Annotated in this window: 96 protein-coding genes (2 of these 96 cut by a window edge); 52 read left to right on the top strand and 44 right to left on the bottom strand. The window is 60.5% G+C overall.

The genetic code is table 11. From position 1 onward, the window contains the following. A protein-coding gene (locus tag PSAKL28_RS00715; protein WP_038605327.1) for a CaiB/BaiF CoA transferase family protein crosses the window boundary here: on the bottom strand, positions 1 to 167 show its 5' end (the start). The gene continues 1,054 nt to the left of window position 1, outside the view; 167 of the gene's 1,221 nt are visible here — the first part of the coding sequence; the start codon lies at positions 165 to 167; its stop codon lies off the left edge, out of view. Between the two features lie 14 nt (positions 168 to 181). Further along, positions 182 to 1,363, bottom strand: a complete 1,182-nt coding sequence (locus PSAKL28_RS00710) for an acyl-CoA dehydrogenase (protein WP_038605324.1) — start codon at positions 1,361 to 1,363, stop codon at positions 182 to 184. 160 nt (positions 1,364 to 1,523) lie between these two features. Between PSAKL28_RS00710 and PSAKL28_RS00705 the strand changes: the two genes are divergently transcribed. From PSAKL28_RS00705 to PSAKL28_RS00660, 10 genes are all read left to right on the top strand, one after another. Next, on the top strand, positions 1,524 to 2,450 hold the full coding sequence (locus PSAKL28_RS00705) for a LysR family transcriptional regulator (protein ID WP_038605322.1): 927 nt from the start codon (positions 1,524 to 1,526) through the stop codon (positions 2,448 to 2,450). A gap of 407 nt (positions 2,451 to 2,857) precedes the next feature. Next, a complete protein-coding gene (locus tag PSAKL28_RS00700; protein ID WP_038605319.1) occupies positions 2,858 to 3,979 on the top strand; it encodes a Re/Si-specific NAD(P)(+) transhydrogenase subunit alpha in 1,122 nt (373 codons plus the stop codon). 11 nt (positions 3,980 to 3,990) lie between these two features. Beyond that, positions 3,991 to 4,308, top strand: coding sequence for an NAD(P) transhydrogenase subunit alpha part 2 (locus PSAKL28_RS00695; RefSeq protein WP_038605317.1), 318 nt, complete (start codon positions 3,991 to 3,993; stop codon positions 4,306 to 4,308). Between the two features lie 2 nt (positions 4,309 to 4,310). Beyond that, positions 4,311 to 5,747 carry an NAD(P)(+) transhydrogenase (Re/Si-specific) subunit beta gene (locus tag PSAKL28_RS00690; RefSeq protein ID WP_038605315.1) on the top strand — a complete coding sequence of 479 codons (1,437 nt, stop codon included), beginning with the start codon at positions 4,311 to 4,313 and terminating at the stop codon, positions 5,745 to 5,747. A 177-nt stretch (positions 5,748 to 5,924) separates the two neighbouring features. Beyond that, complete coding sequence (gene scpC, locus PSAKL28_RS00685) at positions 5,925 to 7,418, top strand: succinyl-CoA:acetate CoA-transferase ScpC (RefSeq protein WP_038605313.1); 1,494 nt, start codon at positions 5,925 to 5,927, stop codon at positions 7,416 to 7,418. A gap of 318 nt (positions 7,419 to 7,736) precedes the next feature. Next, positions 7,737 to 7,952, top strand: coding sequence for a DUF1127 domain-containing protein (locus PSAKL28_RS00680; RefSeq protein WP_038605311.1), 216 nt, complete (start codon positions 7,737 to 7,739; stop codon positions 7,950 to 7,952). Positions 7,953 to 8,243: 291 nt separating this feature from the next. Then, positions 8,244 to 8,561 (top strand): DUF2388 domain-containing protein, encoded by a 318-nt coding sequence (locus tag PSAKL28_RS00675; RefSeq protein WP_038605309.1) that lies wholly within the window; start codon positions 8,244 to 8,246, stop codon positions 8,559 to 8,561. A gap of 120 nt (positions 8,562 to 8,681) precedes the next feature. Then, entirely contained in the window at positions 8,682 to 8,975 is a 294-nt protein-coding gene (locus PSAKL28_RS26630; RefSeq protein WP_075226418.1) for a DUF2388 domain-containing protein, read from the top strand. A 27-nt stretch (positions 8,976 to 9,002) separates the two neighbouring features. Next, on the top strand, positions 9,003 to 9,323 hold the full coding sequence (locus PSAKL28_RS00665) for a DUF2388 domain-containing protein (RefSeq protein ID WP_038605304.1): 321 nt from the start codon (positions 9,003 to 9,005) through the stop codon (positions 9,321 to 9,323). Next, positions 9,320 to 11,278 (top strand): DUF7844 domain-containing protein, encoded by a 1,959-nt coding sequence (locus tag PSAKL28_RS00660; protein WP_038605303.1) that lies wholly within the window; start codon positions 9,320 to 9,322, stop codon positions 11,276 to 11,278. Before PSAKL28_RS00665 ends, PSAKL28_RS00660 begins: the two co-directional genes overlap by 4 nt. 119 nt (positions 11,279 to 11,397) lie before the next feature. Here PSAKL28_RS00660 and PSAKL28_RS00655 read toward each other — a convergent pair whose 3' ends face one another. After that, complete coding sequence (locus PSAKL28_RS00655; RefSeq protein WP_038605301.1) at positions 11,398 to 11,799, bottom strand: GFA family protein; 402 nt, start codon at positions 11,797 to 11,799, stop codon at positions 11,398 to 11,400. Between the two features lie 304 nt (positions 11,800 to 12,103). Here PSAKL28_RS00655 and PSAKL28_RS00650 point away from each other — a divergent pair, with 304 nt between their 5' ends. From PSAKL28_RS00650 to PSAKL28_RS00610, 9 genes are all read left to right on the top strand, one after another. Further along, on the top strand, positions 12,104 to 13,411 hold the full coding sequence (locus tag PSAKL28_RS00650) for a CitMHS family transporter (RefSeq protein WP_038605299.1): 1,308 nt from the start codon (positions 12,104 to 12,106) through the stop codon (positions 13,409 to 13,411). A 72-nt stretch (positions 13,412 to 13,483) separates the two neighbouring features. Next, complete coding sequence (locus PSAKL28_RS00645) at positions 13,484 to 14,257, top strand: TerC family protein (protein WP_038605297.1); 774 nt, start codon at positions 13,484 to 13,486, stop codon at positions 14,255 to 14,257. 219 nt (positions 14,258 to 14,476) lie between these two features. After that, positions 14,477 to 16,135 (top strand): Na/Pi cotransporter family protein, encoded by a 1,659-nt coding sequence (locus tag PSAKL28_RS00640; RefSeq protein ID WP_038605295.1) that lies wholly within the window; start codon positions 14,477 to 14,479, stop codon positions 16,133 to 16,135. A 34-nt stretch (positions 16,136 to 16,169) separates the two neighbouring features. Beyond that, a complete protein-coding gene (locus PSAKL28_RS00635) occupies positions 16,170 to 17,543 on the top strand; it encodes a M16 family metallopeptidase (protein WP_038605285.1) in 1,374 nt (457 codons plus the stop codon). A 137-nt stretch (positions 17,544 to 17,680) separates the two neighbouring features. Next, positions 17,681 to 18,700 carry a DUF5924 family protein gene (locus PSAKL28_RS00630; protein ID WP_038605283.1) on the top strand — a complete coding sequence of 340 codons (1,020 nt, stop codon included), beginning with the start codon at positions 17,681 to 17,683 and terminating at the stop codon, positions 18,698 to 18,700. Positions 18,701 to 18,738: 38 nt separating this feature from the next. Continuing rightward, positions 18,739 to 19,881 (top strand): ABC transporter permease, encoded by a 1,143-nt coding sequence (locus tag PSAKL28_RS00625; RefSeq protein ID WP_038605281.1) that lies wholly within the window; start codon positions 18,739 to 18,741, stop codon positions 19,879 to 19,881. 29 nt (positions 19,882 to 19,910) lie between these two features. Then, the gene (locus PSAKL28_RS00620; protein WP_371262017.1) at positions 19,911 to 20,681 is read left to right on the top strand and encodes an ABC transporter ATP-binding protein; all 771 of its coding nucleotides are present in this window, start codon (positions 19,911 to 19,913) and stop codon (positions 20,679 to 20,681) included. 1 nt (position 20,682) lies between these two features. Further along, positions 20,683 to 21,621, top strand: coding sequence for an MlaD family protein (locus PSAKL28_RS00615; protein WP_038605278.1), 939 nt, complete (start codon positions 20,683 to 20,685; stop codon positions 21,619 to 21,621). After that, positions 21,618 to 22,247, top strand: coding sequence for an ABC-type transport auxiliary lipoprotein family protein (locus PSAKL28_RS00610; RefSeq protein ID WP_038605275.1), 630 nt, complete (start codon positions 21,618 to 21,620; stop codon positions 22,245 to 22,247). The genes PSAKL28_RS00615 and PSAKL28_RS00610 overlap by 4 nt, the downstream gene beginning before the upstream one ends. On the opposite strand, the gene PSAKL28_RS00605 is transcribed toward PSAKL28_RS00610, so the two are convergent. From PSAKL28_RS00605 to PSAKL28_RS00590, 4 genes are all read right to left on the bottom strand, one after another. Further along, positions 22,229 to 23,458, bottom strand: coding sequence for a spore maturation protein (locus tag PSAKL28_RS00605; RefSeq protein WP_038605272.1), 1,230 nt, complete (start codon positions 23,456 to 23,458; stop codon positions 22,229 to 22,231). The genes PSAKL28_RS00610 and PSAKL28_RS00605 overlap by 19 nt on opposite strands. A gap of 186 nt (positions 23,459 to 23,644) precedes the next feature. Continuing rightward, positions 23,645 to 24,976, bottom strand: a complete 1,332-nt coding sequence (gene gltP / locus PSAKL28_RS00600; RefSeq protein ID WP_038605269.1) for a glutamate/aspartate:proton symporter GltP — start codon at positions 24,974 to 24,976, stop codon at positions 23,645 to 23,647. Positions 24,977 to 25,739: 763 nt separating this feature from the next. Next, positions 25,740 to 25,901, bottom strand: coding sequence for a DUF1328 domain-containing protein (locus PSAKL28_RS26625; protein ID WP_003252966.1), 162 nt, complete (start codon positions 25,899 to 25,901; stop codon positions 25,740 to 25,742). Positions 25,902 to 25,945: 44 nt separating this feature from the next. Next, positions 25,946 to 26,218, bottom strand: coding sequence for a hypothetical protein (locus tag PSAKL28_RS00590; RefSeq protein ID WP_051939117.1), 273 nt, complete (start codon positions 26,216 to 26,218; stop codon positions 25,946 to 25,948). Between the two features lie 269 nt (positions 26,219 to 26,487). On the opposite strand from PSAKL28_RS00590, the gene algB reads away from it, so the two are divergent. Together algB and PSAKL28_RS00580 are read left to right on the top strand one after the other, a co-directional pair. Then, positions 26,488 to 27,834 (top strand): sigma-54-dependent response regulator transcription factor AlgB, encoded by a 1,347-nt coding sequence (algB, locus tag PSAKL28_RS00585; RefSeq protein ID WP_038605266.1) that lies wholly within the window; start codon positions 26,488 to 26,490, stop codon positions 27,832 to 27,834. Then, on the top strand, positions 27,831 to 29,618 hold the full coding sequence (locus PSAKL28_RS00580; protein ID WP_038605265.1) for a KinB sensor domain-containing domain: 1,788 nt from the start codon (positions 27,831 to 27,833) through the stop codon (positions 29,616 to 29,618). The genes algB and PSAKL28_RS00580 overlap by 4 nt, the downstream gene beginning before the upstream one ends. Positions 29,619 to 29,630: 12 nt before the next feature. Here the strand turns inward: PSAKL28_RS00580 and PSAKL28_RS00575 are convergent, their stop codons facing one another. The 7 genes from PSAKL28_RS00575 to PSAKL28_RS00545 all read right to left on the bottom strand — a co-directional run bounded on the left by PSAKL28_RS00575 (position 29,631) and on the right by PSAKL28_RS00545 (position 36,797). Continuing rightward, positions 29,631 to 31,250 (bottom strand): EAL domain-containing protein, encoded by a 1,620-nt coding sequence (locus PSAKL28_RS00575; protein WP_038605263.1) that lies wholly within the window; start codon positions 31,248 to 31,250, stop codon positions 29,631 to 29,633. A 77-nt stretch (positions 31,251 to 31,327) separates the two neighbouring features. After that, a complete protein-coding gene (locus PSAKL28_RS00570) occupies positions 31,328 to 32,101 on the bottom strand; it encodes an N-acetylmuramoyl-L-alanine amidase (protein ID WP_038605261.1) in 774 nt (257 codons plus the stop codon). A 61-nt stretch (positions 32,102 to 32,162) separates the two neighbouring features. Then, positions 32,163 to 34,151 (bottom strand): GGDEF domain-containing protein, encoded by a 1,989-nt coding sequence (locus tag PSAKL28_RS00565; protein WP_038605260.1) that lies wholly within the window; start codon positions 34,149 to 34,151, stop codon positions 32,163 to 32,165. A 28-nt stretch (positions 34,152 to 34,179) separates the two neighbouring features. Continuing rightward, positions 34,180 to 35,037, bottom strand: a complete 858-nt coding sequence (locus tag PSAKL28_RS00560; RefSeq protein WP_167335131.1) for an endonuclease/exonuclease/phosphatase family protein — start codon at positions 35,035 to 35,037, stop codon at positions 34,180 to 34,182. Positions 35,038 to 35,046: 9 nt separating this feature from the next. Then, complete coding sequence (gene dsbA, locus PSAKL28_RS00555; protein ID WP_038605258.1) at positions 35,047 to 35,676, bottom strand: thiol:disulfide interchange protein DsbA; 630 nt, start codon at positions 35,674 to 35,676, stop codon at positions 35,047 to 35,049. 167 nt (positions 35,677 to 35,843) lie between these two features. Further along, on the bottom strand, positions 35,844 to 36,461 hold the full coding sequence (locus PSAKL28_RS00550; RefSeq protein ID WP_038605256.1) for a c-type cytochrome: 618 nt from the start codon (positions 36,459 to 36,461) through the stop codon (positions 35,844 to 35,846). A gap of 33 nt (positions 36,462 to 36,494) precedes the next feature. Further along, a complete protein-coding gene (locus PSAKL28_RS00545; RefSeq protein ID WP_038605254.1) occupies positions 36,495 to 36,797 on the bottom strand; it encodes a c-type cytochrome in 303 nt (100 codons plus the stop codon). Positions 36,798 to 36,989: 192 nt separating this feature from the next. Here PSAKL28_RS00545 and yihA point away from each other — a divergent pair, with 192 nt between their 5' ends. After that, a complete protein-coding gene (gene yihA / locus PSAKL28_RS00540) occupies positions 36,990 to 37,622 on the top strand; it encodes a ribosome biogenesis GTP-binding protein YihA/YsxC (protein ID WP_038605252.1) in 633 nt (210 codons plus the stop codon). A 301-nt stretch (positions 37,623 to 37,923) separates the two neighbouring features. Here yihA and polA read toward each other — a convergent pair whose 3' ends face one another. Further along, a complete protein-coding gene (gene polA / locus PSAKL28_RS00535) occupies positions 37,924 to 40,686 on the bottom strand; it encodes a DNA polymerase I (RefSeq protein ID WP_038605250.1) in 2,763 nt (920 codons plus the stop codon). Between the two features lie 74 nt (positions 40,687 to 40,760). On the opposite strand from polA, the gene PSAKL28_RS00530 reads away from it, so the two are divergent. Both PSAKL28_RS00530 and PSAKL28_RS00525 read left to right on the top strand, forming a co-directional pair. Continuing rightward, complete coding sequence (locus PSAKL28_RS00530; RefSeq protein WP_038605248.1) at positions 40,761 to 41,048, top strand: DUF2782 domain-containing protein; 288 nt, start codon at positions 40,761 to 40,763, stop codon at positions 41,046 to 41,048. Between the two features lie 64 nt (positions 41,049 to 41,112). After that, positions 41,113 to 42,063, top strand: a complete 951-nt coding sequence (locus tag PSAKL28_RS00525) for a homoserine kinase (protein WP_038616167.1) — start codon at positions 41,113 to 41,115, stop codon at positions 42,061 to 42,063. A gap of 59 nt (positions 42,064 to 42,122) precedes the next feature. Here the strand turns inward: PSAKL28_RS00525 and PSAKL28_RS00520 are convergent, their stop codons facing one another. Beyond that, on the bottom strand, positions 42,123 to 43,040 hold the full coding sequence (locus PSAKL28_RS00520) for a zinc ABC transporter substrate-binding protein (RefSeq protein WP_075226618.1): 918 nt from the start codon (positions 43,038 to 43,040) through the stop codon (positions 42,123 to 42,125). Positions 43,041 to 43,106: 66 nt separating this feature from the next. On the opposite strand from PSAKL28_RS00520, the gene zur reads away from it, so the two are divergent. The 7 genes from zur to PSAKL28_RS00485 all read left to right on the top strand — a co-directional run bounded on the left by zur (position 43,107) and on the right by PSAKL28_RS00485 (position 48,705). After that, positions 43,107 to 43,589 carry a zinc uptake transcriptional repressor Zur gene (gene zur, locus PSAKL28_RS00515; RefSeq protein WP_038605245.1) on the top strand — a complete coding sequence of 161 codons (483 nt, stop codon included), beginning with the start codon at positions 43,107 to 43,109 and terminating at the stop codon, positions 43,587 to 43,589. Beyond that, positions 43,589 to 44,368 (top strand): zinc ABC transporter ATP-binding protein ZnuC, encoded by a 780-nt coding sequence (znuC, locus tag PSAKL28_RS00510; protein WP_038605244.1) that lies wholly within the window; start codon positions 43,589 to 43,591, stop codon positions 44,366 to 44,368. The genes zur and znuC overlap by 1 nt, the downstream gene beginning before the upstream one ends. Further along, positions 44,361 to 45,143: a zinc ABC transporter permease subunit ZnuB gene (gene znuB, locus PSAKL28_RS00505; RefSeq protein ID WP_038605242.1), complete on the top strand. Its 783-nt coding sequence runs from the start codon at positions 44,361 to 44,363 to the stop codon at positions 45,141 to 45,143. Before znuC ends, znuB begins: the two co-directional genes overlap by 8 nt. A gap of 130 nt (positions 45,144 to 45,273) precedes the next feature. After that, complete coding sequence (locus PSAKL28_RS00500) at positions 45,274 to 45,987, top strand: PA5502 family lipoprotein (protein WP_038605240.1); 714 nt, start codon at positions 45,274 to 45,276, stop codon at positions 45,985 to 45,987. Positions 45,988 to 46,193: 206 nt separating this feature from the next. After that, positions 46,194 to 47,201 (top strand): methionine ABC transporter ATP-binding protein, encoded by a 1,008-nt coding sequence (locus PSAKL28_RS00495; protein WP_038605238.1) that lies wholly within the window; start codon positions 46,194 to 46,196, stop codon positions 47,199 to 47,201. Beyond that, the gene (locus PSAKL28_RS00490) at positions 47,201 to 47,872 is read left to right on the top strand and encodes a methionine ABC transporter permease (protein WP_038605236.1); all 672 of its coding nucleotides are present in this window, start codon (positions 47,201 to 47,203) and stop codon (positions 47,870 to 47,872) included. The genes PSAKL28_RS00495 and PSAKL28_RS00490 overlap by 1 nt, the downstream gene beginning before the upstream one ends. A 62-nt stretch (positions 47,873 to 47,934) precedes the next feature. Next, positions 47,935 to 48,705, top strand: coding sequence for a MetQ/NlpA family ABC transporter substrate-binding protein (locus PSAKL28_RS00485; RefSeq protein ID WP_038605234.1), 771 nt, complete (start codon positions 47,935 to 47,937; stop codon positions 48,703 to 48,705). 132 nt (positions 48,706 to 48,837) lie between these two features. On the opposite strand, the gene PSAKL28_RS00480 is transcribed toward PSAKL28_RS00485, so the two are convergent. Genes PSAKL28_RS00480 through PSAKL28_RS00460 form a run of 5 tightly spaced genes read right to left on the bottom strand, consistent with a single transcriptional unit; the run spans position 48,838 to position 52,742 of the window. Continuing rightward, complete coding sequence (locus tag PSAKL28_RS00480) at positions 48,838 to 49,470, bottom strand: SCO family protein (RefSeq protein ID WP_038605232.1); 633 nt, start codon at positions 49,468 to 49,470, stop codon at positions 48,838 to 48,840. Beyond that, entirely contained in the window at positions 49,467 to 50,366 is a 900-nt protein-coding gene (gene cyoE, locus PSAKL28_RS00475) for a heme o synthase (RefSeq protein ID WP_038605230.1), read from the bottom strand. The genes PSAKL28_RS00480 and cyoE overlap by 4 nt, the downstream gene beginning before the upstream one ends. Further along, positions 50,351 to 51,433: a COX15/CtaA family protein gene (locus PSAKL28_RS00470; RefSeq protein ID WP_038605228.1), complete on the bottom strand. Its 1,083-nt coding sequence runs from the start codon at positions 51,431 to 51,433 to the stop codon at positions 50,351 to 50,353. Before PSAKL28_RS00470 ends, cyoE begins: the two co-directional genes overlap by 16 nt. Before the next feature lie 9 nt (positions 51,434 to 51,442). Continuing rightward, positions 51,443 to 52,036, bottom strand: a complete 594-nt coding sequence (locus PSAKL28_RS00465) for a PA_0111/PP_0108 family redox-active disulfide protein (RefSeq protein WP_038605226.1) — start codon at positions 52,034 to 52,036, stop codon at positions 51,443 to 51,445. Continuing rightward, on the bottom strand, positions 52,002 to 52,742 hold the full coding sequence (locus PSAKL28_RS00460; protein ID WP_038605224.1) for an SURF1 family protein: 741 nt from the start codon (positions 52,740 to 52,742) through the stop codon (positions 52,002 to 52,004). The genes PSAKL28_RS00465 and PSAKL28_RS00460 overlap by 35 nt, the downstream gene beginning before the upstream one ends. A gap of 63 nt (positions 52,743 to 52,805) precedes the next feature. Here PSAKL28_RS00460 and PSAKL28_RS00455 point away from each other — a divergent pair, with 63 nt between their 5' ends. Further along, positions 52,806 to 53,009: a twin transmembrane helix small protein gene (locus tag PSAKL28_RS00455; protein WP_028942629.1), complete on the top strand. Its 204-nt coding sequence runs from the start codon at positions 52,806 to 52,808 to the stop codon at positions 53,007 to 53,009. A 6-nt stretch (positions 53,010 to 53,015) separates the two neighbouring features. Here PSAKL28_RS00455 and PSAKL28_RS00450 read toward each other — a convergent pair whose 3' ends face one another. Genes PSAKL28_RS00450 through coxB form a run of 4 tightly spaced genes read right to left on the bottom strand, consistent with a single transcriptional unit; the run spans position 53,016 to position 57,279 of the window. Further along, positions 53,016 to 53,903, bottom strand: coding sequence for a cytochrome c oxidase subunit 3 (locus tag PSAKL28_RS00450; RefSeq protein WP_038605220.1), 888 nt, complete (start codon positions 53,901 to 53,903; stop codon positions 53,016 to 53,018). 12 nt (positions 53,904 to 53,915) lie between these two features. Continuing rightward, positions 53,916 to 54,485 (bottom strand): cytochrome c oxidase assembly protein, encoded by a 570-nt coding sequence (locus PSAKL28_RS00445; RefSeq protein WP_038605218.1) that lies wholly within the window; start codon positions 54,483 to 54,485, stop codon positions 53,916 to 53,918. A 24-nt stretch (positions 54,486 to 54,509) separates the two neighbouring features. Continuing rightward, a complete protein-coding gene (gene ctaD / locus PSAKL28_RS00440; protein ID WP_038605216.1) occupies positions 54,510 to 56,099 on the bottom strand; it encodes a cytochrome c oxidase subunit I in 1,590 nt (529 codons plus the stop codon). Between the two features lie 52 nt (positions 56,100 to 56,151). Next, positions 56,152 to 57,279 carry a cytochrome c oxidase subunit II gene (gene coxB / locus PSAKL28_RS00435; protein ID WP_038605213.1) on the bottom strand — a complete coding sequence of 376 codons (1,128 nt, stop codon included), beginning with the start codon at positions 57,277 to 57,279 and terminating at the stop codon, positions 56,152 to 56,154. Positions 57,280 to 57,648: 369 nt separating this feature from the next. Here coxB and PSAKL28_RS00430 point away from each other — a divergent pair, with 369 nt between their 5' ends. Further along, entirely contained in the window at positions 57,649 to 58,290 is a 642-nt protein-coding gene (locus tag PSAKL28_RS00430) for a hypothetical protein (protein WP_038605210.1), read from the top strand. A gap of 79 nt (positions 58,291 to 58,369) precedes the next feature. Here PSAKL28_RS00430 and PSAKL28_RS00425 read toward each other — a convergent pair whose 3' ends face one another. From PSAKL28_RS00425 to prlC, 5 genes are all read right to left on the bottom strand, one after another. Further along, on the bottom strand, positions 58,370 to 59,089 hold the full coding sequence (locus PSAKL28_RS00425) for a carbonic anhydrase (protein ID WP_038605207.1): 720 nt from the start codon (positions 59,087 to 59,089) through the stop codon (positions 58,370 to 58,372). A gap of 244 nt (positions 59,090 to 59,333) precedes the next feature. After that, complete coding sequence (locus PSAKL28_RS00420; protein WP_038605204.1) at positions 59,334 to 60,395, bottom strand: PA0069 family radical SAM protein; 1,062 nt, start codon at positions 60,393 to 60,395, stop codon at positions 59,334 to 59,336. 73 nt (positions 60,396 to 60,468) lie between these two features. After that, positions 60,469 to 62,451, bottom strand: a complete 1,983-nt coding sequence (locus tag PSAKL28_RS00415) for a M3 family metallopeptidase (RefSeq protein ID WP_038605202.1) — start codon at positions 62,449 to 62,451, stop codon at positions 60,469 to 60,471. Between the two features lie 118 nt (positions 62,452 to 62,569). Beyond that, positions 62,570 to 62,848, bottom strand: coding sequence for a YheV family putative zinc ribbon protein (locus PSAKL28_RS00410; protein WP_038605199.1), 279 nt, complete (start codon positions 62,846 to 62,848; stop codon positions 62,570 to 62,572). Beyond that, positions 62,845 to 64,923: an oligopeptidase A gene (gene prlC / locus PSAKL28_RS00405; RefSeq protein ID WP_075226416.1), complete on the bottom strand. Its 2,079-nt coding sequence runs from the start codon at positions 64,921 to 64,923 to the stop codon at positions 62,845 to 62,847. The genes PSAKL28_RS00410 and prlC overlap by 4 nt, the downstream gene beginning before the upstream one ends. Positions 64,924 to 64,987: 64 nt before the next feature. On the opposite strand from prlC, the gene PSAKL28_RS00400 reads away from it, so the two are divergent. Together PSAKL28_RS00400 and PSAKL28_RS00395 are read left to right on the top strand one after the other, a co-directional pair. Further along, complete coding sequence (locus tag PSAKL28_RS00400) at positions 64,988 to 65,536, top strand: gamma carbonic anhydrase family protein (RefSeq protein ID WP_038605193.1); 549 nt, start codon at positions 64,988 to 64,990, stop codon at positions 65,534 to 65,536. 29 nt (positions 65,537 to 65,565) lie between these two features. After that, complete coding sequence (locus PSAKL28_RS00395) at positions 65,566 to 66,216, top strand: HAD family hydrolase (protein WP_038605189.1); 651 nt, start codon at positions 65,566 to 65,568, stop codon at positions 66,214 to 66,216. 5 nt (positions 66,217 to 66,221) lie between these two features. Here PSAKL28_RS00395 and PSAKL28_RS00390 read toward each other — a convergent pair whose 3' ends face one another. Further along, on the bottom strand, positions 66,222 to 67,352 hold the full coding sequence (locus PSAKL28_RS00390) for an aminopeptidase (protein WP_051939115.1): 1,131 nt from the start codon (positions 67,350 to 67,352) through the stop codon (positions 66,222 to 66,224). Positions 67,353 to 67,419: 67 nt separating this feature from the next. Here PSAKL28_RS00390 and PSAKL28_RS00385 point away from each other — a divergent pair, with 67 nt between their 5' ends. Next, complete coding sequence (locus PSAKL28_RS00385; protein ID WP_038605186.1) at positions 67,420 to 67,839, top strand: PA0061/PA0062 family lipoprotein; 420 nt, start codon at positions 67,420 to 67,422, stop codon at positions 67,837 to 67,839. 54 nt (positions 67,840 to 67,893) lie between these two features. Next, a complete protein-coding gene (locus tag PSAKL28_RS00380; protein ID WP_038605184.1) occupies positions 67,894 to 68,307 on the top strand; it encodes a PA0061/PA0062 family lipoprotein in 414 nt (137 codons plus the stop codon). Between the two features lie 3 nt (positions 68,308 to 68,310). Here the strand turns inward: PSAKL28_RS00380 and PSAKL28_RS00375 are convergent, their stop codons facing one another. Then, entirely contained in the window at positions 68,311 to 68,544 is a 234-nt protein-coding gene (locus PSAKL28_RS00375) for a DUF1161 domain-containing protein (RefSeq protein WP_038605181.1), read from the bottom strand. Positions 68,545 to 68,746: 202 nt separating this feature from the next. Between PSAKL28_RS00375 and PSAKL28_RS00370 the strand changes: the two genes are divergently transcribed. After that, the gene (locus PSAKL28_RS00370) at positions 68,747 to 69,751 is read left to right on the top strand and encodes an LLM class flavin-dependent oxidoreductase (RefSeq protein WP_038605178.1); all 1,005 of its coding nucleotides are present in this window, start codon (positions 68,747 to 68,749) and stop codon (positions 69,749 to 69,751) included. A gap of 70 nt (positions 69,752 to 69,821) precedes the next feature. On the opposite strand, the gene PSAKL28_RS00365 is transcribed toward PSAKL28_RS00370, so the two are convergent. Both PSAKL28_RS00365 and PSAKL28_RS00360 read right to left on the bottom strand, forming a co-directional pair. Further along, positions 69,822 to 70,046: a DUF1161 domain-containing protein gene (locus PSAKL28_RS00365; protein WP_038605175.1), complete on the bottom strand. Its 225-nt coding sequence runs from the start codon at positions 70,044 to 70,046 to the stop codon at positions 69,822 to 69,824. A 106-nt stretch (positions 70,047 to 70,152) separates the two neighbouring features. Next, on the bottom strand, positions 70,153 to 70,368 hold the full coding sequence (locus tag PSAKL28_RS00360; RefSeq protein WP_038605173.1) for a dodecin: 216 nt from the start codon (positions 70,366 to 70,368) through the stop codon (positions 70,153 to 70,155). 154 nt (positions 70,369 to 70,522) lie between these two features. On the opposite strand from PSAKL28_RS00360, the gene PSAKL28_RS00355 reads away from it, so the two are divergent. Next, positions 70,523 to 70,849, top strand: a complete 327-nt coding sequence (locus PSAKL28_RS00355; RefSeq protein ID WP_038605170.1) for an ElaB/YgaM/YqjD family protein — start codon at positions 70,523 to 70,525, stop codon at positions 70,847 to 70,849. Here the strand turns inward: PSAKL28_RS00355 and PSAKL28_RS00350 are convergent. Continuing rightward, positions 70,846 to 71,742, bottom strand: a complete 897-nt coding sequence (locus PSAKL28_RS00350) for a LysR family transcriptional regulator (protein WP_038605167.1) — start codon at positions 71,740 to 71,742, stop codon at positions 70,846 to 70,848. The two genes, PSAKL28_RS00355 and PSAKL28_RS00350, sit on opposite strands and share 4 nt — an antisense overlap. A gap of 109 nt (positions 71,743 to 71,851) precedes the next feature. Between PSAKL28_RS00350 and trpB the strand changes: the two genes are divergently transcribed. Both trpB and trpA read left to right on the top strand, forming a co-directional pair. Further along, entirely contained in the window at positions 71,852 to 73,069 is a 1,218-nt protein-coding gene (gene trpB / locus PSAKL28_RS00345; protein WP_038605164.1) for a tryptophan synthase subunit beta, read from the top strand. Next, positions 73,066 to 73,878, top strand: coding sequence for a tryptophan synthase subunit alpha (gene trpA / locus PSAKL28_RS00340; RefSeq protein ID WP_038605163.1), 813 nt, complete (start codon positions 73,066 to 73,068; stop codon positions 73,876 to 73,878). Before trpB ends, trpA begins: the two co-directional genes overlap by 4 nt. Before the next feature lie 99 nt (positions 73,879 to 73,977). Here the strand turns inward: trpA and PSAKL28_RS00335 are convergent, their stop codons facing one another. Beyond that, on the bottom strand, positions 73,978 to 74,307 hold the full coding sequence (locus PSAKL28_RS00335) for a DOPA 4,5-dioxygenase family protein (protein WP_038605161.1): 330 nt from the start codon (positions 74,305 to 74,307) through the stop codon (positions 73,978 to 73,980). 76 nt (positions 74,308 to 74,383) lie between these two features. Here PSAKL28_RS00335 and PSAKL28_RS00330 point away from each other — a divergent pair, with 76 nt between their 5' ends. Together PSAKL28_RS00330 and PSAKL28_RS00325 are read left to right on the top strand one after the other, a co-directional pair. Beyond that, positions 74,384 to 75,001 carry an NAD(P)-dependent oxidoreductase gene (locus PSAKL28_RS00330; protein ID WP_038605159.1) on the top strand — a complete coding sequence of 206 codons (618 nt, stop codon included), beginning with the start codon at positions 74,384 to 74,386 and terminating at the stop codon, positions 74,999 to 75,001. A gap of 79 nt (positions 75,002 to 75,080) precedes the next feature. After that, a complete protein-coding gene (locus tag PSAKL28_RS00325; RefSeq protein WP_038605157.1) occupies positions 75,081 to 76,652 on the top strand; it encodes a SulP family inorganic anion transporter in 1,572 nt (523 codons plus the stop codon). A gap of 1,880 nt (positions 76,653 to 78,532) precedes the next feature. Here the strand turns inward: PSAKL28_RS00325 and PSAKL28_RS00305 are convergent. From PSAKL28_RS00305 to hemF, 4 genes are all read right to left on the bottom strand, one after another. Beyond that, positions 78,533 to 79,252: a DUF4225 domain-containing protein gene (locus tag PSAKL28_RS00305; RefSeq protein ID WP_038605148.1), complete on the bottom strand. Its 720-nt coding sequence runs from the start codon at positions 79,250 to 79,252 to the stop codon at positions 78,533 to 78,535. Next, the gene (locus PSAKL28_RS26615) at positions 79,224 to 79,724 is read right to left on the bottom strand and encodes an Hcp family type VI secretion system effector (RefSeq protein ID WP_075226412.1); all 501 of its coding nucleotides are present in this window, start codon (positions 79,722 to 79,724) and stop codon (positions 79,224 to 79,226) included. Before PSAKL28_RS26615 ends, PSAKL28_RS00305 begins: the two co-directional genes overlap by 29 nt. A 555-nt stretch (positions 79,725 to 80,279) precedes the next feature. After that, the gene (aroE, locus tag PSAKL28_RS00300; RefSeq protein ID WP_038605145.1) at positions 80,280 to 81,104 is read right to left on the bottom strand and encodes a shikimate dehydrogenase; all 825 of its coding nucleotides are present in this window, start codon (positions 81,102 to 81,104) and stop codon (positions 80,280 to 80,282) included. A 55-nt stretch (positions 81,105 to 81,159) separates the two neighbouring features. Next, positions 81,160 to 82,086, bottom strand: coding sequence for an oxygen-dependent coproporphyrinogen oxidase (gene hemF / locus PSAKL28_RS00295; protein WP_038605143.1), 927 nt, complete (start codon positions 82,084 to 82,086; stop codon positions 81,160 to 81,162). Between the two features lie 130 nt (positions 82,087 to 82,216). On the opposite strand from hemF, the gene PSAKL28_RS00290 reads away from it, so the two are divergent. Beyond that, positions 82,217 to 83,194 (top strand): NADPH:quinone reductase, encoded by a 978-nt coding sequence (locus tag PSAKL28_RS00290; protein ID WP_038605141.1) that lies wholly within the window; start codon positions 82,217 to 82,219, stop codon positions 83,192 to 83,194. 59 nt (positions 83,195 to 83,253) lie between these two features. Here the strand turns inward: PSAKL28_RS00290 and tsaC are convergent, their stop codons facing one another. Beyond that, the gene (gene tsaC, locus PSAKL28_RS00285) at positions 83,254 to 83,811 is read right to left on the bottom strand and encodes an L-threonylcarbamoyladenylate synthase type 1 TsaC (RefSeq protein WP_038605138.1); all 558 of its coding nucleotides are present in this window, start codon (positions 83,809 to 83,811) and stop codon (positions 83,254 to 83,256) included. Between the two features lie 37 nt (positions 83,812 to 83,848). Then, the gene (dprA, locus tag PSAKL28_RS00280) at positions 83,849 to 84,955 is read right to left on the bottom strand and encodes a DNA-processing protein DprA (protein ID WP_038605136.1); all 1,107 of its coding nucleotides are present in this window, start codon (positions 84,953 to 84,955) and stop codon (positions 83,849 to 83,851) included. Positions 84,956 to 85,174: 219 nt separating this feature from the next. Here dprA and def point away from each other — a divergent pair, with 219 nt between their 5' ends. The 5 genes from def to PSAKL28_RS00255 are packed head-to-tail and all read left to right on the top strand — an operon-like array spanning position 85,175 to position 89,694. After that, positions 85,175 to 85,681, top strand: a complete 507-nt coding sequence (def, locus tag PSAKL28_RS00275; RefSeq protein WP_038605133.1) for a peptide deformylase — start codon at positions 85,175 to 85,177, stop codon at positions 85,679 to 85,681. Positions 85,682 to 85,738: 57 nt separating this feature from the next. Further along, a complete protein-coding gene (gene fmt, locus PSAKL28_RS00270; protein WP_038605131.1) occupies positions 85,739 to 86,671 on the top strand; it encodes a methionyl-tRNA formyltransferase in 933 nt (310 codons plus the stop codon). Next, positions 86,668 to 87,978 (top strand): 16S rRNA (cytosine(967)-C(5))-methyltransferase RsmB, encoded by a 1,311-nt coding sequence (gene rsmB, locus PSAKL28_RS00265; RefSeq protein ID WP_038605129.1) that lies wholly within the window; start codon positions 86,668 to 86,670, stop codon positions 87,976 to 87,978. The genes fmt and rsmB overlap by 4 nt, the downstream gene beginning before the upstream one ends. 19 nt (positions 87,979 to 87,997) lie before the next feature. After that, positions 87,998 to 89,371 (top strand): Trk system potassium transporter TrkA, encoded by a 1,374-nt coding sequence (gene trkA / locus PSAKL28_RS00260; protein WP_038605126.1) that lies wholly within the window; start codon positions 87,998 to 88,000, stop codon positions 89,369 to 89,371. A gap of 11 nt (positions 89,372 to 89,382) precedes the next feature. Beyond that, complete coding sequence (locus PSAKL28_RS00255; protein ID WP_038605123.1) at positions 89,383 to 89,694, top strand: hypothetical protein; 312 nt, start codon at positions 89,383 to 89,385, stop codon at positions 89,692 to 89,694. A 78-nt stretch (positions 89,695 to 89,772) separates the two neighbouring features. Here PSAKL28_RS00255 and PSAKL28_RS00250 read toward each other — a convergent pair whose 3' ends face one another. Together PSAKL28_RS00250 and PSAKL28_RS00245 are read right to left on the bottom strand one after the other, a co-directional pair. Then, positions 89,773 to 90,660: a lysophospholipid acyltransferase gene (locus PSAKL28_RS00250; RefSeq protein WP_038605120.1), complete on the bottom strand. Its 888-nt coding sequence runs from the start codon at positions 90,658 to 90,660 to the stop codon at positions 89,773 to 89,775. A 39-nt stretch (positions 90,661 to 90,699) separates the two neighbouring features. Further along, a complete protein-coding gene (locus PSAKL28_RS00245) occupies positions 90,700 to 91,251 on the bottom strand; it encodes a DNA-3-methyladenine glycosylase I (protein WP_038605117.1) in 552 nt (183 codons plus the stop codon). Positions 91,252 to 91,333: 82 nt separating this feature from the next. Here PSAKL28_RS00245 and glyQ point away from each other — a divergent pair, with 82 nt between their 5' ends. The 3 genes in view from glyQ to gmhB are tightly spaced (at most 3 nt apart) and all read left to right on the top strand, a layout consistent with a single transcriptional unit that may run on beyond the window. Continuing rightward, entirely contained in the window at positions 91,334 to 92,281 is a 948-nt protein-coding gene (glyQ, locus tag PSAKL28_RS00240; protein WP_038605114.1) for a glycine--tRNA ligase subunit alpha, read from the top strand. Beyond that, positions 92,278 to 94,332: a glycine--tRNA ligase subunit beta gene (gene glyS / locus PSAKL28_RS00235; RefSeq protein WP_038605112.1), complete on the top strand. Its 2,055-nt coding sequence runs from the start codon at positions 92,278 to 92,280 to the stop codon at positions 94,330 to 94,332. Before glyQ ends, glyS begins: the two co-directional genes overlap by 4 nt. A 3-nt stretch (positions 94,333 to 94,335) precedes the next feature. Continuing rightward, positions 94,336 to 94,829: the 5' portion of a D-glycero-beta-D-manno-heptose 1,7-bisphosphate 7-phosphatase gene (gmhB, locus tag PSAKL28_RS00230; protein ID WP_038605109.1), read on the top strand. Its footprint extends 40 nt past the window's final position; 494 of the gene's 534 nt are visible here — the first part of the coding sequence; its start codon is at positions 94,336 to 94,338; its stop codon lies beyond the right edge, outside the window.

Raw genomic sequence — 94,829 nt, 5'->3', positions numbered from 1 at the left:
TAGGCGTCCTTGAGGAAGGGCGGCCCCCAGGCACGCGTATCATCGCCGGTTCCCGGGCGCTCGACCTTGATCACTTCGGCCCCGAGGTCGGCGAGGATCTGGCCGGACCATGGCCCGGCCAGCACTCGCGACAAATCCAGCACCCGCAGATGAGATAGCGCGCCCATGGGCTGGCTCCTTATTAGTAGAAGGCCTGGATGCCGGTTTGTGCGCGACCGAGGATCAGCGCGTGCACGTCGTGGGTACCTTCATAGGTATTGACCACTTCCAGGTTGACCAAGTGACGGGCCACACCGAATTCGTCGGAGATGCCGTTGCCGCCGAGCATATCGCGGGCCATACGGGCAATATCCAGAGCCTTGCCGCAGGAGTTGCGCTTCATGATCGAAGTGATCTCTACCGCTGCAGTACCTTCATCCTTCATCCGCCCCAGACGCAGGCAGCCTTGCAGGGCCAGGGTAATCTCGGTCTGCATGTCGGCCAGCTTCTTCTGGATCAGCTGGTTGGCTGCCAGTGGGCGACCGAACTGCTTGCGATCCAGGGTGTACTGGCGAGCGGTATGCCAGCAGGCCTCAGCGGCACCAAGCGCACCCCAGGAGATGCCATAGCGGGCCGAGTTCAGGCAGGTGAACGGACCTTTCAGGCCACGTACATCCGGGAAGATGTTCTCTTCCGGTACAAAAACGTTATCCATGACGATTTCACCGGTGATCGAAGCGCGCAGGCCGACCTTGCCGTGAATGGCCGGAGCACTGAGACCCTGCCAGCCTTTCTCCAGCACGAAACCGCGGATATCGCCGGCATCGTCCTTGGCCCAGACCACGAAGACATCGGCGATCGGGCTGTTGGTGATCCACATCTTGTTGCCGGTCAGGCGGTAGCCGCCGTCGACTTTCTTCGCACGGGTGATCATCGAACCTGGGTCGGAACCATGATCAGGCTCGGTCAGGCCGAAGCAACCGATCCATTCGCCGCTGGCAAGCTTGGGCAGATACTTCTGCTTGGTTGCTTCAGAACCGAACTCGTTGATCGGCACCATGACCAGGGAAGACTGCACACTCATCATTGAACGGTAGCCCGAGTCGATGCGCTCCACTTCACGGGCGATCAGGCCGTAGCAAACGTAGTTCAAGCCGCTGCCACCGTATTGCTCAGGGATGGTCGCGCCGAGCAGGCCGACTTCGCCCATTTCGCGGAAGATCGCAGGATCGGTATGCTCATGACGGAACGCTTCCAGCACGCGCGGGGCCAGCTTGTCCTGGGCGAACTGATACGCGCTGTCACGCACCATGCGCTCTTCTTCAGTGAGCTGCTGGTCGAGCAACAGTGGGTCGATCCAGTTGAAGCTTGCTTTACCGGCCATGAGCGAATCCTCGAAAAATGGGACCAGAGTTGTTGTGCATTGATCCTAGGCCTGATCAACCGACGAGACAAACGAGGAATGCGCATAGTCTTGTGATAATTTCTCACTCCGTAACGAGAAAAAAGCCCATCCATACGCACCATTAGTGAGGTTGACGTACATGCGACGGAAGATCCCCAGTACCGCAGCCCTGGTCTGCTTCGAAGCAGCTGCCCGCCACGAGAGCTTCACCAAGGCCTCGCACGAGCTGTCCCTCACGCAGGGCGCCGTATGTCGGCAAATTGCCGGGCTGGAGGAGTTTCTCAATGTCGAACTGTTTCGCCGTTCGCGTCGCGGGGTAAAGCTCACCGAAGCCGGACTCTCCTACAGCCGCCGGGTGGCCACGCAACTGGATGCGGTTGAACGCGATACCTTGTCGGTGATGGGCCAACAGGGCGCCAACGTCATTGAGCTCGCCGTGGTTCCGACCTTCGGCACCCAATGGCTGCTGCCCAGACTGAAGGACTTTCAGCAACGTCATCCGGAAGTCACGGTCAACCTGACCAACCGCACCCGACCTTTCCTGTTTGCCGACACCCCTTTCGATGCCGCCATTTATTTCGGTGATGCCGATTGGTCCGGTACGCACTCCCATCGATTGATGGGCGAGAACCCGGTACCGGTCTGCAGCCCGGGCTTGCTAGGCGGAGCAGGGCATCTGGATGGCGAACAGATCGCCCAGCTGCCTCTGCTTCAGCAAACCACGCGCCCCTACGCCTGGCGCCAATGGTTCAACAGCCTGGAGATGAACGTTGCGCGCGACATGACTGGCCCGCGCTATGAGCTATTCTCGATGTTGGCACAGGCCGCCATGCACGAGATGGGTGTGGCGCTGATTCCACCGTTCCTTATCCAGCGTGAACTGGCAGAAGGGCGCCTGGTAGTGGCCAACCGGCACGGGTTGTCGAGCATCAAGGCGTATTACCTGATGATCCCGGAACGCAAGGTCGAGTCCGCCTCGCTGCGTGCTTTTCGCGATTGGCTGGTAGTTGAAGCCGAGCGCTACGCCGCGGCACACAAGGACGACAGCTATAACCTGACCCCGTAGTCAGCAAAAATGGAGCCCTACAGATGTACGTAAATGTCGCAATTTGCACAACTGTTTTGTCACCCCCTCCAGCACCTCTTAACCCTGCTGTTTATGCGGCCTTCACTGCATAAATCACGTTTTGATCAGCGCTTTCAGAGAATTCGGCGGAATTTTTTCAAAATTTACCGTAATCTCCCTGAAGCCCATAGTTTGCGGGCTTCAGGCCTGTTCTTGCGACATTCGGTCACAGGGTGACTTGTAGTTTGATTAGCGTCACCCTTCAAAATTGGTTGAAGCAATTCAGGAATCACCTGCAAAATGCCGCGCCCCGCCGGAATTCGGCGGGATCGTGCTGATCGGCCGCCCCAGAAGCACCATCCGCAGTGCACTGGTTTACCTACAAAAGATCACGCAGGAGATTTGACGTGCACATTGGTGTTCCACTCGAAACGCAGACGGGCGAAACACGGGTTGCTGCAACCCCGGAAACCATCAAGAAACTGATTGGTCAGGGGCATCAGGTTACCGTCCAGAGCGGCGCCGGCATCAATGCCAGCGTCCCGGACAGTGCCTATGAAGCAGCAGGCGCCACCATTGGCAGCGCTGCCGATGCGTTTGGTGCACAGCTTGTTCTGAAAGTTGTGGCTCCCGACGATAGCGAACTGGCCCAGATCAAGAGCGGCACCGTACTGGTGGGCATGCTCAATCCGTTCAACAACGACATCATCGCCAAGATGGCTGAAAGCGGCATTACCGCCTTCGCCCTCGAAGCGGCGCCGCGCACCTCCCGGGCGCAGAGCCTCGATGTACTGTCTTCGCAGGCCAACATCGCCGGTTACAAAGCGGTGTTGCTGGCGGCTCATCACTATCCGCGCTTCATGCCGATGCTGATGACCGCAGCGGGGACCGTGAAAGCCGCTCGCGTACTGGTTCTCGGTGCTGGCGTGGCCGGACTGCAGGCCATCGCCACGGCCAAGCGCCTGGGTGCGGTGATCGAAGCCTCGGACGTGCGTCCGGCGGTGAAAGAGCAGATCGAATCGTTGGGTGCCAAGTTCATCGACGTCCCTTACGAGACCGATGAAGAACGCGAGTGCGCCGAAGGTGTCGGCGGCTATGCCCGGCCAATGCCCGCCAGCTGGATGCAGCGTCAGGCCCAGGCCGTGCACGAGCGCGCCAAGCAGGCCGATATCGTCATCACCACCGCCCTGATTCCTGGGCGCAAGGCACCGACGCTGCTCAGCGCCGAAACCGTTGCGCAAATGAAGCCGGGCTCGGTGGTCATTGACCTGGCTGCGGCCCAAGGCGGCAACTGCCCGCTGACCGTCGCCGACCAGGTGGTGATCGAGAATGGCGTGACCATCGTCGGCCCGACCAACCTGCCAGCGCAGGTTGGGGCGGATGCTTCGGCACTGTATGCACGCAACCTGCTCGACTTCATGAAGCTGCTGTTCGACAAGGACAGTGCGCTTGTGATCAACCTCGAAGACGATATCGTCGCCGCGTGCCTGATGTGCCGCGACGGCCAGATCATCCGCAAGAACGGATAAGGAGCCAGACAATGGAAGACATGCTGATCTCTCACGGCGTCTATAACCTGATCATTTTCGTGCTGGCGATCTATGTCGGTTACCACGTGGTGTGGAACGTCACCCCGGCACTGCATACCCCTCTGATGGCGGTGACCAACGCCATTTCCGCCATCGTCATCGTCGGCGCCATGCTGGCTGCCGCGCTGACCGTAACGCCGCTGGGCAAAACCATGGGCACCCTCGCGGTGGCCCTGGCAGCGGTCAACGTATTCGGTGGTTTCCTCGTCACCCGGCGCATGCTGGAGATGTTCAAGAAGAAAGCCGTAAAGGCTGAGGGGAAGCGGTAAACATGAGCATGAACCTGGTAACACTTCTCTACCTCGTCGCCTCGATTTGCTTCATCCAGGCGCTCAAGGGCCTGTCGCACCCGACCACCTCGCGGCGCGGCAACCTGTTCGGCATGCTCGGCATGGCGCTGGCAATCGTCACCACCGTCGGCCTGATCTACAAGCTGGGCGCAGAGCTGGCCACTGACGGTATCGGCTATGTGATTGTCGGCCTGCTGGTCGGCGGCACCGCCGGTTCGATCATGGCCAAGCGCGTTGAAATGACCAAAATGCCCGAGCTGGTGGCCTTCATGCACAGCATGATCGGTCTGGCCGCGGTATTCATTGCCATCGCCGCAGTGGTCGAGCCGCAATCGCTGGGTATCGTTTCCAGCATCAGCGACCCGATCCCGACCGGCAACCGCCTGGAGCTGTTCCTCGGTGCCGCCATTGGTGCGATCACCTTCTCCGGTTCGGTGATTGCCTTCGGCAAGCTCTCTGGCAAGTACAAGTTCCGCCTGTTCCAGGGCGCACCGGTACAGTTCACCGGCCAGCACAAGCTGAACCTGGTCCTGGGCCTGGCCACCATCGGCCTGGGTCTGGTCTTCACCTTCACCGGTAGCTACAGCGCTTTTGCCCTGATGCTGATCCTGGCGTTCGTCATGGGCGTGCTGATCATCATCCCGATCGGTGGCGCCGACATGCCGGTGGTGGTGTCGATGCTCAACAGCTACTCGGGCTGGGCGGCCGCCGGTATCGGCTTCTCGCTGAACAACTCGATGCTGATCATTGCTGGTTCGCTGGTGGGTTCGTCGGGCGCCATCCTCTCGTACATCATGTGCAAGGCGATGAACCGTTCGTTCTTCAACGTGATCCTCGGCGGTTTCGGTGGCGCTACTGACGCCGGCGGCCCAGCCGGTGCGCAGGAAGCCCGCCCGGTGAAATCCGGTTCGGCCGATGACGCCACTTTCCTGCTGAGCAACGCCGACACCGTGATCATCGTTCCAGGTTATGGCCTGGCGGTAGCCCGTGCCCAGCACGCGCTGAAGGAACTGACCGAGAAGCTGACCCACAACGGCGTCACCGTGAAGTATGCGATTCACCCGGTGGCAGGGCGCATGCCTGGGCACATGAACGTACTGCTGGCCGAAGCCGAAGTGCCGTACGACCAGGTGTTCGAGATGGAAGACATCAACTCCGAGTTCGGCCAGGCCGACGTGGTGCTGGTGCTCGGCGCCAACGACGTGGTCAACCCGGCCGCGAAGAACGATCCGAAATCGCCAATCGCCGGCATGCCGATCCTTGAAGCGTTCAAGGCCAAGACCATCATCGTCAACAAGCGCTCCATGGCCAGTGGCTATGCGGGGCTTGATAACGAACTGTTCTATCTGGACAAAACCATGATGGTTTTCGGCGACGCCAAGAAGGTCATCGAGGACATGGTCAAAGCCGTCGACTAAGTCTTTGTCAGGCTGTGACAATTAGCCCCAGCGCGGTACCGGCTGGGGCTTTTTAATGCCCGGCCCGCCGACAGAAGGCTCTATTTCCTGGCTTCGCATTCGACCTTGGTCGCGGGACGCCGGGCTGCTAAATCACTAGACTGCGCATCTAGCTTTAGTAGCCTGAGATAACAATCCATGTACCGTGATCGTATCCGCTTGTCCTCCCTGCACAGCAAGGTAATGAGTGCGGCTGATGCCGCTGGCCTGATCGAGGACGGCATGACCGTCGGCATGAGCGGCTTCACCCGCGCCGGCGAAGCCAAGGCGGTGCCGCATGCACTGGCCGAACGTGCCAAGCAATCTCCGCTGCAAATCAGCCTGATGACCGGTGCCAGCCTGGGCAACGACCTGGACAAAGAACTGACCGAAGCCGGCGTTCTGGCCCGTCGCATGCCATTCCAGGTCGACAGCACGCTGCGCAAGGCCATCAACGATGGCAAAGTCATGTTCATCGACCAGCACCTGTCGGAAACCGTGGAACAGCTGCGCAACCAGCAACTGAAGCTGCCGGACATCGCGGTCATCGAAGCGGTTGCCATCACCGAGCAGGGCCATATCGTACCGACCACTTCGGTGGGGAACTCGGCCAGCTTCGCGATCTTCGCCAAACAGGTGATCGTCGAGATCAACATGGCCCACAACGCCAACCTGGAAGGTCTGCACGACATCTATATCCCGACCTACCGGCCAACCCGCACGCCGATCCCGCTGGTCAAAGTCGATGACCGCATCGGCAGCACCGCGATCCCGATCGACCCGGCCAAGATTGTCGGCATCGTCATCACCGAGCAACCGGACTCACCGTCCACCGTGTTGCCGCCCGATGATGAAACCCAGGGCATCGCCAACCACCTGATCAACTTCCTCAAGCAGGAAGTAGACGCAGGGCGCATGACCAACAAGCTCGGCCCGCTGCAGGCCGGTATCGGCAGCATCGCCAACGCTGTGATGTGCGGCCTGATCGATTCGCCGTTTGAAGACCTGACCATGTACTCCGAAGTACTGCAGGACTCGACCTTCGACCTGATCGACGCCGGCAAACTGAGCTTTGCCTCGGGCAGCTCCATCACCCTGTCGAGCCGTCGCAACGCCGACGTGTTCGGAAACCTGGAGCGCTACAAGGACAAACTGGTCCTGCGCCCGCAGGAAATCTCCAACCACCCTGAAGTGGTGCGCCGCCTGGGCATCATCGGCATTAACACCGCCCTTGAGTTCGACCTGTACGGCAACGTCAACTCTACGCACGTCTGCGGCACGCGGATGATGAACGGCATTGGTGGCTCGGGCGACTTCGCCCGCAACGCCCACCTGGCAATCTTCGTCACCAAGTCGATTGCCAAAGGCGGTGCAATCTCCAGCGTGGTGCCGATGGTCAGCCACGTGGACCATACCGAGCATGACGTCGATATCCTCGTCACCGAGCAAGGCCTGGCCGACCTGCGTGGCCTGGCGCCGCGTGAACGTGCACGGGTGATCATCGACAACTGTGTGCACCCTGACTACCGCGAGGCGCTGAACGACTACTTCACCCGCGCCTGCGAGAAGGGCGGCCATACCCCGCATATCCTGCGCGAAGCCCTGGCCTGGCACGAAAACCTGGAAGAAACCGGGCGCATGCTCGCCAGCTAAGCCACACAGTTTTCAGCCGGTGGTGCGCAATGCTCACCGGCTGAACAGTTGGCAACCTTAAGCCAGCATAAACTGTTCTACTGTACCGGTGTTTTCACCTCGATTTTCTCTCTCCGCACTCTCCCTTCGAGCAAAAACGCACCACTTAAGTGCAGACCAGTACAGTTACGCCTATTCGGAGTGCAACAGTGCCCTAAAACAGTTAACTGGCCCATCACAATGTAGGTGAACTGTATCTACTGTTATGGACGACAGAGGAGGATCATTGGCATCAGTTAAATCACTACCTAATGCCGCCACAAGCGGAAGGATGACATCATGGAACGTACCCTCAGTTCCGATCTGGTTTTCGAACGCTCCAACGAACAATCCAAGGCCGCGCTGCCATTGCGCCTGCTGGCCAACCTGATGCTGTGGCAACGTCGCATCGCCAGCCGCCACCAACTGGCCCGTCTGGATTCGCGCCTGCTGGCCGACGCCGGGATCAGCGAAGCACAACGCTACGAAGAGCTGAGCAAGCCGTTCTGGCGTTAATGCAGGGCTCGCCGGCCAAGGCCGGCACCTCGAATTCCGAAAACCCGTCGCAGGTCACTGCTGACGGGTTTTTTCGTTTGAAGTCGCGAGATAGAGCGGCTAAGAACACAACAGGTACAGTTTAAAAATAGTTATTTTTTATAGGTACAGTTGATAAATCTTGCCAAAACCTTGTCCAATTCGCAGACGCTGATCGCGTGATACCCTTAGGACACCCAGTCTGGTGAAAGTAGCGCAACCGGCTGAGCGTGCGTCTGACACAAAGAACCCGCTTCAACCAGGAGATCGACCATGTTCCGTACTCGCTTGTTTGGCGCCGCGTTGGTACTGGCTCTGGCTTCCACTGCCAACGCCACCAGCTTCGTCGTAACCACCGACACTATCGTTCGCGGCGTCGCGGCATCCACTGATGCCACCTCTGACGTATCCTCATCGTTCCGTGACGACAAAATCGTGCGCGCCGCCCGTGACGACGCTGCCAGCTTCGTTGCCAGCCACGGCGAGATCCGCGGCGTGAAGCTCGAAAGTGCCTTCGCCCACATCCGTCAGCAGGCGCCAAGCCTGCAGGCCAGCGACACACAACTGGCTCAGGCCATCCTGGCGCTCTGAGTTCGTCTGTTTCCGGCTTCAGCATGTAACAACATGCAATGAAGCCGGATGCCCTGCGCTGGTCCTTGCCAGCGCATTGGGATAGCCTTTGCCGTCTGATTCGCCAGCCTAACGAGACCCATGCGTTATCTGTCATTACTGTTGCTTGCGTTGTGCTGGACCGGTGCTGCCCAGGCCCTGGACCTCACCACCAACAATCTTGTCGTCAGCGGTTACGTCACCAGCAAGGTGACCTCGGCGCCCTTCGATCGCAAACTGCTGCTCAATGCCCAGGATGATGCCGCCGCGTTTGTCGCCAGCGACGGCCAGATACACGGTGTCCGACTGCAGGCCGCCCTGAGCCGGTTGCGCGAGACCCACCCCGAACTTGCTGTCGCCGACCTTGAACTGGCGCAGGCAATTCTCGTCCAATGATTACCCCCGTTCTTCCGGAGATGCTCCATGCGTAACCCGCTGATTGCCGCCACCCTTGGCCTTCTGTTGCTGGCCGATGTTGCTCAGGCACAAACCCTGGTGGCCACCAGCAACATCATCGTGCGCGCGTTTGGCCGCTCGCTCGACTTCACTTCCGATACCACCACCTCGATTCGCGACTCCAAAGTCGTCCGTGAAGCCCGCGACGATGCCGCCAGTTACGTCGCCAGCAGCGGTGAAATCCGTGGTGCGCAACTGGAAGCCGCCTTCGATACCTTGCGCCAGCGTGTTCCTGAAGCACGTCAGGCCAGCGATCAAGCCCTGGCTGAAGCCATTCTCGCCCTGTGAACACCCTGCGCGCCTGGTTGCTGGGTGGCCTGCTGACGCTACTCGGCAGCCCAGCCCTGGCCGAGCTGCAGTTGCAACTGCAGACGGAGGGGCTTGAGCCTGCTCAGCAGCGTGCCAGCCAGGCACTGCTGGATGAAGCCATGCAGGCGCTGCCGCCGAGCTTCAAGGCGCGACTGGATCGGCGTGTCCGGGTCAGCTGGAGCACGAAGATGCCTGAAGATGCCTACGGCCAGGCATCGCTGGTATCAACGCTCGAACTCAATCGCCGGCTGCTGCCCGACCTCACCGATGGCAGCGCAGCCAGCCAAAAAACCGCTCGCCCCCACGGCACAGTGCGCCAGGAGCTGCTGGCCACCGTGCTGCACGAGCTGACGCATATCTACGATCGCGCCCGCCTCTGGCAGGGCAGCGAACGGCGCCTGATCAACCAGTGCGCCCGGCATTTGAGCAGTCAGGGCAAGGTTGGCCTGCCTGAACAGTGCCGCGGGCAAACCGAACGGCGCTTCACCCTCAGCGATGATCCGCGCCTGCTCGACCTGGCCGGCTGGCCGCAGTATGTCGGCAGGCGAGGGGAGCGCGAACAACATAACCGTCAGGTAGCTCGCAGCCCCGACAGTTATGAGCTGAGCAGCCCGAAGGAGTTCATCGCGGTCAACATGGAGTATTTCCTCCTTGATCCGAGCTTCGCCTGCCGGCGGCCAGCACTGCAGAACTATCTGAAAGAGCACTTCGACTGGGCGCCGGAACATCCGGCCTGTCCGCAAGCGTTGCCGTTTCTCAATGCCGGTAATGATTTCGCCAAGGCGCCACTGGGAGAAATCGACCCGGAGCGCGTGTACGCCGTGGACTACCTGTTGGCCGAAGCCAACCAGAACTGGGTCAGCCGCTGGGGCCACAGCATGCTGCGCCTGGTCATCTGCGCCCCCGGACGCCCGCGCGGCCCTGACTGCCGGCTCGACCTCGACCAGCACTTGGTGCTGTCGTACCGCGCCTTCGTCAATGATGTGCAGCTATCAAGTTGGGACGGCCTGACCGGGGCTTACCCCTCACGCCTGTTCGTCCTGCCCCTGGCCCAGGTCATCGACGAGTACACCAAGACCGAACTGCGCAGCCTCGCCTCAATCCCCCTCAAGTTTGACCGCAATGAGCTGGAAAGCCTGGTGCGCCAGGCGGCCGAGATGCACTGGAGTTACGACGGCAACTACTACTTCCTGTCCAACAACTGTGCGGTGGAAACCCTCAAGCTGTTGCGCAGCGGCACCGCCAACCCGCGCCTGGCCGATCTGGACAGCATCGTGCCCAACGGCTTGCTGGAAGTGTTGCAAGGGCGCGGGCTGGCCGATGTCAGCGTGCTCGATGATCCCCGCGAGGCGCTGCGCCTGGGTTACCGCTTCGATTCCTACCGTGACCGCTACCAGGCCATGTTCCTGGTGCTTAAACAGCAGTTGCCAATCCCCCAGGACAGTGTCGAAGCCTGGCTGGATCAATCTGCCAAGCAACGCCAGCAATGGTTCACACAGGCTGATCTGCGCACCAGTGCAGCGCTGCTCCTGCTTGAGCAGGCAAGCTTGCGCAAGCAACTGCTGCTGGCCCAGGACGAGGTTAAACAGCGCTACCTGACGGGTCGGGCCGCGAACGATGCCAGCGTGGCCAAGGCCAATGGTACGCTGCAGCAGATTCTCGCCAACAGCGGTTTTCTCAGCCGGCCGGCAGAACTGCTGGGCAGCAGCGGCTACGGCTTGCCGCAGGCAGGGGAACGCAAGCTGTTGATCAGCGAGTCCAGCCAACGGCAAAAGCAGCTGCAAACGCTCAGTGCCGATCTGGACAAGGAAGTACGTGCGCTGCTCGGCCCGGCCAGGGCAGCTGAAATTGCCGCAGTGGAAGCCAACATCAAGCAGGTTGGCGAGCATTTGCGCGCCCTGCACAAGGCTGCGGGTGGCTTGCAGTTACCCTGAACAACACACCTAGAGGGCAATGCTGCTCACTTAGGTGGGAGCGAACTTGCCTCGCGATGCGATTTACCTGACAAAACGCAATCGCGGGTCAAGCCCGCTCCCACCGGACCTGACCCGATCTATAGGGACTCTTCGGGCTCCCCCGGCAGATGCTCATCCAGATGCAGCCAGGGCAGGCGGCTACTGGTCCAGATATGCCGTTGCGGCCGGGCCAGTTCAGGCTTGTCCAGGGTGGTGATGGTGATGTCGATGGTTTCCGGGCTCAGGTCGGTGGTCAGCGCCACATGCGCCCCGCATCGGCTGCAGAAGTAGCGTACGCAGCTGGGTGAAGAGTCGTAGCGTTGCGGCGTACCGCTCAACCACTGGAAATCAGCGCAGGGCAGGGTCGCCCAGGTCACCAGCAGCCCGCCACTGACCCGTCGACACACCGAGCAATGACAGTGCGCAACGTCCGTCAACGGCCCTCGAACCCAGTAGCGCAAGGCGCCGCAATGGCAGCCGCCTTCGTATGTATCGCCCATCACTTGTCCCTCCCGCGCCTGTGACCTGACGCCAACAATGCACCTCTCGTCGCCATTGGGCCAGCGAAAGCTGGCTGAAAGCTTGCCGGCTTAGGATGACCGCCACTACCGGCACAGACCGGTCAGCCAGGGCACCTGACTTGCTGTACAGCGCCCGGCCCAATTAACAACAACAATGGTGATTCTGATGTTTGCTTACAACCGCCTCCCCGCTGCACACCCTCCGTTATTCCATGCGCCGCGCCTCGCGCGCTGATCCGCCCGACTCGTTCCTTTTTCGACGCGATACGCCTGGAGTACTCCTATGCTGACCTTCCTCGGCTTTGCCATGGTCATCACCTTTATGTACCTGATCATGAGCAAGCGCCTGTCGGCCTTGATCGCCCTGATCCTGGTGCCGATCATTTTTGCCCTGTTCGGTGGCTTCTCGGGCGATATCGGACCGATGATGCTGCAAGGCATCACCAAGCTGGCCCCGACCGGGGTGATGCTGATGTTCGCCATCCTGTATTTCGGTCTGATGATCGATTCCGGTCTGTTCGATCCGGCTGTGCGCAAGATTCTCAAGATGGTCAAAGGTGACCCGCTGAAAGTCTCGGTGGGCACCGCTGTGCTGGCCCTGGTCGTGTCGATGGACGGCGACGGCGCCACCACTTACATGATCTGCGTGGCGGCCATGCTGCCGCTGTACAGCCGCCTGGGCATGAGCCCACGGATCATGGCAGGCCTGATCATTCTCGCTGGCGGGGTAATGAACATGACCCCTTGGGGCGGCCCGACCGCGCGTGCGGCCAGCGCCCTGCATGTCGACCCTTCGGACATCTTCGTACCGATGATCCCGGCCATGCTGGCAGGGGTAGTGGCGATTCTTGCGATTGCCTACATGTACGGTAAGCGTGAACGCGCCCGCCTGGGCGAATTGCACCTGCCAGGTGACGAAATCGACCACAGCGAAATCAGCGTTTCGCAGTTCCCCGATGCTCGTCGTCCGAAAATGATCTGGTTCAACGGTGCTCTGACGAGCGCGCTGATGGTTGCCCTGGTCGCGGGCTTGCTGCCGCTGCCGGTGCTGTTCATGGTCGCCTTCAGTATTGCCATGATCGTCAACTATCCTTGCCTGCAAATGCAGAAAGACCGTGTTGCCGCGCATTCCGGCAGCGTGCTGGCGGTAGTTGGACTGATCTTCGCTGCGGGTATCTTCACCGGCATTCTGTCCGGTACCGGCATGGTCGAAGCCATGTCCAAGAGCCTGCTGGCAGTGATTCCTGAAGCACTGGGCCCTTACCTGGCGGTGATCACCGCGATCGTGAGCATGCCGTTCACCTTCTTCATGTCCAACGATGCCTTCTACTACGGGGTGCTGCCAGTACTCTCCGAAGCCGCCAGCCACTACGGCATCTCGCCAGTGGAAATGGCCCGCGCGTCGATCGTCGGCCAACCCGTGCATCTGCTCAGCCCGCTGGTACCCTCTACCTATCTGTTGGTGGCCCTGGCTGGCATCGACTTCGGCGATCACCAGCGCTTCACCTTGAAGTGGGCAGTGCTGGTCTGCCTGTGCATAATGCTCGCCGCGCTGCTCATGGGAATTTTCCCACTGTTCAGCAGCCTATAAGACAACAGTTTCATACAACCGCAGCGCGCCCCTTGCCCGGGCGTTCTGCATTTATCGCACGAAGGAATACACATGGAATGGCTGACCAGCCCAGAAATCTGGGTTGCCTTTTTTACCCTGACGGCTCTTGAGATCGTTCTCGGCATCGACAACATCATCATGATCTCGATCCTGGTCAGCCGCATGCCCAAGCACATGCAGCAACGCACCCGGATTTTCGGCCTGGCCCTGGCCATGGTTACCCGTATTCTGCTGCTGCTGTCGATCACCTGGGTGATGCGCCTGACGGCCGACCTGTTCGTGGTATTCGACCAGGGTATTTCCGGTCGCGACCTGATCCTGTTCTTCGGTGGCCTGTTCCTGCTGTGGAAAAGCTCGCAAGAGATCTACCACGGCCTGGAAGGCGAGGATGAAACCCACGACGAGCCTGCCGGTAAAGGCGGAAAGTTCCTCTACACCATCATCCAGATTGCCATCATCGACATCGTGTTCTCCCTGGACTCGGTGATCACCGCAGTCGGCATGGTCTCCCATGTTCCGGTGATGATCGCGGCGATCGTGGTCGCCGTACTGGTGATGATGCTCTGCGCCGGTGCCATCAGTAACTTCATCGACAAGCATCCTTCGCTGAAGATGCTCGCCCTGTCGTTCCTGATCGTCGTCGGTACCGTGCTGATCGCCGAAGCCTTCGAAGTGCATGTGCCGAAGGGCTACGTCTACTTCGCCATGGCCTTCTCTCTGGCAGTCGAGGCCATCAACATCAAGATGCGCACCGCCATGGCCCGGAAAAGAAACCAGGAACAAGGCGAACCGGTGAAACTTCGCAAGGATATTCCGGGTCAGTAAACCTGGAGCATCTGTTGAAAGGGCCCTGCGGGGCCCTTTTTTCATTTGATTTCATGACGGTTTTGTTTCAAAGCTCGCGCTGGCTATGCGATGCTGGCGCCAAGCCCTTGGGCCGACTACAGCTTAAGTGAGCACTGGGAAAAACCGCCTGCGATCAGGCCAGGCTCACGGCACCATCCATTTGTCCCACTGGGGCACGATCAACAGGGGGCCTGTTCAATGCTGACCCTGCTCAATCTGCTTTCCGCCGTGGCGCTGCTGATCTGGGGCACACACATTGTGCGTACCGGCATCCTGCGGGTGTATGGCTCCAACCTGCGGCGCGTGCTGAGTCAGAACATGTCCAGGCGCCCGCTGGCTTTCCTTGCCGGGATCCTGGTGACCGCCATGGTCCAGAGCAGTAACGCGACGGCGATGCTGGTGACCTCCTTTGTCGGTCAGGGGCTGATGTCCTTGACCCCGGCGCTGGCGATCATGCTCGGCGCCGATGTCGGTACGGCGCTGATGGCGCGGGTGCTGACTTTTGACCTGTCGTGGCTGTCACCGCTGCTGATCTTCCTCGGGGTGATCTTTTTTCTCTCGCGCAAACAGACCCGGGCCGGACAGTTGGGCCGCGTCGGTATCGGCCTGGGCCTGATCATTCTCGCCCTGCAACTGATCGTCGAAGCCGCTGCACCGATTACCCAGGCCCAGGGGGTGAAAGTGCTGTTCGCCTCGCTGACTGGCGATATCCTCCTCGACGCTCTGGTCGGTGCGTTGTTTGCGCTGATTTCCTACTCAAGCCTGGCCGCCGTACTGCTCACCGCGACCCTGGCCGGCGCCGAGCTGATCAGCCTGCCGGTGGCCATCGGCCTGGTCATTGGCGCCAACATCGGTAGCGGCTTGCTGGCCTTCCTCAGCACCAGCATGCAAAACGCCGCCGGCCGCCAGGTGGCCCTGGGCAGCCTGCTGTACAAGCTGATCGGCTTGATCCTGATCATCCCGGTGCTCGACCCGCTGGTACGCTGGATGGACAGCCTGACGTTCAGTGCCCAGGAACTGGTGATCGGATTTCACCTGCTCTACAACACCCTGCGCTGCCTGATCATGCTGCCGACGGTCAAACCCATGGCCCGCATCTGCAGCTGGCTGCTACCGGAGCGGGCCGAGGCCAATGGCCGGGCCCGGCCGCGTCACCTGGACCCGGCGGCGCTGAGCACCCCGAGCCTGGCCCTGGCCAACGCTGTGCGTGAGACTTTGCGTGTGGGCGACCTGATCGACAACATGCTCGACGCCATGCACGGCGTTCTGCTGGGCACCCACACAGCGATGACGCAGCAGGTACGCAGCCTGGGCGAAGACGTCGAAGCGCTGAACAACGCGATCAAACTGTATCTGGCGCAAATGCCCCGCGAAGACCTCAGCACTCAGGACAGCAAGCGCTGGGCGGAAATCATCGAATTGGTGATCAACCTCAAGCTGGCCAGCGACCTTATCGAACGCATGCTGCGCAAGGTGCAGCAGCAGAAGACCTCCCAGCGCCGGGAGTTCTCTGATGTCGGCCTGGAGGAGTTGACCGGCCTGCACAGCCAGTTACTCGCCAACCTGCGCCTGGGGCTGTCGGTCTTTCTCAGTGCCGACCCGGAAAGTGCCCGCCAGTTGCTGCGGGAAAAACGCCGCTTTCGCGCTCAGGAACGGCGCCTGGCCCATGCCCATGTCAGCCGCCTGCAACGTAAAGTGGTGCAAAGTATCGAAACCAGCGCCTTGCACCTGGAACTGATTGCCGATATGAAACGACTGAACTCCTTGTTCTGCAGCAGTGCCTATGTAGTATTGGGTGGTTCCGATACCGGCGGTTTACTGCTCGACAGTGTCCCGGACGATGCCCATTCACCTTGACCGCTACCGCAGCCCCCCCGCAAGGAAGCTTGCCATGCGTTGCCTGATGTTCCTGTGCCTGCTGCTGGGGGCCATGCCCGGCTTTGCCCTCGACCGCTCACAGGTCGAAGGCTACCTGCTGCCCAATGGTTTGCAGGTGCTGCTCAAGTCGGGCTATGAGCGCAATCATGTGTCGATTCGGCTGGTGGTCGGGGTTGGCTTCGATGATTTTCCCTGTGAACAGCAAGAGCTGCCGCACTTGCTCGAGCACGTGCTGTTCAGTGGCCTCGACGGCAGCGGCGAAGGCGGCCTGGAAGCGCGCATGCAGGCCTTGGGCGGTGAATGGAACGCCTACACCAGCAGTGCTGACACCACCTTTGTCATCGAAGCTCCGGCCCGTAACCAGCGCAAGGTGCTCGACCTGCTGCTGGCGGTGATCAAGGACACCGAGATCGACGAAAAGGCCCTGGCGCTGTCGAAGAAGATCGTCGAACGCGAAGATGGCGGTCACTACTCCCACCTGCAGCGCTGGCTGGACCGCCAGGACCTCGGCCACCGCGCCAGCGACCAGCTGGCGGTGGAGCTGGGGCTCAAGTGCGCCGAGCGCTCGGCCGTGGCCGACATGACCGTGGAACAGGTCAAGGATGTGCGCCAGCACTGGTACGCCGCCAACAACATGAGCCTGATCGTGGTTGGCGGCCTCGATCGTCTGCTACCAGCCTACCTGGAACGCAGCTATGGCGAACTGCAGCCAGCCGAACCTGGCAAACGCCGCACACTGGAAGGCGTTACCCACAAAGCCGAAGCCCGTCGTGAACTGATCCGCGGCTGGCTCGGCGACAGTGCCCGCCTGCACTGGTTGTTCCTCGAACCGGTGCTGGACAACGATCACAGCCAGACCTACGACCTGCTGCAACGCTATCTGGACTGGGCACTGTATGAACAGTTGCGGCTCAAGCACGGGCTGTCGTACGGACCTTTCAGTCAACGGGAAAGCTTCGGCGATACCGGCGTGATGAGCCTCAATGCCGACCTCGACCGCGCCGACATCAAGGAAGCCGAGCAGGCCTTGAGCGACATGCTTGAGCAGTTGCGCAAGCACGGCCTGGACCCGGCCACCTTCGAGCGAGTCAAACAGGCGGCAATCGATCGCGAAGCCTGGACCACCCAGGGCAACGCGGCACTGGCGGACTACTACTGGGGCGCGCTGAACGATTACCTCGACGGACGCTTTGCCGACCCGGTGCGCGCCATGCGCCGGGTCAGCCTGAGTGATGCCAATCAGGCGTTGCGCCAGCTGCTGGCCAGGCCCGGGTTTGTGCGAATCGAACAGCCGTTGATCAGTTATGACCAGTTGTATGGGCTGGTATTGGTGTTGGGCTTAGTACTCGCCGGCGTACTGATCTGGCACTGGCGGCGTCGGCGCTGACGCTATCGCGGGGCAAGCCCGCTCCCACAGTGGCTCCACTCCCGGTGGGAGCGGGCTTGCCCCGCGATTGAGACCTGCCTGCCAACACAAACCAGCGTATCCTGTGCAGGTTTTAACCTCACCCTGCGAACACCTTCATGCCTCATTATCTCCAGCGGCTGATCGAACTGATCAAGCGCTACCCCGGCGTCATCGCCCTCGGCGGTTTTATCTCCGGGATCGCCAGCTTCATCCTGGTCGACCGCCAGGAAGGCCTGGCCAGCTGGATTGCCATCGTGATGCTGATCAGCTGGATCTGGCTGATGCTGGAAAACACCTTCACCCAGTTGTTCACCAAGGTGTTCAAGCGCGAGATCCCGCAGCCACTGCTGCGCTATGCCACGCAGATGATTCACCAGGAAAGCCTGTTCTTCGTCCTGCCGTTCTTTTTCGTCACTACCACCTGGAACAGCGGCCAACTGGTATTTACCGGCCTGCTGGGCGCCGCCGGGCTGATATCGATCATTGATCCCCTGTACTACAAATGGCTGGCCCCGCGGCGCTGGCTGTTCCTCGCGCTGCATACCCTGACCCTGTTCGCGGCGCTGCTCACCGCGCTACCGATCATTTTGCACCTGACCACCTCGCAAAGCTTCAAGCTGGCCCTGGTGACTGCCATGCTGCTGTCGTTCCCAAGCCTGGCCAGCAGCTTCCCCATTCAGCACTGGCGGCGCGGGGTCATGCTGGTGGTGCTGACCCTGGCCGTTGGCGCCAGCGGCTGGATGCTGCGTTCCTGGGTTCCACCGGCCACGTTGTGGATGACTGACGTGGCCGTCAGCACCCAGTTGGAGAACCGCACGCCAGGCAAGAGCCTGAGTGAGGTCAAGGCCAGCGAGATCCGCGCCGGGCTCTACGCCTTTACCGCTATCAATGCGCCGCGCGGGCTGAACGAGCGGATTTATCACGTGTGGCAGTTCAACGGCAAAGAAGTCGATCGCATTGCCCTGGACATCCACGGTGGCCGCAAGGAAGGTTATCGGGCCTGGACGCATAAGCAGAACTTCCCCGCCAACCCGGTGGGCCGCTGGCAGGTGAGGGTGCTGACCGAAGATGGCCAGGTCATCGGGGTGTTGCGCTTCCGGGTGGTTGACGATGGTCAAGCGCCAAAGGCCGAGTAACGCTATGCTCTGAGGCTGCAAAACTGTCGGTCGACTGCATGGAGCCTATGACTACACAAGCCAGCGCAACCCTGGACACCACAAGCAACCCGGCGTGCCTGCGGATTGTCGGTGACTGGACTCTGGCCAACTACGCCAGCCTCAAGCGCAGCAGCGAGCGCCTGGCCGGCCAGTACGACCAGCGCACCGAGATCGATCTCGAACAGCTGGGCCAACTGGATACCGCTGGCGCTTCACTGCTGGCTGAACTGCTCGGTGCCGAGCGCTTATCGCGCCTGACCGAGACCGCCCAACTGCCCGAAGCCAGCCGGGCACTGCTGCAGGCGGTCTACTGCTCGGTGCAGGACTTCTGCATCCCGGAAAAGCAGCCTGAGAAGTCGGTACTGATCCAGCTGCTCAGCCGTATTGGCTGCGCGGTCGACACCCTTTGGCAAGACACCCTGCAGATCCTCGGTTTTGTCGGCCTGATCCTGCAAACCCTGGTGCTGCGCCTGTTCCAGCCACGGCGCTGGCGGGTCACTGCGGTCGTCGCGCACATCGAACAGACCGGTCTGGATGCCGCGCCCATCGTTGCCCTGCTGACCTTTCTGGTCGGTGCGGTAGTAGCCTTTCTCGGTGCCACGGTACTCGCCGGGTTCGGCGCCAGTATTTTCACCGTCGACCTGGTTGCGTTCTCTTTCCTGCGCGAATTCGGTGTGCTGCTGACCGCCATCCTCATGGCCGGTCGTACCGCCAGTGCCTTCACCGCACAGATCGGCTCGATGAAAGCCAATGAAGAGATCGACGCCATTCGTACCCTCGGTCTGGATCCGGTAGAGCTGCTGGTGGTGCCTCGGGTGCTGGCACTGCTGATTGCACTGCCGCTGCTGACCTTCCTCGCGATGATCTGCGGCATCATCGGTGGCGGCGTGGTCTGCGCGTTGTCGCTGGATATCTCGCCCGCCATGTTCCTGTCCTTGTTGCAAAGCGACATCGGTGTGCAGCATTTCCTCGTTGGCCTGGCCAAGGCGCCGTTCTTTGCCTTCCTGATCGCCGCCATTGGCTGCCTGGAAGGCTTCAAAGTCAGCGGCAGCGCCGAGTCGGTGGGGGCCCACACCACCTCTAGCGTGGTGCAGTCGATTTTCGTGGTGATCGTCCTCGATGCGGTGGCTGCGTTGTTCTTCATGGAGATGGGCTGGTGAGCCAGACAACCCCCGAGCGCCGCGAGGCGGTGATCGAAGCGCGTGGCATCTGCAACCGCTTCGGTACCCAGAGCGTGCACGAACAACTGGACCTGGACCTGTACCGCGGCGAAATTCTCGCCGTGGTCGGTGGTTCGGGCAGTGGCAAGTCGGTACTGCTGCGTAGCATCGTCGGCCTGCGGCGGCCGAACGAAGGTCAGGTCAAGGTATTCGGCCAGAACCTCAGCGGTGTAAACGACGAGCAGCGCTCGAAGGTCGAACGACGCTTTGGCGTGCTGTTCCAGAAGGGCGCGCTGTTCTCTTCGCTGACGGTAACCGAGAACGTCGCCTTGCCGCTGATCGAACATGCCGGCCTGTCCCGCGCCGACGCCGAGCACCTGGCCGGGGTCAAGCTGGCCCTGGCCGGCTTGCCGATTTCCGCCGCCGACAAATACCCCTCATCACTGTCCGGCGGCATGATCAAACGCGCCGCGCTGGCCCGCGCCCTGGCCCTGGACCCGGACATTCTGTTTCTCGATGAACCCACCGCGGGCCTCGACCCGATCGGTGCGGCCGCCTTCGACCAGTTGATTCTGACCCTGCGCGATGCCTTGGGCCTGAGCGTGTTCCTGATCACCCACGACCTCGACACCCTTTACACCATCACCGACCGGGTGGCGGTGCTGTCGCAGAAAAAAGTCCTGGTGGCAGGCCCGATTGCCCAGGTCGAAGACACCGACGATGCCTGGATTCACGAATACTTTCATGGCCCGCGTGGCCGTGCGGCGTATCAGGCCGCCACAGCGGCAAAGGAGCTCTGAGATGGAAACCCGCGCACATCATGTGCTGATCGGCCTGGTCACGGTCATTGTGGTCACCGGTGCCATGCTGTTCGGCCTGTGGCTGACCAAGTCCAGTGTCGACAGCACCTTCAAGGATTACCAGGTGGTATTCAACGAAGCAGTCTCCGGCTTGTCCCGGGGCAGCTCGGTGCAATACAACGGCATCAAGGTGGGAGACGTCACCAGCCTGCGCCTGGACCCCAAGGACCCGCGCCGGGTCCTGGCCCAAGTGCGCCTGAGCGCCGATACCCCGGTCAAGGAAGACACCCGTGCGAAACTGACCCTGACCGGTATCACCGGCACCTCCTTCATCCAGCTCAGTGGCGGTACGCCGCAAAGCCCGGAGCTCAAGGGCAAGGACGGCAAACTGCCAATGATCGTTGCCTCGCCTTCGCCGATTGCCCGGCTGCTCGATGACGGCAGCGACCTGCTGACCAACATCAACATGCTGGTGCATAACGCCAACCAGCTGTTCTCCGAAGACAACGCCAAGAGCCTGAGCAACACCCTCAATCACCTGGAGCAGACCTCGGCAGCGTTCAGCGAGCAACGCGGGGATATCCGCACTGCGATCCAGCAACTGGCCCAGGTCGGTAACCAGGCCAGCTCCATGCTCGAGCAGACCAGCGAACTGATGCGCAATGCCAATGGCCTGCTCAACAACCAGGGCAAGCAAGCCTTCGGCAGCGCCGAACAGGCCATGCAGTCGCTGGCGCAGAGCACAGCCACCATCAACAGCCTGCTCAACGACAACCGCGAAGCCCTCGATGGTGGTGCCCAGGGCCTGAACCAGCTGGCCCCGGCCATCCGCGAGCTGCGCGAGACCCTCAACTCGCTGAAGGCGATTTCCCAGCGCCTGGAAGCCAACCCCAGCGGCTACCTGCTCGGCCGAGATAGCAACAAGGAGTTCACGCCATGAGTCGTACCTGCCGCTACCTGGCCCTGGCTGTGGCGTTGAGCCTGGGCAGTGCCTGCTCAATCCTGCCGCAGGCCGAACCTGCTGATGTCTATCGCCTGCCTTCAGCGCAAACCAGCCAGGCGGCATCTGCGAGCGCTGCAGCCAGCTGGTCGCTGCGACTGAACAAGCCGTTGGCCAGTGATGCCCTGAACAACCCGAAAATTGCCGTGGTCCCTCAAGGCAACCTGATCAGTAACTACAAAGGCGCGCGCTGGAGCGATCCGGCCCCCTTGCTGCTGCGTAACCGCATGCTCGATGCCTTCCAGCGCGATGGCCGCGTACCCCGGCTCAGTGCCGATGACAGCAACCTGCAGGCTGACTATGAACTGGCTGGCGAGCTACAGGCGTTCCAGAGCGAGTACAGCGCCGACGGCCTGGCCGTGGTGATCCGCTATGACGCCCGCCTGGTGCAAGGGCGCAGCCAGCGCATCCTCGCCAGCCGCCGCTTTGAAGTGCGTCAGCCGTTGAGCAACAAGCAAGTGCCGGCAGTGGTCAACGGTTTCGGCAGCGCCAGTGACCAACTGATGGCTCAACTGGTGGCCTGGACGCTGGCCCAGGCCAACCAGGCTCAGGCAAAGAACCAGTAGCAGACGCAAATGGCCGCGACCACCCCGGCCAGCTCGGCGAGCAGTGCGCAGCCCACCGCATGGCGGGCGCGCTGGATACCGACGGCGCCGAAGTACACCGCCAGCACATAGAAGGTGGTTTCAGTGCTGCCCTGGATGGTCGCTGCTACCAGCGCCGGGAAGCTGTCGACGCCATGGGTCTGCATGGTTTCGATTAGCATCGCCCGTGCCGCGCTGCCCGAGAACGGCTTGACCAGTGCGGTAGGCAATCCCTCGACGAAGCGCGTATCCATCCCCAGCCATTCCACCACATGGCGGATGCCGTCCAGACTCAGCTCCAGAGCGCCTGAGGCGCGCAGCACGCCGACGGCGCAGAGCATGGCGACCAGATAGGGCAGCAGGCTCTTGGCGACGTCAAAACCCTCCTTGGCGCCCTCTACGAAGGTTTCATAGACCTTCACCCGCTTGAACGCCCCAATCACCAGGAACAGGATGATCAGGCCGAACAGGGTCAGGTTGCCCAGGATCGACGACAAGCCGGCCAAAGCGGTGGCCGACAGGGTGCCCAGAAACGCCATGAAGCCGCCCAACAGCAGGGCGCCCGGCACCAGATAAGCCAGGACCACCGGATCCCACAGACGCAAGCGTTGCATCACCGCCACCGACAGCAGGCCGACCAGGGTCGAGGCACTGGTAGCCAGCAGGATCGGCAGGAATACCAGGGTCGGGTCCGGTGCGCCTTGCTGAGCGCGGTACATGAAGATGGTCACCGGCAGCAGGGTCAGCGACGAAGCGTTAAGTACCAGGAACAGGATCTGCGCGTTGCTGGCAGTGGTCGAACTGGGGTTGAGTTCCTGCAGCGAGCGCATGGCCTTGAGGCCAATGGGTGTGGCGGCGTTATCCAGGCCCAGGCCATTGGCGGCGAAGTTCAGGGTGATCAGGCCCAGGGCCGGGTGGCCGGGCGGTACTTCCGGCATCAGGCGGGCAAACAGCGGGCCGAGTACTTTGGCCAGCCAGTCGACGACACCGGCCTTTTCAGCAATCTTCAGAAAGCCCAGCCACAGGGTCAGGGTGCCGAACAGCAAGACCATCACCTCGACCGACAACTTGGCCATGGCGAAGATGCTCTCGACCATCGCGGCAAAAATACCGGCATTGCCGCCTACCAGCCATTGCGCCAGCGCGGAGATGGCCGCGACCAGGAAAAAACCAAGCCAAAGGCCGTTGAGCATCCGTTGTTCCCCCACAAAGTTGCGACGAATGATAGCGGTAGCGGCCGAGCAATGCACCGACACTGAAAATCGCGGGGCAAGCCCGCTCCCACCGCTGCAGTACCCTCCCGGTGGGAGCGGGCTTGCCCCGCGATACAAAAAAAAGCCCCGACCAGGTCGGGGCTCTTCATTTAACCAGACTGCACCTTAGTGGTTGGCAGTCTTGCCAGCAGGTGCAGCTTCTTTGCTGCGCCAGTGTGGCAGCGAGTTCCAGTAGCGCTGGCCTTTGGCATCGTCGTACATGCCTTCCCAGCGAGCGATTACCAGCACTGCCAGGGCGTTGCCGATAACGTTCAGGGCGGTACGGGCCATGTCCATGATGCGGTCGACACCGGCGATGAAGGCCAGACCTTCCAGCGGGATACCAACGCTGCCCAGGGTGGCCAGCAGCACCACGAAGGACACGCCCGGAACACCGGCAATACCCTTGGAGGTCACCATCAGGGTCAGTACCAACAGCAGCTGCTGGCTGATCGACAGGTCGATACCGTACAGCTGGGCAATGAAGATCGCCGCAATGCTCTGGTACAGGGTCGAACCGTCAAGGTTGAACGAATAACCGGTCGGTACCACGAAGCTGCAGATGGCTTTCGGCGCGCCGTAGGCTTCCATTTTCTCGATCACGCGCGGCAGCACGGTTTCGGAGCTGGCAGTGGAGTAAGCCAGGACCAGCTCGTCCTTGAAGATACGCATCAGCTTCAGGATCGAGAAGCCAAACAGGCGTGCGATCAGGCCCAGCACCATGAAGCCGAAGAAGGCGATGGCGAAGTAAACCAGCAGGACCAGCTTGGCCAGCGGCAGCAGCGAAGCGAAGCCGAAGTTGGCAACGGTCACGGCGATCAGCGCGAACACACCGATTGGCGCGTAGTTCATGATCATGTGAGTGACCTTGAACATGGCTTCGGAAACGCCCTGGAAGGTTTTCACCAGCGGATCGCGAATCTCTGCCTGCAGGCTCGACAGGCCCAGGCCGAACAGCACCGAGAAGAAGATGATCGGCAGCATCTCGCCACGCATCAGCGCTGCGAAGATGTTCGACGGAATCAGGTTGAGGATGGTCTCGATGAACGCGTGTTCATGCTGAACCTCGGCCGCAGTGGCCTGATACTTGGAAATATCGACGGTACCCAGGGTACTCATGTCGATACCGGCACCTGGATGGAACAGGTTGGCCAGGACCAGACCGACCACGATCGCGATGGTGGTGACCACCTCGAAGTAAATGATGGTCTTGAGGCCAATACTGCCGAGTTTTTTCGCATCGCCAACCCCGGCGATACCCACGATCAGCGACGAAATCACGATCGGGATGACGATCATCTTGATCAGGCGAATGAAGATATCACCGGCAGGTTGCAGGACGTTGCTGATCCACCATGCCTTTTCTGCACTGAAATGGTTCAGTAAAGCGCCGATTGCAATCCCCAGTACCAGACCGATGAGGATCTGCCAGGCGAGGCTTAGCTTTGCCTTCTTCATGTCGTTACCTTTTCTTCAAGTGGAACCGATCACCAGGCTGATAACCGCAATCCAGAGCTGTTGTCAGCGATCCGTATCGTTTTTGGCTATCCGCCGGTGACACCGTAAAAGGTCACCGCAAGCGAGCGTAGGAACGCTCAGGCCAGCGAAAAAAGGCGCAACTATTCCGACGTGGGGGGGCTCCGTCTAATGCCGTAAACGACTACCCTATGCCGAATCGGCATGAGGTTTATCGGCCAAAACGTACGTCACAATGGGTTGCCCGACGACCGTTCGGAATTCCGACGATGGCCAAAGCGCCACATTCCGGCAGATTTGGACGTATCCAGCTGAATGCATAAAGCCATTGTTCGACAATCCGAATGCGTGAAATCGCCTCGGTTCGAACACCTGGGCAGGCTGAAAAAATATCGATGTACGGTCGCGCAAAAATATGCGTCGACGCGTCTGCTAGGAAAGTCGGAAAAGAACGGTAGGAAGCGAACGATTGCCAAAGCGAGGCGGAAGTCAGATCAAGCGTTTCCCTCCGAGAGGACCCACCCGACCTGGAACTTCCGCCACCGCTTCACCCGACCCGGCCCTCATCGGAGGCACTCCTTGTACCCCTAGGCCCCTCCGATCCTGAAACAATCAGAGCAGCCCGGCCCCTTGGTCGTGTGCCGGCCTTCCTCAGGCGGGCACAACATAGAAGCCTGGAACGGAAAAAGGTTCAGCTTCTATATATGTACGTGAATGCCCAGTCGCATTCAGTACCTGGTTTGACTCAACCTCTACCACGGCCAAAGAAGAAAGAAGCCACGAACAGCACCAGGAAGACGATGAACAGGATCTTCGCGATTCCGGTAGCGGCGCCGGCGATACCACCGAAGCCCAGCACAGCGGCGACAATGGCGATAATCAGAAAGGTGATAGCCCAACTCAACATGGTGATTCTCCTTACTGTTGTTGAAAGAATTCCTCTGGTGACGTTCAGAACACCCAACGATCACGCGGCGCACGGGCTTCAGCCGAGACGCTGCCGACCGCCGCAGGCTGCGATTGCATCAGCGCTCTCTGGGCAGGCACAGGAGTCCTTACCATCAGGGCGGCCTGGGCAGCTACGGCGCGAGCATCCTGTACAAGCTGCCAGCTGTGATGGAGCTGGCCGGCAATGAGGGTCAGCAGCAGCGCCAGACTGAAGAACAGGCCCTGACGCACCTGAAATGGAGAAATCTGCGCCAGGGTGGCGATTTGGCGGATCATGCCGAGCTCCTCCTGCTGCATTGATTGTTGTCTGCAGTAGTCATTGCAGCGTGCATGCCAGCCACGCATTTAAAAAATATTTAATAAAATCAATTAGATAGAGAGAATCTCAGATTTCATCGGAGCGCATCCTGCACGATACCCAGCATGGGGTCGTGCGATTTGCATGATGAGCTACCCTGCAGTGAACGGAACAAATCGGAAAAAACATGCAACTTGCCCGATTTCTCCGGCACTAATAGAGAACATTCTTAAAAGGAGCGCAGGAAATGGAGTCAACCCAGGAACATCAAGGCCGTATCCTGTTGGTCGACGACGAATCCGCCATCCTGCGTACCTTTCGTTACTGCCTGGAAGATCAAGGCTATACCGTGGCCACGGCCAACAGTGCGGCCCAGGCCGATACCTTGCTGCAGCGTCAGGTCTTCGACCTGTGCTTTCTCGACCTGCGCCTGGGTGAAGACAATGGCCTCGATGTACTCGCGCAGATGCGTATTCAGGCACCCTGGATGCGGATCGTCATCATCACCGCCCACTCGGCGGTCGATACCGCAGTCGACGCCATCCAGGCGGGTGCGGCCGACTACCTGGTAAAACCCTGCAGCCCTGATCAGCTTCGCCTGGCTGCGGCCAAACAGCTGGAAGTGCGCCAGCTGTCGGCACGCCTGGAAGCACTGGAAGGTGAAGTCAACAAACCCAAGGACGGCCTGGACTCGCACAGCCCGGCGATGATGGTGGTGCTGGAGACTGCACGCCAGGTCGCCACCACCGATGCCAATATCCTAATTCTTGGTGAGTCCGGTACCGGCAAGGGCGAGCTGGCCAGAGCGATTCACGGCTGGAGCAAACGCGCCCGTAAAGCCTGCGTCACCATCAACTGCCCTTCACTCACCACCGAGCTGATGGAAAGCGAACTGTTCGGGCATAGCCGCGGGGCGTTCACCGGGGCCAGTGAAAGCACCCTGGGCCGGGTCAATCAGGCCGATGGCGGTACCCTGTTCCTCGACGAAATCGGCGATTTCCCACTGACACTGCAGCCCAAGCTGCTACGTTTTATCCAGGACAAGGAATACGAGCGGGTCGGTGACCCGGTCACCCGCCGCGCCGATGTACGTATCCTGGCTGCGACCAACCTCAACCTTGAAGACATGGTGCGTGATGGGCGCTTCCGTGAAGACCTGCTGTATCGTCTGAATGTCATCACCTTGCACCTGCCGCCGTTGCGGGAGCGCAGCGAAGACGTTCTGCACCTTGCCGACCGTTTCCTGGCACGCTTCGTCAAAGAGTACTCAAGGCCCGCCCGCGGCTTCAGCGACGAAGCGCAGGCGGCGCTGCTCAACTACCGCTGGCCAGGGAACATTCGCGAACTGCGTAATGTGGTCGAGCGGGCCAGCATCATCTGCCCGCAGGAGCGGGTCGACATCGGCCACCTGGGCATGGCCGAGCAGACCATCAGCAATGCCCCGCGCATCGGCGCGGCAATGAGCCTGGACGAACTGGAACGCGCCCATATCGAGGCGGTGCTGGCCACCAGTGAAACCCTGGACCAGGCAGCCAAGACCCTGGGAATCGATGCCTCGACCCTGTATCGCAAGCGTAAGCAGTACAACCTATGAAATGGACGATGAAGCTGCGTACGCGGCTTTTTCTCAGCATTTCGGCGCTCATTACCGTGGCCTTGTTGGGTTTGCTGCTAGGCCTGGTCAGCGTCCTGCAGATGGCCAGGTCGCAGCAGGCCCTGATCCACGAAAACACCGCAACCCTCGATCTGGGCCTGAAACTGCGGCAGAACCTCGGTGAACAACTGACGCTGATGCTCAACGAGCCAGCAGACCTGAAGACGCTTGAGGGCCTGCAGGCTCAATTCCAGCGCTTGCTGGACGAAGGCCTCAACCAGCAAAGCGATGACAATGCCGGTAAAGACTTCGCCGACACCAAGCGCCATTATCAGCGCTACCTTCAGGCTTTTCGCGACACCCCTGTTCCGGCACGTGGCCTGGGCGCCGAGCAACCTCTGGGTAAAGCTTTCGGCGTGCTGCGCAACAACCTCCTCGACGCCCACAAGCGCGCCCTTGAGCACATCAACCAGAGCGAGCAGCTGACCTACAAACGCGCGTTGTTGATCTCCGGCCTGCTCGGCCTGGTAGGCCTGAGCGTGCTGATCCTGGGATTTGTCACCGCCCATGGCATCGCCCGGCGCTTTGGCCAGCCGATCGAAGCTCTGGCCAAAGCAGCCGACCAGATAGGTCAGGGCGATTTCGAGGTGACCTTGCCGGTCTCCCAGGCCCTGGAGATGAACCAGCTGACCCGGCGCTTTGGTTTGATGGCTGAAGCGTTGCGCAAACATCAGGCAACCAACGTCGATGAACTTCTCGCCGGCCAGCAACGTCTGCAAGCGGTACTCGACAGCATTGATGATGGCCTGCTGATCATCGACCGCCAGGGCCATCTGGAACACATCAATCCAGTCGCCCAGCGGCAACTGAGCTGGAACAAAAGCCGCCTGGGCCGTGGGCTTGGTGAGGCGCTGCAGCGCCCGGAGCTGGATGAACAACTGCGCCTGGTACTGCGTGGAGCCCCCCTGGATCGGGTGCCGGAGGACCTGAGCCTGGAAGTAGAGGAAGAACTTCGTTTACTGGCTTACAGCCTGACCCCGGTCTGCCACCCCGAGGGGCAGATTCTTGGCGCGGTCATGGTGCTGCACGATGTCACCGAACAACGTGCCTTCGAGCGCGTGCGCAGCGAGTTTGTCTTGCGCGCCTCGCATGAGCTACGCACCCCGGTCACGGGCATGCACATGGCTTTCGGACTGTTGCGCGAGCGCCTGAAGTTTGCGCCACAGTCGCGTGAGGCCGACCTGCTCGAGACCGTCAGTGAGGAAATGCAGCGCCTGACCCAATTGATCAACGACCTGCTGAACTTCTCCCGCTACCAGAGCGGCCAGCAGAAACTCGAACTGATGCCCTGCGCCGTCGACGATCTACTGACGCGTGCCTGCGAACGCTTTGCCGGCCCTGCAGGTGATAAACAGATCGAGCTGCAGATGGAGCTGGCATCGCCGCTGCCGCATATTCAGGCGGATCCAGCACAACTTGACCGGGTCATGGATAACCTGCTGGACAATGCTGTGCGCCACACCCCGGTGGCCGGCAGCATTCGCCTGCACGCTCGATGGCATGCCGAACGGGTCATCATCAGTGTTGAAGACAGCGGCGAAGGCATTGCTTACAGCCAGCAGGGACGAATCTTCGAACCGTTCGTCCAGGTCGGACGCAAAAAAGGCGGGGCTGGACTGGGGCTCGCGTTGTGTAAGGAAATCGTCCAGTTGCATGGCGGGCGTATGGGAGTTTATTCACGCCCCGGACAAGGTACTCAGTTCTACATGGCCCTGCCGGTCTGAAGCCTCACAGAATCAAGCTTCATCATCGATCCGCCGCGGGACGATCCGACGCCCACGGGTAATCAGCTCAACGAACTGGCGGGCACTGAGCGGATGCGCAAACAACCATCCCTGACCGTAATTCACCCCTTCGCTGTTGAGCAGCATGGCCTGGTCTTCATACTCGATTCCTTCGGCAATCACCCGCAACTGCAGGGCATGCGCCATGCGGATGATATGCGGCGCCACACCGCTGCTGGCTGCATCGTGACCCAGGGCGTCGATAAACGCCTTGTCGATTTTCAGACAGTCCACCGGCAGGGTCTGCAAGTACGCCAGGCTGCAGTAACCGGTACCGAAGTCATCGATCAGTACCTGGTGACCCACCGCGCGCAAGGCTTGCAAGTTGTCGCGGGCGACTACCACATCGATCAGCCCGCGCTCGGTGACCTCGAATGCGATCTGGCTGGCAGAGACATGGTGCAACGCCAGCAAGCGCGCCGCCACCCGACCAATCCGCGGCACCATGACATCGCAGGCAGCCAGGTTGATCGATACATAAAGTTGTCGGTTGGCCCGCAACAGCTGCCCCAGTTGCTCGAGCACGCGCTGCAGGACGAAGTCGGTTATCTGCCGGATCTGGCCGGTATTTTCCGCCAACGGGATAAACAGATCAGGGCTGGTCAGGGTGCCGTCCGGCCGGCGCCAGCGCACCAGTGCTTCGGCCCCGACACAGCGACGGCTGTTGAGTTCGAAGATGGGCTGGTACAAGACCTGCAACTCGCCGCGACGCAACGCCCCCTGCAGTTCGGAACTCATCGAGCGACGTTGACGTACCAGTTGCAGCACCAGCCAACCCAGGGACCAGGCCAGCACCAGGCTGCCGGGAAACAACAGCCAGAGCACGCCATTCATCTTCAACGGCAAACTGGCACGCGGGGCAATCAAAACCAGCTGATAGTCCGGCGATTTGGTCGGCATGCGGTAGATCAAGCGGTCGGGCAGCTCCAGCAGGGCATCTTTGGATGTCGGTGGCCAATCGGCCGAGGGCGGCCAGGCCTGAGGCGGACCAAGTACCGGCACTGCACGCGTACCGTTATCCAGCACCACCAGTAAACTGCCTTCCGGCGGCAAGTCGACCACATCCGTCAAATGCCCACGTGAGGTCGCGACCACGAACTTGCCGCGCCCAAGCATCAACGCGGCAAGATTGTCATCCGGTTCGGTAGTGGTATTTAGCCAGTAGCTGTACGTCGGCCCCTGAATGTCCGGGGGCCGCAAAGGCTTGATGGTGCGCGTGCCAATGCGGTTGGAGCAGGCAACGTTGCCATCAACATAGGCGGCTTCATAGACGAAGCGGTAGCGAAAGCCTATCTGTTGCAGGACACCCAGCATCGCCGCATCACAGCCACGAAGAGGTTGCGCCTGAAGTTCGTCGACACCTTCGCGCAACTGCCCGAAAATCTGTTCCAGACGCTCAAGGAAACGCTCGCCCTTGGCGTTCATCTGCTCACTTTCGCTTTGCTGCATCTGGTGCATGGCTACACCGATGCTGGCGACCAGCAACAGTACTGCGCTGGCCGAAGCCGCAAGTGTGGCCAGTAACCAGGGACGGTAGAGCAAGTGGCGCAGCACGGAGAGGGCAGCTGACATTAAAAGCATCCAGTTGAATACCAAGAGGTATAGCAACTGCCGGACGAGTCAGCCTGCCCGTTTGGCGGCGCCGTTACTCAGCGGCTGTTGAGTACCTGCAACATCGCCGCCGTTTGAGCGTCCGCCACGCCGTCAAATCGCTGGGGACGGAAGCGCATCTGGAATGCCGCGAGCACATGCCTGGTGCTGACGTCGTAGACGCCAGTCTGTTCGATGGCATAACCAAAGCGCGCCAGTTGCTGCTGATACCAGCTGATACTCGGTGGATTGACGCTGAACCGCGCCTGCTGCTGAGCCACCGCGCGCGCATCCGGCCAGACCCCCAGACCGGCATCGGCCAGGCGCTTCCAGGGGAACAGCGGGCCCGGATCCAGTTTGCGCGCCGGTGCGATGTCACTGTGGCCAATGATGTAACGGGGCTGGATATTGTTGCGTTTGACTATGTCCTTGAGTAACGCGATCAGCGCTTCGATCTGTGCCTCGGTGTACGGCTGCCACACCCGTCCTGTCGGGGTATCGATAAAACCGGGATTGACGATCTCGATGCCAATGGAGCTGGAGTTGAGCCAGGTCCGGCCATCCCACTGACTGTCACCGGCATGCCAGGCACGACGGCTTTCGTCGACCAGTTGATAGACGGTCGCCGGTGAGTCACCGATCAGGTAATGGCTGCTGACCTCTCCATGGGTCAACAAGTCGAGCGAACGCTGCAGCGGCGCGTTGGTGTAGTGCAGCACGACAAACTGGATACGGCCGTCCTGGTTGACAGAGGTATGGCTGCGGTCGATGCGCAAGCCGCTGCTGCAACCTGCCAGGGTCAACAGCAGGAGCGCGGTAATGATGGCTTTCATGGGGACGGGCACATGTGATGATCTGCAATGCAATAGCATAACGTATCCATGCAGCTGCCACTTACCCCTGTTCGATCCGATTTCTGCCCAGATGTTTCGCCCGGTACAGCGCTTCATCGGCACGCTTGAGGACTACCTCGCTGCGCTCGCCACTGCGAAACGCACTGATGCCAATCGACAAGGTAATGGTCACCCGCTCGCCCTTGAAGTGGAACGGGCAGGCCTCAATGGCCGCCCGCAGCCTTTCCGCCAGCTGGTAACCGATAGGCATGGCAGTCTGCGGGATCAGCAGGACGAACTCTTCACCACCGAAGCGGGCGATGAAATCCCGGCTGCGCAGGTGTTTGCGCAACACGTTGGCAACAATCTTCAGGACCTTGTCGCCGGCCAGGTGACCGTAACTGTCGTTAATGCGCTTGAAGTGATCGAGATCGAGGATCGCCATCAGCAGGTGACCACCGCTTTCCTGCCATTCCAGCACTTCCTGATCCACCCGCTCTGACCAGGCGGCCCGGTTGGGTAAGCCAGTGAGCGGGTCGATCAGGGCTTTCTGGCGCTGTTCTTCCAGGTGCTCGCGGTAACCCATGGCTTCCTGCTCCATGTTCGCCACCCGTTCAGCCAGGCCTTGCAAGCGGTTGGCCATGTCCTGTTCACGCTGGTCACGCTGCTGCTGATGCTCGTCCATGGTACCGAGCAAGCCTTCGAGGCGGTTTTCCAGGATGTGTTTGAGGCTGTCCAGATCGGCAGCGCCCTGCACACTGCTTTGCAGGCCATCGACCTGTTCACGCAGCTGGCTGTCCAGGTCACGCGCCGCGGAGGTGTTGTCGGCATGGCCTTCGCTGGCTTCATGCAAATGGCTCTGGAACGACTCCAGGCGCTCGTTGAGTTGTTGCAGATAAGCTTCAAACTCATGCTGGCCACTGTCGTTGATCGCCAGCATCAGCACGGCCAGGTCATCGAGCACCGGCAACAACTCGTACCAGTTCAGGCCATGCTCCAGACGTTCGCGCATCGATTGCGCCTGAGCCTTGTGACGTTCGGGCAGGGTCAGGTCATCAAGCAGACCGAGCAGGGTTTCCTCGATATGCGTGGCGACCGAGCTGTAGGTCGGCTCGGTGCCGTCGGGCAGGGCGTAGTGAGGGTCCTCATCGAACGCTTGGGCGACTTCAGGCTGATCCTCCTCAGGCTCGTCCGGGCCAAGCTTGGGCAACGCCGGTAGTTCGGGCTCGTTCGCTGCCGGGGGAAGCTCGAGCGGTGCTGGCACTTCGGCTTCTAGCACTTGAACCGTTGGCAAGTCGACAGCCAGGCCAGGCTCGGCTTCCGCTGCTTCGCTGGCTTCGACCGGCTTTGGCGCCAACGATTCGGTGACAACCTCCAGCGGTTGCAACTCGTCGATATCGACAACGACCTCGGCCTGTGGCTCAACGTCTTGATGAGCATGCACTACCGGCACCGGCGGCTCGATGGCCTCTGGCGCCAACGCCACAGCGCCCGCCAGGGCCGGTTGCAGCGCTGGCGCTTCAGCTTCGCGACCACCGAACAGGCGCTGCAGCAACCCAGGGCGCTGTGCCTCTTCAGGGCGCTCAAGCGCAGACAGGGCCTGGCCCTGCAAGCCGCTCAACTCACCCAACAGCAACGGCACCTCGCGGGACTGACTGGCGCGGGCCTCGACCTGTTTGGCGAACTTCTTCAGCGGCCGGCTGACGTCACTGGGCAACGGCAAGGTCTGCAACTGGGTAACCAGCGAGGTGAGGGCGGTGCTGACCTGAGCGATACGGGTCTCGCGGCGTTGCTCGGAATCGAGCACGGCTTTTTCCAGGCGCGGGATCAACCCGGCGAGGGCGGCGTCCATGTTGTCGGTGCGGATGACCTCACGCATCTCCTTCATGCACTGATCCACCGCCCGGTCGCTGCCTTCGGCGGCCAGGGTGCTGCGCACCAGACCACGGCGCAACAGGTCGAGACGGGCTTCCCAACGGCGCTCGAGCTTCTCTTGCTGTTCGATACTCTTGAGGTACTTTTCTTTCCAGCGCTGGGCTTCGTCGGTCATGCCTGGGTCCGCAGAGGGGTGATGGCAATTAGCTCAAAGCGGGCAGCGTATCCACAGCGAGGGCATCAGGCAAACGAATCTCAACCGCGACCGGAAGATGATCGGAAATAGGCTGGGCCAGCACCTCAACCCGTTCCAGGGTCAGGCTCGGGCTGAGCAGGATGTGATCAAGGCAGCGCTGCGGGCGCCAACTGGGGAAGGTGGCCTGCACCTGGGGTGCGACCAGGCCCAGATCGCGCAGAGGAGAGCGCTCAAGCAGGTCGTTGGCGTGGGTGTTCATATCGCCCATCAAAACCTGATGGCGGTACCCCCCAATCAACTCGCGGATGTAGGCCAACTGCAGGGCACGGGTCTTGGAGCCCAGCGCCAGGTGCATCATGACCACCACCAGCGCATCTTCGCCTTCACCGAAACGCACCAGAATCGCCCCGCGACCGGCCGGGCCGGGCAGGGGGTGATCTTCAAGCAGTTGCGGCTTGAGGCGGCTGAGCACGCCATTGCTGTGCTGGGCGAAACGCCCGAGATTGCGGTTGAGCTGCTGGTACCAGTAGGGGAAGGCACCAAGCTGGGCCAGGTGTTCGACCTGATTGACGTAGCCGGAGCGCAAGCTGCCACCATCGGCTTCCTGCAGGGCCACCAGATCGAAGTCGCCGAGCAGCTCTCCGATCTTCTGCAGGTTACCGGCACGCCCGGTGTGCGGCAGCAGGTGCTGCCAGCTCTTGGTCAGGTAATGCCGGTAACGTTCGGTGCTGATGCCGACCTGGATATTGAAACTGAGCAGGCGCAGCCGCCCATCCTCTGGCAGGCCGTTAGCCTGCAGGTGATGTTCGTTGACCCGCGGATCGTGCAGGCCAACGCCTCGCTCAGCTCTCCAGCGGCGCATGATGGTCGCCGCTTACTTGGCGGCGCGCTCCTTGGCGATCAGCTGGTCAGCGACGTTCAGGACGCCTTGTGGACCTTGGGCGGTGCCGAGGTCGAAGCGGTATTTACCGTTGACGACCATGCTTGGAACGCCGGTGATTTCATACTTCTTGGCCAGCTCTTTGGCCTTCTGTACCTGGCCTTTGATGGCGAAGGAGTTGAAGGTGGCGAGGAACTTGTCCTTGTCGACGCCTTGGGTCGCCAGGAACTCGGCCATTTCTTCAGGATCAGTCAGTTTTTTGCGTTGAACCTGAATGGCTTCGAACACTGCCGCGTGAACCTTGTGCTCGACACCCATGGCTTCGAGGGTCAGGAACATCTGGCCATGGGCGTCCCATGGGCCGCCGAACATGGCGGGAATGCGCTTGAAGTTGACGTCGGCCGGCAGCTTCTCAGCCCAAGGATTAACCACTGGCTCGAAGCTGTAGCAATGTGGGCAGCCATACCAGAACAGCTCGACCACTTCGATCTTGCCTGGCACCGACACCGGTACCGCGTTGCTCAGCTGGACATACTCCTTGCCCTCTACCGGCTCCGCAGCCTGGGCAGTCATACCGAATACACTGGCGGCGACCAGCGTGGCGCTGAGAATCAAATTACGCATGCTTCACTCCTGAGCAATCTATTTGGTCGCCTCGACGCGACCTGCCGTAAGACAGGTCGAAGCGGGCCCGAGTTCGTTAGTGTAACGGCAGCGGGCACAAAAAAGGGCGGCCGAAGCCACCCTTTTCATCTTTACGCCGCAGTATTAACCCAGCGTTAAAGCGCGGATCAGTGCAGACCCTGGATGTAGCTGGACAGCGCTTCGATGTCCTTGTTGCTCAGCTTGGCCGCAATGGTGCGCATGGTGGTGACATCGCCATCGTTGGTGCGGTTGCCTTCACGGAAGTCGGTCAGTTGCTTGGCCACGTACTGCGAATGCTGGCCACCCAGGTGCGGGAAGCCGGCCAGGGCAATGCCTGCGCCGTTCGGCGAGTGGCAACCGGTGCAGGCCGGCAGGCCTTTCTCTATGTCACCACCGTTGAACAGCGCACGTCCGCGTTCGACCAGCTTCGGATCAGCAGCACCGACGCTGCCTTTCTGGCTGGCGAAGTAGGCAGCGATGTCGGCCATGTCCTGATCGTTGAAGTTGGCGAGCATACCGGTCATTTCCAGCACGGTGCGCTTGCCCGACTTGATGTCGTGCAATTGTTTTTCCAGGTACTTCTCACCCTGGCCTGCAAGTTTCGGGAAGTTCGGCGCCAGGCTGTTGCCGTCCGGATTGTGACACGCGCCACATACAGCAGTTTTGGCCTGACCAGCAGCGGCATCCCCTTTGATAGGCTCTGCGGCATTGGCTGCACCGGTGACGCCCAAGGTCAACAGCAGACTCACGAGTAGTTTGTTCATCAGCTAATCCAACTACGGCTAAGGGTGAAAGAGTTATGTATCGGGACTCCGGCTCATCCACTGGATGATCGCCTGGTAGTCCTCGGCACTGCAGTCCATGCACAATCCACGCGGCGGCATAGCCTTGAAACCCTGTGTGACATGCTTCACCAGCGTCTCCATCCCCTGCGCCAGCCGCGGCTCCCATGCTGCCCGGTCACCTGGTTGCGGTGCCTGCGGTAGCTGTCCGGCATGGCAAGCGGCACATGCTCGCTTGTACACTGCCTGGGGATCCTGTGTAGCCTGAGCGCTGAACAACGGTATCAAGACACCTGCAGCAAGCAGCCATTTCGTCATACGAACGACCTTTCAGGGTTGGGGGTTGCACTGCGTTCTACTGCGCAAGCTTGAATCAACCGCCCCCGTGCACATCCTCCTACGCCGGGATAATGCGCACACAAAAACTGGGGCATTATATACTCCCGTTACTGAAACGGAAACGACACCGCTTGCCGAGACCCCCTCGCGCAACGCCCAACCGGATAAACCATGCAAGTCAAAAACCCCATCCTCGGTCTCTGCCAACAGGCCAAATTCGCCCTCAGCGCTGCCAAGGTCGACCAGTGCCCGGACGACCAGGGCTATGAAGTGGCCTTTGCCGGCCGCTCCAACGCCGGCAAGTCCAGCGCCCTGAATACCCTGACCCACGCCAGCCTGGCCCGCACCTCGAAAACCCCGGGGCGCACTCAGCTGCTGAATTTCTTCAGTCTGGACGATGAACGGCGTTTGGTCGACTTGCCAGGCTACGGTTATGCAAAAGTGCCGATTCCGCTCAAGCAGCACTGGCAGAAGCACCTGGAGGCCTACCTGGGCAGCCGCGAGTGCCTCAAGGGCCTGATCCTGATGATGGACGTGCGCCATCCGATGACCGACTTCGACAAGATGATGCTCGACTGGTCCCAGGCGGCCGGTATGCCGATGCACATCCTGCTGACCAAGGCCGACAAGCTGACCTTCGGCGCCGCCAAGAACACCCTGCTCAAAGTACAGGCGGAAATCCGCAAAGGTTGGGGCGATACGGTGACCATCCAGCTGTTCTCGGCGCCCAAGCGCCAGGGCCTGGAAGAAGCCTACGGGGTGTTGGCAAACTGGATGGAACTGGCGGACAAGCCCGCAGAATAAGGGCTGCCCGGCAAACGCCGGGCAAAAAAAACCCCGGACTTCGTATGGGGAGGGGGAAGTTCGGGGTTCAAGTTCCGGACCGCTAGGGCGGGGTCCAGATATCTGCCAACACTTAACACAACATAGGAGCATCGAAGGGCTTCACCAGCCATTCAGTTACTCTGAGTCGTGGTTCACCGGTTTAGTTCCAAAGGTTTGAAAACTATTTGCGATAGGGCAGATATTTTTTACTACCAAGCCTCTGGACCGGTAAAAAGCCGCGACGATATGCCGCAGCTTTTCCCCGCATTTAACTGCATTTTTAATGCGCTTCGTCCCAGTTTGCCCCCACACCGACCTCAACCAGCAGCGGTACATCGAGTGCTGCGGCATTGCTCATGTGTGGACGAATTTGTTCACGCACCTGCTCAACCAGGTCCTCGCGTACCTCCAGCACCAGTTCGTCGTGCACCTGCAGGATCACCCGGGCGTCCAGCCCCGAGTCGGTCAGCCAGTTATCCACAGCCACCATGGCGCGCTTGATGATGTCTGCCGCCGTACCCTGCATCGGCGCGTTGATCGCTGTGCGTTCCGCGCCTTTGCGCAAGGCCGGGTTCTTCGCGTTGATTTCCGGCAGGTACAGGCGACGACCGAACAGGGTTTCGACAAAACCTTGCTCAGCGGCCTGTGCCCGGGTGCGCTCCATGTACGCCAGTACACCGGGGTAACGGGCGAAATAGCGATCGATGTAGGCCTGCGACTGCTTGCGGTCGACACCGATCTGCTTGGCCAGGCCAAAGGCGCTCATGCCGTAGATCAGGCCGAAGTTGATCGCTTTGGCACTGCGCCGCTGGTCGGTGGTGACTTCGGCCAGGTCGACGCCAAACACCTCGGCAGCCGTTGCCCGGTGTACGTCCAGGTCGTTGCGGAAGGCGTGCAGCAAGCCCTCGTCTTTGGCCAGGTGCGCCATGATCCGCAGTTCGATCTGCGAATAGTCGGCCGCCAACAGCTTGTAGCCGGGCGCGGCAATGAAGGCCTGACGGATTCGCCGGCCTTCGGCGGTACGGATCGGGATGTTCTGCAGGTTCGGGTCACTGGACGACAAACGGCCAGTGGCTGCCACCGCTTGCTGGTAGGAAGTGTGGATACGCCCGGTGCGCGGGTTGATCTGCTCCGGCAAGCGGTCGGTGTAGGTGCTTTTGAGCTTGCTCAGGGAGCGGTACTGCATCAGCACCTTGGGCAGCGGGAAGTCCATCTCGGCCAGCTCCGCCAGCACTGCTTCGGCCGTCGAAGCCTGGCCTTTGGCGGTTTTGTTGAGTACCGGCATGCCCAGCTTTTCGTAGAGGATCACGCCCAGCTGCTTGGGCGAGCCGAGGTTGAACTCCTCACCGGCAATGTCGAAGGCCTCACGCTCCAGCTGCACCAGCTTCTCGCCCAGCTCGACACTCTGGATGCCGAGCAGGTTGGCATCGACCAGCGCACCCTGGCGCTCGATCTTCGCCAGAACCGGCACCAGCGGCATCTCGATATCGTTCAGCACTGGCAGCACGCTTGGGGTCTTGGCCAGCTTCTGTTGCAGCGCCTGGTGCAGGCGCAGGGTCACATCGGCGTCTTCCGCGGCGTAGGGGCCGGCCTGTTCAAGGCTGATCTGGTCGAAGGTCAGCTGTTTGGCGCCTTTGCCAGCAATGTCGGTGAAACCGATGGTGGTGTGGTTCAGGTACTTGAGCGCCAGGCTGTCCATGTCATGACGGGTAGCCGTCGAGTCGAGCACATAGGACTCAAGCATGGTGTCGTAAGCCACGCCCTGCATCAGGATGCCGTTGGCGATATCACCGCCGATGGCGCAGTTGGCGAGGATGTTCATGTCGTACTTGGCGTTCTGCCCGACCTTGAGCTTTTTCGGGTCTTCGAGCAGCGGTTTGAGCGCCAGCAGCACTGTGTCGCGGTCCAGTTGCTCAGGTACGCCCATGTAGGTGTGGGTCAACGGCACATAAGCGGCCTCATGGGCCTGCACTGCGAACGACAGGCCAACCAGCTGCGCTTGTTGCGCATCCAGGCCAGTGGTCTCGGTATCGAAGGCGAACAGTGGCGCTTTACGCAGCTTTTCCAGCCAGACGTCGAAGCGGGCCTGATCGAGGATGGTTTCATATTTCGCTTCGACAGTTTCCTCAGGCGTCTCGACAACGATTTCCTGACCGGCGCGCTTGGCGTCGCGCTGCACTTCGTCGATCCAGCTCTTGAACTCCATCTCTGTATACAGCTCAAGCAGCGCATCACGGTCCGGTTCGCCGCAGACCAGCTCATCCACTTCAACCTCCAGCGGCACATCGATCTTGATGGTCGCCAGTTCATAGGAGAGGAAGGCCGCATCGCGGTGCTCTTCAAGCTTGGCAGGCAGGGTCTTGGCGCCGCGAATGGCCAGGCCCGGAACCTTGTCGAGGTTCTCGTACAGCTCGCGCAGGCCGCCGCCGATACCGGTGAGCAGGCCGACGGCGGTTTTTTCACCCACCCCAGGCACACCCGGGATGTTGTCGACCTTGTCACCCATCAGGGCGAGGAAATCGATGATGTGCTCAGGACCGACGCCGAATTTCTCGTGCACGCCAGGCACATCGAGGACAGTACCGGTCATGGTGTTGACCAGCGTAATGTGGCCATCGACCAACTGCGCCATGTCTTTGTCGCCAGTGGAGATGATCACCGGACGACCGGCTGCGGCACTGCTGCGGGCCAGGGTGCCGATCACATCGTCGGCTTCAACACCTTCGACGCACAGCAGTGGATAACCCAAGGCGCGGACGCTGGCGTGCAACGGCTCAACCTGCACCCGCAGATCGTCCGGCATGCTTGGGCGGTTGGCCTTGTACTCGGCGAACATTTCGTCGCGAAAGGTCCCGCCCTTGGCGTCGAACACCACCGCAAACAGACTGTCCGGGTATTGCCTGCGCAGGCTCTTGAGCATGTTCAGCACGCCTTTGACCGCACCGGTCGGCATGCCCTTGGAGGTGGTCAGCGGCGGCAGCGCGTGAAAGGCGCGGTAGAGGTATGAGGAACCGTCCACCAGGACGAGGGGAGCTTGGCTCATGAGCAGAATCAACCTTTTCGACGGGCCCGGCGCTAGAATGTCCGGAACATTGACGACAAAGGGACAAGGTTATCATGCGTACACTAAATCGCCTGTTGCTGCTCGGTCTGTTGGCAGTCACTCCGGTCGTCACTCTGGCAGCGGAAGACGCGCCATCGGCTGATCCGGAAGTAACCATTCGCACGGAAGGCGACAAAACCATTCAGGAATACCGGCAAAATGGCTTCCTGTATGCAATCAAGGTCACCCCGAAAGGGGGTAAGCCTTATTTCCTGGTACGCGCTGATGGCTCGGAAGGTAATTTCATTCGCTCCGACCAACCGGACATGCTGATCCCGTCGTGGAAAATCTTCGAGTGGTAAGGCGTACCCTTTACATCAACCTGGCACTTCCCTGCTGAAGTGCCCGTATGGGCAATTTTTGATCATGTCAGTCTTCACCCCCCTGACCCGGCCTGAGCTGGAAACCTTTCTGGCGCCTTACGGCCTGGGCCGCCTGCGGGACTTCCAGGGCATTGCCGCCGGCACCGAGAACAGCAACTTCTTTGTCAGTCTGGAACAGGGAGAGTACGTGCTGACGCTGGTCGAACGCGGGCCGATCCAGGACCTGCCGTTCTTCATCGAGTTGCTTGATGTCCTGCACGACGCTGACCTGCCGGTGCCTTACGCCTTGCGTGGCAATGACGGCGTGGCGCTGCGCGAGCTGGCCGGCAAACCGGCGCTGCTGCAACCGCGCCTGCCCGGCAAGCACATCAAGGACGTCAACAACCAGCACTGTGTGCAGATCGGCGAGCTACTCGGCCACCTGCACCTGGCCACCCGTGACAAGGTCCTGGAGCGCAAGACCGACCGCGGCCTGGACTGGATGCTGGAGACCGGTGCCGAGCTGATGCCGCGCCTGAACGCCGAGCAACGCCAGCTGCTACAGGCTTGCCTGGATGAGATCGCTGAGCACCACGCGCAGATCATGGCCCTGCCACGCGCCAACCTGCACGCCGACCTGTTCCGCGACAACGTGCTGTTCGAAGGCACCCACCTGACCGGTCTGATCGACTTCTACAACGCCTGCTCGGGGCCGATGCTGTATGACCTGGCGATCACCCTCAATGACTGGTGCTGTGACGATGCTGGGCAGATCAATGGCGCGCGTGCGCGGGCATTGTTGGGTGCATATGCGGCGCTGCGCCCCTTCACCTCGGCAGAGGCGCAGTTGTGGCCGGTGATGTTGCGCATTGCCTGTGTGCGCTTCTGGCTGTCGCGCCTGATCGCTGCCGAGTCGTTTGCCGGGATGGACGTGCTGATTCACGATCCGGCCGATTTTGAAGTGCGCCTGGCGGCGCGCCAGCAGGTGGAAATCGCCCTTCCGTTTGCTTTGTAAGCTATCGCGGGGCAAGCCCGCTCCCACGGTGGGAGCGGGCTTGCCCCGCGAAAAAAGCGCTACAGCTTCTCCAGGCACCCCGCCAGATCATTCCCCAACTTCTCTAGCAACTGCTCATAGCCCTGAGCACTGGCCGGCGCTGTCCCGCCCAACGCATCCAGTTCAGCCAGGGTCACCGGCAAACCTGCGGTCAGCGTCTCGGCCAGGCGCGGGCGCAGTGGCGGCTCACTGAACACACAGGTCTTGCCCACTTCCTGCAGGCGCTTGCGCATCGCTGCCACATGCTGAGCACCCGGTTGCACTTCGGCCGCCACGCTGAACACCCCGGTGTGCTTGAGGCCATAAGCCGACTCGAAATAATCGAACGCCTCATGGAACACGAAGAACGGTTTGCCGCTGATACCGGCCAGGCGCTTTTTCAAACGCGCATCCAGGGCATCCAGGCGTTCGCCAAAGGCCTTCAGGTTGCTCTGGTAGCGTGCGGCATTGGCCGCATCGGCAGCGCTGAGGTCGGCAGCCATCTTCGCTGCGATGACCCGGGCATTGGCCGACGACAGCCAGAGGTGGGCATCGAGACTGCCTGGGCGATGATCGTGATCGTGTTCGTCGCCATCTTCGTCATGCGAGTGGCTATCTTCGCCAAAGTGGCGCAAGTGCAAGCCGGGCAGGTCCTGCACCGCGACACTGGGCTTGCTGCGGCCCTTGAGCACCCGTGGCAGGAAGCCCTCCATGTCCGGGCCGATCCAGTACAGCAGCTCGACGTCACCCACCCGCCGCACGTCGGAGGGACGCAGTGCGTAGTGATGCGGGGAGGCGCCTGGCGGCAGCAGCACTTCAGGGCTGCCAACGCCGTCCTGAACTGCCGCGGCGATCTGCTGCAGGGGCTTGATACTGGTCAGGACACGGACCTCGGCCTGTGCCTGGGCCATCACCAGAGTGGTGATAAAAGCGACAAAAAGGGCAAAAAATCGGGACACGATGACCACTCAAAGGGGCAGGAACAGGTAACATAATAACGTCTCCAATCAGAACCGTCGCCGCTCATGCCTAAAACCCCGTTGGCCAATCGTCCCCACGACCATTCCCATTGCGTCCACAGCGCCCTGGCTGAGGCCGATGTGCTGTGCGCACGCAAAGGCCTGCGCCTGACCGCCCTGCGTCGGCGCGTGCTGGAGCTGGTGTGGCAGAGCCATAAACCGCTGGGTGCCTACGACATTTTGGCGGTATTGAGCGAGCAGGACGGTCGTCGCGCGGCGCCGCCGACCGTCTACCGGGCCCTGGATTTCCTGTTGGAAAACAGCCTGGTGCACCGTATCGCCTCGCTGAACGCCTTCATCGGCTGCAGTCACCCCGAGCATGCCCACCAGGGGCAGTTCCTGATCTGCCGGGAGTGCCATGTGGCGATCGAGTTGGAGCAGACCAGCATCAGCAACGCCATTGTCGCCAGCGCCAAGGACGTCGGCTTCAGCGTCGAAGCGCAAACCGTCGAAGTGGTCGGCTTGTGCGGCAACTGCCGGAGCGCCTGATGAGCAATGCGCTGATTCGCCTCGAACAGGTCGGCGTGGCTTTCTCCGGACAGGCCGTGCTCGACAGCATCGACCTGGCCGTCGAACCCGGGCAGATCGTCACCCTGATCGGCCCCAACGGTGCCGGCAAAACCACCCTGGTGCGCGCCGTGCTTGGCTTGCTCAAGCCCCACACCGGCAAGGTCTGGCGCAAGCCGCGCCTGCGCATCGGCTACATGCCGCAGAAGCTGCATGTGGATGCCACCTTGCCGCTGTCGGTCCTGCGCTTTCTGCGCCTGGTACCAGGTGTCGACCGTGCCGCCGCCCTCAGCGCGTTGCAGGAAGTCGGTGCCGAACAGGTGATCGACAGCCCGATCCAGGGTATTTCCGGTGGTGAAATGCAGCGCGTGCTGCTGGCCCGGGCGCTGTTGCGCGAACCTGAACTGCTGGTGCTGGATGAGCCGGTGCAAGGCGTCGATGTCGCCGGCCAGGCCGAGCTGTACAGCCTGATCACGCGTTTGCGTGACCGCCATGGCTGCGGCGTGCTGATGGTCTCCCACGACCTGCACCTGGTGATGAGCACCACCGACCAGGTGGTTTGCCTGAACCGCCACGTCTGCTGCTCCGGCCACCCGGAACAGGTCAGCGGCGATCCAGCCTTCGTCGAATTGTTCGGCAGCAATGCGCCAAGCCTGGCGATCTACCATCACCATCACGACCACGCCCACGACCTGCATGGCTCGGTGGTTGCCCCGGCCCAAGGCGGCCACGTACACGGAGAACACTGCAAGCATGGCTGATTTTCTGCTTTACGCCCTGCTCGCAGGTTTGGCCCTGGCCCTGGTCGCCGGCCCCTTGGGATCATTCGTGGTCTGGCGGCGCATGGCCTATTTCGGCGACACCCTCTCACATGCCGCACTGCTCGGCGTAGCCCTGGGCTTCGTGCTGGATATCAGCCCGGCGCTGGCGGTAACGGTCGGCTGTCTGTTGCTGGCGATCCTGCTGGTCACGCTGCAGCAACGCCAGGCGCTGGCCTCCGACACCTTGCTGGGCATTCTCGCCCCGAGCACCCTGTCGCTCGGCCTGGTGGTACTGAGCTTCATGCACGATGTGCGCATCGACCTGATGGCTTACCTGTTCGGTGATCTGCTGGCGATCAGCCCCGGCGATCTGGCCTGGATCCTCGGCGGCAGTGCGGCGGTGTTGCTGTTGCTGGTGGTCCTCTGGCGCCCGTTGCTGGCGGTGACCGTGCATGAAGAGCTGGCGATGGTCGAAGGCCTGCCGGTGGCGGCGCTGCGTCTGGCCTTGATGCTGTTGATCGCGGTGGTGATTGCCGTGGCGATGAAGATCGTCGGGGTGCTGCTGATTACCTCGCTGCTGATCATCCCGGCCGCTGCAGCGCAACGTCACGCCCGCTCGCCCGAGCAGATGGCCCTGGGCGCCAGCCTGCTGGGGGTTACCGCAGTGTGCGGGGGCCTGGCCTTGTCGTGGTTCAAAGACACCCCGGCCGGCCCGTCGATCGTGGTCTGTGCCGCGGTGCTATTCTTGCTGAGCCTGGCTTGGCCCCGGCGCTGAGCCGCAGGGTGCAGCCAGGGCGGTTGCACCCTGCGACAGTTAAATCACGCAGGGCCCTGAAGATTTATTTTCGAGTCTACGGACTGGGTGTAGACTTGCTCGCTTTTTGCGCAAATAGAGAGTCGCAGGAATGAAGCCGTTCGCCTCCCGTTATCTGCTCCTTGCCGCGTTTTCGCTGATCCTGGCTGCGTGCTCCAGCACCCCGACCGATAACGCCGCCACGCCTGCCCAAGCCGATGCCTGGCAGCAGCTGGAGCAAAGTATCGCCAGCAGTGAGCTGGCCACCGCCGAAGATCAGCTGGCCGCCCTGCAGGCCCAGTACCCCAATGACAGCCGGGTCGAGCAGCACCAGCGGCAATTGGCCGAAGCCTACCTGCAACGCAGCCAGATCGTCCTGCAAAAGGGCGACGTCAATGCCGCCGCCACCGCCCTGAGCCGTGCCCGCGCGCTGATGCCCAAGGCTCCGGCACTGACCGGTGGCGTCAATGGCGCCATCGCCCAGGCCCGCAAGGCTGAACTGGAAAAAGCCGAAGCGGCACTCAAGGCAGCGGAAGCACGTCCCAAGGCCAAGCTTATCGACCCGGGCGCACCGAGCACCGTCGTGGCATTGAAAACCACCAATATTCGCGAAATGCGCCGGCAACTGGATGACATCGCCACTGATGTGGTGAACTACCAGTGCGATGTGGTGCTCCAGGTGCCACGCAAGGATGACGCCCCGTGGCTCAAGACCCTGCTGGGCAAGCGCGTGCATAAGCTCGACAGCGAGTTCGCCCTGCAGCAGTCCCACGAAATCCATCGCAACCAGCCTGCCCAGGCGGTGCTGATTCCGCGTCGTCCTTGAGCAGCCGGGTGGCGCCCCCACCCGCTGCCACGCCCGATACAGGGCGGGCCCGGCGAGCGTTCATTCGGTTTGACCACTGATCGCGTTATTCCCGTAGCATTGGTCAATTGCGAAATAAATGCTAAGAACCTCTATACGAACAGGCTAAAATGCGCCCCCCGGCTAACCGCTGACCCAAATTCCATGCGCCCCACAAGGTTCGCTACGTGATCGAGTTTCAAAATGTACATAAAACCTACCGCGTCGCCGGTAGGGACATCCCCGCGCTGCACCCGACCAACCTGAGTGTCGAAGACGGCCAGGTGTTCGGTCTGATCGGCCACTCCGGTGCCGGTAAAAGTACCCTGCTGCGCCTGATAAACCGTCTGGAAGCCCCAAGCGGCGGCAAGATCATCGTTGACGGTGAAGATGTCACCGCGTTCGACGCCAACGACCTGCGGCGCTTCCGCCAGCAGGTCGGGATGATCTTCCAGCATTTCAACCTGCTGGCGTCCAAGACCGTGGCCGACAACGTCGCGCTGCCTCTGACCCTGGCCGGCGAGCTGTCGCGCAAGGAAATCGACGCCCGTGTCAGTGAACTGCTGGCCCGTGTCGGCCTGTCCGAGCACGCGAAAAAATATCCGGCGCAATTGTCCGGTGGCCAGAAGCAACGCGTCGGCATTGCCCGCGCCTTGGCGACCAAGCCGAAAATCCTGCTCTGCGACGAAGCCACCAGCGCGCTCGATCCGCAGACCACGGCTTCGGTCCTGCAATTGCTGGCAGAGATCAACCGTGAACTGAAACTGACTATCGTGCTGATCACCCATGAAATGGACGTGATCCGCCGGGTCTGTGACCGGGTTGCGGTCATGGATGCCGGGCAGATCGTCGAGCATGGTCCGGTGGCTGATGTATTCCTGCACCCGCAGCACCCGACCACCAAGCGCTTCGTCCAGGAAGACGAGCAGATCGACGAAAACGAACAGCGCGACGACTTTGCCCATGTACCGGGGCGCATCGTGCGCCTGACCTTCCAGGGCGATTCCACCTACGCGCCGCTGCTGGGCACTGTGGCCCGCGAAACCGGCGTGGACTACAGCATCCTCGCTGGCCGCATCGACCGTATCAAAGACACCCCGTATGGGCAGCTGACCCTGGCCGTCACTGGCGGCGACATGGAAGCGGCGTTCGCCCGCTTCACGGCGGCTGATGTTCATATGGAGGTACTGCGTTAATGGACGCCTTGAGTTTCTTTGCCAACGTCGACTGGGCCGAAATCTGGCTGGCGACCATCGACACCATGATCATGCTGTTCGGCTCGCTGTTCTTCACCGTGCTGCTCGGCCTGCCATTGGGCGTGCTGCTGTTCCTCTGCGGCCCGCGCCAGTTGTTCGAGCAGAAGGGCGTGTATGCGCTGCTGTCGCTGGTGGTCAACGTGCTGCGTTCGCTGCCGTTCATCATCCTGCTGATCGTGATGATTCCGTTCACCGTGCTGATCACCGGCACCTCGCTGGGCGTCGCCGGGGCTATCCCGCCGCTGGTGGTGGGAGCTACGCCGTTCTTCGCGCGTCTGGTGGAAACTGCCTTGCGTGAGGTTGATCGCGGCATTATCGAGGCGACCCAGTCGATGGGTGCCACTACTCGCCAGATCATCACCAATGCCTTGCTGCCTGAGGCCCGTCCGGGCATCTTCGCAGCCATCACCGTCACCGCCATTACCCTGGTGTCCTACACCGCGATGGCCGGTGTGGTCGGTGCCGGTGGTCTCGGCGATCTGGCGATCCGCTTCGGCTACCAACGCTTCCAGACCGATGTGATGGTAGTCACCGTGGTCCTGCTGCTGATACTGGTTCAAGTACTGCAGAGCGTGGGCGACAAACTGGTTGTGCATTTTTCCCGTAAGTAACCCCATGGGTCGGCGACGCCGACGCACCGGGGGCCGGACCGGCCCTCACAAGGAGTGATTTGATGAAAAAGCTGCTTGCTGTTGTCGCCGCCGTCGCGGCCTTCTCCGCCCAGGCCGATACCCTGACGGTTGCTGCTACCCCGGTGCCGCACGCCGAGATCCTCGAGTTCGTCAAACCGGCCCTGGCCAAAGAAGGCGTGGACCTGAAGGTGAAGGTGTTCACCGACTACATCCAGCCGAACGTACAGGTTGCCGAGAAGCGCCTGGACGCCAACTTCTTCCAGCACCAGCCGTACCTGGATGAGTTCAACAAGGCCAAGGGCACCAAGCTGGTCAGCGTTGCCGGCGTGCACCTGGAGCCACTGGGCGCCTACTCGAGCAAGTACAAGAAGCTCGATGAGCTGCCATCGACCGCCACCGTGGTGATCCCCAACGACGCCACCAACGGCGGTCGTGCCTTGCTGCTGCTGGACAAGGCCGGCGTAATCAAGCTCAAGGACAACACCAACATCCTCTCGACCGTCAAAGACATCGCCGAGAACAGCAAGAACCTGAAATTCCGTGAGCTGGAAGCGGCGACCATCCCGCGCGTACTGACCCAGGTCGACCTGGCGCTGATCAACACCAACTACGCGCTGGAAGCCAAGCTGAACCCTGAGTCTGATGCACTGGTCATCGAAGGCGCTGACTCGCCGTACGTGAACATCCTGGTTACCCGTGAAGACAACAAGGATGCCGAGGCAGTGAAGAAGCTGGTTGCAGCCCTGCACACCCCGGAAGTGAAGAAGTTCATCGAAGAGAAGTACAAGGGCGCGGTCAAGCCGGCGTTCTGATTCAACAGCCTATCGCAGGACTTCTGTAGGAGCGGATTCATCCGCGATGGGGCGCATCGCGGCCCCAAAAAATGGGCCTGCTGCGCAGTCCATCGCGGATGAATCCGCTCCTACAGTTCAGCCGCGATGCTTTTAGTCCCGCTTAACCAACCCAGGCAACTGAGCCACCAGCTTCTGGTTGTTGAACGGCGCACGAATAAACCCACGCTGCTTGCCATCCGGCCCCAGCAGCGCCAGGTTGCCACTGTGATCCACCGTGTAGTTCGGCTTGCTGGTATCAGCCGGAATGAACGGAATGCTCACCGCATTGGCCAGCTTCTGCAGGTTGTCCAGTGAACCGGTCACGCCGCGGAAGTCCTTGTCGAAATAGCCCAGATACTGTTTGAGCTGGGTCGGGGTGTCCCGATTCGGGTCGACGCTGACCAACACCACCTGCAGCCGCTCCACGGCCTCTTTCGGCAGCTCGCTTTTTACCTGACGCAATTGCGCCAGCGTAGTCGGGCAGATGTCCGGGCAGAAGGTGTAACCGAAGAACAACAACGACCACTTGCCCTTGAGTTCATCCATACGCACTGGCTGGCCGTTCTCGTCGGTCATTTCCAGCGCAGGCACCGTGCGGCTCTGCGGCAGCAGGATGATGCCGGCATCGATCAGTTCGGTCGGGTTGCCCTCACTGCGGCCATTGAGCACCTTGTTGACAGTAAGCCCGAGGATCACGGCGACCAGGGCAACGAGGATGAAGACGGTTTTCTGGGTTCGAGTCATAGGTTCAACAGTAGGTAATGATCAACAAGCAGGGCAATGAATAACAGCAACAGGTACCAGACAGAGTACTTGAAGGTCTTGATCGCCGCGTGCGGCCGACTGCCACGGTACAACACCCAGGCCCATTGCAGGAAGCGCGCGCCCAGCACCAGGGCACAGACCAGGTAGAGCGGCCCGCTCATGTGAATGACGTAGGGCAGCAGGCTGACTGCGAGCAACACCAGGGTGTAAAGCAGGATGTGCACCTTGGTGTAGTGCTCGCCGTGGGTCACCGGCAACATTGGAATATCCGCCTTGGCGTACTCTTCCTTGCGGTGAATGGCCAGGGCCCAGAAGTGTGGCGGAGTCCAGGCGAAAATGATCAGCACCAGCAGCAGCGGCTCGGCGCTGATATGCCCACTGACCGCCACCCAGCCCAGCAACGGCGGCGCCGCGCCGGCCAGGCCGCCAATCACGATGTTCTGCGGCGTGGCCCGTTTGAGAAAACCGGTGTAGATCACCGCATAACCGAGCAGCGAGGCCAGGGTCAACCAGGCGGTGAGGGCGTTGGTAAAGACCAGCAGCAAGGCCATGCCCAGCAGCGCCAGCAACAAGGCAAAGGTCAAAGCCGCGCCAGGCGCTACCCGGCCTTCGGCCAAGGGACGCTTGTGGGTGCGGGCCATCAACGCATCGATGCGCCGGTCCACCACATGGTTGACCACCGCAGCGCCACCGGCACAACAAGCGATACCGAGGTTGCCGAACAGCAGAACGGTCCAGGGCACACCCGCGCGAGTGGCGAGAAACATACCGACCAGGGACGTGACCAGCATCAGCACCACGACCTTGGGCTTGGTCAGCTCCAGGTAGTCGCGCCAGCCTGCCTGGAGCCTGCGTCCGCTTAAAAGCGTCGCCATGAGTTATCTCCCAGATAATGAACGACACCGCCACTGCCCAGCGGTGTCAGGCGCCAGCCCTGGCTGACCCGACGTGCCTTCGCCCTGGCCACCAGGCGAATGCGGTAATTGACCAGCACCATGCACAGCAACAGCATCGCGCCCCCGGCGTTATGGGCCACAGCCACCGGCAATGGCAGGTGGAACAGCACGTTGCTGATGCCCAGGCCGATCTGTACCGCCAGTGCCAGAAGCACCAGGCGGGCGAGTTTGCTGAGTCCATGACGACGCAGCTTCCAGCTCAGCAGCAACAGCACACCGGTCACCAACAATGCGCCCATGCGGTGGCTTAGATGAATCGCGGTACGCGCATCACTGTCCAGCTGTCCGCCCAGGTAATTGGGGCCGATGTGCTGGGTGAGGTGAAAGCCGTTGGCAAAATCCGCCTGTGGCCACCACTGACTATGGCAGGTGGGAAGATCGACACAAGCCACCGCCGCGTAGTTGGCGCTGACCCAGCCGCCCAGGGCGATCTGGCCGATCACCACCAGCAACGCCAGTGCCGCCACCCGGCGCACACTCAGCGGTAGCTTGGGCAGCGGGGCGAACGCCCGCGACAAACGCAGACTCAACAGGAACAACAGGCTCAAGGTGGCGAACCCGCCCAATAGATGTGCCGTGACCACCTGCGGCCACAGCTTGAGGGTCACCGTCCACATGCCGAAGGCCGCCTGGGCGAACACCACGCCGAGCAGCAGCAAGGGCAGACGAAAAGGCTGACCATCACGGCCATGGCGACGCCAGGCCTGGAAGGCGAGCAGGGTGATCACCAAGGCCAGGGTTCCGGCGAAGTAGCGATGGACCATCTCGTTGCGGCCCTTGTGTTCCTCTACCGGCGTATCGGGGAAGTGTCGCTCGGCATGGGCCAGCTGCGCTTCGGTCTTGGGCACGCTGATGAAGCCGTAGCAACCCGGCCAGTCCGGACATCCAAGGCCGGCATGGGTGAGGCGAGTGTAGGCACCGAGCAGGACAACCACCAGTGCCAGCACGGTGGCAAACACAGCAAGGCGAAATCCAGGTCTGGCCATGGTGATGTCCTAGCCGATGTTGGACAGCTTCAGCAGATGGCGCAGGTCATTGAGCAAGTCCTTGCCCTTGACCCTGGCGTCGTAGCGCAGCACCAGGTTGCCATGAGGATCGACAATCCATAGCTGTGCATCCTGCTTGCCCCGGCTCATCTCAGCGTACTTGCTCAGGTCCAGCGGGTAGCGCTGCAGCTGTGGGTATTCGCGATCGAGCCGGGCCTGGTAGTCAGCGCCCAGCGCTTGCGCTGTGGCCAGGGCATGACTGGCGCGGCTGGCATCGCGCCCCAGGCCGATCTGGATCTGCCGCGCCAGGTACACCAGTTGCTGGCAGTCCAGCCCGCACTCTTTGGGGGTGCTGACCAGCAACTGCCAGCGCTGCTCATCGGCACTGACGCCGAGGTCGGCCCGGCTCTGGCCATTGCCGAGCATTTCACCGTGATAGCTGCGGCTGTCCGGGACCCAGAACTGCAACTTGTACATGGCGGTGGCCAGCAGCATCGGGCCGAGGACCACCAGCAGGATCAGGATCAGTTGCAGGCGCCCGCGAGCGCGCCCGGTCGGCGCCTTGCCTTCAGACATGTTGAGTGGACTCGTGACGGCTCCCATGCTGTTTCTCCTTGTTGTTATGCCAGCCGAAGTAGAGGTAGAGCAGGACCAACGCCAGCGCCAGGGCGAACCACTGCATGGCGTAGCCCAGGTGTTTTTCCGGGCCCATGGCGACTACCGGCCAGTCCAGCCGGTAGCTGGCCGGGCCTGGCTCCAGACGCAATTCGTAAGCGAAGCCTTCACGCGACAACTGCGGCCACAGATGGCTGGCATCAATGGCCGTCAACAGACGCGGCCAGCTGCCGCCTTGCGGGTCGGCATGCAATTGGAAGGTGGCCCCGGGGGCGACGTACACCCAGGCATCCAGGCTCAATGTCTGTGCCGGGGTGCTGAATTGCACCGGGATACGCCGGTCCGGCCACGGCAGCCAGCCGCGATTGACCAGCAGCCAGAGCCCGCTGGCCTGGTCGAGGAAGGGTTGCAGCAGTTCGACGCCGACCTGGCCATCGCGCATGCGATTGTCCAGCAACAGGCTGTGCTCGGCATCGAACTGACCGAACAGGTGCACCCGGCGATAAGCCGGGTCCTTCAATTGAGGCAACTGTGCGGCGCCCGAGGCTTCACCGGCCTGGCGCTCGGCATAGCTGGCGAGCAACTCGCGCTTTTCTTGCGCCCGCGCCAACTGCCAGCAGCCCAGGGCAATCAGCCCAGGGAACAGCATCAGCACCACCAGGGTCGGCACCCAACCTGGGCGAAATGGCTTCACCCGGTCACCCCATGCTCGGTCGCTATACTTAAGGTCATCGATGCATCCCCCCGGAGTTTCGCCATGCTTAAAGCCGCGATTGTCCTGATGCTGCTGGCCACCATCGCCAGCCTGTTCAGTGGCCTGTTCTTTCTGGTCAAGGACGACGGACATTCCACGCGTCTGCTCAAAGCCCTGACCGTACGGGTCACATTAGCTGCGCTGACTCTGGCGCTGATCACCTGGGGCTTCTATAGCGGCCAGTTGGTGTCCCACGCGCCGTTCTGAATCCGGCTACAGCACATACACAAAGATAAATAGCCCGACCCAGACCACATCGACGAAGTGCCAGTACCAGCTGGCCGCCTCAAAGCCGAAGTGTTTGTCGGGGTTGAAGTGCCCGCGCATGATCCGCACCAGCATCACGATCAGGATCAGGGTGCCCATGGTCACGTGGGCGCCGTGAAAACCCGTAAGCATGAAGAAGGTCGCGCCATAGACGCCCGAGCCCAGGGTCAGCCCCAGCTCGGTGTAGGCCTCGTGATACTCGTAGGCCTGCAGCACCAGGAAGCCGATGCCAAGCGCGATGGTCAGCCCCAGCCAGAACTTCAGTGCGCCGCGGTGATCCTTGCGCAGCGCGTGGTGGGCAATCGTTACCGTGACACTGGAGCTAACCAGCAAAATGGTATTGATCAGCGGTAAGTGCCACGGATCGATGACTTCTTTGGGTGGCGGAAACAGCTTGGGATCAGGCGTGTTGAGCAGCGGCCAGGCAAACTCGAAATTCGGCCAGAGCATGTGCGCCACGCCTTTGGCGCCTTCACCGCCGAGCCAGGGCCCGGCCAGGTTGCGCACATAAAACAGCGCACCAAAGAAGGCGATGAAGAACATCACCTCGGAAAAGATGAACCAGGACATGCCCCAGCGGAACGAGCGGTCCAGTTGCGGGCTGTAAAGCCCGGCACGACTCTCCTTGATCACCGCGCCAAACCAGCCGAAGAACATGTAGGCCAGGAACAGCGCGCCCAGGAAGAAGATCCATGGCCCATGGGATTCGGGGCGCCCGGCCTTGAGGTCGTTGAACCAGGTACCCAGGCCGAACACCGTGATAAACATGCCGATCGTGGCAATGATCGGCCACTTGCTTTGCGCCGGTACGTAATAGTGCTCATGCGAAGCCATTGAGTGTTCTCCTTATCGGGCGCCCTGTGTGGCCTGGCCCGCCAGGTGTGCAACCGGCGGGTGGCGAGCGGTGATATCGAACAGCGTGTAAGCCAGCGTCAGGTGTTTCACGTCCTTGGGCAGGTCGCGGTCGACGATGAAGCGCACCGGCATTTCGATGCGCTCTCCCGGTTGCAGCACCTGTTGGGTGAAGCAGAAGCATTCGGTCTTGTGAAAGTACGCCGCCGCTTCCGCCGGGGTGATGCTCGGGATCGCCTGGGCGCTCATCGGCTTGTCGGTCGGATTACGGGCGATGAACACCATCTGGTTGACCGCACCGGGATTGACGTCGATCTGATCGGCAGTGGAATAGAACTCCCAGACCATGTCGCTGGCATTGGTCGACATGAACTGCACCTTGACGCTGCGGTTCATATCGCTGACCTGGCTGCCTGCATACTGCCCGCCGGTCTTGCCGTTGATGCCGAACGCCTTGCACATCACGTCGTAGATCGGCACCAGGGCAAAGCCGAACGCGAACATCACCACGGTCAGCAGCATCAGCCGCAACACCAGGCGTTTGAGCGAGGTCCCTTCACTCATGGCTTATCCTCCGGCGTTTGCCGTTCATTTCACTTCCGGTGGGGTCTGGAAGGTGTGATAAGGCGCCGGTGACGGCACCGACCACTCCAACCCCTCGGCACCATCCCAGGGTTTGGCCGGTGCCGGAGCACCGCCGCGAATGCACTTGATGACAATGAACAGGAAGAAGATCTGCGTGGCGCCGAAGGTAAAGGCACCGATCGAGGAGACCATGTTGAAGTCGGCGAACTGCAGGTTGTAGTCCGGAATTCTGCGCGGCATGCCGGCCAGGCCGACAAAGTGCATGGGGAAAAAGGCCATGTTCATACCGACGAACGACAGCCAGAAATGCAGCTTGCCCAGGGTTTCGTCGTACATGTGCCCGGTCCATTTCGGCAGCCAGTAATAGGCCGAGGCGAAAATCCCGAAGATCGCCCCAGGCACCAGCACGTAATGGAAGTGGGCAACCACGAAGTAGGTATCGTGGTACTGGAAGTCCGCCGGGGCGATGGCCAGCATCAACCCGGAGAAACCGCCGATGGTGAACAGGATGACGAAGGCGATGGCGAACAGCATCGGCGTCTCGAAGGTCAGCGAACCTTCCCACATGGTGCTGACCCAGTTGAACACCTTCACCCCGGTCGGCACCGCGATCAGCATGGTGGCGTACATGAAGAACAACTCGCCGACCACCGGAATGCCGACCACGAACATGTGGTGCGCCCAGACAATAAAGGACAGGAAGGCAATCGCGCCGGTGGCATAGACCATCGAGGTGTAGCCGAACAGCGGTTTGCGCGAGAACGCCGGGATGATCGAGCTGACCGCGCCGAACGCCGGCAGGATCATGATGTACACCTCGGGATGACCGAAGAACCAGAACACATGCTGGAACAACACCGGGTCACCACCACCGGCAGCACTGAAGAAGCTGGTGCCGAAGTGGATGTCCATCAGCATCATGGTCACCACACCGGCCAGCACCGGCATCACCGCAATCAGCAGGAAGGCGGTGATCAGCCAGGTCCAGACGAACAGCGGCATCTTCATCAGGGTCATGCCCGGGGCACGCAGGTTGAGGATGGTGGCGATGACGTTGATCGCGCCCATGATCGAGCTGATACCCATCAGGTGGATGGCGAAGATGAAGAAGGTCACGCTTTCCGGGGCGTAGGTGGTTGATAGCGGCGCATAGAAGGTCCAGCCGAAGTTAGGCCCGCCGCCCGGCATGAACAGGGTCGAAACCAGTAGCAGGAAGGCCGCTGGCAGCAGCCAGAAGCTAAAGTTGTTCATCCGTGGCAGGGCCATGTCCGGCGCGCCGATCATCAGCGGAATCATCCAGTTGGCCAGGCCGACGAAGGCCGGCATCACCGCGCCGAAGACCATCACCAAACCATGCATGGTGGTCATCTGGTTGAAGAACTCCGGCTGGACGATCTGCAGGCCGGGCTGGAACAGCTCGGCGCGGATCACCATGGCGAACGAGCCGCCGAGCAGGAACATCATGAAACTGAACCACAGGTACATGGTGCCGATGTCTTTGTGGTTGGTGGTCAGCACCCAGCGCATCAGGCCCTTGGCCGGTCCGTGGGCGTGCTCATGACCATGACTGTGGTCGTCGATCACTGCGCTCATGTCCTGTCTCCTGCAGTCCGGTGGCTGGTGCGGGAATACCTGTCAGGCCGGCTCATTTGCTTTCTGCCTGCTTGATCGCCAGCACATCTTTTGGCGTGACCATGTCGCCTTTGTTGTTGCCCCAGGCGTTACGCTCGTAGGTCACCACGGCGGCGATATCCACTTCCGACAGCTGCTTGCCGAACGCGGCCATGGCGGTGCCGGGCTTGCCGTGGAAGACGATGCTCAGGTGATCTTCCTTGGGACCGGTGGCGATCTTCGAACCCTTGAGTGCCGGGAACATCGGCGGCAGGCCCTGGCCCTCGGCCTGGTGACAGGCCACGCAGGTGGTGTGGTAAACCTTGTCGCCGCGCTCGACCAACTCTTGCAGGGTCCAGTCCTTGCTGGTCAGCTCCTTGAGCTTGGCCGCCTCGGCCTTGCGCTCGGCAAGCCAGGTGTCGTAATCGGCCTTGGACTTGACCTCGACCACCACCGGCATGAAGCCGTGGTCCTTGCCGCACAGTTCAGTGCACTGGCCGCGGTAAATGCCGGGCTTCTCGACCCGGGTCCAGGCCTCGTTGACGAAGCCGGGAATGGCGTCACGCTTGACCGCAAAGGCCGGCACCCACCAGGAGTGAATGACGTCGGCGGCAGTGACCAGAAAGCGCACTTTGGCCCCCACCGGCAACACCAGTGGCTGGTCGACTTCGAGCAGGTAATGCTCGTCTTTGGGGGCTTTGTTGTGGATCTGCTCGGCGGGGGTGACCAGGTTGCTGAAGAACTCGACGTCCTGGCCCAGGTATTTGTAATGCCACTTCCATTGGTAGCCGGTGACCTGGATATCCACATCCGACTCGCTGGCATCGTAGATGTCGATCAGGGTCTTGGTCGCCGGAATGGCCATCGCCACCAGGATCAGGAACGGCACCACCGTCCACATGATCTCGACCCAGGTGTGCTCGTGGAAATGCGCAGGCTGCTGGCCGGTGGAACGACGGTGGATGATCATCGACCAGAACATCGCGCCAAAGACCACCAGGCCAATGATCACGCAGATCCAGAAAATGATCATGTGCAGGTCGAACACTGCGTTGCTGACTTCAGTCGCCCCTGGCGCCATGTTCACGGTCCAGGCGGCGTTGGCCTGACCGAATACCGACCACAACAGGAGGCCCATCCAGACGTGTGGATGTCGCATCATTGCGGGTTCCCCTTATCGTTCTTGTTATCCCGGAGGCGTGGACCTACGGCTAAGGGTACGGCGGCCAAGACTGCGAACTTCGACGACCGAGCCCCTGCGAACTGCAGTCGGGCCTCATCAGCGAATCACTTTCAAACCGGAGTATAGACAGCGACCTTGACCACGCAATGCGATAACGGAATTCAAACTGGCGCAGTTGAACGTTTGCGCGCCAGGCCGCGGTTTGTCTGGGGTGAGAGCACAATGATGGCATTTAGATATAATTGTTGACTATAAGTGGTTCCGGGTTATGCAAAATACGTCTTAGCGGATTACAGAACCGAGCTACCTTATGTCTTCCGTTTGTCACGCCTTTACCCTGGAGTTGTCATGAACATCGCCGCTTTGCGCGAGCAGATCACCCGTGCCCATCAACATGAGACCGAAACCGGCCAACTGAAAGAACAACTGATCAAACAACTGCCGCACCTGCATCCTTCGATTCAACTGCCGGAAAGCGACGCCCAAGGCGCCTTGGCGCGCTTCGTCAGTGCCTACATCGAACAGGTTCCGGAAATGCTCGAGGCCGCCAATGAAGTGGCCCGCGAAGCCGGTATCGAATCGCAGATCAAGCCGGTGCTGAAAATCGCTGAACAGTATTTCCTGCAACCACCAGCCATCACCAATACCCATCTGGGCCTGGGATGCCTGCTGGACGAAGCCTACCTGGCGCACCGTCTGGTGGAAGAAGTCAACGACCTGTACATCAAGCACTTCCAGCAACCGCTGATTCCGCTGGACACCACCGTGGCCAACCTGATCGCCCATCAACTGATCGGCGAAGAATTTGCCAACCAGCTGGATGAAGTGGTGCACCACTCTGTGGACGAAATGCTCAATGAAGAGAGCTTTGCCCTGGAGTCGGTCGAGCAATACCGCGACAAACTCAGCAGCCCGGACACAGGCGCCGCGTGGAAGCGCTGGCCGTGCCTGTCGCGGCAACTGGGTGTGGGGCTGGATCAGCCGGTGTGAGGCGCAAAAATTCGCGGGGCAAGCCCGCTCCTACCGGTGATCTCCGGTGGAAGCGGGCTTGCCCCGCGATAAGGGACGCTTAGTAGCGTCCTCTCGGGGTAGCGCAAGGGATTGGCTGGCCTGCCGCCAAGGGCAAGAAGCTGTCGCTTGCCGCGTCGTAAGCCTCAATCTGGCTGGTTTCGATGTCATAGATCCAGCCATGGATGTACAGCTGGCCAGCCGCCAGGCGCGAGGCTACCGAAGGGTGAGTGCGCAAGTGGTGCAACTGGGCAATGACGTTTTCCTTGGTCAGTACCTGCATGCTCTCATGCTCGCTGCCGCAGGAGCAGTTGTCCTCGACCACTGTACGGGCGACTTCCGCATGGCGCAGCCAGGCCTTGACCGTCGGCATCTTCTCAAGGCTCTGTGGATTGAGTACCGCGCGCATTGCACCGCAATCGGAGTGACCGCAAATGATGATGTGGTGTACGCCAAGGGCCAGGACTGCATATTCGATCGCGGTGGACACACCACCGTTCATCTGCCCGTAGGGCGGTACGACGTTGCCCACGTTACGGGTAACGAACAGATCGCCGGGGGAGCTCTGGGTAATCAACTCGGGCACGATGCGCGAGTCGGCACAGGTGATGAACATCGCACGAGGCGTTTGTGCGGTGGCGAGCTTCTTGAACAGCTCCTGCTGTTCAGGGAAGACGTCGTGGTGAAACCGCAGAAAGCCGTCGACGATATGCTTCAGGGCGGCATCGGCGCTCTCGGCGGGTACTTCCGGAACGGCCTTGGATGGGTCCTTGACGGGCATGCTTCATCCTCTTTGACGTTTTAGGTTAAGTCCATTTTACCGGGTTGATGATTCAAACAGCGCATGACATTTGGATGTATGACGCGCACCAACAATCACATCCGTTGTTGGCTGAATTCCTGCGCTACTCGGCGAAACCAAACCAAAACCGAATTGCGAGCCTCTAGGACGGGCATTACAGCGATCCAAAGCGTTGTCTGGGCAATATCAAAAAAACATCAATGGCCAACCCCCAGTATTGAAATCAGAGCAGTGACATCTGCCTGCCAGGCGGACAAAAGGCCATGCAATCAAGAGAGTAGCCTTCGCGCTGGTTCAACCCGAGTCGGCGAATCGCTTTGCGAAAGCGCTGCGCCAGCAACTCGGCAAATACCCCTTCGCCGCGCATGCGCGCACCAAAGCGGCTGTCGTACAACTCGCCGCCACGACTCTGGCGGATCAGGCTCAGGACATGGCTGGCCCGTTGCGGGTAATGATCCAGCAACCACTGCTCAAACAATGGCGCGACCTCCAGCGGCAGCCGCAACATCATGTAGGCAGCACTCAGCGCACCATTGGCCTTGGCGGCCTCCAGCAGATGCTCGAGCTCACTGTCGTTGATCATCGGGATCATCGGTGAACACAACACCCCCACCGGGATACCTGCCTCGCTGAGTACGCGAATTGCCCGCAACCGAGCCTTGGGCGCTGCGGCGCGCGGCTCCAGGGTGCGTTTGAGCTCGTCATCGAGTGTGGTGAGGCTGATCATCACGGCCACCAGACGCTGCTGCGCCAGCTCGGCGAGCAGGTCCAGGTCACGCAGGATCAGCGAACCCTTGGTGACGATGGTGACCGGGTGACGATAGCGCAGCAGCACTTCGAGCAGACGTCGGGTCAGCTTCTGCTCGCGCTCGATGGGCTGGTAAGGGTCGGTGTTGGAACCCAGGTTGATCGGCGCACAAACATAGCCTGGCTTGCTCAGTTGCTGCTCCAGCACCTCGGCGGCGTTGGTCTTGGCGATCAGCCTGGTTTCAAAGTCCAGCCCGGGGGACAGGTCCCAATAGGCATGACTGGGACGCGCATAACAGTAAATGCAGCCGTGCTCACAACCGCGATAGGGATTGATCGAGCGGTCGAAGGGCAGGTCGGGAGAATTGTTGCGGGTGATGATGGTCTTGGCGGTTTCGTTTCGTACCTCGGTACCTTGGGTCAGCGGTACTTCCTGGTACCAGCCGTCATCCTCGACCACTGAACGATGAGGGGCGAAGCGGTTGTCGGGGTTGTTGGTGGTGCCACGCCCCCGTAGCGGTCCTTGAGGAGTGAACATCAGTAGAAACCCCGAATACTGTTTTTATGTACAGTACTCGGGGTGGGTTCAAGTTTCCAGTACCGCTGAGCTGTCAGTCGGCGCTGACGATTGATTGCGCACGGTCAATGAACGCCTGGATGGATGCCGACATTGATCGCGACGCCCCCGGCGCCAGCAGTTCACGCCGCATGGCCTGCCCCAGGCGCGAGTCGAAAACGCCCTGGTCCTTGAACCAGGCAAACACATCAGTGGCGTGCTCTTCAGCCCACAGGTAGCAGTAAAAGCCCGCTTCATAACCTGTAACCATGTAGTCAAAGCCGTTGGCAAAACGATCATTGCTTGCCAGCGGCAACACCTGAGTGCGGGCATAGACATCCGCAACCACTTGCTCGATGCTGCGATCATTGCCGTAACTACGATGCAGTTCAAAATCGAGCAGCGCCTTCTTCAGACCGTCGGCCTTGTCCAGACCCCGCTGCGTGTTTCTTGCTTCCAGCCAGCGCTGCACTTCAGCCAGAGCAGCGCGCTCGCCGCCGGTTCGGTGCGTGGATACAGATTGCAGGCTCTGAGCTGACCAGCACCATTGTTCCAGGAGCTTGCCGGCGAACTCCGAAAAGTCGTGACCCAATTCATGAATACTGTTTAAACGCCTGTGGGCATTGGTCATCAGTATCTGATGCAGACAATGGTGAAACTCATGGAACAGTTTGCACAGGTCCTTGTGTCCTAACTGCAGCCCCCTTGGCTCGTAGTAACCGAACAAGGCTGCGACAGGTCGCGTCAAGGTGCCATCGGCATCAACATGTCGATGGCGAATGGCAAGTGACCACGGCCAGGCCGGCTTGCCTGGACGGATAAAAGCGTCGAGGTAGATATGGCCCAAGACATCGCCAGCTTCGACAACTTGCAGCACCTGTACTTTGGCGTCCCAGACTTCGGCGTCAACTTTCTTAATTGATATGCCATACAACTGCTCGACCAAGCCAATCAGCCCGCTTAGGGCCGTTTCGAACGAAAAGTATTCGCGCAAGGCTTGGTCCGGGTCGCTCCCCTCATGCTGACGCATCTTCTGCGCATAAAACGCATAGTCCCAAGGCTGTAGATCATCGCAGCCCTGTTCCCTGGCAAACGAACGCAGCTGATCGGCCTCCCGCTCAAGTCGTGGCCGTTCACGCGCTATCAGCGTGTTCAAGAACGTTTCGACTTCAGCTGTCGATTGCGCAGCCTTGGTTTGCAGGCTCAGTTCGACAAAATCAACAAAGCCCAAAAGCTGCGCCTTTTCGTGGCGTAACCGTAGCAATGCCTGCAACACCGGACCATTGTCATGCTGGGATTGCCCGGCGGCCTGATCGGAAGCACGCGTCACATAAGCCAGATACATCTCTTTGCGCAGCTCGCGGCTATCGGCATATTGCAGGACCGTTTTGCACACCGGTTCATCAAGCGTCAACAACCAGCCACTGAGCCCGCGGGCTTGCGCTTTGTGCTGCATGTCCGCCAGGTCCGCAACGGGTATGCCTGCCAACACTTCGACGTCGGTTATGTGCTTGCTCAAGTCATCTTTCGCGGCGCGAAGCTTCTCCTGAAACTCCCATTCAAGGCCTACAATAGCTGTTTCCTGAGCAGCAAATTGCTGGCGACCAGAGCGGTCAAGATTCGCCCCCTCGAGACGAAAATCTCGAAGGATACGCTTGAGTACCGCCACCTGTTCATCGCTGAGGTCAGCAGGATCTAGTCGTTGATATGCACTGAACAGCGCCTGATTCTGATGCTTGGCTGTGCGATAGGCCCTGCGCTCAGCATCGCACTCACCGACAGCAGATCCCCACTCATCGCTGGTAAATGCCAATGGCACCAAGGGGTAAAAAGTGTCTTCCAGGCGTTTATCGAGCGCCTCAACAGCCAGCACCAGACCGTTCCAGCTTGGGTTGTCGGCCTCACGTTCGATGATTAGCGCCAACGCGCTGCGGTTTTCTTCGACAATTTGCTGTATTGCGGGCTGAAGGTCCTCTACTTGTACGCTTGCGTAGGGGAACAGATCGAATGGTTGTAGCAGAGGGTTGGGACGGGTCATGACTCACTCCTTGTATGCATGGCAGGACCCGCAACCTAGCGCCAGGGAGTGTACAGACTCGTCTATTTAACTACCGCAGATCGGCGCCCCGATGTGCTATCGGGGCACCGCGCCAGCCTTATTCGGCTGGCTTTTTCAGCTTGGGATTAGGGAAGAACTGCACCGTCTGCACCTTCGCCTCGGCCGGTTTGACTTCGACCTTGTTGACCCGGGTACCCAGCTCTTTGGGCACCGACAACCCCTGTTCATTGAGGGTGTCGGAGAACCCGCACGCCACGCACTCACGATGCGGAACGCTGTCTTCGCTCCACATCATCAGCTTGTCCGGCTCGCTGCACGCCGGGCAAACCGCCCCGGCGATGAAGCGTTTTTTGGTTATCACAGGCCCATCACTCATGCCGCTGCTTCCTCACTCAAGCCACTGTGGCGCAAGAGTGCATCGATTGAAGGCTCACGGCCACGGAAGTCGACGAACAGCAGCATCGGCTCCTGGGAACCGCCACGGGCCAGGATCGCTTCACGGAACGCGCGGCCGGTTTCAGCGTTGAGCACGCCTTCTTCCTCGAAACGCGAGAAGGCATCGGCCGAGAGCACTTCAGCCCATTTGTAGCTGTAGTAACCCGCGGCATAACCGCCGGCGAAGATATGCGCAAAGCTGTTGGGGAAGCGGTTGTACGCCGGTGGACGCATGACCGAAACCTCGTCGCGAACACCTTCGAGCACCTGCAGTACGCTGCGGCCGTCGCCATGGCTGGCATGCAGTTCGAAGTCGAACAGCGAGAACTCCAGCTGGCGGACCATCATCAGCCCCGACTGGAAGTTCTTCGCCGCCAGCATCTTCTCCAGCAAGTCCTGCGGCAGGGCTGCGCCGGTTTCGTAATGACCGGAGATCAGCGCCAGGCCTTCCGGTTCCCAGCACCAGTTTTCCATGAACTGGCTTGGCAGCTCGACCGCATCCCAGGCCACGCCGTTGATCCCGGAGACCCCGGCATGATCGATGCGGGTCAACAGGTGATGCAGGCCATGACCGAACTCGTGGAACAGGGTGGTGACTTCGTCGTGCGTCAGCAGCGCCGGCTTGCCGGGTGCTGCCGGGGTAAAGTTGCACACCAGGTTGGCCACCGGGCTCTGCAGCACGCCGGCTTCGGTACGGCGACGATCACGGGCACCGTCCATCCAGGCACCGCCGCGCTTGTTGGCGCGAGCGTAAAGGTCGAAGAAGAAACGTCCGACGTGTTGGCCGTGTTCCTTGATCTCGAACAGGCGCACGTCTGGATGCCAGGTATCGAAACCCTTGAGTTCGGCGATTTCGATGCCGTACAGGCGCTGGACGATGGCGAACAGGCCGGAAAGCACCTTGTCGATAGGGAAGTAGGCGCGCAATGTTTCCTGGGAAACGCTGTAGCGCTGCTCACGGAGTTTTTCGCCGTAGAAACCGCTGTCCCAGCTCTGCAGGTCCGGGCAGCCCTGCTCGGCGGCATAGGCCTTGAGCTGGGCCAGGTCCTGGGCGGCGAACGGTTTACTGCGCTTGGCCAGGTCACGCAGGAAGCTCAGCACCTGATCGCTGGATTCGGCCATTTTGGTGGCCAGGCTCAACTCGGCAAAGTTGGCGTAACCGAGCAGCTCGGCCAGTTCCTGACGCAAGTCGAGGATCTCGTGCATTACCGGGCCGTTGTCGAACTGACCGGCATTCGGGCCCTGATCGGAGGCACGGGTGCAGTAGGCGGCGTAGATCTCTTCGCGCAGGGCGCGGTCTTCGGCGTAGGTCATCACCGCGTAGTAGCTGGGGAACTCCAGGCTGATCAGCCAGCCGTCGAGGCCCTTGGCCTGAGCGGCGGCAGCCATCTGTGCCTTGGCCGAATCGGTCAGCCCGGCCAGCGCCGCTTCGTCGGTAACGTGCTTGGTCCAGGCCTGGGTGGCGTCGAGCAACTGATTGGAGAAACGGCTGCCCAGCTCACTGAGCTTGCTCTGCACTTGCGCGTAACGCTGCTGCTGATCGGCCGGCAGGTCGATACCCGACAGGCGGAAGTCACGCAGGGCGTGTTCGAGAATAGTCTTTTGCGCGACATCGAAGCCCGCCGCTTCAGGGCTGGCGATCAGCGCTTCGTAAGCCTGAAACAGCTCACGGTTCTGGCCCAGTTCGGTGGCATACGCGCTCAATGCCGGCAGGCAGGCCTCGTAGGCTTCGCGCAACTCGGCGCTGTTGCACACCGCGTTGAGGTGGCTGACCGGGCTCCAGGCAGCGCCCAGGCGGTCGTTGAGTTCGTCCATGGCCAGCACCAGACCGGCCCAGCTTGGATTCTGGCCCTGGGTCTTGAGGATGTCGGCAATGGCAGTACGGTTGTCGGCCAGGATCTGTTCAATCGCCGGCTGCACATGCTCGGCACGGATCGCCGAGAAGGGCGGCAAGTCATAAGACTTCAGTAACGGGTTGTTCGCACTCACGGTTAAACACCTTGGCAGAAGAAACATGGGACCATCTTAATTACAATCGACGCCGACCGCAGCCCTATCAATACCAAAGAGAACCCCTATCATGGCCACCCGCAGCTTCCAGAACCATTCACCCCGTTTGGGCGAGCGCGCATTCGTCGACCGCAGCGCCGTGGTCCTGGGGGATGTCGAGATTGGCGCCGACAGCTCGGTATGGCCATTGACGGTGATCCGCGGCGATATGCACCGCATCCGCATCGGTGCGCGCACCAGCGTGCAGGATGGCAGCGTGCTGCACATCACCCACGCCGGGCCGTTCAACCCGGATGGTTTCCCGCTGTTGATCGGCGATGAAGTAACCATTGGTCACAAAGTCATGCTGCACGGCTGCACCCTGGGCAACCGGATCCTGGTCGGCATGGGCAGTACCATCATGGACGGCGCGGTGGTCGAAGACGAGGTGATCATCGGTGCAGGTAGCCTGGTTCCACCTGGCAAGCGCCTGGAAAGTGGCTTTCTGTATGTCGGCAGCCCGGTGAAACAGGCCCGTGCCCTGACCGAAAAAGAACGCGCGTTCTTTCCGTACAGCGCCAGCAACTACGTGAAACTCAAAGACCAGCACCTTGCCGAAGGCTACCACCTGCCTGAGTGAACGTGCCTACAGCCCTTAGCGAGACAGTCATGCACCAGCAAAACATCCTTTTCGACCTCGACGGTACCCTGACCGACCCGCGCCTGGGCATTACCCGCTCGATCCAGTATGCCCTGGCCAAGCTCGGCATCGATGAGCCGGACCTGGCACGCCTGGAGCACTTCATCGGCCCGCCCTTGCTGCAGGCGTTCATGCAGTTTTATGGCTTCGACGAAGCCAAGGCCTGGGACGCGGTGAACTTCTACCGTGAGCGCTTCAAGATCACCGGGTTGTACGAGAACCAGGTGTTCGACGGCGTCCAGCCATTGCTAGAAGCCTTGAACGGGCAGGGCAGGACGCTGTACATCGCCACCTCCAAACCCTGGGAGTTCGCCCGCGAGATCGCCCGGCACTTCCAGTTCGATCATCACTTCAAGGTGATCTACGGCAGCGAGCTCGACGGCACCCGTACCAACAAGGTCGAACTCATCGCCCACCTGCTGGCTGAAGAAGCGCTGGACCCGGCTCAGACGCTGATGATCGGCGACCGCAAACATGACCTGATCGGGGCCCGCAGCAATGGTCTTGAGGCGGTGGCGGTGGGTTATGGGTTTGGCAGCCATGAAGAGCTGACGGCGGAGCAGCCGGCTTATCACTTTGCGACCTTGAGTGAGTTGCATCAGGCTTTTCTGCGGGCTTGAGGGCCTTATCGCGGGGCAAGCCCGCTCCTACCGACGCTGTGGGAGCGGGCTTGCCCCGCGATGCTTTTCAAGGCCTGATGCCGCTGTTCAAGGGGTAGCCTGCCCAAGGTTTCGACCCGCTCATAAAACACCTCCCAATCCCCGCTCACCTGGGCAAACAATCCTGCAAACGCCGGCACCCACTGGTCATACAAACCAAATGGCAGCAGCTTGGCATTGTTCATCGGTGCATTGATCCAGGCGTCATAGCGCCCTTTGCCTCCCCACTGACTATCACGCAGCGTCCGGTAATCACGGCGCAAGCGTTCGAATTCGGCCTGTTTGCCCGCGCGTTTGCCTGACTCGCTCAGCGGTGCTGCATACAGTGTCTTGAGCCGCTCCCGGCTGGCCAGCACCAACGCCACGAACTGGTCACGCTGCTGACCGTCGTCCTGCGTCTGCGCCGGTAGGCCACGAGCAGCCCGCCACTGGCGAGCGCCTTGCTGCTCGACGAAGGTGGCAAAGGACTCATTGAACGCGGTGTCGTCCTGCACATACAGGCGCTGATGCGCCAGCTCATGGAAGATAACGCTGGCCAATCGCTCGTCGCCCCACCCAAGCATGGAGCTGAGGATCGGGTCATCGAACCAGCCCAGGGTCGAGTAGGCTTCCACCCCACCGACATAGACATCCAGCCCCTGCTGTTTCTGCAACGCCGCGGCCCCGCGGGCAGCACCCTGGCTGTAGTAACCGCGATAGGCGACGCAACCGGCAATCGGGAAACAATGGGTCTGGGGTTCGAGCGAAAATTCCGGGGTGGCGAACACATTCCACACCACGAACGGGCGGCCAATGTCGGCATACACCCGATAGCTGCGGTTATCCGGCAGCTTCAGTTGTGCGCTGGCAAAAGCCCGTGCCTGTTCGGCCTGAAGCAGATGCTGGCGCAGTTTGGCCGGGGTGGCTGGGTCCGCTACCAGCTCGGCCACCGGTTGACGGGCCTGCAACAGCTGCAACTGTCCGCTGGCCAGTTGCCCGTAGTAACTGATGCTGGAGCAACCGTTGAGCAGCCCGAACGCCAACAAGGGAACCAAGTAGCGAAAAAAATGGTCGAGTGCCCCATGACTTGAGCGCAATAAAAGAAATAGTCGAAGCATCCGCGTCCCGTTATCCGCTCAAAGGCTCATCAGCTTCAAGACTATCCTGCCCGGCTGGAGTTTTGCCATGCGTACACTGCTTGTCATCAGTGCTCTTCTGCTTCTGTCCGGCTGTGCCGGGTTGTTGTTGCCTCATCCCGACCCGAATCAGGCCTGGATCGACCTCGCCACCGGCCAGGACGATACCTTGCATGCTGTGGAAGTGGACGACCGGGCCTGGGCCGACAAACGCTATTTCGAAGTGTCGCCAGGCAGCCATGAGCTGACCGTGCGCTACCTGTTTCCGGTAACGCCGAGCAATATCGGCCCGGTCAGTGAACCGCTGTGGCGCGATTGCCAGCTGAATGTGAAATTCAAGGATTTCAGTGCCGGACAACGCTATCAGCTTGAAGCCGGCAGCATCGGCTTTCGGCCATGGGCCAAGCTGTATGACGAGCAGCGCAATCTGGTCAGTAAAGGGCTACCGGCGGGCTGCCAGCGCACCTGATAGCGCGAATGGCGCTATGCTTGTGCTTTAGTAGGTTGCAAGCGGGAGTTTGCCATGCGCCAGCCAATGATGCTGATTGCCCTCAGTACCCTGGGGGCTTGCGCCAACCCCTTGCCGCCTGTTGATAGCAAACAGGCCTGGGTCGACCTCTACACCATGACGCCCGGCAAGTTGCTGATGGCCGACCGCCTGGATGGCGAGCGCCTCAACGACGGGCGCTTCTTCCAGGTCACACCGGGCAAGCACGAGTTGACCGTACGCTTCGATTTCGAGGTGTATTCCGGGGGCTTCTCGATGAATCCGGTAGAGCGCACCTGTTACCTGAAAGTGCGCTACGACCACTTTGAAGCCGGCCAGCGCTATCGCCTCGAAGCGCGGGCGCCAGCCATGCAACCCAGCGCCTATCTCTACGACGCGCAGCGCAAGGTCGTCGCCGAAGAAGCCAACGACAAATTCTGCATTCCCTGACGCCTAGCGATCATTTTTCTGGTAGATGATCTTCTTGGTGCCACCCTCACAGCTGCCAACGACCATGTTCTGGTCGTGAACATCCTCGTTCTTGACGATTTCCAGGGTGTAGGAGCTCACGTTATTGGCCTGGATCTTCGCTTCGATCTCGGCCTTGAGCTCTTCGCAATTCTTTGGCGCAGCCAGCGCAGAAGTCGCCAGCAGCGAAGCCAGCACAGCAATTGCAACACGGATCATGGGACAGCTCCTTGTGACGGCAGTGATTGTGCCGACACCTATTTGACCACAAGCGGGTGTTCCGGTTCTGCCTCCGCCCTTGCGCCAGCACGTTCAGTTCGATTGCATCCCAGGCATTGAATCCTCAGGAAGTGCCCATACAGAGTTAAAAAGGCCATCGCGCAATGCCGGCCAACTGACTGCCGAGGAGGCTTAACTGCCCATGAAGCGACTTGCAGACATCAAATTTTCCACCCTCGACCTGGTCCCGGTGCGTGCCGACGGCAGCCCGGCGCAGTCCCTGCGCAACTCGCTGGACCTGGCGCAACACGTGGAAAAATTCGGCTACAACCGCTTCTGGGTCGCCGAGCACCACAACATGGACGGCATCGCCAGTTCGGCCACCGCTGTGCTGCTCAGTTACCTGGCCGGCGGCACTTCGACTATCCGCGTCGGTGCCGGTGGCGTCATGCTGCCCAACCATGCGCCGCTGGTGATTGCCGAACAGTTTGGCACCCTGGAAAGCCTCTATCCCGGTCGTATTGACCTGGGCCTGGGGCGTGCACCGGGTTCTGACCAGATGACCGCTCGTGCCCTGCGTCGTGAACGCTCCGGCAGTGCTGACGATTTTCCTGACGATGTCGAAGAGCTGGTGCGCTACCTGGGGCCTCGGACCGCGGACCAGAAAGTTATCGCCGTGCCCGGCCATGGCACCAACGTGCCGATCTGGCTGCTCGGTTCCAGCCTGTTCAGCGCCCAGCTGGCCGGCATGCGCGGCCTGCCCTATGCCTTTGCCTCGCATTTCGCCCCGCGCTACATGCACGAAGCTATCCGTATCTACCGTAACCACTTCCAGCCTTCGGCAGTGCTCGAAAAACCGTATGTGATGCTGGGAGTGCCACTGGTTGCGGCCGACACCGATGAGCAGGCCAATTACCTGGCGACCTCGGTGTATCAGCGAATTCTTGCCCTGATGCGCGGCCAGAGCCTGGTACAGCGGCCACCGGTGCAAAGCATGGACGGCCTGTGGCTGCCCCATGAACGCGAGGCGGTGGGTGATTTCCTGGGACTGGCGATGGTTGGCGGACCACAAAAGATCCGCGCCAAACTCGATGTCTTGCTGGAGCAAACCCAGGCAGATGAGCTGATCTTCACCTGCGACCTGTATGAGCATGCGGACCGGATTCGATCCTATGAGTTGCTGTCTCAGGTGATGCGCGGAAATTGAAGGATTTATCGCGGGGCAAGCCCGCTCCCACTGTTCAACCTGTGGGAGCGAGCTTGCCCCGCGATTGCTATCAGCCGCGCTTGTAGACGATTTCCTTGGTGCCGCCTTCGCAGGTCCCGACGACCTTGCCGCCCGCCGCTGCACCCTTGTCAACGATCTCCAACGAATAGCCGCTGACGCCTTTGGCATCAAGCTTGGCGGCTATTTCACTCTTCAATTCTTCGCACGGTTTGCCCGCGGCAAGGGCAGTGCCCGCCAGCGCCATCAAACCCAGTGCCACTACCAACTTCTTCATCGATCGCTTTCCTTGTTCAGATCAAAGTGGAGGAGGGCGCCGGAACCCGTCCGGGCGCCTCAGGACTGTGTAACTCAATTGACCCGCACAAGCCAGTGTCATGCCTTCAGCTGTTGACGATACGGAATCCCACCTTGAGCGTTACCTGAAAGTGCGCCGCCTTGTTGTCCTTGATGTGCCCGCGGGTGTCGACCACTTCGAACCACTCAAGGTGCTTGATGCTTTTGCCCGCTTCGGCCAGGGCATTGTTGATCGCCTCTTCGATGCTGTTGGGTGACGAGCCGACGAGTTCGATTTTCTTGTAAGTGTGGTGATCCGACATGAGCAGTCTCCTTTTTCGAATGTGAACTTTGAGACTAGCAGTGCCAGACTGTTTTACCTGTAGGGCACATTACTCGGAAAAGTCAGACTGCACTTTTTCGGCCCCGCGAAGTCGGAACCAGAACAGCTCACTCACACCTCGAAGGAGAGCCACCATGGCCAACCATTCGCTGCGTAAAGCGTCGCTGCAAAGTATGGAAGCGGAGATCGAAAGCCTGCTCAAGTCGCTGGAAAGCCTCAAGGACGACGCCTCGGATGAGTCGCGCAAGACCCTCAAGACGCTCAAGGGCAACGCCGAGAACGCCTTGCGTCATTCGCGCAGCCTGCTCAGCGATGCCTATGAAGAGGTGAAAACCAAGACCCGCCAGACCGGCCTGGCCACCCGCGACTACGCCCAGGAACACCCCTGGACCACCGCTGGCGTAGCCATTGGTGCCCTTGGCCTGCTCGCCGCCTACCTGATGTGCAGGCGCGATAACTAATCGCTCTGGCGCGCCAGCTCGGCGCGTAACCATCCGGCCAGTTGCTCGGCGCGCCCATCCGCGGCGCGTCGCGGCACCCACAACGCCAAGGCAGCCTGCGTCTGGCAAAAGCCCCAGGGTGCAGCCAGACGCCCGGCACGCAAGTCATCGGCCACCAGCGGCTGCGGTGCGATTGCCACGCCCAGGCCGGCTACAGCCGCTTCCAGCAAGTAATACAGATGCTCGAAATCCTGGCCATAGCGCAGCGCCTCAGGGTTGATACCCTGTTGCTGCGCCCAGCTTGGCCAGGCCTGTGGACGTGAGGTGGTCTGCAGCAGGGTCTCTTCCAGCAAAGCCTCAGCCGGTGCCTGTTGCAGGCGGGCGAAGCCTGTGAAGTGCGGGCTGAGCACCGGACCGATGCGCTCCTGGGCCAGCACATGCACCTGCATATCGGCCGGCCAGGGCGGCTCGGCGAACACCAGCAGGGCATCAAGGCCGGGACGACGCGGGTCGAGGTCGCCTTCACCAGCGGACAAATGCAGACGCAATTCCGGCAAGTCCGCCTTCAGACGGCCCAGTCGTGGAATGAACCAGCGTGCCAGCAAACTGCCGGAGCAACCGAGCACAAACGGCGCGTCGGCACTGCTCTGGCTCAACTCGGCACACACACTGCGCAAGCGCTCGAAGGCATCGGAGCTGGCATCGCGCAAACGCAAGCCGGCATCTGTGAGTTTAATGCCACGCCCATCCTTGACGAACAGGCTGACCCCTAGATGCTCCTCCAGCACCTTCAGCTGCCGGCTGACGGCACCATGAGTAACGTGCAGTTGCTCGGCAGCCTGGCTGACGCTGTTGAGCCGGGCAGTGGCTTCGAAAGCCCGCAGGGCATTGAGGGGAGGCAGGTCCTGGCGCATAACGTGTGAGTTTTCCTGACATGTTCAAGCAATCTTATCGGTTTTCAGCCGCGCCTGTCGTGGTTACAGTAAAGCCATTCCCAGTCTTCACTACGCCCTGGAGCGACCCATGACCCAGACCAACTTCCGCGCCGGCCCCGATGCCAATGGCCTGTTTGGCGCATTCGGCGGCCGCTACGTGGCTGAAACCCTGATGCCGCTGGTGCTCGACCTTGCCCGCGAGTACGAAGCCGCCAAAGCCGATCCTGAGTTCCTTGAGCAGCTGGCCTACTTCCAGCGCGACTACATCGGCCGTCCCAACCCGCTGTACTTCGCCGAACGCCTGACCGAACACTGTGGCGGTGCAAAAATCTTCTTCAAACGTGAAGAGCTCAACCACACCGGCGCGCACAAAGTGAACAACTGCATCGGCCAGGTACTGCTGGCCAAGCGCATGGGCAAAAAGCGCCTGATCGCCGAAACCGGCGCCGGCATGCACGGCGTGGCCACCGCCACCGTGGCCGCACGCTTCGGCCTGCCTTGCGTGATCTACATGGGTGCTACCGACATCGAGCGCCAACAGGCCAACGTATTTCGCATGAAGCTGCTCGGCGCCGAGATCGTCCCGGTGACCTCCGGTACCGGCACGCTCAAGGACGCCATGAACGAGGCCCTGCGCGACTGGGTCACCAACGTCGAAGACACCTTCTACCTGATCGGCACCGTTGCCGGACCACACCCGTATCCGGCGATGGTTCGCGACTTCCAGTCGATCATCGGCAAGGAAACCCGCGCCCAGCTGCAAGAGAAAGAAGGCCGCCTGCCCGACAGCCTGATCGCCTGCGTTGGCGGCGGTTCCAATGCCATGGGCCTGTTCCATGACTTCCTCGACGACACCAGTGTGCAGATCATCGGCGTCGAAGCCGGTGGCCACGGCGTCGACACCGACAAGCACGCCGCCAGCCTCACCGGTGGTGTTCCGGGCGTTCTGCATGGCAACCGCACCTACCTGCTGCAGGATGCCGACGGCCAGATCACCGACGCCCACTCGATTTCCGCCGGCCTGGACTACCCGGGCATCGGCCCTGAACACGCCTACCTGCATGAAGTGAAACGCGTCGAGTACGTCAGCATCAACGACGAAGAAGCCTTGGCCGCGTTCCACACCACCTGCCGCCTGGAAGGCATCATTCCGGCCCTGGAAACCTCCCACGCCCTGGCCGAAGCGATCAAACGCGCCCCGACCCTGCCCAAGGATCACCTGATGGTGGTGTGCCTGTCCGGGCGTGGCGACAAAGACATGCAAACCGTGATGAGCCATATGGCTGCCCAGGAGAAACAGGCATGAGCCGGATCGAACAACGCTTCGCCGAACTGAAGGCCGAAGGCCGTTCCGCACTGGTCACCTTCATCACCGCCGGCGACCCTGGCTACGATGCCTCGCTGGCGATCCTCAAAGGCCTGCCGGCTGCTGGCTCCGACGTCATCGAGCTGGGCATGCCGTTCACCGATCCGATGGCCGACGGTGTGTCCATCCAGTTGGCGACCTTGCGTGCCCTGGAGGCTGGCCAGACCCTGGCGAAAACCTTGCAGATGGTTCGCGAGTTCCGCGTCGACAACCAGACCACGCCGATCGTGCTGATGGGCTACTACAACCCCATCCACCGCTTTGGCGCCGAAGCCTTCGTCGCCCAGGCCAAGGAAGTGGGGGTCGACGGTCTGATCATCGTCGACCTGCCGCCTGAGCATGACGCTGAGCTGGCTACCCCGGCCCAGGCATCCGGTATCGACTTCATCCGCCTGACCACCCCGACCACCGACGACGTGCGCCTGCCGCGCGTGCTGGAACGCAGCTCCGGCTTCGTCTACTACGTCTCGGTAGCGGGTGTCACCGGTGCGGGTTCGGCCACTACCGAACAGGTCAGCAGCGCCATCGAACGTCTGCGCCGGCATACCGACCTGCCGATCAGCGTCGGTTTCGGTATCCGTACCCCAGAACAGGCGGCAGCCATCGCCAAACTGGCCGATGGTGTGGTGGTCGGTTCGGCGCTGGTCGACAAGATTGCCCAAGCCAAGTCGGCTGATCAGGCCGTGGGTGATGTGCTGGAGCTGTGTTCGGCGTTGGCCCAGGGTGTGCGGGGCGCGCGCAAGGCTTGATTCTGGAGCGGTGGGAGCGGGCTTGCCCCGCGATTGCGGTTTGTCAGTCAGACCACATCGCGGGGCAAGCCCGCTCCCACCAACAGTTGCTCCCACCAGCTATTCAAAGATCGACAGATCAAGCGGCCGCACCGCTCCCATCCAGATTCCATGATCGCGATGATCCGCCAGATCATCTCCGGTCAGCGGATGCAGGAACACCACCAGCCCATGGCGATACAGCGCCAGCCAGGGCAACACCACCCCGACCACTTCCGGCCCGAACGCCAACTGGCAGCTCCAGTCCGGATGCGGCCCGACCGGTTTCTGATGCATTCGCCCCATGCTCACCCCAAACAGCTTGGCAGCCTCTTCACATAGCTGCCGTGCTTGTTCCATGGTGCTGGCGTCATAATAGACATGGGCGTGATACCCCTTGATCCTCTGCACGAAAACTCCTGAATCACAAGAACCCCCAAGGCATCCCGGGGTCAAATGATCACCCGTCTGAGAAGGGAGTGACCTGGTGAAAAATGCCGAAACCCCAGTGTTCAAACTGATCCTGGCCGGTGGTTTGAGCAGCCTGGGCAGCGCCCTGATGGCCGAATTGCTCAAGCGCCAGCATGAAGTGATCGCCGTGGTCGACGACTTGAACACCCTGGCGCCACGCCCGGGGCTGCACTTCAAGATAGGCGGGCTGAACAGCGTTGATCAAGCGGAGCAAAGCGTAGCCGGTGGCTCGGCGGTGGTCTGCCTGCTGGCGGCGCTGGCTCCCGACGATTTCGTCGCACAGCTGCACATGAGCCAGGCACTGGTTGCCGGCATGTCTCGCACAACTATACGCCGCCTGTTGCTGGTCGGCGATTTCAGCGTGCTCGACCATAGCGAAGGTCACAGCGAGCAACAACGGGCCTGTGCCGATCAAATCGTCGACCTGTTGCAACGCAGCCCGCTGCACTGGACCTTGATCAACACCCCGCAGCAAATCGCCGGGCTGGGCATCGAGCATTTCCACCAGACCCACGGCACCCTGGAGCCGGGCCTTCGCGAACCGTTGCAACGCTTGGCCAGGGTAGCTGCCGCCATGGTCGATGCCCTGGAGTTGAAACTGCACTACGGCGAGCATGTGAACTTCGTCTTCTAACGCACCTGCTCTTTACGGCTTGCACCCAGACGCCGGACATCGCACCCTGAACAGCTTCCATTCGTGATAGAGCATGTCCATGGCCTGGCCAGATCGCCAACGTCTGCTGCCGTTTCTCAGCTGGCTGCCCCGGCAAACCCGCACCAGTGTGCGGCGCGATCTGCTGGTTGGGCTGAGTGGGGCGATCCTTGCATTGCCGCAATCAATCGCCTACGCATTAATCGCCGGCCTGCCCGCCGAATATGGCTTGTATGCAGCGATTGTCCCGGTGCTGATTGCCTGCCTCTGGGGTTCGTCCTGGCACCTGATCTGCGGGCCGACGGCGGCGATTTCCATTGTGCTCTATGCCAGCGTCAGCCCCCTGGCTGTCAGCGGCAGTGACGACTACATCACCCTGATCCTGTTGCTTACGTTCCTCGCCGGAGTGTTTCAGTGGTTGCTGGGAATGCTGCGTTTCGGCGCACTGGTCAATTTTGTCTCTCATTCGGTGGTACTGGGCTTTACCCTCGGCGCCGCAGTGGTCATCGCCCTGGGACAACTGCCGAGCCTGTTGGGGCTGGATCTGCCCAACCAGGCCACCGCGTTGAAGACCCTGGAAAGCCTGCTGGAACACGCAGGAGAAGTAGACTGGCCTTCGCTGGTGCTAGGCCTGGGTACGCTGCTGCTGGGTGTTGCGCTGAAGCTGCTGCGCCCGCGCTGGCCCGGCCTGTTGATAACCCTGACGATTGCCAGTCTGCTGGTCTGGTTGCTGCCTGGAGTATTCGCCCATGTGCAATTGGTACCCGGCTTCGCCGGCCAGTTGCCGCCCCTGAGCCCATTGCCGCTGCTCGACTTCGAACTGATCCTGCGCTTGCTGCCCAGCGCCGTGGCGGTGGGCATGCTGGGGCTGGTTACCAGCCTGTCGATAGCCCGGTCGCTATCGTCGCGTTCAGAGCAGTTGATCGACGCCAATCAGGAAATCCGCGCTCAAGGCCTGTCGAACATGGTCGGCAGCCTGTTCTCCGGTTACCTGTCGTCAGGTTCCTTCACCCGCTCCGGGTTGAGCTATGACGCCGGTGCCCGCTCACCCTTGGCCGGGGTGTTCTCGGCGCTCTGGGTCGCGCTGTTCGCCGTAGCCGGCGCCAGCTTGATTGCACATATCCCGATCCCGGCGATGGCCGCCAGCATCCTGTTGATCTGCTGGGGCCTGATCGATCATCGGGCGATGCGCGCGCTGTTCCGAGTCAGCCGTTCGGAGTTTCTGGTCATGGCCCTGACTGCTGCGGCAACCTTGCTGCTGGAGCTACAGACCGCCATCTACGCCGGGGTGCTGGCCTCGCTATTCTTCTACCTCAAACGCACCTCACGACCGCGGGTTCAGCACTCGCGTGAAGGCGACACGGATGTGCTGCGTGTGGGCGGTTCGATTTTCTTCGGTGCCAGCCACTACCTGCAGGTGCGTTTGCAACGCTGCCAGGGACCGGATGTGGTGATCGATGCCCGGCAGATCAACTTCATCGACTTTTCCGGCGTCGACATGCTCCACCGCGAAGCCCGCCGATTGCGTCGGGCAGGCGGCAGCCTGACGCTACATCGGGCGCGTCCGCAGGTAATTGAGGAATTACATAAGTTGGAAGGGGTAACACACTGCCCGATCCGCTTCGAAGAGTGACACTATTGCGGGGCAAGCCCGTTTGTGTCTAGCGACAGGGAATACACGCTGTGTAGTATGTTTTATGAGCTTACACTCTAAGGACTCTGTAGCAATGTATACAGTTAGATATTTAATAAGCATGGGGTTGACTATTATTGCCGGCGCCATGTTCTACACAATGCTTATTATGCTTGGCATAACAGCGTTATTCCCACTTGAAGAAACAACCTATTGGGTTATGAGCGGAATTTTGTTTGTCACCCTCAGCATTGTCGGATTAAAATTTTACATCCCCAGACTACGCAACATCTGGTAACCATGGTCATGCCAAACAGCTTGGACGCTTCTTCGCATAACTGGCGAGCTAGTATACTTTATGAGTTTACACCCTAAGGACATTTGTAGAAATGTATACAATTAGATACTTGATAAGCTTGGGGCTAATTATTATCGGCTGCTCTGCGGGCTACACAATGATCATCATGTGGGGCATAAGGAAATTATTCTCACTAGAACTAGAAGACCAGCTCTACTGGACTATAAGCGGAATTTTGTTTGTTATCATCACCGCTGCCGGCTTAAAATTTTACATCCCAAGACTACGCGACACATGGTAACCATCGTCATGCCAAACAGCTTGAACGCTCCTTCGCACAACTGGCGAGATAGTATACTTTTTGAGTTCACACCCTAAGAGCCCTGTAGAAATGTATACAGTTAGATATTTAATAAGCATGGGATTGACCATTATCACCTGCTCTATGTTCTACACATTGCTTATTATGTGGTGCATAACAGAGCTCTTCTCACTAGAAGAATCGCCATACTGGGTTATAAGCGGTATTTTGTTCGTTGCCATTTCCGTTGCCGGCTTAAAGTTTTACATCCCCAGACTGCGTAATAAATGGTAGCCATCGTCACTCCAAGCGATTTTTTCTAAACTTCTAATAGCTAGCAAGGGCTTGCTTCATAGTGCTGAAGCCGAAGTACACAAGGACATGATTGCCCTTGAGTCTCTGCACATTCACTGCTTAACTCTGCCGGTCCAAGGATCGGGACATCAAGCTGCTCTTCCACGACGATGCGCAGGGCATTGCACCCTGTCTGCTTGTGGTTATGATTGAGGCGAAAACAGTTCATTACCATATATCGCGTAGCCTGGGGATGTAAAACATTAAACCGAAACCGGTAATTACAACGTATAAAATGCCGTATACGATCCAGTATAACGCCTCTTCTAGTGGAAACACTTCTATTATGAACCGCATAATAAGAGCCGTGTAGAATATAGAGCAACCGGCAATAGCCAACCCCAAGCCAACCAAATATCTAACCGTATACATTGCCAAAGAACCTCTCAAGCAAAACCCATCAAGCTATAGCATCAATTGATTTTAATCTCATAAATTCCCTCTGATACCATAGAGACAATTTTAATCTACTCAGCTACCCCCTGAAAAACTAAGCAAATTTACCGACTTACTGATATACAGACTCAAAATTAGATAAGTTCCACCTGAAAAGCGAGACTGATTCCGTCACGGTCACACCTAGCATCGCAGCTTGTGCTTTTCGATTGAGGCCAAAGCAGATTACTGATACCCTTTTGTTGCATTTACTCCTAGCTAGATCTAATATTTTTATGCATTCACATCCAAAGGACTCTGTAGAAATGTATACAATTAGATATTTAGTAAGCCTGGGCATAACAATTATTGCCAGCGCCATGCTCTACACAGCCATTATCATGTTTGGCATAACAAAACTATACCCTCTAGAAGGAACTCCATACTGGGTTACAAGCGTTACTTTGTTTGTTACCATTTCCGTTGCCGGCTTAAAATTTTACATCCCCAGGTTACGCAATACATGGCGATTATAACAATCTCACTAAAACATCAATTATTTATGGTTTCAGCTCGTTCTTCTGACACCATGGATTTAATTGTAATCGAATCAACTAATGCTTCAAAAAACAAAGCCAATCTTCCGGACTGCTGATACGCTGGTTCGTAATTAATTGGGTCCCGCCTGAAAAGCTGCACTGAACCCGTCTTTCGTAAAGGCTGCATCATACCTAGAGCTGACAAACCCAGGTCGAATACTCCATACACCATATCCCCTGTGTATTCATCTTTAAATAAGTCTTGATAAACACGTCTAACTGGCCCCCTTGCCGCTTCAACATTCGGACCTTGGTAAATATTCATCCCCCCTTCATAAATATTATTAACGCCGTGAGCGATAAAAGCTCCACCTACTGGTGCTGCAAAACCGGCTGATGACCCTGTAATCGCAACTCCGACTTCAATCTGCATCACACCTGCTACGACCCCGATGCCATTCTGAGCATAAAAAGCCGCCTTGGAAGCCAGCTCGGCATACTCTGCCATGATTTCTTGCACGCCATCCCAGGCACTTATTACACCTTCACTAACATCACTTATAATTTCGTTAACATAATCAGATATTACTGAGCCAAACTGAAGCTGAACAATACCATCATCAAAACTGGTAGCACTTATGGTGCAACCCAATGCAACCAGGTCAGCGCCTGCTTTGGCCACATCATGAATGTCACATGACTGCTCATTCACCTTCGTGCCCCCAAGAAGCATAGGCACTTGTGCTTGCCTGGTGGTGTACCCAGCTAATATCCCGGTACCTGATGGCCAGAAGCTCCTGTGGCTGCGCGTCCCTCATAAGAATGGCATGTGGCACCTGAACGCTTACATTGGCAATACGCCCACCGGTTAACAACACAGTAAAGTACTTTTCGTGACCACCAACAGGTGAGGTGCGATAGAAATTGATTTTACACTCGATCTCTTCGCCTTCATGAAGGGCACTGGCTAACAAGGGTGTAGATTTATCAATATTTTTTGTAATAACGACTGGCATATGTTTTCCACTACCACCTGACGTACTGCCGTCATTACCACCTGCCATATTATGAGAGTAGGCCAGCACCATGATTTCGTCTTCGTGGCCAGCTTGACATTTGTTCCCAATAGAGTTCTGGCTAGAACAACCAGCGGAAATCAAACCTTGTTTTTTCCCGGTAATGGTCATGTAGCTGTGATTAGCCATACGTTTCACTCCTTTAGATAGAGTGGGAAGTCTATTTCGAATCAAGCCAACCGAATGTAGGACGCTTCTGAAACGATATACAAAATATTTCGAACTTAGATTCCACCACTCGATTAAAGGCCTGGCTACATAAGAAGCCAGGCGCCTGCGTCGGGCAGGCGGCAGCCTGACATTTTTGCCAGTTGTGCCCGCTCTGTCGGTGCAGTTGACTATGGCAGTCGGGTGATTCGCCTCATCCTGAAGCCCGATTACCCGTGGACAACGATTGTCGAGGGGAGTCAACCATGGAGCGTCATTGGGGTATCTCATCCTGTTTGCTGTGTTTTCTGCTCCTGTGGGCAGGGCAGATAGCAAACGCGAATTCGACCGTCGACGACACTGGAGGGTGCTGGACTATTGCTAAGGCAGAAGCTCGAATCAGGTCATTGCGTGACAGTATCAACGCTGTCGAGCGCTACTCAGGAAAACTGCAATCCCCCGCAAAAATTACGTTCTACCAACAGCAAATTGCCGAGGAAGAGCAGTTCATCAACACTGAACAGCTACGCGGGTCGATTAATTGCGTGCCAACTGCCGACGCAACTCATCGAGTACAGGCGCCGTGTCTGGACGAATACCACGCCAGATGAAGAAGGCTTCGGCGGCCTGTTCGGCGAGCATGCCCAGCCCGTCGAGCACCTTGGCGGCCTTGTGCTCACTGGCCCAGCGGCAGAAAGGCGTCGGCTCTTTGCCGTACATCATGTCGTAGCACACGGTTTTACCCGGCTCGATCAAGCTGGCGGAAATCGGCGGCAATTCACCGGCAAGGCTGGCGGAAGTGGCGTTGATGATCAGGTCAACCGGCTCTTGCAGCCAGCTGAAACCACTGGCAGCCACCGGGCCCAGGTCGGCGAATTCACGGGCCAACTGTTCGGCCTTTTCCACCGTGCGGTTGGCGATCACCAGCGATGCCGGGTTGTGCGCCAACAACGGCTCCAGCACGCCACGCACGGCGCCACCCGCGCCGAGCAGGAGTATGCGCTTGCCCGCCAGTTGCACACCGGCATTGACCGTCAGGTCACGTACCAGCCCGGCACCGTCGGTGTTGTCGCCCTGCAAGGTGCCATCGGCCAGCTTGCTCAGGGTGTTTACCGCGCCTGCGCGCTTAGCCCGTGGCGTCAGGCTGTCGACCAGGCGATAGGCCTCTTCCTTGAACGGCACAGTGACGTTGGCGCCCAGGCCCTGCTTGAAGAAGCCCTGGGCACACATGCTGAAATCGTCCAGCGGCGCCAGCAAGGTGCTGTACTCCAGTTGCTGGCCGGTCTGGTCGGCGAACAGGCGGTGGATCAGCGGCGATTTGCTGTGGCCGATCGGGTTGCCGAATACAACGTACTGGTCCATTCACGCGGTTCCTGGGTCAAGGTCGGGCAGGGCCGGAAAAGTTATCCACAACGGCTCAGTGACTGGCCTTGGCTTCGCCTAGCCAGTCACGGTCCTGGAGGAAATACTCGGTCAGGCGCGCTTCTTCGCTGCCTGGTGCGGCTTTCCAATCGTACCCCCAACGCACTTGCGGTGGCAGCGACATCAGGATCGATTCAGTACGCCCGCCCGATTGCAGGCCGAACAGGGTGCCACGGTCATAGACCAGGTTGAACTCGACATAGCGGCCGCGACGGTATTCCTGGAACTCCCGCTGCTCGGCCGTGTAGGCCATGGCCTTGCGGCGCTGGACGATCGGCAGGTAGGCCTCGATGTAGGCATCGCCGATGGCGCGCATGAACGCGAAGCAGGTGTCGAAGTCCCACTCGTTCAGGTCATCGAAGAACAGCCCGCCAATACCGCGTGGCTCGCCGCGATGCTTGAGGTGGAAGTAACGGTCGCACCAGGCCTTGTAACGCGGGTAGACGTCGGCACCGAACGGCGCACAGGCGCGCTCGGCCACCTGATGCCAGTGCAGGCAGTCTTCTTCGTTGCCGTAGTAGGGGGTCAGGTCGAAACCGCCGCCGAACCACCAGACCGCTTCTTCGCCTTCTTTCTCGGCGATGAAGAAACGCACATTGGCGTGCGAGGTCGGTACATGCGGGTTATGCGGGTGGATAACCAGCGATACCCCCAGGGCCTCGAAACCACGCCCGGCCAGCTCCGGCCGATGGGCGCTGGCCGAAGGCGGCAGGCCGCTGCCGAAGACGTGGGAGAAGTTCACGCCGCCCTTTTCGATGACCTTGCCTTCACCGATCACCCGGGTCCGTCCACCACCGCCGGCTTCACGCGTCCAGGCGTCTTCGACAAAGCGGGCACCGCCGTCTTCGGTTTCGAGGGCGGCACAAATACGGTCTTGCAAGTCGAGCAGGTAGGCTTTCACGGCCTCGGTGCGGCTAGTCATCAGATCACCTGGAAGCGGGCATGAGCAAATTCGGCGCGTAGCATACCACCGGCGGCTGGCTGGCCGCAGTTGACGGCGATCAAGCAAAGGCGTCCGATAGGGGTTTTGCGAACCCGACAGGAGAGTGCAGATGGCCAAGCGTATCCAGTTCAGCCAGCATGGGGGCCCGGAGGTCCTGCAACTGGTCGATTTCGAACCTGCCGCACCCGGTCCGCAGCAGGTCCGTGTACGCAACCAGGCCATCGGCCTGAACTTTATCGACACGTACTTTCGCAGCGGCCTGTATGCGCCGCCTGCACTGCCTTCGGGGCTGGGCACGGAAGGTGCTGGGGTAGTCGAGGCGGTCGGTGCTCAGGTCACCCGGCTCAAGGTCGGCGACCGTGTCGCCTATGCCGGTGGCCCGCTGGGTGCCTACAGCGAAGTGCATGTACTGCCCGAAGCCAATCTGGTCAAACTGCCCGACGCCATCAGCTTCGAACAGGCCGCGGCGGTCATGCTCAAGGGCCTGACCGTGCAATACCTGCTCAAACAGACCTACGCCGTGCAACCGGGCGATACCCTTCTGTTCCACGCCGCTGCCGGTGGTGTTGGCTCACTGGCCTGCCAATGGGCCAAGGCCCTGGGGGCCAAATTGATCGGTACCGTGAGTTCGGCGGAAAAAGCCGAGCGCGCCAAAGCGCTGGGGGCCTGGGCGACCATCGACTACAGCCATGAGGATGTGGCCCAACGCGTGCTGGAACTGACTGACGGCAAAAAGTGCCCGGTGGTCTACGACGGCGTTGGCCAGGACACCTGGCTGACTTCACTGGATTGCCTGGCGCCGCGCGGCCTGATGGTCAGCTTCGGTAACGCCTCGGGCGCAGTCAGCGGGGTGAATCTGGGTATTCTGGCGCAGAAAGGCTCGCTGTATGTCACCCGGCCGACCCTGGCAAGCTACGCCAACAATGCCGAAAACACCCAGGCGATGGCCGATGACCTGTTCGCGATGATCGCCAGCGGCAAGCTGACGGTGGATATCCAGCAGCGCTATCCGCTGAGTGAGGCGGCCAAGGCGCAGACCGAGTTGTCTGCGCGGCGCACGGTTGGGTCGACGGTGTTGTTGCCTTGATTTTTCGCGGGGCAAGCCCGCTCCCACAGTGTGGGAGCGGGCTTGCCCCGCGATAAGGCTTACCCCGCCCGAACCACTTCCCCGGTCACCAGGTCACGGATCACACTCGGGTTACGCCGCCCACCCAGTGCACCCCCCAGGACCAGATCCAGCTGCCCGCGGAAGTACTGCTCGACGCGCAAGCGTGATTTCGCCGCCGGACGCCCTTGTGGGTTGGCCGAAGTCGAAACCAGCGGCCCGACCAGTGAGCACAGCTCACGCACCACCGGATGGTCGCTGACCCGCAGGGCTACGGTGTCATGAACCCCGGTAATCCACTCCGGCAACATGTTCTGGTGCGGCACCAGCCAGGTGTTCGGACCAGGCCAGGTGCTGCCCATACGGTCGAGCCAGATTTCAGGGAAATCCTCAAACAGGAAGTCGAACTGGCGGATATTGTCGGCGATCAGGATCAAACCCTTGTCGACCGAGCGCGACTTGATCGCCAGCAGGCGATCCACCGCTTCCTCGTTCCAGGGATCACAGCCCAGGCCCCAAACGGCCTCGGTTGGGTAGGCAATCACCGCACCGGCCCGAATTTCACGCGCGGCTTGTTGCACACGCCAACTGCTCACCATTGAACTTACTCCGCATAAAGGCTAACCAGCAGTGTACTTAGGCAGGCCGGGCAAACCAACGTCCAGCTTCATTACAAACCCGTCCGGCCACTTCAAGCTCGGTCAATGCCGCCAGTACCCTGGGCAGCGGCCAACCGCTGCTATTGGCTAGCGCTTCGCTGGTTTGTGGCGCCGCCAGCAGCAAATCTTCAAGCACATGCCGGCTGCCGGCAGCTTCGCCACCCTGCACCGGTGGCAGACGCTGCCATCCCTGCAGAGTCTCGACAATCTGCTCGACGTTTTCCACCAGCAAGGCACCATCACGAATCAACTGGTGACAGCCTTTGGACCCCGGATGATGAATCGAACCCGGAATGGCATAGACCTCCCGCCCTTGCTCAGCCGCCAGCCGTGCGGTGATCAGCGAGCCACTGGCCAGGCTCGCCTCGACCACCAGCACTCCCAGCGACAGGCCACTGATGATGCGATTGCGCCGGGGAAAGTTACCCGCCACCGGCCCTGCATCGAGAGGAAACTCGGAAACCACGGCACTGCCTTGCTCGATCATCGCCGCAGCCAGCGCCCGATGCCGTTGTGGATAAAATTTCTGCAACCCGGTACCCAGCACCCCGATCGTCTGTCCTCCGACATCCAGGGCAGCCTGATGAGCGGCACCGTCGACCCCCAGGGCCAGGCCGCTGGTAATGACAAATCCACCCCGCGCCAGGTGTCGGGAAAAGGCCCCGGCGGTGTCCAGCGCCGGACGCGATGCGCGGCGACTGCCGATAATCGCCAGTTGCGGTTTCTCCAGCAACGCCGGGTTACCGGCCACGAACAGCAGGGGCGGAGCACTATCCACTTCAGCCAGTAAAGCGGGGTAGGTGGGGTCGTCCCACATCAGTAAATGCTGGTCGCGCCGCTCTAGCCAGGCCAATGCAGCCGCTGCGCCTTCGCGTACTTCATGGCTGCGCCGGGCCTCGGCGCTCACCCCGGGGAGGCCCAGCGAGCCCCAAGCACTGGCCGGGGCACTGAGCGCCGCCGATGCGCTGCCGAACGCCTGCAGGAGCGCGTGAAATCGTTGCGGACCGAGCCCGGGCAAACGATGCAGGCGCAAACGCGCCTCGAGTTCGGCGGGGGAGCACGCCCGGTAAGCTGGATCTGGCATAACGATCATCCTTGATCGAACGAATTGAATGGACCCTGCACAAGCTGTGGATAACTCTGTTGATAATACTTTGACAACCGGTTGAAAAATGTCCCTTGGTGGCATGCCTGGGGGCTGCCTGAAACCTTAGCTGACCTTTGCCAGGTGCCGAATGCGCCGAATCCCTTTATTATGTGTACTCATGTTTGTAATTCATCGCACAGTGCAGCTCATACGCTTATGGCCATTCTGAACATCCTCGAATTCCCGGACCCGCGTCTTCGCACCATCGCCAAACCGGTGACCGAAGTCGATGACGGCGTTCGCCAGTTGATCGATGACATGTTTGAAACCATGTACGAAGCCCCGGGCATCGGCCTGGCGGCAACCCAGATCAACGTGCACAAACGCATCGTGGTCATGGACCTGAGCGAAGATCGCAGCGAGCCGCGGGTGTTCATCAACCCCGAGCTCGAGATGCTGACCGACGAAATGGACCAGTACCAGGAAGGCTGCCTGTCGGTACCCGGCTTCTACGAGAACGTCGACCGCCCGGTGCGGGTCAAGGTCAAGGCGCTGGATCGCGATGGCAAGCCCTACGAGCTGATTGCCGAAGGCCTGCTGGCGGTGTGCATCCAACACGAATGCGATCACCTCAACGGCAAGTTGTTCGTCGATTACCTGTCGACGCTCAAACGTGACCGGATCAAGAAGAAGCTGGAAAAGCAGCATCGCCAGCAAGCTTGATCTCCTCTTTCCAAAGGCTTGCTCCGGCAAGCCTTTTTCTTTTTAAGCGAGAACTCCATGCGCATTGTCTTTGCAGGCACCCCTGAGTTTGCCGCCGAACACCTCAAGGCCTTGATCGACAGCCCTTATGAAGTGGTGGCCGTCTACACCCAACCGGACCGCCCGGCCGGGCGCGGGCAAAAACTGATGCCCAGCGCGGTCAAGCAACTGGCTGTGGATAACGGTATCCAGGTCCTGCAACCGCCGACCCTGCGCAATGCTGACGCTCAAGCTGAATTGGCGGCCCTCAAGCCGGACCTGATGGTGGTGGTCGCCTATGGCCTGATCCTGCCGCAAGCGGTGCTGGATATTCCGCGCCTGGGCTGCATCAACAGCCACGCCTCGCTGCTGCCACGCTGGCGCGGTGCCGCGCCGATCCAGCGCGCGGTCGAAGCCGGCGACAATGAAAGCGGTGTGACCGTGATGCGCATGGAGGCCGGTCTGGATACCGGCCCGATGCTGCTCAAGGTCAGCACCCCGATCAGCGCCACTGATACCGGCGGCACGCTGCACGACCGCCTGGCCGAAATGGGCCCGCCAGCCGTGCTTGAAGCCGTGGCCGGGCTGGCCGCTGGCACACTGCAGGGTGAAATCCAGGACGACAGCCTGGCCACCTATGCCCACAAGCTGAACAAAGACGAAGCGCGCCTGGACTGGAGCCGTCCAGCGGTTGAGCTGGAGCGTCTGATTCGCGCCTTCAATCCCTGGCCGATCTGTCACAGCACCCTCAACGGTGAAGCAGTGAAAGTACTCGCTGCCAGCTTATCCACAGGCAGCGGTGCGCCAGGTGAAATCCTCGGCGCCAGCAAAGACGGCCTGGTCGTCGCCTGCGGTGAACAGGCCCTGTGCCTGACCCGCCTGCAATTGCCGGGTGGCAAAGCGCTGAACTTCAGCGATCTGTTCAACAGTCGTCGCGAGAAATTCTCCAGCGGCACGGTGCTCGGTCAATGAATCCACGTCTGGCAGCCGCCCGCGCCCTGGCGGCAGTACTCAGCGGCAAGGCCTCACTGAACAGTTCGCTGCCCGCGCAACTGGACAAGGTCGAAGTACGTGACCGTGGCCTGACCCAGGACCTGGCGTTTGGCACAGCACGCTGGCAGCCACGGCTCTCGGCCCTGGCCGAGCGTCTGTTGCAAAAGCCGTTCAAGAAGGCCGACGCCGATGTTGAAGCCTTGCTGCTGGTCGGCCTGTATCAACTGCTCTACACCCGCGTCCCGGCCCATGCCGCCATCGGTGAAACCGTAGGCTGTGCCGAAAAGCTGAAAAAGCCCTGGGCCAAGGCTCTGCTCAATGCCGTACTGCGCCGCGCGCAACGCGAGAGCAGTGAGATCCTTGCCGAGCTGGAGCGTGATCCGGTGGTGCGCACTGCCCACCCGCGCTGGTTGCAGAAGTCGCTCAAGGCGTTCTGGCCAGAACAGTGGGAAGCCATCTGCGCCGCCAACAATGCCCATCCGCCGATGATCCTGCGGGTCAACCGTCGTCATCACAGCCGCGAAGCCTATCTGGAGCTGTTGCGCGAAGCAGGGCTGGAAGCCAGCGCCTGTCAGTACAGCGTCGATGGCATCCTCCTCGCCCAGGCCTGCGATGTGCGTGGTCTGCCGGGGTTCGACCAGGGCTGGATCAGTGTTCAGGACGAAGCCGCGCAGCTGGCTGCCGACCTACTTGATCTCGCCCCCGGCCAGCGCGTGCTCGACGCCTGCTGCGCGCCTGGCGGCAAGACCTGCCACCTGCTAGAAGCCGAAGCAAAATTGGAGTCCGTGGTCGCGATCGACCTCGAAGCCAAGCGCCTGACCCGGGTCCGGGAAAACCTCGACCGTCTGGGCCTGGATGCCCAGTTGATTGCCTGTGATGCCCGCGACACCGCCAGCTGGTGGGACGGCAAGGGTTTCCAGCGCATCCTGCTCGATGCACCTTGCTCGGCCACCGGGGTGATTCGCCGTCATCCCGATATCAAGATGACCCGTCAGGCCGACGATATCCCGGCCCTCGCCGCCCTGCAGGGTGAACTGCTCGATGCCCTGTGGCCAACCCTGGAGGTCGGCGGCATCCTGCTGTATGCCACCTGTTCGACCCTGCCGACGGAAAACACCGAAGTGATCGAGGCCTTCCTCGCCCGCACGCCGGGTGCCCGCGAGCTGGACCTTGCGACCCAGGCCGGCCTGCGCCAGCCCCATGGCCGCCAGTTGCTGGCCGAGGAAGGCGGACACGACGGCTTCTACTATGCCAAGCTGATCAAAATCGCCGCCGCGCGCGGATAACAAGAGAAGGGAAGAGCGGATGAAGATCATCATCCTGGGCGCAGGGCAGGTCGGCGGTACGCTGGCCGAGCACCTGGCCAGCGAAGCCAACGACATTACCGTGGTCGATACCGATGGCGAGCGCCTGCGCGACCTCGGCGACCGCCTGGACATCCGTACCGTCCAGGGCCGCGCCTCGTTCCCTACCGTGCTGCGCCAGGCCGGCGCCGACGACGCCGACATGCTGGTGGCGGTGACCAACAGCGACGAAACCAACATGGTCGCCTGCCAGGTCGCCTACACCCTGTTCCACACCCCGACGAAAATCGCCCGGGTGCGTGAGTCGGCCTACCTGACCCGCGCCGGCCTGTTCGACAACGACGCCATCCCCGTCGACGTGCTGATCAGCCCCGAGCAGGTGGTAACCCACTACATCAAGCGCCTGATCGAGCATCCCGGTGCCCTGCAGGTCATCGACTTCGCCGAAGGCAAGGCCCAGCTGGTGGCGGTCAAGGCCTACTACGGCGGTCCGCTGGTCGGCCAGCAACTGCGCCAGATCCGTGAGCACATGCCCAACGTCGACACCCGCGTGGCAGCGATCTTCCGCCGTGACCGGCCGATCCTGCCCCAGGGCGATACGGTGATCGAGGCCGACGACGAGGTGTTCTTCATCGCTGCCAAAGCCCACATCCGCGCGGTGATGGGGGAACTGCGGCGTATCGATGAGACCAACAAACGTGTGGTCATCGCCGGTGGCGGGCAAATTGGCGAGCGCCTGGCCGAGGCGATCGAAAGCCGCTACCAGGTGAAGATCATCGAGATGAACCCAGCGCGCTGCCGCTACCTCTCCGATACCCTGGACAGCACCGTGGTGTTGCAAGGCAGCGCCTCGGACCGCGACCTGATGCTCGAAGAGAACATCGCCGAAGCCGACATCTTCCTGGCCCTGACCAACGATGACGAGGCCAACATCATGTCCTCGCTGCTGGCCAAACGCTTGGGCGCGCGCAAGGTGATGACCATCATCAACAACCCGGCCTACGTCGACCTGGTCCAGGGTGGCGATATCGATATCGCCATCAGCCCACAGCTGGCCACCATCGGCACCTTGCTCGCCCACGTGCGCCGCGGCGACATCGTCAGCGTGCACTCACTGCGCCGTGGTGCGGCGGAGGCCATTGAGGCCATCGCTCACGGTGACTCCAAGTCGAGCAAAGTGATTGGCAAAGCCATTGAAGATATTGCCCTGCCACCCGGCACCACCATCGGCGCGATCATTCGCGACGAAGAAGTGCTGATCGCCCACGACGACACGGTGATCGAAGCGGGTGACCATGTGATCCTCTTCGTTGTGGATAAAAAGTACATCCGTGACGTCGAGAAGCTGTTCCATGTAGGGTTGAGCTTCTTCTGAAGGAGCAGAACATGCGTGAATCACTGGAAAAGATGCTGGCCAAGGGTGTGGATAATGCTCTGTTGCGCTTCGGCCTGGGCAAGGCCTGGCTGGATGAAGGCAACGGCGCCGAAGCGGCTGTTCATCTGCAGCGCTGCGTCGAGTTCGATCCAAAGTATTCGGCGGCGTGGAAGCTGTTGGGCAAGGCCCATCAGCTACAGGGCGATAAAGCGGCGGCACGCCTGGCCTGGGAGCAAGGGCTGGAAGCAGCCAGGGCCCATGGTGACAAGCAGGCCGAGAAAGAGATGACGGTGTTTCTCAAGAAGCTGGATAAAGCAGGTTAAACCATCGCGGGGCAAGCCCGCTCCCACAGAGTTATACACAATCCCTGTGGGAGCGGGCTTGCCCCGCGATCAGCATTTTCAGTACCAGCGCGCCTCTCCCGGCGGACGCTTCTTGAAGCGCTTCATGCTCCACATGTACTGGCTCGGATAAGCCCGCACATAGCGCTCGACCACCTGGCTCATGGCCGCCGCCGAGGTTTCGGTGTCTTCGCTGTACATCGCCTCGGGTGCCGCTTCCAGAATCACCTTGAACCCGGAACCGTCGGGCAGGCGCAAGGCATGCAGAAACACCCCGACTGCCTTGCCGCCAGCGAGCATGTTCGGCACAAATTTGCTGGTCAGCGCCTTGGTGGCGAAGAACGGCACGAAGATTCCCGCCGATTCGGCCGGCTCCGGGTCTGCCGGAATACCGACCTGACCGCCTCTACGCACTTCCTTGATGATGCTCAGAATGCCTTCTTTGGTGGAAGCGGCCACGCGGTTACCCAACTGCACGCGCTGTTCGCGCAATAGGTCGTCGACCGCCTTGAGCTTGGGCGGGCGGTAGAAAATGATCGGTTTGCACTGGTTGCAATAGAAGTGGTTGAGCACTTCCCAGTTGCCCAGGTGGCTGGTGATGCCGACCACGCCTTTGCCTGAGGCCAGGGCGGCCTGCAGCACTTCCAGGCCTTCGACTTCGCGCACCAGGTCCAGTGAACGCTGGGCCGGCCAGATCCAGGCGCAGGCGCTTTCGGTAAAGGACTTGCCGATGTCCATCAGGGTCTGGCCGACCAGTTGCTCACGGGCAACCGGGTCCATCTCCGGAAAACACTTGGCCAGGTTGATGCGCACCACTTCGCGCGAGCTGTTCGGCACCTTCCACATGAGCCAGCCGATGGCCGCGCCGACCCGCTGTACCGCGCCCCAAGGGAGCTTGGCAAACAATCGCAACGCCCCGACCATCAAGGCGCCCTTGAATTTATCCACAGGCTGGTTCCTCTTTCTGCAAGCCGGCCATTGTACCCCTCAGCGCAGCAGAGCGGCGTAGCGATCACAATCGGTGGTGTGGTCCATGACCATGCCGGTGGCCTGCATGAAGGCATAGCAGATGGTCGGGCCGACAAAAGTGAAGCCGGCTTTCTGCAGGGCCTTGCTCATCGCCTTGGCTTCATCGGTCACCGCCGGAACGTCACTGCGCTGGCTGAAATGATTGATCTTCGGCACACCGCCGACAAACGACCACAGCCACTCCGCAGGGTTCTCCAAAGCCAGCCAGGCCTTGGAATTGCGCCGCGCGGCATTGAGTTTGAGGCGGTTGCGGATGATCCCGGGATCGAGCATGCGTTCCTCGATTTCTTCATCGCTCATCTGCGCCAGGCGCTGCGGGTCGAAGCCGAACAACACCTCACGGTAACGTTCGCGCTTTTTCAGCACGGTGATCCACGACAGCCCCGCCTGGAAGCCTTCGAGCAACAACATTTCGAACAATTGCCCCGGCTCACGCTGCGGCGTGCCCCATTCCTGATCGTGGTACGCCTGGTAAAGCGGATCGTCGGTACACCAAAAGCAACGTGGCATAAGGCTCCAAGGGTAGAGGCGTGGGCGAATCGGGTTATACTCCCGCTCTTTATATTCGCAGCCCTAGAAACAGGTGAATTTCGTGAGCCAGCCTACGCCAGCCGTGCGTACCTTCCAAGACTTGATCCTCGCCCTGCAGAACTACTGGGCCGAGCAAGGTTGTGTGGTGCTTCAGCCCTACGATATGGAAGTAGGCGCCGGCACTTTCCATACCGCCACGTTCCTGCGCGCCGTCGGCCCGGAAATCTGGAACGCCGCCTACGTACAGCCGAGCCGTCGCCCGGCTGACGGTCGCTATGGCGAAAACCCCAACCGCCTGCAGCACTACTACCAGTTCCAGGTGGTGCTCAAGCCAAACCCGGCGAACTTCCAGGAGCTGTACCTGGGCTCGCTGAAGGCCATCGGCCTTGACCCGCTGGTGCACGACATCCGTTTCGTCGAAGACAACTGGGAGTCGCCGACCCTCGGTGCCTGGGGTCTGGGTTGGGAAATCTGGCTCAACGGCATGGAAGTCACCCAGTTCACCTACTTCCAGCAAGTGGGCGGTATCGAGTGCATGCCGGTTACCGGTGAAATCACCTATGGCCTGGAGCGTCTGGCCATGTACCTGCAGGGCGTCGACTCGGTCTACGACCTGGTCTGGACCGACGGTCCGTTCGGCAAGGTGACCTACGGCGACGTGTTCCACCAGAACGAAGTGGAACAGTCGACCTACAACTTCGAACACGCCAACGTCGAGAAGCTGTTCGAACTGTTCGACTTCTACGAAAGCGAAGCCAATCGCCTGATCGAGCTGGAACTGCCACTGCCGACCTATGAAATGGTCCTCAAGGCCTCCCACACCTTCAACCTGCTCGACGCCCGCCGCGCCATCTCGGTGACCGCACGTCAGCAGTACATCCTGCGCGTACGCACCCTGGCCCGGGCCGTGGCGCAAAGCTATCTGCAAGCCCGCGCCAAGCTGGGCTTCCCGATGGCGTCCCCTGAATTGCGTGATGAAGCATTGGCCAAGCTGGAGGCTGCACAATGAGTGCTCAAGATTTCCTGGTTGAACTGGGCACCGAAGAACTGCCGCCCAAGGCCCTGAGCGCCCTGGCTGACGCCTTTCTCGCCGGTATCGAGAAAGGCCTGCAGGCCGCTGGCCTGAACTACACCGGCAAGCAGGTCTACGCTGCGCCACGCCGTCTGGCCGTGCTGATCCGTCAACTGGACACCCAGCAGCCGGACCGCAGCATCAACGTCGACGGCCCGCCCCGTCAGGCCGCCTTCGACGCTGAAGGCAACCCGACCCAGGCTGCCCTCGGCTTCGCCAAGAAGTGCGGTGTAGAGCTGGCGGAAATCGATCAGAGCGGTGCCAAGCTGCGCTTCTCCCAGCACATCCCGGGCAAGGCCACCGCCAGCCTGCTGCCAACCATCGTCGAAGACTCGCTGAACGACCTGCCGATCCCGAAACGCATGCGTTGGGGTGCGCGCAAGGAAGAGTTCGTGCGTCCGACCCAATGGCTGGTGATGCTGCTGGGCGACGACGTCGTCGACTGCACCATCCTCGCCCAGAAGGCCGGTCGTGATTCCCGTGGTCACCGCTTCCACCACCCGGAAGACGTGCGCATCAGCGCCCCGGCGAACTACCTGGAAGACCTGCGCAAAGCCTACGTGCTGGCCGATTTTGCCGAGCGCCGCGAGCTGATCAGCAAGCGTACCGCCGAACTCGCCATGCAGCAGGAAGGCACCGCCATCGTGCCGCCGGCGCTGCTCGATGAAGTGACCGCGCTGGTCGAGTGGCCAGTGCCGCTGGTCTGCTCGTTCGAGGAGCGTTTCCTCGAAGTGCCGCAAGAAGCCCTGATCACCACCATGCAGGACAACCAGAAGTACTTCTGCCTGCTGGACGTCGACGGCAAGCTGCTGCCGCGCTTCATCACCGTCGCCAACGTTGAAAGCCGCGATCCCAAGCAGATCGTCGAAGGTAACGAGAAGGTCGTGCGCCCACGCCTGACCGACGCCGAGTTCTTCTTCAAGCAAGACAAGAAGCAGCCGCTGGAAAGCTTCAACGAACGCCTCAAGAACGTGGTGTTCCAGGCTCAGCTGGGCAGCGTCTTCGACAAGGCCGAGCGCGTTGCCAAGCTGGCCGCATTCATTGCCCAGCGCATTGGCGGCGATGCTCAGCGCGCAGCCCGTGCCGGCCTGCTGTCCAAGTGCGACCTGGCCACCGAGATGGTCGGTGAATTCCCTGAGATGCAGGGTGTTGCCGGCTACTACTACGCCCTCAACGATGGCGAACCGGAAGACGTCGCCCTGGCCCTGAACGAGCAGTACATGCCGCGCGGTGCCGGTGCCGAACTGCCGTCGACCCTGACCGGTGCGGCCGTGGCCATCGCCGACAAGCTCGACACCCTGGTCGGTATCTTCGGTATCGGCATGCTGCCAACCGGCAGCAAAGACCCCTATGCCCTGCGTCGTGCAGCGCTGGGCGTGCTGCGGATCCTGATCGAGAAGCAGCTGGACCTGGACCTGAACGAAGCGGTGAACTTCGCTGTCAGCCAGTTCGGCAGCAAGGTCAAAGCCGCCGGCCTGGCTGACCAGGTGCTGGAGTTCGTCTTCGACCGTCTGCGTGCCCGTTACGAAGACGAAGGCATCGACGTTGCCACTTACCTGTCGGTACGTGCCCTCAAGCCTGGTTCGGCTCTCGACTTCGACCAGCGCGTACAGGCCGTACAGGCCTTCCGTCAGCTGCCTGAAGCCGCTGCCCTGGCCGCGGTGAACAAGCGCGTGTCGAACCTGCTGAGCAAGGCCGAAGGCGCGGTGGCGACCACGGTCGAGCCGAAGTACTTCGACAATGCCAACGAGTTCTCCCTGTACTCGGCGATCCAGCAAGCCGACCAGGCGGTGCAACCGATGGCCGCTGCGCGTCAGTACAGCGAGTCGCTGGCACGTCTGGCTGCCCTGCGTGAACCGGTCGACGCCTTCTTCGAGGCGGTGATGGTCAACGCCGACGACGCCAAAGTGCGGGCCAACCGCTATGCCTTGCTCAGCCGCCTGCGCGGTCTGTTCCTGGGCGTGGCCGACATTTCGCTGCTGGGGTAAGTCTTGAAGCTGCTGATTCTCGATCGGGACGGGGTGATCAACCAGGACTCCGACGCCTACATCAAGTCGCTGGACGAGTGGATCCCCATCCCCGGGTCGATCGATGCGATCGCGCAGTTGAGCAAAGCCGGCTGGACGGTGGCGGTCGCCACCAACCAGTCCGGCATCGCTCGCGGCTACTACGATCTGGCAACCCTCGAGGCCATGCATGAGCGCCTGCGCATGCTGGTGGCCGAGCAGGGTGGCGAGGTTGGCCTGATCGTCTGTTGCCCTCACGGTCCGGATGAAGGCTGCGACTGCCGCAAGCCCAAGCCGGGCATGCTGCGAACCATTGCCGCGCATTACCAGGCAGATCTGGCCGGGTTGTGGTTTGTCGGTGATAGTAAGGGTGACCTGGAAGCCGCATTGACCGTCGATGCTCAACCGATTCTGGTAAAAACCGGAAAAGGCGAGAAAACCCTGAGCAAGGGAATTCCCGAAGGCACGTTGATTTTCGA

This window comes from Pseudomonas alkylphenolica (assembly GCF_000746525.1).
Lineage (GTDB): Bacteria > Pseudomonadota > Gammaproteobacteria > Pseudomonadales > Pseudomonadaceae > Aquipseudomonas > Aquipseudomonas alkylphenolica.
This window is presented reverse-complemented; position numbering and strand designations above follow the sequence as displayed.

What these genes read in the sequence shown, in the direction of transcription:
- dsbA (WP_038605258.1), bottom strand. Translation starts at nt 35,676, where the DNA reads ATGCGTAATTTGATTCTCAGCGCCACGCTGGTCGCCGCCAGTGTATTC.
- PSAKL28_RS00400 (WP_038605193.1), top strand. Translation starts at nt 64,988, where the DNA reads ATGGCCACCCGCAGCTTCCAGAACCATTCACCCCGTTTGGGCGAGCGC.
- gltP (WP_038605269.1), bottom strand. Translation starts at nt 24,976, where the DNA reads ATGAAGAAGGCAAAGCTAAGCCTCGCCTGGCAGATCCTCATCGGTCTG.
- prlC (WP_075226416.1), bottom strand. Translation starts at nt 64,923, where the DNA reads ATGTTTCTTCTGCCAAGGTGTTTAACCGTGAGTGCGAACAACCCGTTA.
- znuB (WP_038605242.1), top strand. Translation starts at nt 44,361, where the DNA reads ATGGCTGATTTTCTGCTTTACGCCCTGCTCGCAGGTTTGGCCCTGGCC.
- coxB (WP_038605213.1), bottom strand. Translation starts at nt 57,279, where the DNA reads ATGATGCGACATCCACACGTCTGGATGGGCCTCCTGTTGTGGTCGGTA.
- PSAKL28_RS00485 (WP_038605234.1), top strand. Translation starts at nt 47,935, where the DNA reads ATGAAAAAGCTGCTTGCTGTTGTCGCCGCCGTCGCGGCCTTCTCCGCC.
- PSAKL28_RS00390 (WP_051939115.1), bottom strand. Translation starts at nt 67,352, where the DNA reads ATGCTTCGACTATTTCTTTTATTGCGCTCAAGTCATGGGGCACTCGAC.
- scpC (WP_038605313.1), top strand. Translation starts at nt 5,925, where the DNA reads ATGTACCGTGATCGTATCCGCTTGTCCTCCCTGCACAGCAAGGTAATG.
- PSAKL28_RS00305 (WP_038605148.1), bottom strand. Translation starts at nt 79,252, where the DNA reads ATGCTTCTTGGGGGCACGAAGGTGAATGAGCAGTCATGTGACATTCAT.
- rsmB (WP_038605129.1), top strand. Translation starts at nt 86,668, where the DNA reads ATGAATCCACGTCTGGCAGCCGCCCGCGCCCTGGCGGCAGTACTCAGC.
- PSAKL28_RS00395 (WP_038605189.1), top strand. Translation starts at nt 65,566, where the DNA reads ATGCACCAGCAAAACATCCTTTTCGACCTCGACGGTACCCTGACCGAC.
- PSAKL28_RS00355 (WP_038605170.1), top strand. Translation starts at nt 70,523, where the DNA reads ATGGCCAACCATTCGCTGCGTAAAGCGTCGCTGCAAAGTATGGAAGCG.
- PSAKL28_RS00605 (WP_038605272.1), bottom strand. Translation starts at nt 23,458, where the DNA reads ATGCTCAACGGCCTTTGGCTTGGTTTTTTCCTGGTCGCGGCCATCTCC.
- PSAKL28_RS00625 (WP_038605281.1), top strand. Translation starts at nt 18,739, where the DNA reads ATGGAGCCTATGACTACACAAGCCAGCGCAACCCTGGACACCACAAGC.
- PSAKL28_RS00480 (WP_038605232.1), bottom strand. Translation starts at nt 49,470, where the DNA reads ATGACTCGAACCCAGAAAACCGTCTTCATCCTCGTTGCCCTGGTCGCC.
- PSAKL28_RS00360 (WP_038605173.1), bottom strand. Translation starts at nt 70,368, where the DNA reads ATGTCGGATCACCACACTTACAAGAAAATCGAACTCGTCGGCTCGTCA.
- cyoE (WP_038605230.1), bottom strand. Translation starts at nt 50,366, where the DNA reads ATGGCGACGCTTTTAAGCGGACGCAGGCTCCAGGCAGGCTGGCGCGAC.
- PSAKL28_RS00575 (WP_038605263.1), bottom strand. Translation starts at nt 31,250, where the DNA reads ATGTCAGCTGCCCTCTCCGTGCTGCGCCACTTGCTCTACCGTCCCTGG.
- polA (WP_038605250.1), bottom strand. Translation starts at nt 40,686, where the DNA reads ATGAGCCAAGCTCCCCTCGTCCTGGTGGACGGTTCCTCATACCTCTAC.
- PSAKL28_RS00380 (WP_038605184.1), top strand. Translation starts at nt 67,894, where the DNA reads ATGCGCCAGCCAATGATGCTGATTGCCCTCAGTACCCTGGGGGCTTGC.
- PSAKL28_RS00690 (WP_038605315.1), top strand. Translation starts at nt 4,311, where the DNA reads ATGAGCATGAACCTGGTAACACTTCTCTACCTCGTCGCCTCGATTTGC.
- PSAKL28_RS00425 (WP_038605207.1), bottom strand. Translation starts at nt 59,089, where the DNA reads ATGCCCGTCAAGGACCCATCCAAGGCCGTTCCGGAAGTACCCGCCGAG.
- PSAKL28_RS26630 (WP_075226418.1), top strand. Translation starts at nt 8,682, where the DNA reads ATGCGTTATCTGTCATTACTGTTGCTTGCGTTGTGCTGGACCGGTGCT.
- PSAKL28_RS00590 (WP_051939117.1), bottom strand. Translation starts at nt 26,218, where the DNA reads ATGATCCGCCAAATCGCCACCCTGGCGCAGATTTCTCCATTTCAGGTG.
- PSAKL28_RS00415 (WP_038605202.1), bottom strand. Translation starts at nt 62,451, where the DNA reads ATGACCCGTCCCAACCCTCTGCTACAACCATTCGATCTGTTCCCCTAC.
- PSAKL28_RS00615 (WP_038605278.1), top strand. Translation starts at nt 20,683, where the DNA reads ATGGAAACCCGCGCACATCATGTGCTGATCGGCCTGGTCACGGTCATT.
- PSAKL28_RS00640 (WP_038605295.1), top strand. Translation starts at nt 14,477, where the DNA reads ATGCTGACCCTGCTCAATCTGCTTTCCGCCGTGGCGCTGCTGATCTGG.
- trpA (WP_038605163.1), top strand. Translation starts at nt 73,066, where the DNA reads ATGAGCCGGATCGAACAACGCTTCGCCGAACTGAAGGCCGAAGGCCGT.
- PSAKL28_RS00470 (WP_038605228.1), bottom strand. Translation starts at nt 51,433, where the DNA reads ATGGCCAGACCTGGATTTCGCCTTGCTGTGTTTGCCACCGTGCTGGCA.
- PSAKL28_RS00635 (WP_038605285.1), top strand. Translation starts at nt 16,170, where the DNA reads ATGCGTTGCCTGATGTTCCTGTGCCTGCTGCTGGGGGCCATGCCCGGC.
- fmt (WP_038605131.1), top strand. Translation starts at nt 85,739, where the DNA reads ATGCGCATTGTCTTTGCAGGCACCCCTGAGTTTGCCGCCGAACACCTC.
- dprA (WP_038605136.1), bottom strand. Translation starts at nt 84,955, where the DNA reads ATGCCAGATCCAGCTTACCGGGCGTGCTCCCCCGCCGAACTCGAGGCG.
- ctaD (WP_038605216.1), bottom strand. Translation starts at nt 56,099, where the DNA reads ATGAGCGCAGTGATCGACGACCACAGTCATGGTCATGAGCACGCCCAC.
- PSAKL28_RS00445 (WP_038605218.1), bottom strand. Translation starts at nt 54,485, where the DNA reads ATGAGTGAAGGGACCTCGCTCAAACGCCTGGTGTTGCGGCTGATGCTG.
- tsaC (WP_038605138.1), bottom strand. Translation starts at nt 83,811, where the DNA reads ATGGTGAGCAGTTGGCGTGTGCAACAAGCCGCGCGTGAAATTCGGGCC.
- PSAKL28_RS00325 (WP_038605157.1), top strand. Translation starts at nt 75,081, where the DNA reads ATGGCCTGGCCAGATCGCCAACGTCTGCTGCCGTTTCTCAGCTGGCTG.
- PSAKL28_RS00645 (WP_038605297.1), top strand. Translation starts at nt 13,484, where the DNA reads ATGGAATGGCTGACCAGCCCAGAAATCTGGGTTGCCTTTTTTACCCTG.
- PSAKL28_RS00550 (WP_038605256.1), bottom strand. Translation starts at nt 36,461, where the DNA reads ATGAACAAACTACTCGTGAGTCTGCTGTTGACCTTGGGCGTCACCGGT.
- PSAKL28_RS00545 (WP_038605254.1), bottom strand. Translation starts at nt 36,797, where the DNA reads ATGACGAAATGGCTGCTTGCTGCAGGTGTCTTGATACCGTTGTTCAGC.
- PSAKL28_RS00525 (WP_038616167.1), top strand. Translation starts at nt 41,113, where the DNA reads ATGTCAGTCTTCACCCCCCTGACCCGGCCTGAGCTGGAAACCTTTCTG.
- aroE (WP_038605145.1), bottom strand. Translation starts at nt 81,104, where the DNA reads ATGGACCAGTACGTTGTATTCGGCAACCCGATCGGCCACAGCAAATCG.
- PSAKL28_RS00500 (WP_038605240.1), top strand. Translation starts at nt 45,274, where the DNA reads ATGAAGCCGTTCGCCTCCCGTTATCTGCTCCTTGCCGCGTTTTCGCTG.
- PSAKL28_RS00365 (WP_038605175.1), bottom strand. Translation starts at nt 70,046, where the DNA reads ATGAAGAAGTTGGTAGTGGCACTGGGTTTGATGGCGCTGGCGGGCACT.
- PSAKL28_RS00675 (WP_038605309.1), top strand. Translation starts at nt 8,244, where the DNA reads ATGTTCCGTACTCGCTTGTTTGGCGCCGCGTTGGTACTGGCTCTGGCT.
- yihA (WP_038605252.1), top strand. Translation starts at nt 36,990, where the DNA reads ATGCAAGTCAAAAACCCCATCCTCGGTCTCTGCCAACAGGCCAAATTC.
- PSAKL28_RS00455 (WP_028942629.1), top strand. Translation starts at nt 52,806, where the DNA reads ATGCTTAAAGCCGCGATTGTCCTGATGCTGCTGGCCACCATCGCCAGC.
- PSAKL28_RS00695 (WP_038605317.1), top strand. Translation starts at nt 3,991, where the DNA reads ATGGAAGACATGCTGATCTCTCACGGCGTCTATAACCTGATCATTTTC.
- PSAKL28_RS00650 (WP_038605299.1), top strand. Translation starts at nt 12,104, where the DNA reads ATGCTGACCTTCCTCGGCTTTGCCATGGTCATCACCTTTATGTACCTG.
- PSAKL28_RS00290 (WP_038605141.1), top strand. Translation starts at nt 82,217, where the DNA reads ATGGCCAAGCGTATCCAGTTCAGCCAGCATGGGGGCCCGGAGGTCCTG.
- PSAKL28_RS00630 (WP_038605283.1), top strand. Translation starts at nt 17,681, where the DNA reads ATGCCTCATTATCTCCAGCGGCTGATCGAACTGATCAAGCGCTACCCC.
- PSAKL28_RS00610 (WP_038605275.1), top strand. Translation starts at nt 21,618, where the DNA reads ATGAGTCGTACCTGCCGCTACCTGGCCCTGGCTGTGGCGTTGAGCCTG.
- PSAKL28_RS00350 (WP_038605167.1), bottom strand. Translation starts at nt 71,742, where the DNA reads ATGCGCCAGGACCTGCCTCCCCTCAATGCCCTGCGGGCTTTCGAAGCC.
- PSAKL28_RS00580 (WP_038605265.1), top strand. Translation starts at nt 27,831, where the DNA reads ATGAAATGGACGATGAAGCTGCGTACGCGGCTTTTTCTCAGCATTTCG.
- zur (WP_038605245.1), top strand. Translation starts at nt 43,107, where the DNA reads ATGCCTAAAACCCCGTTGGCCAATCGTCCCCACGACCATTCCCATTGC.
- PSAKL28_RS00410 (WP_038605199.1), bottom strand. Translation starts at nt 62,848, where the DNA reads ATGAGTGATGGGCCTGTGATAACCAAAAAACGCTTCATCGCCGGGGCG.
- PSAKL28_RS00430 (WP_038605210.1), top strand. Translation starts at nt 57,649, where the DNA reads ATGAACATCGCCGCTTTGCGCGAGCAGATCACCCGTGCCCATCAACAT.
- PSAKL28_RS00665 (WP_038605304.1), top strand. Translation starts at nt 9,003, where the DNA reads ATGCGTAACCCGCTGATTGCCGCCACCCTTGGCCTTCTGTTGCTGGCC.
- def (WP_038605133.1), top strand. Translation starts at nt 85,175, where the DNA reads ATGGCCATTCTGAACATCCTCGAATTCCCGGACCCGCGTCTTCGCACC.
- PSAKL28_RS00680 (WP_038605311.1), top strand. Translation starts at nt 7,737, where the DNA reads ATGGAACGTACCCTCAGTTCCGATCTGGTTTTCGAACGCTCCAACGAA.
- trpB (WP_038605164.1), top strand. Translation starts at nt 71,852, where the DNA reads ATGACCCAGACCAACTTCCGCGCCGGCCCCGATGCCAATGGCCTGTTT.
- PSAKL28_RS00375 (WP_038605181.1), bottom strand. Translation starts at nt 68,544, where the DNA reads ATGATCCGTGTTGCAATTGCTGTGCTGGCTTCGCTGCTGGCGACTTCT.
- PSAKL28_RS26625 (WP_003252966.1), bottom strand. Translation starts at nt 25,901, where the DNA reads ATGTTGAGTTGGGCTATCACCTTTCTGATTATCGCCATTGTCGCCGCT.
- glyS (WP_038605112.1), top strand. Translation starts at nt 92,278, where the DNA reads ATGAGTGCTCAAGATTTCCTGGTTGAACTGGGCACCGAAGAACTGCCG.
- PSAKL28_RS00245 (WP_038605117.1), bottom strand. Translation starts at nt 91,251, where the DNA reads ATGCCACGTTGCTTTTGGTGTACCGACGATCCGCTTTACCAGGCGTAC.
- trkA (WP_038605126.1), top strand. Translation starts at nt 87,998, where the DNA reads ATGAAGATCATCATCCTGGGCGCAGGGCAGGTCGGCGGTACGCTGGCC.
- znuC (WP_038605244.1), top strand. Translation starts at nt 43,589, where the DNA reads ATGAGCAATGCGCTGATTCGCCTCGAACAGGTCGGCGTGGCTTTCTCC.
- PSAKL28_RS00655 (WP_038605301.1), bottom strand. Translation starts at nt 11,799, where the DNA reads ATGGGCGATACATACGAAGGCGGCTGCCATTGCGGCGCCTTGCGCTAC.
- PSAKL28_RS00530 (WP_038605248.1), top strand. Translation starts at nt 40,761, where the DNA reads ATGCGTACACTAAATCGCCTGTTGCTGCTCGGTCTGTTGGCAGTCACT.
- PSAKL28_RS00370 (WP_038605178.1), top strand. Translation starts at nt 68,747, where the DNA reads ATGAAGCGACTTGCAGACATCAAATTTTCCACCCTCGACCTGGTCCCG.
- PSAKL28_RS00450 (WP_038605220.1), bottom strand. Translation starts at nt 53,903, where the DNA reads ATGGCTTCGCATGAGCACTATTACGTACCGGCGCAAAGCAAGTGGCCG.
- PSAKL28_RS00565 (WP_038605260.1), bottom strand. Translation starts at nt 34,151, where the DNA reads ATGACCGACGAAGCCCAGCGCTGGAAAGAAAAGTACCTCAAGAGTATC.
- hemF (WP_038605143.1), bottom strand. Translation starts at nt 82,086, where the DNA reads ATGACTAGCCGCACCGAGGCCGTGAAAGCCTACCTGCTCGACTTGCAA.
- PSAKL28_RS00255 (WP_038605123.1), top strand. Translation starts at nt 89,383, where the DNA reads ATGCGTGAATCACTGGAAAAGATGCTGGCCAAGGGTGTGGATAATGCT.
- PSAKL28_RS00705 (WP_038605322.1), top strand. Translation starts at nt 1,524, where the DNA reads ATGCGACGGAAGATCCCCAGTACCGCAGCCCTGGTCTGCTTCGAAGCA.
- PSAKL28_RS00420 (WP_038605204.1), bottom strand. Translation starts at nt 60,395, where the DNA reads ATGTTCACTCCTCAAGGACCGCTACGGGGGCGTGGCACCACCAACAAC.
- PSAKL28_RS26615 (WP_075226412.1), bottom strand. Translation starts at nt 79,724, where the DNA reads ATGGCTAATCACAGCTACATGACCATTACCGGGAAAAAACAAGGTTTG.
- PSAKL28_RS00710 (WP_038605324.1), bottom strand. Translation starts at nt 1,363, where the DNA reads ATGGCCGGTAAAGCAAGCTTCAACTGGATCGACCCACTGTTGCTCGAC.
- PSAKL28_RS00385 (WP_038605186.1), top strand. Translation starts at nt 67,420, where the DNA reads ATGCGTACACTGCTTGTCATCAGTGCTCTTCTGCTTCTGTCCGGCTGT.
- PSAKL28_RS00490 (WP_038605236.1), top strand. Translation starts at nt 47,201, where the DNA reads ATGGACGCCTTGAGTTTCTTTGCCAACGTCGACTGGGCCGAAATCTGG.
- PSAKL28_RS00570 (WP_038605261.1), bottom strand. Translation starts at nt 32,101, where the DNA reads ATGAAAGCCATCATTACCGCGCTCCTGCTGTTGACCCTGGCAGGTTGC.
- algB (WP_038605266.1), top strand. Translation starts at nt 26,488, where the DNA reads ATGGAGTCAACCCAGGAACATCAAGGCCGTATCCTGTTGGTCGACGAC.
- PSAKL28_RS00465 (WP_038605226.1), bottom strand. Translation starts at nt 52,036, where the DNA reads ATGGGAGCCGTCACGAGTCCACTCAACATGTCTGAAGGCAAGGCGCCG.